At 35.6% G+C, this 115,343-nt stretch carries 112 protein-coding genes and 1 other annotated feature (1 of these 113 only partly in view); of the genes, 92 read left to right on the forward strand and 20 right to left on the reverse strand.

All coding sequences use genetic code 11. The annotated features are described in order from the left end of the window. The 3 genes from ptsP to NSQ89_RS05940 all read left to right on the forward strand — a co-directional run. Positions 1-458 carry the end of a phosphoenolpyruvate--protein phosphotransferase gene (ptsP, locus tag NSQ89_RS05930; protein ID WP_047942965.1) on the forward strand. 1,261 nt of this gene lie to the left of the window's left edge, so only the last 458 of its 1,719 coding nucleotides appear in the window; its start codon lies beyond the left edge, outside the window; the stop codon is at positions 456-458. A 346-nt stretch (positions 459-804) separates the two neighbouring features. Further along, entirely contained in the window at positions 805-3,453 is a 2,649-nt protein-coding gene (locus NSQ89_RS05935) for a cation-translocating P-type ATPase (RefSeq protein WP_341132371.1), read from the forward strand. A 161-nt stretch (positions 3,454-3,614) separates the two neighbouring features. Beyond that, complete coding sequence (locus NSQ89_RS05940; RefSeq protein WP_047943014.1) at positions 3,615-4,490, forward strand: NAD(P)-dependent oxidoreductase; 876 nt, start codon at positions 3,615-3,617, stop codon at positions 4,488-4,490. Between the two features lie 46 nt (positions 4,491-4,536). Here the strand turns inward: NSQ89_RS05940 and NSQ89_RS05945 are convergent, their stop codons facing one another. Beyond that, the gene (locus NSQ89_RS05945) at positions 4,537-5,694 is read right to left on the reverse strand and encodes an aminotransferase A (protein ID WP_047942968.1); all 1,158 of its coding nucleotides are present in this window, start codon (positions 5,692-5,694) and stop codon (positions 4,537-4,539) included. Positions 5,695-5,829: 135 nt separating this feature from the next. After that, the gene (locus tag NSQ89_RS05950; RefSeq protein WP_047942970.1) at positions 5,830-6,021 is read right to left on the reverse strand and encodes a hypothetical protein; all 192 of its coding nucleotides are present in this window, start codon (positions 6,019-6,021) and stop codon (positions 5,830-5,832) included. A 278-nt stretch (positions 6,022-6,299) separates the two neighbouring features. Between NSQ89_RS05950 and NSQ89_RS05955 the strand changes: the two genes are divergently transcribed. The 3 genes from NSQ89_RS05955 to NSQ89_RS05965 all read left to right on the forward strand — a co-directional run bounded on the left by NSQ89_RS05955 (position 6,300) and on the right by NSQ89_RS05965 (position 9,501). Further along, a complete protein-coding gene (locus NSQ89_RS05955) occupies positions 6,300-6,827 on the forward strand; it encodes an RDD family protein (RefSeq protein ID WP_047942971.1) in 528 nt (175 codons plus the stop codon). A gap of 138 nt (positions 6,828-6,965) precedes the next feature. Then, on the forward strand, positions 6,966-8,267 hold the full coding sequence (locus tag NSQ89_RS05960; protein ID WP_047942972.1) for an MFS transporter: 1,302 nt from the start codon (positions 6,966-6,968) through the stop codon (positions 8,265-8,267). Between the two features lie 328 nt (positions 8,268-8,595). Continuing rightward, positions 8,596-9,501, forward strand: coding sequence for a chemotaxis protein (locus NSQ89_RS05965; protein WP_061796799.1), 906 nt, complete (start codon positions 8,596-8,598; stop codon positions 9,499-9,501). 588 nt (positions 9,502-10,089) lie between these two features. Here NSQ89_RS05965 and NSQ89_RS05970 read toward each other — a convergent pair. Further along, on the reverse strand, positions 10,090-10,557 hold the full coding sequence (locus tag NSQ89_RS05970; RefSeq protein ID WP_047942975.1) for a YkyB family protein: 468 nt from the start codon (positions 10,555-10,557) through the stop codon (positions 10,090-10,092). Between the two features lie 269 nt (positions 10,558-10,826). Here NSQ89_RS05970 and NSQ89_RS05975 point away from each other — a divergent pair, with 269 nt between their 5' ends. Then, positions 10,827-12,926, forward strand: a complete 2,100-nt coding sequence (locus NSQ89_RS05975) for a sensor domain-containing protein (protein ID WP_341132372.1) — start codon at positions 10,827-10,829, stop codon at positions 12,924-12,926. Positions 12,927-13,242: 316 nt separating this feature from the next. Here the strand turns inward: NSQ89_RS05975 and NSQ89_RS05980 are convergent, their stop codons facing one another. Continuing rightward, positions 13,243-13,965: a C39 family peptidase gene (locus NSQ89_RS05980; RefSeq protein WP_341132373.1), complete on the reverse strand. Its 723-nt coding sequence runs from the start codon at positions 13,963-13,965 to the stop codon at positions 13,243-13,245. A 341-nt stretch (positions 13,966-14,306) separates the two neighbouring features. Between NSQ89_RS05980 and NSQ89_RS05985 the strand changes: the two genes are divergently transcribed. Both NSQ89_RS05985 and NSQ89_RS05990 read left to right on the forward strand, forming a co-directional pair. Beyond that, positions 14,307-15,524 carry an EAL domain-containing protein gene (locus NSQ89_RS05985; protein WP_341132374.1) on the forward strand — a complete coding sequence of 406 codons (1,218 nt, stop codon included), beginning with the start codon at positions 14,307-14,309 and terminating at the stop codon, positions 15,522-15,524. 105 nt (positions 15,525-15,629) lie between these two features. Further along, positions 15,630-16,235: a DUF3993 domain-containing protein gene (locus NSQ89_RS05990; protein ID WP_341133143.1), complete on the forward strand. Its 606-nt coding sequence runs from the start codon at positions 15,630-15,632 to the stop codon at positions 16,233-16,235. Between the two features lie 55 nt (positions 16,236-16,290). On the opposite strand, the gene NSQ89_RS05995 is transcribed toward NSQ89_RS05990, so the two are convergent. Continuing rightward, positions 16,291-16,527: a glutaredoxin family protein gene (locus NSQ89_RS05995; RefSeq protein ID WP_047942982.1), complete on the reverse strand. Its 237-nt coding sequence runs from the start codon at positions 16,525-16,527 to the stop codon at positions 16,291-16,293. Between the two features lie 354 nt (positions 16,528-16,881). Between NSQ89_RS05995 and NSQ89_RS06000 the strand changes: the two genes are divergently transcribed. The 5 genes from NSQ89_RS06000 (at position 16,882) to NSQ89_RS06020 (ending at position 21,008) form a co-directional block, all read left to right on the forward strand. Beyond that, positions 16,882-17,118 (forward strand): YkuJ family protein, encoded by a 237-nt coding sequence (locus NSQ89_RS06000; RefSeq protein ID WP_016200943.1) that lies wholly within the window; start codon positions 16,882-16,884, stop codon positions 17,116-17,118. Between the two features lie 408 nt (positions 17,119-17,526). Continuing rightward, positions 17,527-17,979: a cyclic-di-AMP-binding protein CbpB gene (gene cbpB / locus NSQ89_RS06005; RefSeq protein WP_047942983.1), complete on the forward strand. Its 453-nt coding sequence runs from the start codon at positions 17,527-17,529 to the stop codon at positions 17,977-17,979. Positions 17,980-18,079: 100 nt separating this feature from the next. After that, on the forward strand, positions 18,080-18,979 hold the full coding sequence (locus tag NSQ89_RS06010; protein ID WP_095321860.1) for a LysR family transcriptional regulator: 900 nt from the start codon (positions 18,080-18,082) through the stop codon (positions 18,977-18,979). Between the two features lie 88 nt (positions 18,980-19,067). Further along, positions 19,068-19,778, forward strand: coding sequence for a 2,3,4,5-tetrahydropyridine-2,6-dicarboxylate N-acetyltransferase (dapD, locus tag NSQ89_RS06015; RefSeq protein WP_047942985.1), 711 nt, complete (start codon positions 19,068-19,070; stop codon positions 19,776-19,778). Positions 19,779-19,880: 102 nt separating this feature from the next. Further along, positions 19,881-21,008, forward strand: a complete 1,128-nt coding sequence (locus tag NSQ89_RS06020; protein ID WP_095257619.1) for an N-acetyldiaminopimelate deacetylase — start codon at positions 19,881-19,883, stop codon at positions 21,006-21,008. Between the two features lie 69 nt (positions 21,009-21,077). Here NSQ89_RS06020 and NSQ89_RS06025 read toward each other — a convergent pair whose 3' ends face one another. Beyond that, complete coding sequence (locus NSQ89_RS06025) at positions 21,078-21,221, reverse strand: hypothetical protein (protein WP_341133144.1); 144 nt, start codon at positions 21,219-21,221, stop codon at positions 21,078-21,080. A 142-nt stretch (positions 21,222-21,363) separates the two neighbouring features. Between NSQ89_RS06025 and istA the strand changes: the two genes are divergently transcribed. Together istA and istB are read left to right on the forward strand one after the other, a co-directional pair. Beyond that, entirely contained in the window at positions 21,364-22,857 is a 1,494-nt protein-coding gene (istA, locus tag NSQ89_RS06030) for an IS21 family transposase (protein ID WP_341132106.1), read from the forward strand. Positions 22,858-22,859: 2 nt separating this feature from the next. Continuing rightward, a complete protein-coding gene (gene istB, locus NSQ89_RS06035) occupies positions 22,860-23,576 on the forward strand; it encodes an IS21-like element helper ATPase IstB (RefSeq protein ID WP_341132107.1) in 717 nt (238 codons plus the stop codon). Positions 23,577-23,601: 25 nt separating this feature from the next. On the opposite strand, the gene NSQ89_RS06040 is transcribed toward istB, so the two are convergent. After that, entirely contained in the window at positions 23,602-24,351 is a 750-nt protein-coding gene (locus NSQ89_RS06040; protein ID WP_341132375.1) for a mechanosensitive ion channel family protein, read from the reverse strand. 227 nt (positions 24,352-24,578) lie between these two features. On the opposite strand from NSQ89_RS06040, the gene NSQ89_RS06045 reads away from it, so the two are divergent. Both NSQ89_RS06045 and NSQ89_RS06050 read left to right on the forward strand, forming a co-directional pair. After that, positions 24,579-25,025 carry a TlpA family protein disulfide reductase gene (locus tag NSQ89_RS06045; protein ID WP_095319910.1) on the forward strand — a complete coding sequence of 149 codons (447 nt, stop codon included), beginning with the start codon at positions 24,579-24,581 and terminating at the stop codon, positions 25,023-25,025. Positions 25,026-25,132: 107 nt separating this feature from the next. Continuing rightward, on the forward strand, positions 25,133-25,792 hold the full coding sequence (locus NSQ89_RS06050) for a potassium channel family protein (protein ID WP_095257616.1): 660 nt from the start codon (positions 25,133-25,135) through the stop codon (positions 25,790-25,792). A 54-nt stretch (positions 25,793-25,846) separates the two neighbouring features. On the opposite strand, the gene rnjA is transcribed toward NSQ89_RS06050, so the two are convergent. From rnjA to def, 3 genes are all read right to left on the reverse strand, one after another. Beyond that, positions 25,847-27,514, reverse strand: a complete 1,668-nt coding sequence (gene rnjA / locus NSQ89_RS06055; protein WP_047942991.1) for a ribonuclease J1 — start codon at positions 27,512-27,514, stop codon at positions 25,847-25,849. Next, positions 27,514-27,726 (reverse strand): DNA-dependent RNA polymerase subunit epsilon, encoded by a 213-nt coding sequence (locus NSQ89_RS06060; protein WP_047942992.1) that lies wholly within the window; start codon positions 27,724-27,726, stop codon positions 27,514-27,516. The genes rnjA and NSQ89_RS06060 overlap by 1 nt, the downstream gene beginning before the upstream one ends. Positions 27,727-28,641: 915 nt before the next feature. Further along, positions 28,642-29,196, reverse strand: a complete 555-nt coding sequence (gene def / locus NSQ89_RS06065) for a peptide deformylase (protein ID WP_095319911.1) — start codon at positions 29,194-29,196, stop codon at positions 28,642-28,644. 330 nt (positions 29,197-29,526) lie between these two features. Here def and NSQ89_RS06070 point away from each other — a divergent pair, with 330 nt between their 5' ends. The 6 genes from NSQ89_RS06070 to NSQ89_RS06095 all read left to right on the forward strand — a co-directional run bounded on the left by NSQ89_RS06070 (position 29,527) and on the right by NSQ89_RS06095 (position 36,191). Further along, positions 29,527-30,210, forward strand: a complete 684-nt coding sequence (locus tag NSQ89_RS06070; protein WP_172867274.1) for a YkyA family protein — start codon at positions 29,527-29,529, stop codon at positions 30,208-30,210. A 637-nt stretch (positions 30,211-30,847) separates the two neighbouring features. Continuing rightward, complete coding sequence (pdhA, locus tag NSQ89_RS06075) at positions 30,848-31,963, forward strand: pyruvate dehydrogenase (acetyl-transferring) E1 component subunit alpha (protein ID WP_047942994.1); 1,116 nt, start codon at positions 30,848-30,850, stop codon at positions 31,961-31,963. A gap of 3 nt (positions 31,964-31,966) precedes the next feature. Continuing rightward, on the forward strand, positions 31,967-32,944 hold the full coding sequence (locus NSQ89_RS06080) for an alpha-ketoacid dehydrogenase subunit beta (RefSeq protein WP_047942995.1): 978 nt from the start codon (positions 31,967-31,969) through the stop codon (positions 32,942-32,944). Between the two features lie 89 nt (positions 32,945-33,033). Further along, on the forward strand, positions 33,034-34,314 hold the full coding sequence (locus NSQ89_RS06085) for a dihydrolipoamide acetyltransferase family protein (RefSeq protein WP_047942996.1): 1,281 nt from the start codon (positions 33,034-33,036) through the stop codon (positions 34,312-34,314). A gap of 4 nt (positions 34,315-34,318) precedes the next feature. Further along, the gene (gene lpdA, locus NSQ89_RS06090) at positions 34,319-35,728 is read left to right on the forward strand and encodes a dihydrolipoyl dehydrogenase (protein WP_047942998.1); all 1,410 of its coding nucleotides are present in this window, start codon (positions 34,319-34,321) and stop codon (positions 35,726-35,728) included. Between the two features lie 208 nt (positions 35,729-35,936). Further along, positions 35,937-36,191, forward strand: a complete 255-nt coding sequence (locus NSQ89_RS06095) for a hypothetical protein (RefSeq protein ID WP_369988435.1) — start codon at positions 35,937-35,939, stop codon at positions 36,189-36,191. 209 nt (positions 36,192-36,400) lie between these two features. On the opposite strand, the gene NSQ89_RS06100 is transcribed toward NSQ89_RS06095, so the two are convergent. After that, positions 36,401-36,739 carry a hypothetical protein gene (locus NSQ89_RS06100; protein WP_047942999.1) on the reverse strand — a complete coding sequence of 113 codons (339 nt, stop codon included), beginning with the start codon at positions 36,737-36,739 and terminating at the stop codon, positions 36,401-36,403. 114 nt (positions 36,740-36,853) lie between these two features. Continuing rightward, positions 36,854-38,323 (reverse strand): aminotransferase class I/II-fold pyridoxal phosphate-dependent enzyme, encoded by a 1,470-nt coding sequence (locus NSQ89_RS06105; protein WP_047943000.1) that lies wholly within the window; start codon positions 38,321-38,323, stop codon positions 36,854-36,856. Positions 38,324-38,702: 379 nt separating this feature from the next. On the opposite strand from NSQ89_RS06105, the gene NSQ89_RS06110 reads away from it, so the two are divergent. Further along, complete coding sequence (locus NSQ89_RS06110; protein WP_047943001.1) at positions 38,703-38,975, forward strand: UPF0223 family protein; 273 nt, start codon at positions 38,703-38,705, stop codon at positions 38,973-38,975. A gap of 140 nt (positions 38,976-39,115) precedes the next feature. Here the strand turns inward: NSQ89_RS06110 and NSQ89_RS06115 are convergent, their stop codons facing one another. After that, positions 39,116-39,736 carry a YktB family protein gene (locus NSQ89_RS06115; RefSeq protein ID WP_047943002.1) on the reverse strand — a complete coding sequence of 207 codons (621 nt, stop codon included), beginning with the start codon at positions 39,734-39,736 and terminating at the stop codon, positions 39,116-39,118. A 260-nt stretch (positions 39,737-39,996) separates the two neighbouring features. On the opposite strand from NSQ89_RS06115, the gene NSQ89_RS06120 reads away from it, so the two are divergent. Then, a complete protein-coding gene (locus NSQ89_RS06120) occupies positions 39,997-40,191 on the forward strand; it encodes a hypothetical protein (protein ID WP_047943020.1) in 195 nt (64 codons plus the stop codon). 411 nt (positions 40,192-40,602) lie between these two features. Then, positions 40,603-41,403 (forward strand): inositol monophosphatase family protein, encoded by an 801-nt coding sequence (locus tag NSQ89_RS06125; RefSeq protein WP_144579825.1) that lies wholly within the window; start codon positions 40,603-40,605, stop codon positions 41,401-41,403. A gap of 12 nt (positions 41,404-41,415) precedes the next feature. On the opposite strand, the gene NSQ89_RS25320 is transcribed toward NSQ89_RS06125, so the two are convergent. Beyond that, positions 41,416-41,601, reverse strand: a complete 186-nt coding sequence (locus NSQ89_RS25320) for a DUF5325 family protein (protein WP_222426202.1) — start codon at positions 41,599-41,601, stop codon at positions 41,416-41,418. A 335-nt stretch (positions 41,602-41,936) separates the two neighbouring features. Here NSQ89_RS25320 and typA point away from each other — a divergent pair, with 335 nt between their 5' ends. From typA to NSQ89_RS06140, 3 genes are all read left to right on the forward strand, one after another. Then, the gene (typA, locus tag NSQ89_RS06130; protein WP_047943005.1) at positions 41,937-43,769 is read left to right on the forward strand and encodes a translational GTPase TypA; all 1,833 of its coding nucleotides are present in this window, start codon (positions 41,937-41,939) and stop codon (positions 43,767-43,769) included. 235 nt (positions 43,770-44,004) lie between these two features. Continuing rightward, entirely contained in the window at positions 44,005-44,256 is a 252-nt protein-coding gene (locus NSQ89_RS06135) for a hypothetical protein (protein ID WP_095319915.1), read from the forward strand. A gap of 148 nt (positions 44,257-44,404) precedes the next feature. Beyond that, the gene (locus tag NSQ89_RS06140; protein WP_341132376.1) at positions 44,405-44,770 is read left to right on the forward strand and encodes a cupin; all 366 of its coding nucleotides are present in this window, start codon (positions 44,405-44,407) and stop codon (positions 44,768-44,770) included. Between the two features lie 52 nt (positions 44,771-44,822). Here NSQ89_RS06140 and NSQ89_RS06145 read toward each other — a convergent pair whose 3' ends face one another. Both NSQ89_RS06145 and NSQ89_RS06150 read right to left on the reverse strand, forming a co-directional pair. Beyond that, complete coding sequence (locus NSQ89_RS06145; protein WP_047939878.1) at positions 44,823-45,023, reverse strand: YlaI family protein; 201 nt, start codon at positions 45,021-45,023, stop codon at positions 44,823-44,825. Positions 45,024-45,093: 70 nt separating this feature from the next. Continuing rightward, positions 45,094-45,702 carry a YhcN/YlaJ family sporulation lipoprotein gene (locus NSQ89_RS06150; protein WP_144579823.1) on the reverse strand — a complete coding sequence of 203 codons (609 nt, stop codon included), beginning with the start codon at positions 45,700-45,702 and terminating at the stop codon, positions 45,094-45,096. Between the two features lie 221 nt (positions 45,703-45,923). Between NSQ89_RS06150 and NSQ89_RS06155 the strand changes: the two genes are divergently transcribed. Continuing rightward, complete coding sequence (locus NSQ89_RS06155; RefSeq protein WP_047939880.1) at positions 45,924-47,252, forward strand: PhoH family protein; 1,329 nt, start codon at positions 45,924-45,926, stop codon at positions 47,250-47,252. A 64-nt stretch (positions 47,253-47,316) separates the two neighbouring features. Here NSQ89_RS06155 and NSQ89_RS06160 read toward each other — a convergent pair whose 3' ends face one another. After that, a complete protein-coding gene (locus tag NSQ89_RS06160) occupies positions 47,317-47,805 on the reverse strand; it encodes a peptidyl-prolyl cis-trans isomerase (protein WP_172866629.1) in 489 nt (162 codons plus the stop codon). A gap of 274 nt (positions 47,806-48,079) precedes the next feature. Here NSQ89_RS06160 and NSQ89_RS06165 point away from each other — a divergent pair, with 274 nt between their 5' ends. From NSQ89_RS06165 to coaD, 12 genes are all read left to right on the forward strand, one after another. Next, complete coding sequence (locus NSQ89_RS06165) at positions 48,080-48,361, forward strand: YlaN family protein (protein WP_016200976.1); 282 nt, start codon at positions 48,080-48,082, stop codon at positions 48,359-48,361. Positions 48,362-48,661: 300 nt separating this feature from the next. Continuing rightward, positions 48,662-49,900 (forward strand): FtsW/RodA/SpoVE family cell cycle protein, encoded by a 1,239-nt coding sequence (locus NSQ89_RS06170; RefSeq protein ID WP_047939882.1) that lies wholly within the window; start codon positions 48,662-48,664, stop codon positions 49,898-49,900. A 426-nt stretch (positions 49,901-50,326) separates the two neighbouring features. Beyond that, positions 50,327-51,244: a heme o synthase gene (gene cyoE, locus NSQ89_RS06175; protein ID WP_047939883.1), complete on the forward strand. Its 918-nt coding sequence runs from the start codon at positions 50,327-50,329 to the stop codon at positions 51,242-51,244. 313 nt (positions 51,245-51,557) lie between these two features. Next, positions 51,558-52,025 carry a DUF420 domain-containing protein gene (locus NSQ89_RS06180; protein ID WP_047939884.1) on the forward strand — a complete coding sequence of 156 codons (468 nt, stop codon included), beginning with the start codon at positions 51,558-51,560 and terminating at the stop codon, positions 52,023-52,025. Between the two features lie 403 nt (positions 52,026-52,428). After that, a complete protein-coding gene (locus NSQ89_RS06185; RefSeq protein WP_268874792.1) occupies positions 52,429-53,286 on the forward strand; it encodes a CAP domain-containing protein in 858 nt (285 codons plus the stop codon). Between the two features lie 221 nt (positions 53,287-53,507). Then, a complete protein-coding gene (locus NSQ89_RS06190; protein WP_235844434.1) occupies positions 53,508-53,927 on the forward strand; it encodes a YlbD family protein in 420 nt (139 codons plus the stop codon). A gap of 13 nt (positions 53,928-53,940) precedes the next feature. Continuing rightward, a complete protein-coding gene (locus NSQ89_RS06195; protein WP_047939887.1) occupies positions 53,941-54,180 on the forward strand; it encodes a YlbE-like family protein in 240 nt (79 codons plus the stop codon). A 94-nt stretch (positions 54,181-54,274) separates the two neighbouring features. Beyond that, positions 54,275-54,703, forward strand: a complete 429-nt coding sequence (locus NSQ89_RS06200) for a hypothetical protein (RefSeq protein ID WP_142300784.1) — start codon at positions 54,275-54,277, stop codon at positions 54,701-54,703. 74 nt (positions 54,704-54,777) lie between these two features. Continuing rightward, complete coding sequence (locus NSQ89_RS06205; protein ID WP_047939888.1) at positions 54,778-55,224, forward strand: YlbF family regulator; 447 nt, start codon at positions 54,778-54,780, stop codon at positions 55,222-55,224. Between the two features lie 94 nt (positions 55,225-55,318). Next, positions 55,319-55,594, forward strand: a complete 276-nt coding sequence (locus tag NSQ89_RS06210) for a YlbG family protein (protein WP_047939889.1) — start codon at positions 55,319-55,321, stop codon at positions 55,592-55,594. A gap of 498 nt (positions 55,595-56,092) precedes the next feature. Beyond that, a complete protein-coding gene (rsmD, locus tag NSQ89_RS06215; RefSeq protein WP_047939890.1) occupies positions 56,093-56,659 on the forward strand; it encodes a 16S rRNA (guanine(966)-N(2))-methyltransferase RsmD in 567 nt (188 codons plus the stop codon). A 3-nt stretch (positions 56,660-56,662) separates the two neighbouring features. Continuing rightward, a complete protein-coding gene (gene coaD / locus NSQ89_RS06220; RefSeq protein WP_095257605.1) occupies positions 56,663-57,154 on the forward strand; it encodes a pantetheine-phosphate adenylyltransferase in 492 nt (163 codons plus the stop codon). A gap of 81 nt (positions 57,155-57,235) precedes the next feature. Here the strand turns inward: coaD and ylbJ are convergent, their stop codons facing one another. Continuing rightward, positions 57,236-58,456: a sporulation integral membrane protein YlbJ gene (gene ylbJ / locus NSQ89_RS06225; protein WP_341132377.1), complete on the reverse strand. Its 1,221-nt coding sequence runs from the start codon at positions 58,454-58,456 to the stop codon at positions 57,236-57,238. A gap of 210 nt (positions 58,457-58,666) precedes the next feature. On the opposite strand from ylbJ, the gene NSQ89_RS06230 reads away from it, so the two are divergent. Beyond that, the gene (locus NSQ89_RS06230) at positions 58,667-59,458 is read left to right on the forward strand and encodes a patatin-like phospholipase family protein (protein WP_047939893.1); all 792 of its coding nucleotides are present in this window, start codon (positions 58,667-58,669) and stop codon (positions 59,456-59,458) included. 115 nt (positions 59,459-59,573) lie between these two features. Here the strand turns inward: NSQ89_RS06230 and NSQ89_RS06235 are convergent, their stop codons facing one another. Beyond that, positions 59,574-60,788: a nucleotidyltransferase gene (locus tag NSQ89_RS06235; protein WP_047939894.1), complete on the reverse strand. Its 1,215-nt coding sequence runs from the start codon at positions 60,786-60,788 to the stop codon at positions 59,574-59,576. Between the two features lie 470 nt (positions 60,789-61,258). Here NSQ89_RS06235 and NSQ89_RS06240 point away from each other — a divergent pair, with 470 nt between their 5' ends. The 48 genes from NSQ89_RS06240 to pyrE all read left to right on the forward strand — a co-directional run bounded on the left by NSQ89_RS06240 (position 61,259) and on the right by pyrE (position 112,918). Continuing rightward, positions 61,259-61,771 carry a YceD family protein gene (locus NSQ89_RS06240; protein ID WP_061796783.1) on the forward strand — a complete coding sequence of 171 codons (513 nt, stop codon included), beginning with the start codon at positions 61,259-61,261 and terminating at the stop codon, positions 61,769-61,771. 93 nt (positions 61,772-61,864) lie between these two features. Beyond that, positions 61,865-62,038 (forward strand): 50S ribosomal protein L32, encoded by a 174-nt coding sequence (gene rpmF, locus NSQ89_RS06245; RefSeq protein ID WP_016200993.1) that lies wholly within the window; start codon positions 61,865-61,867, stop codon positions 62,036-62,038. Positions 62,039-62,182: 144 nt separating this feature from the next. Beyond that, on the forward strand, positions 62,183-62,632 hold the full coding sequence (locus tag NSQ89_RS06250) for a DUF523 domain-containing protein (protein WP_047939896.1): 450 nt from the start codon (positions 62,183-62,185) through the stop codon (positions 62,630-62,632). Between the two features lie 128 nt (positions 62,633-62,760). After that, on the forward strand, positions 62,761-63,330 hold the full coding sequence (locus tag NSQ89_RS06255) for an RsfA family transcriptional regulator (protein ID WP_047939897.1): 570 nt from the start codon (positions 62,761-62,763) through the stop codon (positions 63,328-63,330). 536 nt (positions 63,331-63,866) lie between these two features. Next, entirely contained in the window at positions 63,867-64,784 is a 918-nt protein-coding gene (locus NSQ89_RS06260) for a 2-dehydropantoate 2-reductase (RefSeq protein ID WP_047939898.1), read from the forward strand. Beyond that, complete coding sequence (locus tag NSQ89_RS06265) at positions 64,777-65,172, forward strand: DUF3397 domain-containing protein (protein WP_047939899.1); 396 nt, start codon at positions 64,777-64,779, stop codon at positions 65,170-65,172. The genes NSQ89_RS06260 and NSQ89_RS06265 overlap by 8 nt, the downstream gene beginning before the upstream one ends. A gap of 302 nt (positions 65,173-65,474) precedes the next feature. Continuing rightward, a complete protein-coding gene (gene bshC / locus NSQ89_RS06270) occupies positions 65,475-67,109 on the forward strand; it encodes a bacillithiol biosynthesis cysteine-adding enzyme BshC (RefSeq protein ID WP_095319922.1) in 1,635 nt (544 codons plus the stop codon). A 534-nt stretch (positions 67,110-67,643) separates the two neighbouring features. Beyond that, positions 67,644-68,075, forward strand: coding sequence for a division/cell wall cluster transcriptional repressor MraZ (gene mraZ, locus NSQ89_RS06275; protein ID WP_047939902.1), 432 nt, complete (start codon positions 67,644-67,646; stop codon positions 68,073-68,075). Between the two features lie 63 nt (positions 68,076-68,138). Continuing rightward, positions 68,139-69,071, forward strand: coding sequence for a 16S rRNA (cytosine(1402)-N(4))-methyltransferase RsmH (gene rsmH / locus NSQ89_RS06280; protein ID WP_047939903.1), 933 nt, complete (start codon positions 68,139-68,141; stop codon positions 69,069-69,071). Positions 69,072-69,095: 24 nt separating this feature from the next. Further along, complete coding sequence (gene ftsL / locus NSQ89_RS06285; protein WP_047939904.1) at positions 69,096-69,455, forward strand: cell division protein FtsL; 360 nt, start codon at positions 69,096-69,098, stop codon at positions 69,453-69,455. Between the two features lie 3 nt (positions 69,456-69,458). Next, positions 69,459-71,582, forward strand: coding sequence for a penicillin-binding transpeptidase domain-containing protein (locus NSQ89_RS06290; RefSeq protein WP_172865409.1), 2,124 nt, complete (start codon positions 69,459-69,461; stop codon positions 71,580-71,582). Between the two features lie 121 nt (positions 71,583-71,703). Further along, complete coding sequence (locus NSQ89_RS06295) at positions 71,704-72,609, forward strand: nuclease-related domain-containing protein (RefSeq protein WP_341132378.1); 906 nt, start codon at positions 71,704-71,706, stop codon at positions 72,607-72,609. 501 nt (positions 72,610-73,110) lie between these two features. Beyond that, positions 73,111-75,021 carry a stage V sporulation protein D gene (locus NSQ89_RS06300; RefSeq protein ID WP_061796777.1) on the forward strand — a complete coding sequence of 637 codons (1,911 nt, stop codon included), beginning with the start codon at positions 73,111-73,113 and terminating at the stop codon, positions 75,019-75,021. Between the two features lie 313 nt (positions 75,022-75,334). Continuing rightward, positions 75,335-76,816, forward strand: a complete 1,482-nt coding sequence (locus tag NSQ89_RS06305; RefSeq protein ID WP_341132379.1) for a UDP-N-acetylmuramoyl-L-alanyl-D-glutamate--2,6-diaminopimelate ligase — start codon at positions 75,335-75,337, stop codon at positions 76,814-76,816. Further along, a complete protein-coding gene (locus NSQ89_RS06310) occupies positions 76,800-77,240 on the forward strand; it encodes a hypothetical protein (protein ID WP_047939909.1) in 441 nt (146 codons plus the stop codon). Before NSQ89_RS06305 ends, NSQ89_RS06310 begins: the two co-directional genes overlap by 17 nt. A 1-nt stretch (position 77,241) precedes the next feature. Then, a complete protein-coding gene (gene mraY / locus NSQ89_RS06315; RefSeq protein WP_047939910.1) occupies positions 77,242-78,216 on the forward strand; it encodes a phospho-N-acetylmuramoyl-pentapeptide-transferase in 975 nt (324 codons plus the stop codon). Continuing rightward, complete coding sequence (gene murD, locus NSQ89_RS06320) at positions 78,216-79,568, forward strand: UDP-N-acetylmuramoyl-L-alanine--D-glutamate ligase (RefSeq protein WP_341132380.1); 1,353 nt, start codon at positions 78,216-78,218, stop codon at positions 79,566-79,568. Before mraY ends, murD begins: the two co-directional genes overlap by 1 nt. Positions 79,569-79,880: 312 nt before the next feature. Further along, the gene (gene spoVE, locus NSQ89_RS06325; protein ID WP_047939912.1) at positions 79,881-80,981 is read left to right on the forward strand and encodes a stage V sporulation protein E; all 1,101 of its coding nucleotides are present in this window, start codon (positions 79,881-79,883) and stop codon (positions 80,979-80,981) included. A gap of 477 nt (positions 80,982-81,458) precedes the next feature. Next, complete coding sequence (gene murG, locus NSQ89_RS06330) at positions 81,459-82,562, forward strand: undecaprenyldiphospho-muramoylpentapeptide beta-N-acetylglucosaminyltransferase (RefSeq protein WP_341132381.1); 1,104 nt, start codon at positions 81,459-81,461, stop codon at positions 82,560-82,562. A gap of 95 nt (positions 82,563-82,657) precedes the next feature. Continuing rightward, entirely contained in the window at positions 82,658-83,434 is a 777-nt protein-coding gene (locus NSQ89_RS06335; RefSeq protein ID WP_095257583.1) for a cell division protein FtsQ/DivIB, read from the forward strand. After that, positions 83,424-84,122, forward strand: coding sequence for a DUF881 domain-containing protein (locus NSQ89_RS06340; protein WP_095257582.1), 699 nt, complete (start codon positions 83,424-83,426; stop codon positions 84,120-84,122). Before NSQ89_RS06335 ends, NSQ89_RS06340 begins: the two co-directional genes overlap by 11 nt. 32 nt (positions 84,123-84,154) lie before the next feature. After that, on the forward strand, positions 84,155-84,883 hold the full coding sequence (locus NSQ89_RS06345) for a DUF881 domain-containing protein (RefSeq protein WP_369988450.1): 729 nt from the start codon (positions 84,155-84,157) through the stop codon (positions 84,881-84,883). After that, a complete protein-coding gene (locus NSQ89_RS06350; RefSeq protein ID WP_047939917.1) occupies positions 84,883-85,248 on the forward strand; it encodes a small basic family protein in 366 nt (121 codons plus the stop codon). Before NSQ89_RS06345 ends, NSQ89_RS06350 begins: the two co-directional genes overlap by 1 nt. A 332-nt stretch (positions 85,249-85,580) precedes the next feature. Next, a complete protein-coding gene (gene ftsA, locus NSQ89_RS06355; RefSeq protein ID WP_047939918.1) occupies positions 85,581-86,864 on the forward strand; it encodes a cell division protein FtsA in 1,284 nt (427 codons plus the stop codon). Positions 86,865-87,035: 171 nt separating this feature from the next. Next, positions 87,036-88,202, forward strand: a complete 1,167-nt coding sequence (gene ftsZ, locus NSQ89_RS06360) for a cell division protein FtsZ (protein WP_047939919.1) — start codon at positions 87,036-87,038, stop codon at positions 88,200-88,202. 352 nt (positions 88,203-88,554) lie between these two features. Further along, positions 88,555-89,487, forward strand: coding sequence for a sigma-E processing peptidase SpoIIGA (spoIIGA, locus tag NSQ89_RS06365; protein ID WP_047939920.1), 933 nt, complete (start codon positions 88,555-88,557; stop codon positions 89,485-89,487). Positions 89,488-89,532: 45 nt separating this feature from the next. Next, a complete protein-coding gene (gene sigE, locus NSQ89_RS06370) occupies positions 89,533-90,252 on the forward strand; it encodes an RNA polymerase sporulation sigma factor SigE (protein WP_047939921.1) in 720 nt (239 codons plus the stop codon). A gap of 152 nt (positions 90,253-90,404) precedes the next feature. Next, complete coding sequence (sigG, locus tag NSQ89_RS06375; RefSeq protein WP_047939922.1) at positions 90,405-91,184, forward strand: RNA polymerase sporulation sigma factor SigG; 780 nt, start codon at positions 90,405-90,407, stop codon at positions 91,182-91,184. 241 nt (positions 91,185-91,425) lie between these two features. Beyond that, positions 91,426-92,250 carry a peptidoglycan editing factor PgeF gene (pgeF, locus tag NSQ89_RS06380; RefSeq protein WP_095319930.1) on the forward strand — a complete coding sequence of 275 codons (825 nt, stop codon included), beginning with the start codon at positions 91,426-91,428 and terminating at the stop codon, positions 92,248-92,250. Then, on the forward strand, positions 92,251-92,928 hold the full coding sequence (locus NSQ89_RS06385) for a YggS family pyridoxal phosphate-dependent enzyme (RefSeq protein ID WP_095319931.1): 678 nt from the start codon (positions 92,251-92,253) through the stop codon (positions 92,926-92,928). Positions 92,929-92,940: 12 nt separating this feature from the next. After that, positions 92,941-93,438, forward strand: coding sequence for a cell division protein SepF (locus tag NSQ89_RS06390; RefSeq protein WP_047939925.1), 498 nt, complete (start codon positions 92,941-92,943; stop codon positions 93,436-93,438). Positions 93,439-93,444: 6 nt separating this feature from the next. Next, on the forward strand, positions 93,445-93,705 hold the full coding sequence (locus NSQ89_RS06395; RefSeq protein ID WP_047939926.1) for a YggT family protein: 261 nt from the start codon (positions 93,445-93,447) through the stop codon (positions 93,703-93,705). A 556-nt stretch (positions 93,706-94,261) separates the two neighbouring features. Then, positions 94,262-95,035 (forward strand): YlmH family RNA-binding protein, encoded by a 774-nt coding sequence (locus NSQ89_RS06400; RefSeq protein WP_095319932.1) that lies wholly within the window; start codon positions 94,262-94,264, stop codon positions 95,033-95,035. Between the two features lie 201 nt (positions 95,036-95,236). Continuing rightward, on the forward strand, positions 95,237-95,734 hold the full coding sequence (locus NSQ89_RS06405) for a DivIVA domain-containing protein (protein ID WP_016201026.1): 498 nt from the start codon (positions 95,237-95,239) through the stop codon (positions 95,732-95,734). A gap of 60 nt (positions 95,735-95,794) precedes the next feature. Then, positions 95,795-96,029: a binding site (T-box leader), on the forward strand. 99 nt (positions 96,030-96,128) lie between these two features. Next, positions 96,129-98,888 (forward strand): isoleucine--tRNA ligase, encoded by a 2,760-nt coding sequence (gene ileS, locus NSQ89_RS06410; RefSeq protein ID WP_047939928.1) that lies wholly within the window; start codon positions 96,129-96,131, stop codon positions 98,886-98,888. 343 nt (positions 98,889-99,231) lie between these two features. Beyond that, positions 99,232-99,513 carry a hypothetical protein gene (locus tag NSQ89_RS06415; protein WP_047939929.1) on the forward strand — a complete coding sequence of 94 codons (282 nt, stop codon included), beginning with the start codon at positions 99,232-99,234 and terminating at the stop codon, positions 99,511-99,513. A gap of 64 nt (positions 99,514-99,577) precedes the next feature. Continuing rightward, the gene (gene lspA, locus NSQ89_RS06420; protein ID WP_082138207.1) at positions 99,578-100,111 is read left to right on the forward strand and encodes a signal peptidase II; all 534 of its coding nucleotides are present in this window, start codon (positions 99,578-99,580) and stop codon (positions 100,109-100,111) included. Then, positions 100,080-100,991, forward strand: a complete 912-nt coding sequence (locus NSQ89_RS06425) for an RluA family pseudouridine synthase (RefSeq protein ID WP_061796762.1) — start codon at positions 100,080-100,082, stop codon at positions 100,989-100,991. The genes lspA and NSQ89_RS06425 overlap by 32 nt, the downstream gene beginning before the upstream one ends. A gap of 189 nt (positions 100,992-101,180) precedes the next feature. After that, positions 101,181-101,723 (forward strand): bifunctional pyr operon transcriptional regulator/uracil phosphoribosyltransferase PyrR, encoded by a 543-nt coding sequence (gene pyrR / locus NSQ89_RS06430; RefSeq protein WP_047939931.1) that lies wholly within the window; start codon positions 101,181-101,183, stop codon positions 101,721-101,723. Between the two features lie 177 nt (positions 101,724-101,900). Next, on the forward strand, positions 101,901-103,226 hold the full coding sequence (locus tag NSQ89_RS06435) for a solute carrier family 23 protein (protein ID WP_095321266.1): 1,326 nt from the start codon (positions 101,901-101,903) through the stop codon (positions 103,224-103,226). Between the two features lie 186 nt (positions 103,227-103,412). After that, positions 103,413-104,351, forward strand: a complete 939-nt coding sequence (locus NSQ89_RS06440) for an aspartate carbamoyltransferase catalytic subunit (protein WP_047939933.1) — start codon at positions 103,413-103,415, stop codon at positions 104,349-104,351. After that, positions 104,317-105,603 carry a dihydroorotase gene (locus NSQ89_RS06445; RefSeq protein ID WP_341133145.1) on the forward strand — a complete coding sequence of 429 codons (1,287 nt, stop codon included), beginning with the start codon at positions 104,317-104,319 and terminating at the stop codon, positions 105,601-105,603. Before NSQ89_RS06440 ends, NSQ89_RS06445 begins: the two co-directional genes overlap by 35 nt. Further along, positions 105,600-106,697, forward strand: coding sequence for a carbamoyl phosphate synthase small subunit (locus NSQ89_RS06450; RefSeq protein ID WP_061796756.1), 1,098 nt, complete (start codon positions 105,600-105,602; stop codon positions 106,695-106,697). The genes NSQ89_RS06445 and NSQ89_RS06450 overlap by 4 nt, the downstream gene beginning before the upstream one ends. Next, positions 106,684-109,899 (forward strand): carbamoyl-phosphate synthase large subunit, encoded by a 3,216-nt coding sequence (carB, locus tag NSQ89_RS06455; protein WP_341132382.1) that lies wholly within the window; start codon positions 106,684-106,686, stop codon positions 109,897-109,899. Before NSQ89_RS06450 ends, carB begins: the two co-directional genes overlap by 14 nt. Then, on the forward strand, positions 109,896-110,675 hold the full coding sequence (locus NSQ89_RS06460; protein WP_047939937.1) for a dihydroorotate dehydrogenase electron transfer subunit: 780 nt from the start codon (positions 109,896-109,898) through the stop codon (positions 110,673-110,675). The genes carB and NSQ89_RS06460 overlap by 4 nt, the downstream gene beginning before the upstream one ends. Continuing rightward, positions 110,672-111,613, forward strand: a complete 942-nt coding sequence (locus NSQ89_RS06465) for a dihydroorotate dehydrogenase (RefSeq protein WP_095257574.1) — start codon at positions 110,672-110,674, stop codon at positions 111,611-111,613. Before NSQ89_RS06460 ends, NSQ89_RS06465 begins: the two co-directional genes overlap by 4 nt. Next, complete coding sequence (pyrF, locus tag NSQ89_RS06470; protein ID WP_047939939.1) at positions 111,585-112,301, forward strand: orotidine-5'-phosphate decarboxylase; 717 nt, start codon at positions 111,585-111,587, stop codon at positions 112,299-112,301. The genes NSQ89_RS06465 and pyrF overlap by 29 nt, the downstream gene beginning before the upstream one ends. Further along, positions 112,298-112,918, forward strand: coding sequence for an orotate phosphoribosyltransferase (gene pyrE, locus NSQ89_RS06475; protein WP_061796748.1), 621 nt, complete (start codon positions 112,298-112,300; stop codon positions 112,916-112,918). The genes pyrF and pyrE overlap by 4 nt, the downstream gene beginning before the upstream one ends. 332 nt (positions 112,919-113,250) lie before the next feature. Here the strand turns inward: pyrE and NSQ89_RS06480 are convergent, their stop codons facing one another. Continuing rightward, on the reverse strand, positions 113,251-114,966 hold the full coding sequence (locus NSQ89_RS06480) for an Rqc2 family fibronectin-binding protein (RefSeq protein WP_047939941.1): 1,716 nt from the start codon (positions 114,964-114,966) through the stop codon (positions 113,251-113,253). Between the last annotated feature and the right edge of the window lie 377 nt (positions 114,967-115,343).

Raw genomic sequence — 115,343 nt, forward strand, 5'->3', positions numbered from 1 at the left:
CAGACAAAATCGAACTAGGAATCATGGTGGAAATTCCTTCTACAGCAGTGCTTGCAGATCAGTTTGCGAAAGAAGTTGACTTCTTCAGTATTGGAACAAATGATTTAATCCAATATACAATGGCTGCAGACCGTATGAACGAACGCGTTTCATACCTTTACCAACCATACAATCCTTCTATTCTGCGTCTTGTTAAAATGGTTATTGATGCAGCACATAAAGAAGGTAAATGGGCAGGTATGTGTGGAGAGATGGCAGGAGATGAAACAGCTATTCCTTTATTATTAGGATTAGGCTTAGATGAATTCTCTATGAGTGCTACATCTATCTTAAAAGCAAGATCACAAATTCTAAATCTTTCTAAAGCAGAAATGGAAGAATTAGCAGCAAAAGCATTACAAATGTCTACAACGGAAGAAGTTATGGAAGCAGTAAAAGCAGCTGCGAAACTTTCTTAAAAAAACAGGTTTATCCTTAAAAATAGTGGGTATAAATAAAAATAGCATAAGCTCTTTTTACAAGTTAGCTTAACGCTATTCTCATTTTCCCCTTATTTGAACTGACTAGATGATTCTAGTCAGTTTTTTTTGCTTATCTTTAAAGTTTCAACCATACATGAAAAGGAAAGATGGAGGCAAAATACAACTATTCCATTGTTTTTTGAGACAGGTTTATAAAAATTAAATAATGGGAAGGGGTTTTAAATAGAAGTATGCCGCTATACATATGAACAAAGAACAGTTTATTTGTTCCATTTCATTAAGGTGTAATAAGACGGAATCATAAGGAGTTGAATAAAGTCACGTGGAATTTTATCAAAAGGATAAAGAAGCAGTATTAAAAGATTTACAGTCATCTGAACAAGGACTATCAACAGACAAAGTAAAAGAAAGCTTGGAAAAAGAGGGTTACAATGAGCTACAAGATAAAGAAAAAATACCAACTTGGAAGCTCTTTTTAGAAACGTTTAAAGACCCAATGGTTATTGTCTTATTACTAGTAATTATTATCCAATTAATCATGGGGAAATTTGTTGAATCTCTTATTATTTTTTTAGTGTTATTGCTAAATTCTGTTATTAGTGTGATTCAAACAAAAAAGGCAGAAAGTTCTTTAGATGCTTTACGTAATATGAGTGCACCGGAGGCAAAAGTAAGGCGAGATAATACCAATATCACAATTCCTGCACGGGAGTTAGTTCCAGGAGATATCGTCTTTCTAGAAGCTGGTGATTTTATCCCAGCAGATGGACGTATTTTAGAAAGTGGTTCTCTGAAAGTAAATGAAGGAATGTTAACAGGGGAATCAGAAGCTATTGAAAAACAAGATAAAGTAATAGTTGAGGAAGCAGCACTTGGCGACCGGATTAATATGGTATACAGTAGTTCACTAGTCGTTTATGGCCGAGGGACCTTTGTTGTAACCGGTACAGGGGAAAAAACGGAAATTGGTAAAATTGCTGATATGCTTAATAAGGCAGAGGAAAAACAAACACCATTACAACAGAAGCTTGCCGAATTTAGTAAAAAATTAGGAGTAGGAATTCTTCTCTTATCTATTCTTATTTTTGCTATTCAAGCATTAAGAATATGGTTAGGAGATGAAAATGTTGATGTTACAACTTCTATTCTTAATGCGTTACTATTTGCAGTAGCCGTTGCCGTAGCGGCTATTCCAGAAGCTTTATCATCTATTGTAACCATTGTCTTGTCGGTTGGAACTAATAAAATGGCAAAACAGAGTGCTATTATACGAAAGTTGCCTGCAGTCGAGACGCTTGGTTCTACCAGTGTGATATGTACAGATAAAACTGGAACATTGACACAAAATAAAATGACCGTAACCGATTATTTTATACCGGAAGGAGTAAGAGAACATTTACCACTAGATCCTTCTCAATGGAATCATTCGGAAACTTTTTTGCTGAATATAGCTGTATTATGTAATGATTCGTACATTAATAAAGAAAATAGAGAAGTGGGAGATCCCACAGAAGTGGCGCTTATTAACTTCTATAATGATGGTAAAAGAAATTATGAACAAATTCGCTCAAGATATCCTAGAGAAGCAGAATTACCGTTTGATTCGGATCGCAAACTAATGTCTACGATTCATACCATTGATAATAAACGTTTCATGCTTGTAAAAGGTGGCCCAGATGTTATGTTTAACCGGGCGACAAAAATATTAGTAAATGAAAGGGAAGAGCCATTTACAAACGATTGGTTAAAGAAGTTGCAGGAGGCTAATGAGGATTTTTCCAATCAAGCATTAAGAGTTCTTGCATATGGATATAAGCATGTGCCCGAAGATAAGAGAACTATTACGGAAGAAGATGAATCGGATCTCATCCTTGTTGGTTTAACGGCGATGATGGATCCACCACGTGAAGCTGTTTACGGATCGATTGAGCAAACAAAAGATGCGGGGATTCGTACAGTAATGATTACAGGAGATCATAAAACCACAGCACAAGCCATTGGCCGTAAAATCGGATTAATGGAGAATAATGATATTGCTTTAACAGGCCAAGAATTAGATGCATTATCAGATGAAGAACTGAATCAAAAATTAGAACAAATATCTGTATATGCACGTGTTTCTCCAGAAAATAAAATCCGCATTGTGCGAGCTTGGCAAAAGAAAAATCGAATTGTTGCGATGACAGGTGATGGAGTCAATGATGCGCCAGCACTAAAACAGGCAGACATTGGTATTGCAATGGGAAGCGGGACAGATGTTGCTAAAGATTCAGCCGATATGATTCTTACGGATGATAACTTTGTTTCGATTGTAAATGCTGTAGGAGTAGGAAGAACTGTTTTTGACAATATCAAAAAATCAATTGGTTATTTGTTTGCAGGAAACTTCGGTGCTATTATAGCCATTTTGTTTGCGGTTATTGCAGGATGGGCAAATCCCTTTACAGCATTACAATTATTATTTATAAACTTGGTAAACGACTCCTTACCAGCCATTGCTCTTGGAATGGAAAAGTCAGAGCCTGGTGTTATGAAGCGAAAGCCGCGGGACGTGAAAGAAGGAATTTTTGCAGGTGGGACGCTTCGAGCGGTCGTTGTAAGAGGGGTATTAATTGGTATTGCGGTTATTATCTCTCATTATATTGGTTTACAGCATTCAGATGAATTAGGAGTAGCGATGGCCTTCACCACGTTAATCCTTTCTCGTTCCTTGCAAACCTTTGCTGCACGTTCTAGCACCCAAACAATCTTTGGTGTGGGCCTATTCTCTAATAAATATGTATTAGGAGCAGTTGGTATTTGTTTCTTGCTTTATTTAGTTACCATCCTGCCTTTTGCTAGAGAAGTATTCGCCATTCCTGATTCCTTTGGCTTAAACGAATGGTTAATTGCAGCTGGGTTGGCCATCGGAGCAGTAATAGCAATGGAAATAATGAAAATGCTTCTTGTGCGGGTATTACGTAATAAGTAAAAGAAAAAACTACCTAGTATTATGCGATCGGTTTAGAAAGATTGGGATATTGGGTAGTTTTTTTCTATTAGCAGTTTTCAATATTCTATAGAAGAATTATACCTGCTTTCATGATACTATTAGAAAAAGAAAGTTATTTGCCAAAAAAGGGAGAGGATCGGATGTTGGCGAAAGAAACAACTATAATTGGTTTTATTGGTACTGGTGTAATGGGGAAAAGTATGGCAAGCCATTTATTGCATGCAGGGTATCCTGTTATGGTGTATAACCGCACGAAAGCAAAGGCAGACGAACTAGTAGCTGCTGGAGCAGAATGGGCAGACAGTCCCCATGAAATTGCTTTAAAAGCAAATGTCATTATTACGATTATTGGTTATCCGAAAGATGTAGAGGAAATATATTTAGGAGAACTAGGATTAATTAACAATGCCAAAGAAAATACATATTTAATCGATATGACCACCTCAACTCCTAGTCTTGCCAAGAAAATATACGAAGAGGCGAAAAAGAAAAATATATATGCAGTTGATGCCCCTGTAAGTGGTGGAGATGTAGGGGCAAGAGAAGGAAAGCTATCCATTATGGTAGGTGGGGAAGAAGCAGTTTTCCAACAGCTTCTGCCTCTATTCGAGATACTTGGCACTAATATTGTCTATCAAGGACCTGCAGGTTCTGGTCAACATACGAAAATGTGTAATCAAATTGCCATTGCTTCTACAATGATTGGTGTAAGTGAAGCCATCGTTTATGCTCAAAAAGCTGGACTAGACCCTGAAAAGGTATTGCAAAGTATCTCAAGCGGAGCTGCTGGGAGCTTTTCCTTAAGTAATCTAGCACCTAGAATGATAAAAGGGGATTTTGAACCTGGATTTTATATCAAGCATTTTATAAAAGATATGAGAATTGCTCTTAAAGAAGCAGAGGAAATGCAAATGGAAACGCCAGGATTATCTCTTGCGGAAACATTATACAGCCGCCTGTCAGCGAAAGGAGAAGATGAGAGCGGAACACAAGCTTTATATAAATATTGGGATTGAAAAAACAGCTTCTAATCGGTGAAAGCCAAGATTAGAAGCTGTTTTTTTATTTTGCTAGATGTATTTTTACATATTCCTCTAAACGATTGCATGCATCTTCCAATGTTTCCATAGAATAGGCAAAGGAAATTCGAAAATATCCTTCTCCTAATTCAGAAAAGGCACTTCCAGGAACAACTGCTAGATTTACTTTATCGACTAGATCAAGGCAAAAATCAAAAGAATTCAATTTAGCTGTTGGCACTTTTATGAAAAAGTAAAACGCCCCATCTGGCATAACTACATCCAATCCAATAGAGGACAAGCGATCATACACATATTTTCTTCTTCTTTGATAATCTTCTCTCATAGGTGCTGCATCATTAATACCAATAGTTAAAGCTTCTAATGCCGCTCTTTGCGAGATTGAAGAGGCACAAGTTACATTATATTGATGGACTTTAATGATTTGTTGACAAAGATAAGAAGGAGCAAATAATAGACCAACTCTCCATCCAGTCATGCTATGTGATTTAGATAGACCATTAATCACAATAGTTTGTTCGCGTAGATATTGAGCAATGGATACATGCTCTTGATCATATAGTAATTCACTGTATATTTCATCTGCTAAAATAAAGATATCTTTTCCTTTAATCAGGGCTGCAATCTCCTTGATTTCTTCTTTTGTTAGGCTGACACCTGTTGGATTTGACGGATAGGGTAAGACGATACATCTTGTTTTTTCCGTGATATATTTTTTTATGACGTCAGCTGTAAAACGGAAAGAAGTATGACGAATATCAGCATGCACAGGAACCGCACCACATAAACGAATAATTGGTTCATATCCAGGATATACAGGTCCTGGCAGGATTACCTCCACTCCACCGTCGAGAATTGTTCGAAATGTCACATCAATAGCTTCGCTAGCTCCCACGGTAACAATCACTTCTGTGGAAGGATCATAAGAAAGATTATATTTTTTATTTACAAAATGGGATGCCGCTTCCCGTAACGCAAGGTCTCCAGCGTTATGTGTATAAGAAGTATAGTTTTCATCAATGGAAGTTTTTGCTGCCTCTTTAATATGTAGTGGGGTGGGAAAATCAGGCTGGCCGATGGTTAAAGAAACCATTCCTTTTTTTCCAGCAACCATATTAGCGAACTTTCTAATACCAGAAATCTCAATATTTTTAACTTTTTTATTGATTAAATGTTCCATATCAAGTCTCCTAACGTAACGTATTCTATAATGATATCAAAAGCTATGATTGTTTTAAATACATAAAACAAAATAAAAAGAGCAGGGGATAGAAGAATATATCCCTGCTCCAAGCTTGCTCTAATATCTATTTAATTAGTAACCATAATCCCAATCAACGCCTTCTTCCATTAATAAAAGTTGTTCATGGTTTGATTGATTCAGATGATTTTCTAAAAGCAGTTTCCCATTGTCCATTTTATCTGTTTTTTTCCATGTGTCTAAATCGACATTTTCTAGAAAAGTTACCGTTAAGTCATCGTGAAAAAGAATTGCAGTACCCTTCATTGTGTACTCGTCCTCTCTTTAATTAATTAAATAATATTCGGTTTTCTTCCTTCACAACTTACACTATTAGCGTATTCTAATAGCATAAAATCGTCTAGGTGTTTGTTTGACATTTCACAAATTAGAAAAAAACAAATAAACATTTTATGAACTTTTAAAGACAAGGAGCAGGAAGGTTTCTCTTTTGTTTAATAATTGTAAAGCTAGCAGTCATTTCATAAAAAAGGTTGTTTAGAAAATAAATACCATTTATCATATTAGTGGGGAGGGGAAAATAAATGGTAACAACTATACAAATAGAAGAAAAGGAAAATCATCCTCAATATGCAGGATTTTGGATTCGTTTTGGAGCATGGGCAATTGATAGTATCATTTTAGGCATTCCATTATTATTTTTTTCCAATATCATTTTTGCTTTATTTATTAGTTCAATGGAAATACCGGATGAATTATTGATGGATCCAGCCAGTATAAATGCATTATCTGATTCTGAAATTTTATCTCTATTAGGCTCATTAATGACCGCTTTTTTGGGAACGATGGCAGTATGTATGTTTATTAGTCTTTTTTATTATTCACTGCTTCATTCCTCTAAATGGCAAGCGACGATTGGCAAGAAATTATTAGGTTTAAAGGTAGAGGATTTGAAAGGAAATAAGCTTTCTTTCTGGAGAAGTCTAGGAAGATACATCGTATCAAGTCTCCTTTCAGGGATTTTATTAATTGGCTTTATTTTGGCTGCGTTCACGGAGAAAAAACAAGCGTTACATGATTTAATTGTAGGTTCCATTGTTGTAAAAAAATAATTCATAAACCTGTGGGCTTATCCATAATGTGAGTAAGACGACAGCATTATGGATAAGCCAAATGGTTCTTAAGGAGAACAAACAGGAGTATGTTGTTTTATCCCTACATACCCGCTATTTGAGAGGAGAGCTTAATAGATGGAACCGATAACTAATAAAACAGAAATAAAAAAAAGAGGGCTGGCATTATATTTTTCTTTGCCTATAATCTCATGGGCCCTTTATGATGCGGCCAATACTATTTTTTCGTCTAATATTAACACTATCTTTTTTCCTATGTATTTACAAGATATGATTGGCTCAAATGAAGTTAATAAACAGATTGCTTCGACTTTTATTTCATATGCGAATGCATTAGCCAGCTTTCTGTTAGTTATCTTTACACCATTATTTGGCGTTATGATGGACAGAACTGGAAGAAAGAAAAAATATATTGTTATATTAACATTATTAACCGTATTTGGAACCATAGCTATGGGTTTTTTCTCTTTTATCCCGTCTACACAAATGATATTTGGGATTCCGATATCTTTATCACTTGTTATCCTCTTTTTTGTTTTATCTAAATTTACTTATCATTCTAGCTTAGTGTTCTATGATACGATGATTTCTGATTTAGGAACAAAGGAACAGATTCCATTAATCTCAGGTTTTGGTGTAGCCATCGGTTATATTGGAACACTGATTGGATTAACTGTTTATCTCTTTATAGATAAAGGGGCATATAATCAATCCTTTATTCCAACTGGTATTCTTTTTTTACTTTTATCCTTGCCATTATTTTTTTTCATTAAAGATACACCAAAAGAAAATATCCAAAAACAATCTGTTCTTTCTGGATATCGAGAAATAATAGAAACTTTTAAACAAATGAAAAGTTATCGGAAAATTTTCACCTTTATGCTTGCTTACTTTTTTCTAAATGATGCATTAGCTACTACTATTGCGACGATGTCTGCATATGCCAATGCGGTTATTGGATTAGATACTGGTAAATTTATTGTTCTTTATCTTGTGTCAACCATTGCAAGTATTATTGGTTCCTTTGTTTTTGGATATATAACGAAAAGTGTTGGTGCATACAGAGCTGTTCGTTATGTGGGGATACTGTTAGTTATTGCGATAATTATTGCAACGCTTGCTAAGAATGAAGGGTTATTCTGGGTAGCTGGCAGTTTATTTGGAGTAGCGCTTGGAAGTATGTGGGTAACAACAAGATCATATATCGTTGAAATTACGCCGGAAGAGAAAAGAGGACAATTTTTTGGTTTATTTGCTTTTTCTGGAAAAGTATCATCTATTATAGGTCCTATAATATATGGGACGATTACATTTGTTTTTGCTGAGTATGGTAATATGGCAAGTAGATTTGCACTAGGTTCCTTAATCATTCTAACTATTATTGGATTAATTATTCATGCACGTATAAAGGAAGAATGATATTGAAAAAACTTTTCTTCTTTCCAATAGAAGAGGAAAACTAAGCTGTTCATGAAAGCTAACGATAGAAAATATTCTTTGAGAGGATTGGAATATTTTCATATTGTTCTTTCATGAACAGCATTTTTTTTAGCCATTTACTAGTAAAAATCATGGAGACTGAAATACTATCGGATGGTGAACAGCTTTTCGTCTTTCGAATTTAGGGAAATTAGCGAGTCCTACTTTAAGAGTGGATAAAAAGTCCGATATAAAAGATAGGTATAAATAATTTGATGTAGTCTGGCTAAATAAGTGAATTTTTAGGCGAGCGAAAGGACAAACAGAAATGAAAAATGATAAAGGGATACTTTTAGAAACGGGAACAAATGAATTAGAAATTGTAGAATTCAGCGTAGGAAAGAATCATTTTGGAATCAATGTGATTAAGGTTAAAGAAATCATTAATCCAGTACCTATCACACCAATCCCACACGCACACCCATATATAGAAGGGATTATGGAGTTAAGGGGAGAAGTATTAACTGTTGTTAATCTTGCAAATGTATTAGGTTATCCTCCTTCTGATACTCCTGAAAAGGACAAGTATATTGTTTCTGAATTTAATAAAACAAAAATAATTTTCCATGTTCATAATGTAACACAAATTCATCGTATATCATGGGAAAACATTGAAAAACCATCTGAGACATACTATGGAACGGAAAGTCAGATTATCGGGGTAGTCAAATTAAATGGAGAAATGATTTTATTATTAGATTTTGAAAAAATCGTTGTTGATATTAATCCGGAGTCGGGAATCAATGTTCAACAAGTAAAAAAATTAGGTGAAAGAAAAAGAAGTGACAAGAAACTAATTGTTGTGGAAGATTCTGCCCTTTTAAGAAAATTATTAGAAGACACTTTAAATGCTGCTGGATTCCAGGATATCACCTTTTTCGAAAATGGGCGTGAAGCATTAGACTATTTAACGAAAGCTATAGAGAACGGTCATCCAGTAGAAGAAGCTGCTCAGTTAATGATTACCGATATAGAAATGCCTCAAATGGATGGACATCATTTAACAAAAGTAGTGAAAGACAATCCTGACTTAGCAGCATTGCCAGTTGTTATATTTTCTTCGTTAATTACAGATGATTTAAGACATAAGGGCCAGGTAGTAGGAGCGAATGATCAAGTAAGTAAACCTGAGATTAATGAATTAATTCATATTATCGATAACATCATTTTATAAAATGTTGTTGATGTATGGTGTGGCCTTTTAGTTTAGAGACGGTTACCTGTATACTATAGATTCCCAATACTGGTCTTTGTTGATTCATATTACTTTGCTTTTCTATTCTTCATTTATGAAAAATAACATTTTGTAGAAGGAAGCTTTATGAGATGCACAATTAAAACGAGACTCAACATAACTAAATAGAGGATCTTTCTGCGGGAAAGAAGCGGATTCTGCTTAATTTGTCTTTAAGAACTACTTAAAAGACCTGGGGCATAAGTGTCCCAACCAAATATAAGCCCAACCAATTATACAAAGAAGTTGAAAAAAGTACCGTATAATTGGTTGGGTTCTTATTCTTTTTAGGAACGAAGGTTTGTGATGATCACCCGCAGCCTCAATATTGTTCGGTTATCTAATAGTAATTTTCTGAAACAGCCTTTTAGGACGAAAAACAGCCACCCCAGCATTCGAACGTTCATGTGATGGGGTGGCTGTTTCTTTAGTTGAAATGCTTATTCTAGCCACATTCTTGTATTATAATAAGGCTGCTTATTTTCTTTTAATTGATAGAATCGAGGGGATTACCGTTTTCATTCAAGATTAATAGCTTTCACCAAGTTTTTTAAAAACAGGTTTTTGGTATTTCTTTTTGCGGATTGAATGATTTGGTGGTGTCTCTTCTTTTAATCCAGTATAGGTGGATAAAAGCTTTTTAGATTGTGTTAAGGAAAGAGTTGATTTGGGATTTCGAATACTTTGATTGAGAGATCCTAAATGTGGCAATTCCTCAAAATCCTTTTTAGTCGGAGGCAAATGAAATGTATAGTTTTCACACGCAATCAATAAATCTGATTGTTGTTGACTATATTTTGGATTATTTGAGAAGTGTAGACCGATTTTCTTTGCTTTTCCTTCTGCTAATAGTTTATGTAAACTGTCATGTTTTAATTTATATAAAAACTTTGGGTTTGGAGCAGTCTTTGCATGACGGTTTACAACTGAGATTGCTTGTAGAAGATTTACAACAGTAGGTTGTATTGGCGGCGGATATTGTTGCTGCTTATTCAATTGTTTTAACTCTCCTTTCTATTGTTTAGTACAAGTTATTATACTATTTTTACGAAAGAAAGGAAATAAAAAAAATAGCTTGTCTGTCAAGTGTGCTCCTGAAGCAAGATTAAGATAAACTTTATTTTAAGAATAGACATAATTTTTTATCTATTTGAGTACAGAAATGGATTCACATGCCGATAATAGTAGTAAAAGAAGACGTTGGTGTATTGTGTATATCTTTTAAGAACACATTAATATATTGCAGCATGTAAGGAATGAGATGGATGGACAAATATAACAAGAATAGCACAAGTAAGAAAATGATCGCTCAATCCAAATCAAATATAGAGAATATTATTTTTGAAATTATTTTTATGTATATTAAAGATATGGTCTTTATTATGAAAGTCGAGAAAGGGGAAGTTTTTCGCTATATTTTTGTGAATGAAGCTGCATACTTGTTTGCTAAATTACCACTCAACTTTATAGGGAAAAAAATCCAAGATGTTAATTCTGCCTACATAGCGGCTAGATTACAAAAGGAATATTCTACAGTATGTAAGATGAAGGGAAATCATAGTTATACAGATGAAATCAAGCTTGAAGATGGAAATATTATCTATGCAGAATCTGTTTTAACGCCTATAAAGGATGATCAAGATGAAGTAAAATATATTGTTTCTATTACGAGAGATATTACAGAATCCATCAAGGAAAAACATTTATTACTTGAAAGTGAACAACGATTTCGTTCATTAGTAGAGAATAACTTAGATGCTGTTCTCACAGTCAATTTAGATGGAGTTATACAGGAGGTGAATCCTGCTGGATTGAAATTAATTGGTTTTAGTGACGAAGCTAAAACGATTTTTTCGCTTTATGATCTAATAGATAGGGAGAATACAGTTTTTTATGGAAGTTTTAGAAAATGTAAACTGACAAATACATCACAATCAATCGATTGTAAATTAATGAGCAAAAAGGGAACAGAATTATCTGTACATTCAAAATTCGTACCTATTATAGTGAATCGAACCATTAAGGGGATTTATGTCATCTTAAGAGATATTTCAGAAAGGAGGAAGACGGAAGAAAAGATTCAGTTTATGTCTTTTCATGATCAGCTGACAGGACTTTATAATAGACGAGCTCTAATGGAGGATATAAATCTTGAAATAAAAAGAGCGGAAACAGAGCAAGCTGCTTTCGCCTTAATGACCATTGATTTAGACAGATTTAAATATATCAATGATACATTTGGTCATATTGTAGGTGATCAAATTCTTGTAAAAGTAGCGGAACGCTTATTAGAGTTTAATAATTACAAATGTCATGTGTATCGTCAAGGAGGAGATGAATTTAATATTCTCCTTTCGCAGACGAATAGACAAGAAGCAGCAAGCAATGCTCAGCAAATCCTTTCAACCTTTGCTAATTCTTTCTATCTAGATTCTCAGGAATATTATATAAGTCCCAGTATTGGAATTAGCATGTATCCACAGGATGGAGAAGATATTGAAACATTGATAAAAAATGCTGATGAGGCACTTTTTCGAGTAAAAGAAAGAGGCAAAGCACACTATCAATTTTATCGTTCTGATATGACAACAGCTTTAACTAATATAGTATCGATTGAAACAAAATTACGAAAAGCTATTCAAAGGAATGAACTGAAATTGTATTATCAGCCGCAAATTGATTTGAATGATTATACTTTCAATAGCTTTGAAGCACTATTACGGTGGGAGAGTCCATCGTTAGGCTTGGTTGCTCCAAATGACTTTATACCGCTTGCTGAGGATACGGGTCTCATTATATCGATTGGGAATTGGGTTATTGAAACGGCGTGTGAGCAGATAAAGATTTGGAAAACACTTTACAACCTAGATACCAGAATCGCTGTCAATATTTCTCCTAAGCAATTTCAACAACCTAATTTTGTAGAAGTAATTCGAGATGCTATCCAAAAATATAACATCCAGCCATTCCTCTTAGAAGTGGAAATTACAGAAGGGGTTATGGAGAATATTAAAGAAGCAGTTCCTATTTTGCGGAATTTAAAGGAATTGGGTGTTATTATTTCTGTTGATGATTTTGGAACGGGCTATTCTTCTCTTAGCTATATAAAGCAATTTCCCATCGATGTGTTAAAAATTGACCAGTCTTTTATTAAAAATGCTGTGATAAATTCCAAGGATGCTGCCATTACAACTACAATTATTCACTTAGGTCAAAATTTAGGAATGGAAGTAATTGCAGAAGGTGTCGAGAATAAAGATCAAGAAGATTTTTTAAAAAAGGCAAATTGTCAGAAAGCACAAGGTTATTATTATTCAAAGCCATTGACTTGTGAAGACGCAGAACAATTTCTTAGGCAATTTTAAACATGATTGATAAGAGTAAATCATAAACATACAGGAGGGAAGGATAATTGAAAATTTGCCATTATAATTTAAGTGTTTAAAAAGTGTGAAGTCTTGATTTTATAGGGAATAAGAGGGTGGAGAGTAAGGCAGCCTGAATACAAATTCCTAGGGTTAGCGCGATCAAGAACTCATATGAAGAGCAGCGTTCGCCTACATAGAAAGTGAAGTGTATTCAAGCTGCTGATTAGCTGTTAGCAAATACTAAAGGGAATGCAGCCAGCCACTTAGAGATATTCAGCTTTGATCCATACAAAGTGTAAAAAACTTTTTGGCTTTAGCGATAACTAATTGCTCTTGACTTTAAAGCATGCCAGGAGTTAATAAAGTTTTTTTTATTTACTTTGATGTTTTTCTTACCAGATAAGGGATCATTTAAGTAAACATGCTCTTTACTGAACCCGACTAAAACAACTGCATGTAAATCCAATGGTGTTTTAATTGTTCTTCCATTATGTTCCCATGATTCCCATCTATCGGGTAAACGATAATCCCCTGTCGTCCACACGACAATTGGATAACCATTCTCAACATGTTTTTCCAAGTCATGAAAAGAAGAATTTGTTAAATTAACTGCTCTTTCAGGTAAATATTTGTTAACAAGATCTTCCATTGGTCTATCAAATACAGCGTAACCAGCCTTTTTTCCAGTCATATCTCCAACAAAGCCAATAGAAGGATCTCCCCATTTAATAATATTTCCGTTTTTTCGGACTAATGGATCTGAGTCCTTCTCTATGTCTTTAAAAAGGTCCATTTTCGTTACTTTAACACCAGCATAATTTAAGACCATTGCTAAACTTGTTACCTCACATCCATATCGTAATTCTGGATTTTGTTTTATCAATGGAACATCTAACAGTATTTTATTAGTAGAGCTTGATACTTGACTTACTATTTCGTTTTTTTGTCTTGGATGGTCATCAATATGGAAGTATTCCCAAACTTGCTCCGAACTAAAAAAGGGAGCGAGCAAAAGTAATAGTTTCAACAACTTCATATTACTACCTCTTTCTTGCCAACTCCTAATGTTATCATACGATATTATCATCGAAATATGAGGGCATATTATTACCAAGAAGGCTAAAGTAAGTTGATTCAAGTTTAGGGATTGTTTAGAAAATAGAAAGAATTTTCTATCATTATTTCGATAGCTAGGTGTTTATATGATATAATTAAGTTTATTTAATTTCGTAAAATAAAGTGAAGAACCTTTGCTAACTAATTAATAAATCCATTTAAGATAAAGACTTTTTACTTTTTGGAAGGCGTCGATTTGCCAAATTCTTAATTATGATATGCAAAGGAGCTTGCTTTTCTTATTAGGGAGGCGATCAAAATATGGATGCTTTGGATATTTTGACTGATTTAGAAAATGTCATCCCTTATTTTCAAGCTATTTTTAGCGCTGATGAACATCAGGTTATTGGATATGAAGTATTAGGTAGATACAATGGGCAAAATGGAGTGGAAAGTCTTGGCGATTTTTTTGTAGATGAAGGAATTCCAGATGAATATAAGCTTGAAGTAGATCAAGTTATTTTGACAAAAGCTTTGGATAAAGCTTTATCCCTTGATGAGGACGTATTGCTCTTTATCAATAGAGATGCTGAAATGCTGATGAAGGATGATGGAGAATCATTTTTAGTTACTTTATTGGAGTACGAAGAGAAAGGCATCAAGCTGAATCGGATCGTTCTAGAGCTGTCTGAAAGAAATTATCAAGGACAATTTGATCATTTAGATCATTTATTAATTTACTATCGAACATATGGTATAAAGATTGCGATTGATAAAATGGGAAGCGATAGCAGTTATCTTGATCGCCTAAGTGATTTAGGGCCTGACATTTTGAAGATTGATTTATTGGCTTTGCGGTCTACGTCCACCTCGCACACTTATCAAGATGTATTGTATTCATTATCTATGCTTGCTCGAAAAATTGGTGCTACTTTATTATTTGAAAATATTGAGATGGTTTATCAGCTTCAATTTGCTTGGAAAAATGGAGGAAGATTTTATCAAGGGTATTACTTACATTATCCAGAGGAGAATTTCGTTGAACGTAATATTAGAAAGGAAACATTGAGAAATATGTTTCATGAATTTATCCTTTCAGAAAAGAAGAAATTATCGACGATCTATGACTTAACAGAAGAGTTTCAAGGTCAATTACAAGCACTGCTTGTCAAATACAAGAAATATTCTACCTATGAGGAGTTATTAAAATTATTGTCTGCCGAGTTAACGGATGCTGCTTTTCGAATGTATGTTTGTGATGAAGATGGGTTTCAGAAATCTGCCAATATCATTAAATATGAGAATGATTGGCTTATACAACCCGAATATGCACATAAAAATTGGAGTTGGAGACCATATTTTTTAGAAAATATTATGAAGATGCGAACTGAAAAACGAGGGATATTATCCGATCTATATAGTGATATTGAAACCGGTGAAACGGTTAGAACGTATTCTTATCCGTTAAATTCAAAAGAATATTTATTTATTGATTTGTCCTATAATTATCTTGATCGAATGAAATTATTGCTTCCTTAACAACAAGCTGAAGAGATTTTCTCTTCAGCTTGTTTTATTAGGAATAGAAAGGGTATGGAATAGTAATGAAATGGAATCAGAGTAATTAGAGAAGGGAAGGATTTGATGAAAAAAAGCTTCTTTATCTTATTGATTATTTCTATGTGGAGTGTTTTTCCGTATTCCATTGACGCCGCCAGCCATTTGACAAGTCGAGAGGAAGTATTCGCTTTTGTAGAAAAGGCATTCCGGGCACAAGTATCATTAAGTAAAGAAGCGAGAAAAATGGAGGAAATAGAAGAAATCCTAACGCCTTATTTTTCAGACAAACTAATTTATTTATTTCTTAATGAAAACTTGACTGGAGAACAAGGGAACTTTTTTACATATGGTAATGAATTTGGTAAATATTATCTACCTTTTTATCAATTATCAGAACAAACCTTTGTAGAACAAGAAGAGAATAGTATACTCCTATATGAATATTATGAACCAATTGTTATTGGAGAAAAAGTATATGAAGGTTCTTATGAAGGGATTTTGATAAGAAAATGGAATAATAAATGGCTTATAACCAATATGCTTTCAGATAAAGAGGTAAGGTCCATTTTAAAGAGTAAAGAAAAAAACTATAGTACATTAGTGTATATGCCGTTATTTTCCATTGATAATCAAGTTACTTATATAAAGAATAATAAAAACTATAATGATGTAAACACAAATCATCTCTAATATTATCATTGTAAAGTTTATGGCGCACATTAGGTGCTGTACGCCATAATAAGTATTAAGAAAGATTCAAAGCTTCCTTTAGCTTTTCCAAATCAAATCCATAAATGACCGTTCCATCAATTACGAATGTTGGAGTGGAAAAAGATTGATATTTCTTTATTAAGTCTTTTTTGGCACGAGGGTCCTTTTGAATATCTCTCATTTCGAAATCAAAACCATGTTCTTTTAAGAATAGCTTTGAATATTCGCAAGGGGGACAATCTGGTTGAGTAAACAATGTGATTTGATGCATAATGTTCCTCCTACTTTTATCTTTAACTAATCATACAAAGAAAGTTATTATCATGCAATTCTTTTGAGTGATAAAAGAAGTTCTTGTCATCATTTTAGCTAGAAATTATACTCCTAAGGAAAGTGTGTATGTTAATTTGTGAAATGGTAAGAATATTCAGAGGAAATAAATAATAAAAAAACACCGAGTTTTTTTCAGTTTTACTTGGACAAACTCTCGACAATCTTTTATTCTGTTAGTATTGGCATTTTACACAAGAGGCGAATTGTACTAAATTAAACGAAGAAAGTGTATAGAAACATGCTAATAGTGAAACCTATGCTTAATAAAGGTTTGTTTGAAAGGAGAGAGAGCATGTCACAATTACAAGGCATATTAACAAGATTGAAAAATCTACAAGAGCAGGCAACTGGGGGAGAACCAACTCAACGTTTCTTTGAGGTAAATGGAGAGAGAAAGTGTCAAGTAACATTCCATCCAAAAACAGAGACGTTTGAACTAGAAGTATATAATGACAAGGAAAAACCAAAAAGATATCAATTTGATAATGTTGATATGATTACAATTGAGATTTTTGATTTAATTCAGTAATCTTATTTAAAAAAACCTTCAGCAAGATGGAATAGTCCATTTTGCTGAAGGTTTTTTTTACTTCTAGTATTAATAGTCCTGCTAACGGCTAGTAAATCAGGAGAATTCAATATAAGGATAAAAACCTGCTGAACATTGAAGATTTTTCCTACATGAAAAAAAACATGGGAAACCATACTAATAGTTGAGGTGATAAATATGATGCCGACAGTTATTTGTCCAGAATGTTCAAAAGAAGAAAAACTGGAGAATGTCTTAACTGCTCAATCTAATCAAAATGTAATCTTTCAATGCCCACATTGTCAACTGCTTGTAAGGAATATAAAAACGAGTAAGGGTTAAAAGAGCATAATGCCGAGAACTATGATAAAATGAGGTATAAATATATTTTGTGAGGAGTTTTCGGCTATGATAAGTATGCACAGCGAAGAGTTTTTAAACATTACTTTAAAGGACTTATTAATTCCATCTGAACGAGTAGCACATGTGCAGATAGGAAATAGTTTAGAACACGCTCTGCTTGTCTTAACAAAAAGTGGATACTCAGCAATACCAGTATTAGATGCTCATTATAAACTCCATGGCTTAGTCAGCACTCCGCTCATCATGGATAGCATATTAGGCTTAGAAAGAATTGAGTTTGAGAAGCTTGAAGAAATAAAAGTAGAAACAATTATGAATAAGGTAATACCAAGAGTGAAGAGCAATAGTTCTGTATTACATACGATAAAATATTTAGTAGACCATCCTTTTATTTGCGTGGAAACAGAAGATGGCTATTTTGATGGAATTTTAACAAGAAGAGCAATATTAATGCGACTTAATATTTATTTGCATCAAATCAATCAAAATGAACGCTAAACGTATTATACCTTCATCTACGGCTGCCGCTCTTGTCTGCCTCTTCATTAGAGATGTATCCCTCTTTTGATAACAATTTTTATTTTATGAGGATAATGTTATGTCAACAATTTCTGAATTACAACTATTAACTGTACTTTCACAGGAAATGAATATGCGCAAAGCAGCAGAGAGATTATTTGTCACCCAGCCAGCCCTTTCTCAAAGGCTGCAAAATATTGAGAAAGACTGGGGAACCCCGTTATTTATTAGGTCACAAAGAGGCCTCTCTCTTACTGCCGCAGGAGAATTAGTAACGAAATTTGCAAGGGAAACATTAAAAAAAGAAGAAGAAGTAAAAGAATCCATTCATGCATTTAAAGAAGAGGTATATGGAACATTAAAAATCGCTGTCGCTAGTATAGTAGGACAAAATTGGCTTCCAGAAGTTTTAAAACGATTTGTCGAGCGCTACCCACAAGCAAAAGTATCATTAGTAACTGGTTGGAGCAGCGATATGATGAAATCAGTTTCAGAGGATAATATGCATATCGGTATCATAAGAGGGGTGTCTGATTGGAAAGGGATAAAAATGCATTTATTCGATGATCCACTTTATTTAGTGGATCGAGAAATTGCTCAGTTAGAAGATATTGCCTTAACTGATCGACCGTTTATCCAATTTAAAAGTGATTCTAACTATTACGAAGAAATACAAGTTTGGTGGCATCAGAATTTGCAAATGCCTCCTAAGAATACTATTGTTGTAGATCAAATTGAAACATGTAAACAGCTTTCTTTTAATGGCATTGGATATAGTATCTTACCTTCCATTGCCTTAAGAAAAGCTGATGAGGCACTATCAAGAATACCATTATTTAATGATAATAATAAACCTATTACAAGAGGGACTTGGTTAATTGGCTATGAGGCAAATTTTCAATTAAAGCAAGTTCAAGCGTTCTTAGAGATTGTCAATGAATACCTTGAAGAAGAAAAAGTGAAAGCAATTAATCCTTAATATTATAATAATTATTGCTTGTTTTCATAACTTTTGTTTGGTAAAGTAATTTTTATATTGTAATTTATACATAACTGGAGGTAAAGAAATGAAAATGATGGATGCAAATGAAATTATTTCATTTATTCAAAATAGTACAAAATCTACACCTGTTAAGGTATATGTAAAAGGGGATTTATCAGCTGTTGAATTTGGTGAGAATATCCAAACCTTTATCAGCGGCAATTCTGGGGTGATTTTTGGAGAATGGACAGACATTCAAAGTGTAATTGAAGCTAATAAGGATAAAGTAACGGATTATGTAATTGAAAATGATCGCAGAAATTCCGCTATTCCTTTATTAGATTTAAAAAATATAAAAGCTCGTATTGAGCCAGGTGCAATTATTCGTGATCAAGTTGATATTGGTGATAACGCTGTTATTATGATGGGTGCTGTTATTAATATTGGTGCTGTTATCGGCGAAGGTACAATGATTGATATGGGAGTTATAATGGGTGGACGAGCTACTGTAGGTAAAAACTGTCATATTGGAGCAGGTGCAGTATTAGCTGGTGTAATTGAGCCTCCTTCTGCTAAACCAGTTATTATTGAAGATGATGTATTGGTTGGTGCAAATGCAGTTATTGTAGAGGGTGTAACTGTAGGAAAAGGGTCTGTAGTTGCTGCAGGAGCTATAGTATTAGAAGATGTTCCCGCGAATACATTAGTAGCAGGAGCACCTGCACGAGTGGTAAAAGAAATTGATGATAAAACAAAATCAAAAACAGAAATTATGCAAGAGTTACGTCAATTATAATTTTGATGAAAAGCGTGGAGAAACTTCCGCGCTTTTCTTGTAGGTAACCTAAAAGGCTATGTAAAACGATATAATGAACAAAAGGAAAAGTAGGGGAGCTATATGGGGAATACGATAGATTTAGTTACTATTCGCAGACAACTGCATAGAATTCCAGAACTTGGATTTAAAGAATTTAAAACACAGCAATATTTACTACAGATGATTCATAGCGTCGCAGATGAACGTGTAGAAGTGAAAACATGGAAGACTGGAATCATCGTAAAGGTCAATGGACTTAATCCAACAAAAACGATTGGCTATCGTGCTGATATGGATGGATTACCGATTGTGGAAGAAACAGCATTATCTTTCGTATCGGAGCATCCGACTGAAATGCATGCTTGCGGTCATGATTTTCATATGACGATTGCATTAGGTGTGCTGATAAATATTATTAATAATCCAATTAACGATGATGTGGTATTTATCTTTCAACCTGCAGAAGAGGGACCAGGCGGGGCAGAACCGATGTTGAAAAGTGAGGAGCTCCAAGCATGGAAGCCAGATATGATAATAGCACTTCATGTTGCTCCTGAATATCCTGTAGGGACGATTGCGATTAAGCCTGGCTTATTATTTGCGAATACATCAGAACTCTTTATTGATTTAAAAGGGAAAGGGGGACATGCAGCCTATCCTCACTTAACAAATGATATGGTCGTTGCTGCATGTACATTGGTATCCCAGCTCCAGTCAATCGTGTCTAGAAATATAAATCCACTAGAAAGTGCTGTTGTAACGATTGGGAAAATCACAGGCGGTACGGTTCAAAATGTTATCGCCGAAACAGCAAGGCTAGAAGGGACGATGCGTACGCTTTCTAGTGAAGCAATGGAAAAAGTGAAAAATCGCGTCCAATCTTTAGTAAAAGGAACTGAAATCGCCTATGACTGTGAATGCACCATTGATTTCGGAAGTGGTTATTATCAAGTGGATAATAATGAGCTATTAACGAAAGAGTTTATGGATTTTATTATAGAGGAAACAGAAGCAACATTATTTGAGTGTAAAGAAGCCATGACAGGGGAAGATTTTGGCTATATGTTAAAGGAAATCCCAGGATTTATGTTTTGGCTTGGGGTAGACTCTCCCTTTGGATTACATCATAGCAAGCTCAATCCAAAAGAGGATGCCTTACAGGTGGCTGTAAATATATTAACAGCGTATTTAACCAAAAAAGGCAATTAAGAATATTTAGAGGAACTCTGTTTATATAAAAGAGAAGGCTTACTGCGTAATGGAGCAGTAAGCCTTGTTTTAACTCTTTTTATCTACTATAAGCGGAGTTTCTGGAAGTTTAATACCATTTTCATCAAGCGCGATCTTTACTTCTTGTCTGATTAATCGCTCGACCCCCCATTGCTCCATATTGATGGTTTTGGCCAGTATTCTAATAGTTATAGTATTTGATTCTGGTTATGGCATTATAAAAATGTACCTTTCGGACATTAATTTGTGCATGAAAAAACCACTTGCCAACATCATCCAATAAAAGTAAACTCCTCGTTGGACCAACAACGTTTGACAGGAGGATACATAGGAGATGTTACAAGTGGTAGAAATCAATTATATCAGACATGAAGTAAACCAAAAAGGGAAAAGTTATGCCGAGGTGGCTCGTCAAGTACAGCACGATGAACGGACAGTAAAAAAATATGCGGATCAAGAAGAATTCCCCCAAAAACACAAACAAACACGTCCCTCGCCTATCTTGGATCCAGTAAAGCATATTATTGATGGGTGGATTCGTGAGGATTTAAAGCTAAAAAAGAAGTTTCAACGTACTGCACAACGTATGTATAACCAACTAATCGAAGAGCATGATTTTCAAGGTGGGGACCGTACAGTAAGACGTTATGTTTCAGCCCGGAGAAAGGAATTAGCGAAAGAAGCAGAGGGTGCCTCTTTACCGCTGCAAACGATTCCTGGAACAGCACAAGTAGATTTCGGAAAAGCACCATTTAAATATTTAAATGAAATGATCGAACTACCGTTTCTCGTTATGTCATTTCCAGATGCCAATACCTTTTATTTTCAAGTGTTTCCTTCGGAAAATACCGAGTGTCTTCTAGAAGGATTACAACGCATTTTTCAACATATGAAGAGCGTACCGAAAACGATTCGCTTTGATAATCTATCGCCCGCTGTAAAGAAAATTCATGCCCGTGGTGAAAGAGAATTAACAGATATGTTCGAGCGATTCGTGCTGCACTTCGGTTTTGAATATGAATTCTGTAATCCAGCAAAGGGAAACGAAAAAGGACATGTAGAAAATATGGTGAAATATGTCCGGAATAATTTCTTATTGCCGGCTAATACAATTGTAGACTTGGAAGAGTTTAATCAAACTCTATGGGAAAAGGCAGAAAGAAATCGTCAACGGAAGCATTACCTAAAGCAAGAGTCGTTAGAATCCTTACACGAATTAACATGTGCAGCTCATATTTTACTGCCCGAAAAAATATTTAACTGCGCTCGTATTGTCACTGCAAAGGCTGATAAAAGTGGAATTGTACATATAGATAATAAATTGTATTCGACATCGCCACGATTTGCACAGAAGAAAGTGGTCGTCGAAGTGACATTTAATGAAGTACGTATTCTAAGTGAAACTCATGAATGTATTGTCACTCATTCTCGACTTTATGGCAGCAAGGCCAAATCAATGGTTTGGCAACCTTATCTAAAACTACTTTCTCAAAGGCCACGCGCAATTAAATATTCAGGTATTTATGATCATTTACCTGATGAGTGGAACCTGTATTTAAAAGCGTGTACAGAGGAAGAACAGAAGTCTGCTTTCTCTCTCCTATCGGAGTTAATGAAAACTAATAACCTAGATAAAATTACAGAAGCTTTACAGATAGCTCAAAAGACAGGTCATCCAAAAGCAGAGCATATTCAACAAGCTTTTAACGCACTTATCTTTGATGACAACGATTATCAAAATATAACACCAGCCATCACATTACCTGAAATGCCCGAAATCACACGTGGTGCAGATCGTTATAATGACTTCTTTAAAACGGAGGTGTGATCATGAGCGAATCGATTCAAGAATACGCAAAACGGCTAAAATTAAGCTATTTGCGAATGCATTGTGATGATCTGTCCGAAGAACAGATTGCATTCCTAAAACAGCTTTTTGAAAAAGAAATTGAACAACGCGAACAAACTCGGATTAATTTACTCTTGAAACAAGCACATCTACCGCAAGGTGGAAATGAAACGTTTGACTGGCAGCATGTTCAAATACCTAAAAGTATTTCAAAAGAGAGTATCTACGAGGGGCTATTCATTAAGGAAAAGGAAAATTTAATTTTATATGGTGGTGTGGGTGCAGGAAAAACATATTTAAGTAAACTGATTTCTTTAAATGCCATAACTAGATTTGGCCATAAAGTCCGGTTTTACACGGTTGCAGGTCTAGTGAATCAGTTAGTGGATGCCAATCAAAAGGGCCAACTAGCCAGGTTGTTGGGGCAAATTGAGAAATTAGATTTATTAGTACTCGATGAAATGGGTTATATTCCGTTAGGAAAAGAAGGAGCCGAACTGTTATTCCAAGTAATTTCGATGTGTTATGAGCGAAAAAGCATCATTATTACAACGAATCTTCAATTTGGCCAATGGAACCATGTATTTGGCAATCAAATTTTAACAGAAGCGGTTATTGATCGTCTTATTCACCATTCTCATCTGGTGATATTCACTGGTGAAAGTTATCGATATCGCAATTCTAGTATGCGAGATTAAATGAAAATAATGATGTTGGCAGTGGTTACAAAAGTAATGACCGTTTCTTGCATTTTTTGATTGCCAAATCCATTGATTCCATGTTTTGTATCCCAATCACATCTGGTCCATCCGTAATTACTGGATTTTCTTTGGCGATACGTTCACATAAAGGCTTTAAAATTTCTAATGTTTTCGGTAGATCATTATGTACAGAAATATCTATATCTACTAAAGCTTGCATTTCTCCCCGAGAGTGGTTACTTAGCTGTGTGATTTCACGATTAGGGATAAAGTGCAGAGTTCCATCAGCAGCTCTAATTTGTGTTGTTCGCAGCCCTACTTGTTCAACAGTACCTGAAAAATCTCCTATTGATACAAGTTCACCCACTTCTAATTGTTTTTCTAATAATAAAAAGAATCCTGACACTAGGTCGCTTACTAAACCTTGTGCACCAAAACCAACTGCTAATCCAATAATACCAGCTCCAGCTAATATGGCCGTTGCGTCAATTCCTAGTAATTGAAGAATGGTAATAATGAGTATAAAAAATAATACATAAGTAATTACATTATTCGTTAAGCTTTCTAAAGTGAAGGCTCTGCCTCGGGAGATAGAATGCTTTTGAATATAAGTTTCGAATAATTTATTTATTACTTTCTTAGCCATCTTCTTGATGAAAATATAACTTAACAAGATCAAGAGAATTTTTATAGTTACAAAGGAAGTGTCTAGAAGGAAATCCCCCCATTCAATATTTCGAATATTCTTTTTAACTTCATCCACATACATCATTAGAAATTGTACTCCTTTTATTAAAAAATAAGTTTTTTCTTTTTATTCCCTTTAAAGTATTTGATAAACTAAGAGGTGAAGCTATTCTATTGAGCTTCGTATAAGTTAGTTACTTTAATAGGTTTGCAAATAGGATATTCTGTTTATCTGAAAGCGGGGAGACATGATTCACTAACTTTTTATGCAAATGTATATATAGGGATAGAAGGAAAGAAGGTAACGAATCATTGAAAATAGGTGAGCAACTTCCAAACTGGAACACTCCGACCATATGGGTTAACGGGGAAACAAAGCTTACAGATGTAATAAGAGATAAGCTGATTTTAATTCATTTTTGGTCTGTAAGTTGTTATTTTTGTAAAAAGGCTATGCCCGAATTAAACCAATATAGGGAGTTATATAAGGATAATCTTGTAATAATATCTGTGCATTTCCCGCGAACAGAGCGAGATTTAGATATTGATTTAATAAAACAGACTGCCGAGACGTATAGTATGACACAATCTATTTATGTAGATCATGACTTTCAGCTAGCCAAGGCGTTTTCGAATGAATATGTTCCCTCCTACTATTTATTTGATAGGGAAAGAAAGCTGCGGTACTACCAGGCGGGCGGTACTAATTTGAAAATGTTAAATACACGTATCAACCGTGTCATAAATAATCAACAATAACTGGTGGGAAAACATCATTAGCTTTTGTATGTTAATCAAGTGATTTAATGTTATAATAGGGACGATTTATTTAGGTGAAATTTTTATGATTGTTGGAGGATTTTATTGTGAAAAGAGCTTTTGCGGTTATTGGCCTCGGAAGATTTGGTGGTAGTATTTGCAGGGAATTAACCGAGCTAGGTATGGATGTAATGGTCATTGATAAAAGTGAAGAAAAAGTAAATGAATACGCAAATCTAGTTTCACATGCAGTGGTAGGTAATGCAGTAGATGAAACAGTATTGAAAGGTCTCGGAATCCGTAATTTTGACCATGTTATTGTTGCAATTGGGGAAGATATCCAAGCAAGTATTTTAACAACTTTAATGCTGAAGGAATTAGGAGTGCAAAATATAACGGTAAAAGCCCAAAATGATTATCATGAGAAAGTACTAAGTAAAATAGGGGCAGATGCAGTTGTTCATCCTGAAAGGGATATGGGCAAGAGAATAGCCCATAATATTGTCTCTAACAATGTCCTAGATTATTTAGAGCTATCGGATGAGCATAGTATTGTGGAAATTAAAGCAAGTCATAAATTAGATGGTCGCTCGATCATTGATTTAGATATTCGTGCCAGATATGGAATTACTATTGTTGCCATAAAAAGAGGGAAGGAAATTATCGTTTCTCCTCAAGCATCAGAATCAATCAGAGAAAAGGATATCTTGATCGTAATTGGAGCTGACTCGGATATTAACCGTTTTGAGAAAAAGGTTATGTCTTAACAAGAAAAAGGAGCTATTTGTTCGTTATCGAACGAATAGCTCCTTTTTACTTATTTATACTTCCATAATAATAGGAAGGATCATTGGGCGACGTTTTGTTTTTTCATATAGGAATGGAGAAATAGTATCAATTATTTCATTCTTTATTTCTGACCATTGTGTCGTTTTGCGCTCCATTACTTTATTTAAATGTTTACTTATTAATGTTTGTGCATCATTGATTAAATCACCAGACTCGCGCATATACACAAATCCTCTTGAAATAAGATCAGGTCCAGCGGCAATTCTAAAATCAGTCATATTAATACTTACCACGACAACCACTAAGCCTTCTTCTGAAAGAATTCGACGATCGCGTAAAACGATATTACCAATATCGCCAATTCCGCTTCCATCAATATATACATTTCCAGATGGAATTTTACCAGCGACCTGTGCTGTATCGCTTGAAAGTGCTAATACTTCACCATTATCCATAATAAAGCAGTTCTCTTCTTTTACACCACAATCAACAGCAGTTTGTGCGTGTGTTTTTTGCATTCTAAACTCTCCATGAATTGGCATAAAGAATTTAGGTTTAATTAATCGAAGCATTAACATTTGCTCTTGTTGACCGCCATGACCAGAAGTATGAATATTGTTAAGTGGTCCATGAATTACTTCCGCACCTGCTCGGTAAAGTTGATTAATTGTTTTATTAACACTTAATGTATTACCTGGTACTGGATTGGAAGAGAATACCACAGTGTCACCAGGGATAATTTGGATTTGTCTATGTGTACCATTAGCAATTCTTGATAGAGCTGCCATTGGTTCACCTTGGCTTCCTGTACAAAGTATGACCACTTGATTAGCCGGCAGTCGGTTAATTTGTTGCGGGTCAACAAAGGTTTCTTTTGGTGCTTTTATAAAGCCAAGTTCTAAACCGATGTTAATAGCTGCTTCCATACTGCGTCCAAAAACAGCTATTTTGCGGCCAAACTCTACGGCTGCATCTGTTACTTGCTGTAAACGATAAATATTGGAAGCGAAAGTAGCGAAAATCAATCTACCGTCGGCTTTGATAAAAGTATCATGGATGCTTTTTCCGACTTTTTTTTCAGACATAGTAAAATTAGGTACTTCACTATTTGTACTATCAGATAATAAGCACAAAACGCCTTCTTTCCCTATTTCAGCCATTTTTGTTAAATTGGCAGGTTCCCCAACTGGAGTAAAGTCAAATTTAAAATCTCCAGTGTGTACAATGTTCCCAGGTGGTGTTTTGACAACAATCCCATAGGAGTCAGGTATACTATGAGTAGTTCTAAAGAAAGAAACAGATGTTTTTCTAAATTTAATAATATCGTCTTCTTGAATTTCGTGCATCGTTGTTTGTCGCAATAAACCATGCTCTTCTAGCTTGTTACGAACAAGTGCTAATGCCAGTTTGCCTCCGTAAAGGGGGATATTAACTTGTCTTAAAAGGTAAGGAATACCACCAATATGATCTTCGTGACCATGCGTGATAAATAAGCCTTTAATTTTGTCTGCGTTCTTCTCTAAAAAAGTATAATCAGGAATAACATAGTCAATTCCTAAAAGCTCGTCCTCAGGAAATTTAATCCCAGCATCAATTAAAATAATTTCATCTTGAAACTGGACACCATACGTATTTTTACCGATTTCCCCTAATCCGCCTAGGGCAAATACAGCAGTTTGATCATTTTTTACAAATTTCATTATTCAATCTCCAATACTGTAAAGTCTTCGTTTTGTTGTTCATATTCTAAGAATGCACCTTCTACGCTAGTAATAAACTCGATATTATATGGTTTTTCTGCTAATTTTGTTCGAACATCTCTTTCTGATACACCTTTAACGAAAATAGTTCTAGTATTTTCTCTTACTGGTACCTCTGTTTTTAAATCTTGAAAATATACTTTAAATATCATTGTAAATCGCTCCTTAATCATTTGTTTCTGAAATTTATTATATAAAAAAACAACATGGTTTTCATGTTTTTTCTTTTAATAGCCATTATATTAGAAAGGTTCTTTTCTCAGTAAATTCATATAAAAATGAGGAATGAAAAAAGATATTTACCCTCTATATATTATTATGAAACATAATAATATTACATAACTTTTATGTATGATCATTCTAATGAAATCGTTATTAAAACAAAAGGTCAGACTCAGTACCACAATGCTTGGTTTGTATAGCGGTATAATAACCACTATATTTAACTAAGCGTGGTATAGGCCGGACCATAAAAATACCCTTCAATTTTTTAAGCTATTGTTTTTTTGCGAAGTAAATCTTTCCACTGTTTTAAAAGCTTTTTTCTTAGCTTCTTTAACATAGTGGATCATCTCCTTAACTCTATTTTAAACCATTCTTGGACAAAGTAAAGTCATCTTCTCATTTTATATTTCTTTTTGTAAAAAATAGTTTATTAGATGGTGTTTTTTCAATCCGATTATTCAAAATGGAAGGCGATTTTACATTATTTTAGCTACGGAAGAATGGTTTACTCCTTTTATTTGGCCCTATTCCATAGTGCGGTTCTGTATGAGAGTGTTTAGGAAGCTCCATCTTCCATCTTTAGTGTGAAGCCAATGGAAAGAAAGTTTTTTGACACGATGAGCATTCCTTGTATTTGCTATGAAAACAGCCTTTTATATAAATAGTATATGAATATTTTTGTAGGATTCTCATGGATAATGTTGGTAATTGTAAAATAGGCTGAATGGAAAGCGAGCAATTGCAGCGGGGTAAAGCCTTATTTAGTATGAAACAGGGGCGAAATAAGAGAAAGAAGAAGAGGCTCGAATAATGATGATCGAACCATTTCTTAGATACAAAATTTATCTTTCAACAGGTATTGCATTATCAATAGGAAGAAAAGGATCTTTTTCATTGATATGATCATAAAACATCACACCATTAAGATGATCAATTTCATGTTGGAATACAATTGCTGGTAACCCTTTAAGGCGTAATTTAATTTCTTTTCCGTCTAAATCGATCCCTTTCAAAGTAATTCTTGCATACCTTGGAACGAAACCTGGAATGGTTTCATCGACAGAAAGGCAGCCTTCGCCAGTTGTTAAATAAGCTTTTTCAATGGAATGGCTAATGATTTTAGGATTGAATAAAGCGTAGCTGTATTGCTTGTCATTTTCATCTTTAACATGCACAGCAATCATTCTTTTGGAAACATTTATTTGCGGAGCAGCTAAGCCTACTCCGCCTCTTAAACCATACTTTTCTGCTAATTCGGGGTTTTGGCTATTTATTAAATATTCCATCATGCTTTTTAGAATGCTTTTGTCTTCTTCGCTTGGTGGCATGGTAACTTTACTTGCCACTTGTCTCAGTGTTGGATGACCGTCGCGAATAATATCTGTCATTGTTATCAAAATAATCACTTCCTTGTATCTAACGGTTTATAAAAGTAGTCTAACAGAGATAGAATAAAAAGTTAATAAATGAGAATAGTACTTTATGCAAGAAGATAATTAGATATACCTATAATATATTATAGGACAAGCTAATATGTTTATAATATAAAAATATTTCTAAAGTAATCAGCGCTGCCTGTTAAAAAAATCAGCAACTGATAATTATGCAGGGAAGAATTGTGTTTTTATCAAATTTTTTAAAGAATCAAGATGGATACGAAGAAGGGAACCATTATTGTCAAAGTACAGAAGAATCGATATAGTAATAAGAAAGTGAGGAGGAAAGAAATGAAACGAAGTGTTTTAATTAGTACAATTATGCTTTTTACGATAATTGCTGCTGGGTGCAATTTTAATTCTCCAAGTGAGAAAATGTATGAAAAACTAGAAGAAGTAGTTAAGATTGAAAGTGGTTTTGAAGAACAGCAAGAGCCTCTTGTCAAATTAGAAAAGAAGGAACAAGATATTTATTCTAAAATAATTAGTCTTGGATTAGAGGACATGGATGAAATTACAAAATTATCGGACGAAGCTCTAGAATCTATTTCTAAAAGAAAAGAATATATGGATAAAGAAGCAGAAAGTATAAAACAGTCACAAAAAAAGTTTGAAACAATAGCGACAGACATAGAAGAATTAGATAAAAAGGAAGAGAAATCATTAAAGAATAAGGCAGATGATCTTTACCAAACAATGATGGCCCGTTATGAAGAACATGATAAATTATACGCAAATTACATAGAAGGGCTTAATAGTGATAAAAAGCTTTATGAAATGTTTAAAGATGAAGACGTGAATATGGACGATTTAGAAAAACAAGTAAAAAAGATCAATGATACGTATGAGACGGTTTATAAAAATAACCAAACATTTAATGAATTAACGAAGAAATATAATGATTTGAAAGTAGATTTCTATAAAGAAGCCGGCATAAAAATCAAAATGAATGAAGAGGAAGAAGAGAAAAAGTAATACTTATTATTTGATTATTACCTTTATCCTATTAAAATTTTTATAAGTTACAAAATAGAGAGGACAAACGGGGCATGAATTTTGTTTCTTTGGACACACTTTGTTTTGTGGCTTTTTTTTGTGGGATACTATTTTAAAATGTAGGAGGTGCTTTGTATCATGCAGTATTCAAAACATACAAAGAGTTCATATAGACAAGGAATGATTTTTCGACACTCAGGTAAGTTATTATAAAACAGTTGTAAATAGGGTTTTCTGTATGATACAGATGTTGTGTTGTAAATAATACAGATGTATTAATTTTGTGTAAAAAAATAATAAAAACTTCGAGCTTAAAGATTGACGGATAATATTTAAGTATATTAAACTTATAAATGTATTGAACAGTTGTATTAATATTTACATATAAATAATTGATACAGTCTATACGGAAACCGAATTAATTTTATAAGACGTTTTTTCTTGCGTATTTTGTGGAAAACTGTTTAAGTATGGTTTTTTTTGTTGCTTAGAGCGATATGCTTTAAGGAATAGAAAGCGTTACCCAACTAAGTGTTTACCACGTTGAAACACATTGTAAACATCTATTTGTTTTACAGAAAAAAGTCTTTTAATATGAAAGGAAAGGGTGGCTTTAATGGCTTCTAAAACAAAGAAGGCACAATTTGATGTGCAAGCACAGCTTGAACAAGTGGCAAACCAATTTCAAACACTTCAGATTTTAAATGAAGAGGGTGAAGTTGTAAACGAATCTGCAATGCCTGATTTAAGTGATGAGCAATTACAAGAATTAATGACTCGTATGGTTTATACTCGTATTCTTGATCAACGCTCTATTTCATTAAACAGACAAGGTCGCCTAGGTTTCTATGCACCTACTGCAGGACAAGAAGCTTCGCAATTGGCTTCACAATTCGCATTAGAAAAAGAAGATTTTATTCTTCCAGGATATCGTGATGTTCCGCAAATTATTTGGCATGGACTTCCTTTATCTCAAGCATTCTTATTCTCACGTGGTCACTTCCAAGGAAACCAAATTCCTGAAGGTGTAAACGTAATTTCTCCACAAATCATTATTGGTGCACAATACATCCAAACTGCTGGTGTAGCATTAGGAATGAAAAAACGTGGTGCTAAAGCTGTTGCGATCACTTATACAGGTGATGGTGGAGCTTCACAAGGTGATTTTTACGAAGGAATTAACTTTGCTGGTGCATTTAAAGCTCCTGCAATTTTCGTTGTACAAAACAACCGTTTTGCAATTTCTACTCCAGTTGAGAAACAATCTGCTGCGAAAACAATTGCTCAAAAAGCAGTTGCTGCAGGTATCCCTGGAATTCAAGTAGATGGTATGGATCCATTAGCAGTTTACGCTGCTGTACGTGAAGCTCGTGAAAGAGCAATCAACGGTGAAGGTCCAACATTAATTGAAACTTTAACTTACCGTTATGGTCCACATACAATGGCTGGGGATGACCCAACTCGTTACCGTACTGCTGATCTTGATAGCGAATGGGAAAAGAAAGACCCATTAGTACGTTTCCGTAAATTCCTTGAAAACAAAGGTATTTGGAATGAAGAGAAAGAAAACGCAGTAATCGAACGTGCTAAAGAAGAAATTAAAGAGGCAATCAAAATTGCTGATGAAGCTCCAAAACAAAAAGTTACTGACTTAATGAACATCATGTATGAAGAGTTACCAGTTAACTTAAAAGAACAATATGAAATTTATGCAGCAAAGGAGTCGAAGTAAGCCATGGCGCAAATGACTATGATTCAAGCAATCACTGATGCGTTACGCACAGAATTACGTAATGATCCAAATGTATTAGTATTTGGAGAAGACGTAGGTGTAAACGGCGGTGTATTCCGTGCGACAGAAGGTCTTCAAAAAGAATTCGGTGAAGATCGTGTATTTGATACTCCATTAGCTGAATCTGGAATTGGCGGATTAGCAATCGGTTTAGGACTTCAAGGTTACCGTCCAGTACCGGAAATTCAATTCTTTGGTTTCGTTTATGAAGTAATGGATAGTATTTCTGGACAAATGGCTCGTATGCGTTATCGTTCAGGTGGTCGCTACAATGCACCGGTAACTATTCGTTCCCCATTTGGTGGTGGAGTTCATACTCCTGAACTTCATGCCGACAGCTTAGAAGGATTAATGGCACAACAACCTGGTCTTAAAGTTGTTATCCCATCAACTCCTTATGATGCTAAAGGTTTATTAATTTCTGCTATTCGTGATAACGATCCTGTTATTTTCTTAGAGCATATGAAATTATACCGTTCATTCCGTCAAGAAGTTCCAGAAGAAGAGTATACTATTCCTCTTGGAAAAGCGGATGTAAAACGTGAAGGTAAAGACCTTTCTATCATTACTTATGGAGCAATGGTTCAAGAGTCTATTAAAGCAGCAGAAGAATTAGAAAAAGAAGGATACTCAGTGGAAGTAGTTGACTTACGTACTGTTAGCCCACTTGATATCGAAACAATCATTGGATCTGTTGAAAAAACAGGTAGAGCTGTGGTAGTTCAAGAAGCACAAAAACAAGCTGGTATTGCAGCTAATGTTGTTGCTGAAATCAATGATCGTGCAATTCTAAGCTTAGAAGCTCCAGTTCTACGTGTAACTGCACCAGATACTGTTTTTGCATTCACACAAGCTGAAACTGTATGGCTTCCAAACTTTAAAGATATTATTGAAACAGCTAAAAAAGTTCTAACTTTCTAATTAAAACCGAATAATATTCGCACAAGAATTAGAAGATAAGTTAGTTAAAAGAAGAAAATTTTTTCATAAGATATTAGGAGGTTGTCACATTGGCTTTTCAATTTAGATTACCTGACATCGGTGAAGGTATTCACGAGGGCGAAATCGTAAAATGGTTTGTTAAACCAGGCGATAAAGTTCAAGAAGATGATGTATTATGTGAAGTTCAAAATGATAAAGCAGTAGTAGAAATTCCTTCCCCAGTTGAAGGTACTGTCGAAGAAGTGAAAGTTGAAGAAGGAACAGTTGCAGTTGTAGGAGATATCTTAATTACATTTGATGCTCCTGGATATGAAAACCTTCAGTTCAAAGGTGATCATGGTGATGAAGCTCCAGCTGCTGCTGAAGAAGCAAAACCTGAAGCTGTTGAAGAAAGCAAAGGACAAGAGACAGAAGTTGATCCAAGCAGACGTATTATCGCAATGCCTTCTGTACGTAAATATGCTCGTGACAAAGGCGTAGAAATTCAACTTGTTTCTGGTACTGGTAAAAACGGACGTATTTCTAAAGAAGATATTGATGCTTACTTAAATGGTGGTGCAACACCTGCTAGCCAACCAGCTGCAGAAGCTGCTCCAGCAGAAACAGCAGCGGAAGCTCCTAAGCCGCTTGCTATTCCAGAAGGTGACTTCCCAGAAACTCGTGAGAAAATGAGCGGAATCAGAAAAGCTATTGCTAAAGCAATGGTAAATTCTAAGCACACTGCTCCTCACGTAACATTAATGGATGAAGTAGAAGTGTCTAAATTAGTTGCACACCGTAAGAAATATAAAGAAGTTGCTGCTGCAAAAGGTATCAAATTAACTTTCTTACCTTATGTAGTAAAAGCTTTAACAAGTGCATTAAAAGAATTCCCAGCTTTAAACACATCATTAGATGATGCTACAAGCGAAATCGTTCATAAGCATTACTACAATATCGGTATTGCTGCTGATACAGAAAAAGGTTTATTAGTTCCTGTTGTTAAAAATGCTGATCGTAAAGGTATCTTTAACATCTCTAACGAAATTAATGAACTTGCTGTTAAAGCAAGAGATGGTAAATTAGCTCCAGCTGAAATGAAAGGTGCTTCTTGCACAATTTCTAACATTGGATCTGCTGGTGGACAATGGTTTACTCCAGTAATCAACCATCCTGAAGTTGCTATTTTAGGTATTGGTCGTATTGCTGAGAAAGCTATCGTTAAAGATGGAGAAATTGTTGCTGCTCCTGTATTAGCACTTTCTTTAAGCTTTGACCACAGAATGATTGACGGAGCTACTGCTCAAAATGCAATGAATCATATTAAACGTTTATTGAACGATCCAGAACTATTGTTAATGGAGGCGTAAAAACATGGTAGTTGGAGATTTTCCTATTGAAACAGATACTATAGTCATTGGTGCGGGTCCTGGTGGATATGTTGCAGCAATTCGTGCAGCACAATTAGGACAAAAAGTTACAATTGTTGAGAAAAACGTATTAGGTGGAGTTTGCTTAAACGTTGGATGTATTCCTTCAAAAGCTTTAATCTCTGCTGGACACCGTTACGAGCATGCTGCACATTCTGCAGACATGGGTATTACAACTGAAAACGTAACAGTTGACTTCTCTAAAGTTCAAGCTTGGAAAGACAGTGTTGTTAAAAAGCTTACTGGTGGAGTTGAAGGTCTATTAAAAGGGAACAAAGTTGATATTGTATACGGTGAAGCATATTTCGTAGATGCTAACACTTTAAAAGTAATGGATGAAAAATCATCTCAAACTTATACTTTTAAAAATGCAATTATCGCAACTGGATCTCGTCCAATCGAAATTCCTACTTTCAAATTCTCTAAACGTGTTCTTGACTCAACTGGTGCACTTGCACTTCAAGAAGTTCCAGAGAAAATTGTAGTAATCGGTGGAGGATACGTTGGTACTGAGTTAGGTGGAGCTTATGCTAACTTTGGTACACAAGTAACAATCCTTGAAGGTGCAGATGAAATTCTTGGTGGTTTCGAAAAACAAATGTCTTCATTAGTTACTCGCAACCTTAAGAAAAAAGGTGCTGAAATCATTACAAAAGCAATGGCTAAAGGTGTGGAAGAAACAGACACTGGAGTTGTTGTTAAATATGAAGTTAAAGGCGAAGAAAAATCAGTGGAAGCTGATTATGTATTCGTAATGGTTGGTAGAAAACCTAATACAGACGAACTTGGTTTAGAACAAGTTGGTATTGAATTAGGCGAACGCGGAATCATTAAAACAGATAAGCAATGCCGTACAACTGTAAGCAATATCTTTGCTATCGGTGATGTTATTTCTGGTCCTCCATTAGCGCATAAAGCTTCTTATGAAGGTAAAATTGCTGCTGAGGTTATTGCTGGACATAACTCAGAAATCGACTATTTAGGAATTCCTGCAGTTGTATTCTCTGAGCCAGAATTAGCAACAGTTGGTCACACAGAAGCTTCAGCTAAAGAAGCTGGTATCGAAGTGAAAGCTGCTAAATTCCCATTTGCAGCAAACGGTCGTGCATTAGCACTTAACGATGCTGAAGGTTTCTTGAAGCTTGTTACACGTAAAGAAGATGGTCTTGTAATCGGTGCGCAAATCGCTGGTCCAAGTGCATCTGATATGATCGCTGAATTAGGCTTAGCAATCGAAGCTGGTATGACAGCTGAAGATTTAGCTATGACTATCCATGCTCATCCAACTTTAGGTGAGGTAACAATGGAAGCAGCGGAAGTTGCAATTGGCAGCCCAATTCATATCTTACGCTAATTATAAAAGGAAGTCCTCGATTGAGGGCTTCTTTTTTTTGTTTTAAAAGCGATTCGGGAAGATTTTTCCCTATGTCTAATCTAGTTTTAGTAGAGAAAATTAGCTAGTAGAATTTAGTCCTATTACTGTTTTTTGAAATGAAATAAATATAAAATAAAACAAAAGATTGGTACATATACTAGTATTAATTGTTAATGGAGGAAGGGTGGTGTTTTTCTTGAAGATTTATACAGCAATTTTATTTCAGCTAATGATTTGGAGTGGATTTTCCATTATTGAATGGTTATCAAGATATGATTTAATTTTATATAAGGTGTTTATGTTTGGAGTGTTCTTTTATTTAGCGATTATCATAGGAAATACAATCATAAAATCAACAAGAAAAACAATGCTGGCCACGATGATTAGTTTATCCATTTACGGTTCTTTTCATTTAATTATGACCATTATCTCCGTTGTCTAAATCATATAAACATAACATGATGATTTATTTTAAATATATTCTTTCTTGAGAAGAGAAGAAGAAAAACAGCTCTTTCTTTCCTGCTCTTACGAAAAGGAAAGACTTTCTATTTATTATGAAAAATCCTCCTATACATATATAAATTCAGCACCAAAAATGCCTTAATCTAAAAATATAGGCATTTTTTAATACAATAAATTCTTATGTAGCTATAATCTCCGCTGTTTTGTTGATTTTTTTCCAAAAAAGCTACTAAAAGCGGTGAAAATCGATAGAATTAATAAGAAAAATACAAGAAAACTAAAAATAAATGGAATTGGATGGAAAATAGTTTTCGATTGCACAGGTGATTCGAATGTAATTTCTAAAGGGTATGCCTCAACGGAAGTTGGCAGCAGCCTTTTTTGTTCAGCAAATGGAATAGGACCACCGAAACGGAATGACTGTTCTAATTGTTCAGGTTTTTGTGCCACATAATTTTTAAAAATAAATGGAGAAACTAGGCTAATTAGTAAACTGATAATCATTATAACAATATATTTTTTCAAAAAGGAAAACTCCAATCTTTTTATATACAAGAAACAAATGCTGTCTTTTCATTTATCTCCAAAATTAAAGACAGGAATACCCTAAATATGGCATCCCTGCTCTCCAAAATTTATTTATCTTATTGCACGATGCTCTTTAATAACACGAAGCTTTTTGAAATCGTAATCCTCAGGCCCCTGAACAGGCAATCCTGCTTCCATATTTCTTTTTATATAGGCAAGGTTATCTTCTGTAATAATTTCGCCAGGAATGAAAATTGGGATACCTGGAGGGTATACCATAATAAATTCTGCAATTACTCTTCCAACTGAATCATCAAAATCGATTAATTCTGTCTCTGAATAGAAAGCATCTCTCGGCGTTAGTGCGAGTAAAGGGATGTTTGGCAGCATCACTCGTGCTTCTACTTTTGAAGCCTTATCTTTTCGTTCTACTGCAAGAGCTTTTAAGGCATCAATTAAAATGTTGGCCTCTTTTTCAGAATCTCCTGGTGTAATAATGCACAAAATATTATACAAATCGGACATTTCTACTTCAATGCGATAATTTTTCCGAAGCCATTCTTCCGCATCATGGCCAGTTAAACCAAGGTCTTTAACAGATATAATCAGTTTTGTTGGGTCATAATCAAAAGCAGAATCAGATTCCAGAATTTCTTCACCCACACAATATAGATGTTCTATGTCATTAATCTGTCTTCGAATGTATTGTGCAAGATTAATCGTTTTATCAATCAGTTCTTTTCCTTCTGTTGCAAGACGCTTTCTGGCAACGTCTAAAGATGCTAGAAGCAAATAGGAAGTACTAGTCGTTGTCAGCATACTTAAAATAGATTGTACACGTTTATAGCTAATCAGGTCGCCTCTCATATTTAAAATGGAGCTTTGTGTCATCGACCCACCGAGTTTGTGTACACTTGTTGCGGCGATATCTGCTCCGGCTTGCATAGCCGACATTGGCAAATCCTCGTGGAAATGAATGTGAACTCCATGTGCTTCATCTACAAGAACAGGGATATCATAGGAATGCGCCAAATCTACAATCGTTTTTAAATCAGCAGAGATGCCAAAATAAGTAGGATTAATCACTAAAAGCCCTTTAGCATCTGGATGAAGATCTAAAGCATGTTGAACAGACTCGATGGTGATTCCATGAGAAATACCTAGATTTTTATCTACTTCAGGGTGGATAAAAATTGGGATTGCACCTGCAAATATAATGGCAGACATAACAGATTTATGGACATTTCTAGGAACAATAATTTTATCTCCTGGGCCACAAACACTCATGATCATCGTCATGATAGCACCACTTGTGCCTTGAACGGAAAAGAAAGTATGATCTGCTCCAAATGCTTCAGCAGCAAGCTGCTGTGCATGTTTAATCATCCCTTTTGGATAATGAAGATCATCAAGAGGACCAATATTAATAAGGTCTATCGAAAGAGCGTTTTCTCCGATAAAGTTTCTAAATTCTGGATCCATTCCATTCCCTTTTTTATGGCCGGGTATATGAAATTGAATAGGATCCTTTTTAGCATGTTCCAATAATCCGTGGTATAACGGTGTTTCGTGTTGTGACAATTTATTACCACACCTCTTTATTTAGTATTTTTATGCAATTTTAAGCGAACTTTATTTAAATTTCTTATGTACATTTAAAAATTTTATTGTACATCGCTGCCGCTGTTTTGTCTTTAATTTCATTACTCTTAACAAGTTTTACCCTAATCTCTAAATATAAAAATCAGAAAACAAAAGAATTATAGCATTTTTTATTTTCTTTGCATACAATTAGTTTTCACTATAGGAAAAAGAATTATTTTTTATTCCTATTTTTTCTTTTTACAGTTTATCTAACAAAGGAAAAGCACAGGAATAAGGATCCATATTTTACTTTCTTAGCTACTTAAATTACAATAGTTTTTATCTGAAAAACTTCAATATAATAGGATGTGGAAATATGGATTATCAATACCCAATCGATATTGATTGGTCAACGGATGAAATTATTACAGTCATTAAATTTTTTGAATGCATTGAGAAAGCATATGAAAAAGGGGTAGAGAAGGCAGAATTAATGGAGCAATACCGCGCCTTTAAAAAAATTGTCCCGGGAAAAGCGCAAGAAAAGAAAGTTTGTGATGAATTTGAAGAAGTAAGTGGCTATTCAACTTATCGAACAATCAAAAAGGCGAAAGAATCTGCAGATGATATTCGAATAAAGATGGCATAGGCAAGGAATAGTGAATTTTATTGCTTATAACTTTCTGCCATAAGATAATAATAAAAAAACTGTAAACAAACCACAGATTTTAGTTTGCTTACAGTCTAAGAGGCTGTAGATATCGGCCTCTTTTTTTAGCTAGTCCCAATCTAATACTCCAATGATAATTTATAAAGGGGAAGCAATGTATCATAAGTTTTTTCGATTAATGCAAGCAGCTCCTCTCCATTTGATAGAATAGAATCTCCAGCAGCAATTCTCTGACCAACTAAAAATTCGGCTTTTTTCACATCACGGAATCTTGTTAAAGCTGCCTCTAAATTTGTTTCTCCAATTTTAACTGCATCCTTTTGCATATGGTCCATGGAAAGAACATAATCTTGTGGTAAAGTGGACTGCAAAAGCTTATAATTTGCCAAAAAACCTTCAGCGATTTCTTTCTTTTTTGGAAGTTCATATATATATGCTAACCATATAAAAAGATGGTCATCAAATAAGCCGACTTGGAAATGTGGATGCTGTTTGTAGCCTCGTTTATTATTTGCGATGGCAAGCCAAGTATCCTTTGGCGGGTTAACTGTTCGTCTTGCATGCTTTGCGATATGTAGGAACATTTCCATGCCAAGCTTTCCAGAAAGCTGTTCAGTAAGCTGTGTGCCAATTTCACGAAACTTTGGCTGAATTCTTTCCTGGATCGCTTCCATTCGAGCATCTAGTCCATCAATTGTAAAGGTATCAAAATCTTTTTGTGTAAAACCAGTGAATGACATTATTTCTTATCTCCTTTTTAGTTTATCTCTACTGTTTACGGGTAAATACTGTATATAAAATCAAGTAAGCTATTTAGTCACTTAAATGTAGCTTCATCTTAGCTAGCCTTTTCGCAAATATTGTAGCATACATAAATAATATTATGAAGGAATTTGGATTGCGCTGGGTTATAGCACAAAAAAGGAGCAAGCTAATTAGTTTCCACATAATATATATGAAATCAACAGAAATGCAAGTCGATGAAAGGGGTGTTCTGTCAGTGAAACAATTGATGAATTTAGCGAAGAAAATGGAAGTGGAAAAGGAAAAAAAGGCTGTTCTTCGTCTAGAAATGGATTATGAATTGGCTACCTTATTCGATGCAATGAATGAAAAGGATGAAAAACAAAAAAAATTAAGTAAACAAAAATTAGAAAGAATTAGACAGGAACTTCTAAGACTTAAAGCATTATAACTAATGAATAAGCTGATAGGTAATCATGCAGCTGACTCTATAGGAAGCAACCTTTCATTCCTATAAAGTCAGCTGCATGATTTTGCATACCATATGATTTCACAATAGCTAATATATCAAGCTGTTTTCAATAGGCAAATGAGCTTTAGAAATACTGCGCAGTTTGAATGTGGATTGTAACTGCAGTGAAGAAAAGGATTGGAAAGGAAAATGTGTTTATGCTTGGGCTCCTAGTAATAGACTTTAAGAAACAAAATTCATAAATTATCCAAAAAAACTGTATTCATAGAATTTTCTTGTTTTATGATACTATATAGAAGAAGGATAGATTTTTTTAGAAGTATGTTTAGGGATAATCTAAGCTAAAATATAGGAAACGATGAAAAAAGAAAGTAAAGAAGGGTTGAGAAGATGACAAATTGGCTGGAAATCGATCAATATGCGAAAGAATGGATAAAAGAGGCAGGGGCAAGAATTATCAAGTCATTTTCGTCTGAGCTCATTATCCAAACGAAATCAAATAAAAATGACTTGGTTACCCAAATAGATAAGGGGACAGAAGAATTTTTGATTAATAAGATCAATAATGTTTTTCCTTCCCATCGTATTTTAGGCGAAGAAGGATTAAGTGAAGAATTAGAAGATTTGAAAGGGATAGTCTGGATTATTGATCCTATTGATGGAACGATGAATTTTGTCCATATGCAGCGGGATTTTGCCATCTCTATCGGCATTTATGAAGATGGAGTAGGAAAGATTGGATTAATATATGATGTAGTAGCAGACGAGCTATATCATGTTCGAAAGGGCAATGGTGTTTTTATGAATGACATAAGGCTATTACCTTTAAAAGATACGGCTGTGGATGAGGCTATTATCGGATTAAATGCTACGTGGGTAACGAAAAATAAGCGGATTGATCCGACTATCCTAGAACCACTTGTGAAAGAGTCAAGGGGAACGAGGTCATTTGGATCTGCCTGTTTAGAATTAGCGTACATAGCAGCCGGAAGAATGGATGCTTATTTAACTTTAAGATTATCGCCCTGGGATTATGCAGCAGGTAAGATAATGGTAGAAGAACTAGGCGGCAAGGTAACAACTTTAAGAAACGAACCACTTGATTTATTAACGCAGCAATCTTTCTTTGCATCCAAACCTGGATTGCATGATGAAATACTACAAAAATATTTAAAAGAAGGAAATTGGTAATAGTTGTTAAAGTTATTTTTCGGTTACATGTAGCATTTTCTTTTTCTTTTGGGATTTTAAGAACCAAATTCCACAAAAGAGGCAAAAACAAATTATACTGCCAGCTAACGTTTTTTCTAAAATACATATTCCAATGCTGATAAAACTAGATGTACCGTAAACATTATAGTAAAAATATGGATAATTATCAAAATTCATGTTTATCTTCCTTTATTATGGTCTATATTTATCATAAATAATAGCATATGATAGTAAAGAAATCCCACAGCGAATGTTGTGGGTATTTTTTAACTGTGTCTCCTCTATCATACTATGGTATGGAATGGAAAGAACAGCGATAATGTAAATAAATTGTTATATTTAAGCGTAAATTGATGCTAAAATAAATTATTTTGTAATAATAACGTTTACATTTGTTATTTTTATAAAAGGTTTTAGGTTTCTGTGAAATTATGTGATATAATGACTCAGTTATAATATTATTAAAAAAATAAATTAATCCAGATAGACATATTTAGGTAGGAGTGAAATTTTTGAAAATTAGAGAAGATATTCGTAATATTGCTATTATTGCTCACGTTGACCATGGTAAAACTACATTGGTTGACCAGCTGTTAAAACAATCCGGCACATTCCGTACAAATGAACATGTGGAAGAACGTGCAATGGATTCCAACGATTTAGAAAGAGAACGTGGAATAACAATATTAGCGAAAAATACTGCTATTCAATATAAAGATAAACGTATTAATATCCTAGACACACCAGGACATGCTGATTTTGGTGGAGAAGTAGAGCGTATTATGAAAATGGTTGATGGTGTTCTACTAGTTGTTGATGCATATGAAGGTTGTATGCCTCAAACACGTTTCGTTTTAAAAAAAGCTTTAGAGCAAAACTTAACTCCAATTGTTGTTGTTAACAAAATTGACCGTGACTTTGCTCGTCCTGCTGAGGTTATTGATGAAGTATTAGATTTATTTATTGAGTTAGATGCAACAGAAGAACAATTAGAATTCCCTGTTATCTACGCATCGGCTATTAATGGTACTGCTAGCACAAATCCTGAAAAACAAGATGAAAACATGCAATCATTATATGATGCGATTGTTGATCATATTCCTGCACCAGTTGATAATCGTGAAGAGCCTTTACAATTCCAAGTAGCTCTTTTAGACTACAACGATTATGTTGGAAGAATCGGTATCGGCCGTGTATTCCGCGGTACGATGAAGGTTGGACAGCAAGTAGCGTTAATGAAATTAGATGGAACAGTTAAGCAGTTCCGTGTAACCAAAATCTTTGGTTTCTTCGGATTGAAGCGTCAAGAAATCGAAGAAGCATATGCTGGAGATTTAATCGCAGTATCAGGAATGGAAGATATTAACGTTGGTGAGACAGTATGTCCGTTTGAACACCAAGAGGCACTTCCAGTTTTACGTATTGATGAACCAACTCTGCAAATGACATTCTTAGTTAACAACTCTCCTTTCGCAGGTAAAGAAGGTAAATATTTAACTTCAAGAAAAATTGAAGAAAGATTGCGTGCACAATTAGAAACAGATGTAAGTTTACGTGTTGAAAATACAGATTCACCAGATGCATGGACAGTATCAGGACGTGGGGAGCTTCATTTATCTATCTTGATAGAAAATATGCGTCGTGAAGGTTACGAGCTTCAAGTGTCAAAACCTGAAGTTATCGTTAAAACAATTGATGGTGTTCGTTGTGAGCCAATTGAACGTGTACAAATTGATGTACCTGAAGAGCATACAGGTGCAGTTATGGAATCTATTGGTGCTCGTAAAGGTGAAATGTTAGATATGATTAACAATGGTAATGGACAAGTTCGTTTAATCTTTAACGTACCTGCTCGTGGACTAATTGGTTATACCACTGAATTCTTAACATTAACACGCGGTTATGGTATCATCAACCATACATTTGATAGCTATCAACCAATGGCATCAGGTCAAGTTGGTGGACGTCGTCAAGGTGTATTAGTAAGCATGGAGTCTGGAAAATCATCTACTTATGGAATTATGCAAGTAGAAGATCGTGGAATTATCTTTGTAGAAGCTGGAACAGAAATTTACGAAGGAATGATTGTTGGGGAGCATACTCGTGAAAATGACATTACTGTTAATATCACAAAAGTAAAACAAGCAACAAACATCCGTTCAGCAAACAAAGACCAAACGGCAACAATGAAAAAACCAAGAATTATGACTTTAGAGGAATCTTTAGAATACTTGAACGAAGATGAGTATTGTGAAGTAACTCCTGAATCTATTCGCTTACGCAAAAAAATCTTAAATAAAGCAGAACGTGAAAGAGCTGGCAAGAAGAAAAAATCTGCTGAATAATAAAAGATAAGGAAGTCATCTATTGATGGCTTCTTTTTTTGTATTCAGTAGAGTGGAGGTGTGGAATATGACTGAGAATGCAAGCAAGGAAAACTAAAGTGAGTGTGAACAAAGAAGAGTCCTCAGTGACTGTAAGCAAGTTGGAAGAATAGGGTTCATTATTTTGAATTGTGAGAGAGGGAAACGGAGTTCATGGAGGAAATGAACTCCGTTTTTGCATTGGGAGAGAAGAAGAATGGTGTTCATCGAGGAAATGAAAGCCACATTCAGCATTGGGAGTGTAGAAAATGGTGTTCATCGAGGGAATGAAAGCCACATTCAGTATGGGGAGAGCAGAAGAATGGTGTTCATCGAGGAAATGAAAGCTACATTCAGCATGGAGAGTGTAGAAAATGGTGTTCATCGAGGGAATGAAAGCCACATTCAGTATGGGGAGAGCAGAAAATGGCGTTCATCAAGGAAATGGAGGACAAAGAAATCAGAGTAAAAGGTCATGGAGACCATCTCTCGTAGCTCTCATAAGTTAAACCCAATCTCCAATCATAATAGAAGCACATATTTCAAAAATAAATTAGGTGTTTTCTTCAACCCATCTCTAATTTATAATTAGTAAATAAAGGAAAGGGAGGAATAGAATGAAAATATTTCAATTTAATAAAGAGTATGGTAAGCAAATCACTCAATATAATTCCTATTTTATTATGAGTCGTATAGTGGAAACTAAGAAAGAAGCTCATATTGGATGTATGTATCTTGAAGAAAATGGGATTATTGGTTTACATCAAGCTGTAATACCACAACTTCTGTTAATCGTTAGCCGCGTAGGCTATGTTCGAGGAGAAAAGAATGAATGGTTTCAAGTTAGAAGTGGAGATGCGGTATACTGGGATAAAAAGGAATGGCATGAAACGAAAACAGATCTAGGGTTAACAGCCATCGTTATTGAAAGTGAAGAGATAATGCCAGCATTAATGATGCGTTTAAAAGAGAAGAACATATAAAAAAGAAGACCTTAGGTAAAAGATCTTCTTTTTATTTAAAATGCTTGTCTACTTACCAATCATCTTCTTGAGTTTTGTTTTGATAAAGAACAAAGTTACCCGAATCGATTCTTTTTTTTGTGTTTTTGGCGATTCTATCGTCACACTCATTACACATATACGTATGAATTGGGCGATTTCGTAGTCGTTTTGCCTGAAAGGAGTTTTCGTCTATATCTTCAATTTTATCACATATCACACATTTAACTTTCAATACTTGCACCTCTAATCATAAAATAGATTATAGGCACATTATAATATATAATCATATAGAAAATCGAATTTTAATCTCTTATATGATTATTTGATTGTTCATCTTGGTCATTTTTCAACTCTTTTTCTTCTTTATCATTCAATTGTTCATCTGGTTTTTTGAGATCTCTATCTGGCTCATTTCGAATCATATCCGCTGGTACCTCTGGGATAAGTCTGCCGCTAATATCAGCTAATTCATTGAATATGCCTTGAATAGGCTTTCCGTTTTGAATATCTTCCCCAATTTCTTTCAGTCTTGCATTAATGTCAGGGTCGGCAATGACAACAGCATTAGCGCCATCAGGATCGTTTTTTAAACTCTCGGCTACCGCATATTTTATTGAACCAACCTCAGAACGATCTAAGTCTGCGTTGATATCAATTCCTACGAGCGCATATTTACCGATTACTACCGCTGTTGCATCATTAACATTATCAATGCTTGTTGCAAGAGCTACGAGCCTTTTGGCGATATCCTGTCCAGTCTTCCGGTCAACCCTTTGGTTGGTAGAATTTTTAACATTTGTAACTTGAGGGCTGTTTTCTCTATTCTCAGATTGCTGGTTATTTTCTGCGTTATTATTTGTACATCCTGCAAGAAGAAAAAGGACTGCGATGAAGAAAAACCATTTTTTCATAAAATTCCCTCCTTTAATATTGAAGAACTACATTTAAAAGTGTACATTTCCCTGATTTGTAGATGGAAATGAGCATTTTTACGATTTTTTACACTTCCTCTTTCTTTATTGTGCAAAATATCTTCTATCTTTATGCGGTAAAACATATATTTTACCAAGGTTCTTTCCGTTACACGGATAAGTGCAGCAATATATGACGTTTTAGAGCAGGGGGCATCGGTTTGAGTAAAATTTACGTATTGGATACAAATGTCTTGTTACAAGATCCTTATTCTATTTTTTCTTTTAGTGACAATGATGTAGTAATTCCAGCAGTAGCTTTAGAAGAGGTAGACAGCAAAAAACGGTACATGGATGAAATCGGAAGGAACGCAAGGCAAATATCTAGATTGATCGATAACTTAAGAGAGTCAGGAAAGTTGCACGATAAAATTCCATTGGAGAATGGTGGAACTTTACGGATAGAATTAAATCACCGTTCTTTTCACGAACTCCAAGAAATATTTGTAGAAAAAACAAATGATAATCGCATATTAGCAGTCGCAAAAAATTTATCAATAGAAGAAAGTAAAAAAGAAAATGGACGAACCGTTATTCTTGTTAGTAAAGATACACTTGTCCGTGTAAAAGCAGATGCAATTGGTTTGAAGAGTGAGGATTTTTTAAGTGATCGAGTAGTAGAAAATGAACATTTATATACTGGTTTTATGGATGTACAAGTAACCATAGATGTGTTGAATAACTTTTATGAAAATGGTCAACTCCCGATTACGGAAATTGGGAATGGCAATTACTATCCAAATCAGTTTCTTATTTTAAAGGATGTATTGGGATCTTCCTCTTCTGCATTAGCAATTGTGGATTCATCGCGGAAGTTTGTTAAAAAGCTAGTGTTCGATCATGAGCATATTTGGGGAATCCGTCCAAGAAATGTGCAGCAAACGATGGCAATTGAAATGCTATTAAAAAAAGATATGCCATTAGTGACATTAATAGGAAAAGCAGGTACAGGGAAAACACTATTGGCATTAGCATCTGGATTAATGCAGACAGAAGATTTTGGAGACTACAAAAAACTATTAGTGGCAAGACCGATTGTACCGATGGGGAAGGATTTAGGTTTTCTACCTGGAGAAAAGGAAGAAAAATTACGTCCGTGGATGCAGCCTATTTTTGATAATCTTGAGTATTTGTTTAATACAAAGAAACCAGGAGAGTTAGAAGCAATTCTGGCTGGAATGGGATCTATTGAAGTGGAGGCATTAACGTACATTAGAGGAAGAAGTATTCCAGACCAGTTTATTATTATTGATGAGGCCCAAAACCTAACGAAGCATGAAGTGAAAACAATTTTAACAAGGGTTGGAGAAGGTAGTAAGATTGTTTTGATGGGAGATCCTGAACAAATTGATCATCCCTATTTAGATGCTTTTAATAATGGATTAAGCTATGTAGTAGAACGTTTTAAAGACCAGCCGCTAGCAGGTCATGTAAAACTAGTTAAAGGGGAAAGATCTTCTTTAGCGCAGCTTGCCGCAGATTTATTATAATTTACAGTAAAACATTGTTACGCCATCTGCCAATAGCTAGATGGCGTATGTATGGATGAAGACATTATGTAATTTTAAATGCTCTGATATTTTTGATAGGGGTTTGATCTGGGCCTTTTGTTTGATCAAAAATATGTACAGGACCATCTTCTGTAAGCGGTTTTCCTTTTACGCAAAATAATAAGAAGATCGAATCGATTTCTTCTAAAGGAATCGCATATTCTGCCTCTTCTGTTGTGATTAAAAGAGTTGTTGCCTCTTCCTGCGGTTCTGCATTTTTTATAAAGGGAGCTAAAGCCATATAGAAGGTACCGGTTAGCATTTCCACTTTTTTATAGGTTTTTGTGGATTGCTCTGGGGCTTTGGCTCCCTCTGTAATCTCTTGATCCCAGTGTTTGGAGGCTTCTTTTGTATACGCTTCTAATTCGTCCTTTACTTCAACTGGGGCAAATACCGTATCAGCTGATTGTTTTCGATCATCAAAGATCCAGACAGTAGGATCAATAGTAATCGGAAAATTTACCAACCCAGAAACTTGAATAATACTATTCATTTTATATCTCCTCCGTAAACGTGTTCTTTGTTATGTATAAAAAATTCTGCAAATTAGTAGCTGCTTCTAAAAGAAAATATTTTAAATCGGCTAAATTTTAATTGGCAGATTAAAACAGTTGTTACGTTAAGTATAGCTTTTTCTTGTCTTTCTGTCATTTGAGATGATAGAATGTAAACTTTTAAATTTTTTAAAAGGGATTGTTCTTGCAATTTTTCTAGGTTGAGTTTAAACTTTATAGATAGGATAATCGCTCGGAAACGGGGGGATAGGATTGACTTCTGAAATGATTATTAATCATAAAGAAAAAGCAAATGAGTTATTGAAAGCAGATGCTGAAAAAATATTAAAACTAATTAAAGTTCAGATGGATAATTTAACAATGCCACAATGCCCTCTATATGAAGAGGTTTTGGATACGCAAATGTATGGATTGTCTAAAGAGATAGATTTTGCTATTCGATTAGGTTTAGTAGAAGAACAGGTTGGTAAGAAAATTTTAGATGAATTGGAAAAAGAGCTATCGATTTTGCACGAAGCATCTATAAGAAAATAAAAAGTAAACTCAAACAAAAGCATGTATTGTTTGAGTTTTTTTAGTGGCTATGTGTATTATTTATAAATAAGGGAAGTACATACGAACAAAAGCACTTGATCTCATAAGCTTGTAGTGACTTATTAATGGACCGTAAGCAGCGATAAAAATAAGTAATTTGTTATGATAATTAGCAAAAATAACAGAAGACGGCCCAATATTTTAAGAGAATGAAAATTAGAAGTTTATCCTTTTCAGCAGGAAAAAGATAAGACATAACGAATACTCTAAATGAGGAGATTGAATAAGGGATGCGGTTGAATGATAAAGAAGATATTAAAATCGTATGATTATACATTAATTATAGCAATGGTACTTTTAATTCTATTTGGATTGATTATGATTTATAGTGCCAGCATGGTTTCGGCAGTCCAATATTATGGAGAAGACAGCAGTGATTTTTTTTATAAAAGACAACTAAAATATATTATCATTGCCTTGATTGCTTTTGTGATAGTAGCTATTTTTCCATATAAGGCATTGTTAAGCAATAAAATATTAGTACCAATGGTATTTGGCTCAATTATTTTTTTAGGTGGAATCTTTTTATTCGGTAGTGTTTTTGGAAATGCGCAAAGCTGGTATAAAGTTGGAACAGCTAGTCTTCAGCCAGCTGAGTTTGTTAAATTGGCTGTGATTATTTATTTATCAGCAATTTACTCTAAAAAGCAGGCGTATATAAATGAGTTTAATCGGGGAGTTGTTCCCCCGCTAGCATATTTGGTTATTGTTTGTGCATTGATTATTCTTCAGCCAGATTTTGGTACGGCAGCGATTATTTTTATGATTGGTGCTACGGTTATTTTATGTTCAGGAATGAACTGGAAAAACTTGTCCAAGTTAGTGCTGATTGGCTTGGCGTTTCTATTATTACTTGTTTTAATCCTCCAGCTAGCAGGAAAAAGCATTTTCACTGAAAAGCAAATGGCGAGAATCTTTGTTTTTCTGGATTCCCCTTTTGCTGAAGATGTTGTACAAGAATCTGGTTACCATATGAGTAACTCTCTTATTGCTATTGGATCTGGTGGTCTAAAAGGGCTAGGCTTGGGTCAAGGTGTTCAAAAACTGGGTTACTTAACAGATGGTCACACTGATTTTATTATGGCAGTAATTGCTGAAGAATTGGGGATTTTTGGTGTAGGCTTTGTAGTGGTAGGACTAAGCTATATTGTTTTAAGAGGGATTTATACAGGACTAAAGTGTAAAGATCCATTTGGAAGCTTATTAGCAATCGGTATTTCCAGTATGATAGGAATCCAAGCTTTTATCAATATTGGAGGAGTTTCTGGATTAATACCATTAACAGGTGTCCCGTTACCTTTTATTAGTTACGGGGGATCGTCTTTATTACAATTGTCCATAGGTATGGGGATTCTTGTTAATGTTTCTATGTTCGTTAAATATGAAAGAGTTTATAAGCATAAAGAAGAGAATGTTGCAGAAATAGCAGTGAAAAAGCAGCCTACTTCAGGTTTTGTACGGCCAAACCGTCATTTTTAATCAATTAGATAATAATGGCTGGGATATAAGTTTTCCAGCTGAAGAAAAATCAAAATCATTTACGAAGATATTAAAGTATTTCGTATCAGGATTTTGGTTTTTTATCTTTTTTATAGATGAATGCTATTGGAAAGAGGTTGATTCATTTGCTTCCTTGCTAAAAAAGGCTATAATATATAGAGTGTCTTTTTGTTTGTAAAACGCTTTCGAATATGATGTGAGGAATGTTAAAGTTTACCAATAATGTGACAACTGAAGTTTTTAGCGTAAAAAGAGAGAAATATTCATGAAAATATGGTTTAATAGCAAAAGAGTCTTTTTTAACATTGCTATGATGTTTAAATGTGAATAATGACACAATGAAACGAACGGTATTTTATATAGTATGATATCTTTTTCTATGTAATGAAAGGGGAGCATGATCAAATGGCTAATTCTCGCGTTTATCCTGAGGCCAAATTGACGAATCAACAATCAGAAACAAGTGCGTGGAAGGATTTTCTCGCATTAATTAAAATAGGAATCGTAAATTCAAATTTAATCACTGTATTTACTGGAATCTGGCTTGCAATAGTTTTCACAGATGCAAAGTTTTTAGAGCGAATTGATACAGTATTATATACACTAATCGGATCAGGCTTAATTATGGCAGGTTCCTGTGTATTAAATAATTTTATCGATCGTGATATTGATCCATTAATGGAAAGAACGAAGACAAGACCGACAGTAACAGGAAAAGTGAAGCCTGCAAAAGTTGCTGTTTTAGGTTTTGGTTTTCTCTTCATTGGTACTTTATTCTTATTATTAACAACAATAACTGCAACTGTCATTGCTTTAATCGGGGCATTTAGCTATGTCGTTGTCTATACTATGTGGACAAAGCGTCGACTAGTATCTAACACCGTAATAGGAAGCTTTTCAGGAGCATTTCCACCACTAATTGGATGGGCTGCCATTGATCCTGGCCTTCATGTTATTGCTTGGAGCTTGTTTTTAATTATGTTTGTTTGGCAGCCGCCACATTTTTATTCTTTAGCAATTCGAAGAGCAGAAGAGTACCGAGCAGCAGGAATCCCAATGCTCCCTGTTGTTAAAGGTTTTGAGGTAGCAAAAAGGCATACGTATATATGGATTATTGCTTTATTTCCACTGCCATTTTTGTTATACCAAATCGGTATTCCATTTTTAATATTAGCAACATTATTAAATATCGGTTGGGTTATTACTGGAATACGTGCAAGTAAAAAGCAAGATGAATACAAATGGGCAACAGCAATGTTCATTTATTCTATTCAATATTTAACAATATTATTTGTCTCAATGGTAGTATTTACATTATTCTAAAAAGGATTTGTTTTTAGGGGAGAACATTCCAGGAGAATAATGGTTGATTTCTTATTGGTTAAAGCTTGATGCTTTTTCCAATAAGAAACATTAATATCCTGAAATTCGGAGGAGTCTGAATACATATAAACGTCGATGGGATTAGTGAGACAGAGGAGATCAAGCAAAGCTCACTTTCATAGAAAGATCGAGGGTGTGCATTCAAGGTTGCTTTGGTCACCTACACTAAATTTGTGAACCAGTCTTATGGGAAAAAGGAACTTTGGGAGTTTGTTAAACAAAGAGGTAAATACTTTATGGAGTGGGTAGCTAAATGGAATTTACATTACCGATATTGCCGACAATAAGTACTACGTTTATTATTTTAAGTGCCATTTTTGTAGCGATTGGTTGGGGATTAATTAAGCAGAAAAAAAGACAACAACACCAGACTGTCATGTTATTTGCAGCGATTTTTGCTGTAATCTTTTTCATCATTTATGCATCAAGAACGATTTTTATTGGTAACACTTCTTTTGGAGGACCAGATGATATTAAGATTTACTATACTATATTTCTTATTTTTCATATCACCTTGGCAACAATAGGTGCTGTATTAGGAATCATTATGTTATATACAGGTTATAAGCAGCAATATGCAAAGCACCGAAAGTTAGGACCGATCACAAGTATTATTTGGTTTATTACAGCTATTACAGGAACAGCAGTTTATTTACTACTCTATGTTTTTTATCATGGAGGAGAAACGACATCTGTTATTAAAGCAATATTAGGTTTTTAAAATCAAAATGTAAAAATGCTTCTAAAAAATAGAAGCATTTTTTTATTTGCTATCTAAGAGAGAAATGGGTGGTTTTAAATGCAACTTTATTTACATAATTGAAAAACTACTTATTCTATTAAAATTATTTAAAGTAAGTTATACTATTTAGTAAGAAAGCCACATATATTAATAGAAACAATGCTAGAGAGGGGGGAATCCTCTGAAAATTTTATTAAGAACTGTCATAATTATTGCAGTATTATCAGCGATTGGAATCTATTTTAGTATAACTGATGATAATAATCAGCCAGATGTATTAGTTGAAAATGGTGATCATCCTAAAAAAGTAGAGGATAATCTCAAAGAGGCAAGTGAAAATACGCAAATTTTACCAACTCCTAAAGAAGGGTTAGGGAGTTTAATCGGTAAGAGTACAAGTGAACTTAAAAAGAAGTATGGGGAGCCAGCGAGAATTGATCCTTCCGCTTATGAATATGACTGGTGGATATTCAATAAGGATGACTCTAAGTATTTTCAAGCTGGAATTCTTGATGACAAAGTAGTTACCATTTATGCAATTGGAAGCTCAGTGAATATTACGCCTTATAAAATTGGACAAGAAGTTGGAGATATTTATACAATGACTCCCATTGAAACCAATATTAGCTTTAACTACGAAAATTCTTCCTACCGATTTGAATTATCGGAGGATGAAATAAATAACCGCCCGCTCATTCAAATCGGTGATTATTATGCACAGCTATACTTTGATAAATTTAATGGTACTTTATCAAGTATTCGGTATATGGATGCTCGAACGTTACTTCATTTAAGACCATATGAGTTAGTTTATCGGGGAGAATTATTAGAGACAGAGAGTAATGGGAAGAATAATGAAGCAATACAAGAAGGAAACGAACGACAAATTCTAGATATGACGAATGTATTAAGAAAAAGATTCAAGCTCAATACAGTAGAATGGGATCAGCCTACTGCGGAAGTAGCATTAGGGCATAGTAAGGATATGTTTGATACGGAAAACTTTTCTCATACATCTGAGAAGTATGGTGATCTTGAGGATCGTTTAAAAGCAGGGGATGTCTTTTATCAAGTTGCTGGAGAGAATATCGCAGCAGGGTATTCAGATGCTCCCGCGGTAATGGAAGGTTGGCTAAATAGCAAAGGTCATCGTGAATGTTTATTAAATGAGAAATTTACTCATCTTGGAGTAGGAGTATTTGATAAATACTATACCCAAAATTTTATCGAAAAATGGTAAGGGCAGAAAGACAATCAGTCGACAAACTCAGCGGAGGAGTGGTCGGCTGTTTTTTTACCTGAGTTATTACATGGCGGGGATAATTACATTGCAGGTTTGATTATCTTCAACCAATCTTGTTAGTCATAGGGCTTTGAGAGAGAATTTAAAGAGAAAGGCACATTTTTTTAAAAGCCATCATAAAGTAATATAGGCAGATGTATCAAATTAGAGGTGAAATAATGATGGCTGATAAAAAACTTCATCCTTCTGTAGAAGAATTTAAAGCATTTGTAAGAGCAAACCCAAAAATATTGAAAGAGGCAAGAAGTGGGAATGTGACATTACAGGAATTATATGAGGATTGGTATTTATTAGGTCCGAACGATACTAGATGGGATGGTTTATTAGAAGGAAGTGCTGTGTCCACCCAAAAGGAAGAAGAGGCATCAGGTAATCGGACTGTCTGGATGTCTAATATTGTTGATACATTAAAAAATATGGACCAAAATCAAATCCAAGGATATTTGGCAAACTTAAACCAAGCTTTAGGTACGTTGCAAGGTGTTATCTCTCAATTCGCTCCAAATAGTGGTTCTAGTGGATCATCTGCGCCAACTGAACAAAAACCTTCTGGACCATTTTCTTTTAGGAAAGATTAAATAGGAGGACTATATGAGACAGAATATTAAAGAATATATTGCGCAGAATGCAGAATTGCAACAGTTTATTCGAGAACAGCCACAATGGTATAGAGAATTAAGCAGAAATCCAAATCAGTTAGAAGTCTTTGAGATTGCTTCCCTTCATTATTATAAAAAAACCATCCCAGATCATGTGGAAAAGTTTTCAAATGGTGTACAAATGGCGTCTATGATGGTTAGCATGTTTCAGGCAATGAATGCACAATCCTAAGTCTTTAAAAATTCAATAAATACTCCGAGTAAAACAAACAGGAATGGTAATACTAACCGAAAATAAAACATTATTAAAATTACCAGGAGTGTTTATGTTGAAAAAAATCCGATTGATTTGTATTCCTGCTTTTCTCTTTTTAACAGGGTGCCACAATGATATCCCTGATCCAAAAGTAAAACCTCATAAGGAAGCAGTAAATGATGTAATCTCATCAAATATGGCTGTACAAGCATCTATTACTTCTAGCGATACGGAAAAGATGGTTGTGCATCATTTAGTGAAGGGAAATAAAGTATTTGTAGAATGCAGAGTAAAAGACTATTCATTCAGAGAAGATAGTCAGGGGAAATTAGGCAAAATACTTTTAGAAGTTGATGGCCAGAAGTATGAATATTCTTCTGCAGCCTTTGTAATCGAAGGGTTGAAAGCAGGAAACCATACAATTAATCTTTCTGTTATAGATGCAGTAAATAAGACAACAAAATATCAAAAGTCATTTCAAGTAATGATTAAAAGTTAGATAAAAAAGGAAATCACAAACCTTTTCTTTCTAGTGTCTTTCATGTAGAATAAGAAATGGAGGTGAGCGAATACGTGCTTGCGACAACTGAAATACTCCTTATTCAAGAGGAAGCAGAAGAGATTGCTGAAATGATATTAGAATCAGATGTTGCAGAACAATACCGTATTTGTTTGGCCAATATACAATCAAACAAGGAAACACAGCGGAAAATTCATTCTTTTAACAAAATGAAAGAGCTATATGAAGAAGTTCAGCGTTTTGGAAAATATCATCCTGAATATAAAAAAGTGATGATGGAAATAAGACAGCTTAAACGCGAGATGGATTTAGATGATAATGTAGCAGCATTTAAAATAGCTGAGAATGGTTTACAAAAGCTTTTAGATGATGTTAGCGTTATTATTGGGCGTTCTGTTTCTACTTTCATTAAAGTACCAACAGGTAATCCATTTTTTGATGAACTTTCTGGCTGCTCCGGAGGTTGTGGTAGTGGTGGAAGCTGTAGTTGTTCTGCATAATATACTTAAAAGCAATGATCCAGATGATCATTGCTTTTCTATTTTCTTTTCCTATGCTATTATGATAAATAATGGTATTTAAAGGGGTTAAATTATGCTAGGGCAACGACAAGGGATCATTGTTTGGTTATTTTCACTAAAACAAGCAAAAATGTTAAGAAGATATGGGAATGTTCATTTTATTTCCAAAAGGTTAAAATATGTTGTGCTCTACACAAACCAAAGTGACGTGGAAAGCATAATGGAAAAAATAAATGCTCATTCTTTTGTTAAAAAGGTAGAACCTTCCTATAAACCATTTTTAAAAATGGAATTTGAAAATTCGCGGCCAGATAAAGCGAAAGAATATGATTATAAAATGGGAATTTAATACTTGCTTAAAAGATATTAAAAACAGTATGTATGGAAGCTTAGTTAGAAGTATTATTTCTGCGACTAAGTCATCATACATACTGTTTTTTCTTTTATAGAATCCCATATAAATTGAGAAGGGAAGTAAAAAAAAGCCTGCAGGCAAATACCTGCAGGCTCCTTCCACATCCTTACTATTCATAAGGAAAGAAGGTAAAGGGAGAGGAGAAACCGGAGGAAAACTTAGGGGAAACGTAAGTCTTCTCCGCGGTTGGCAACAACATCCTCGAATAGATGCTGTTAATTACATTATCCCCAACCATGGAACACTTATACCTAATCAAAATATTTTTTTTGGATAAAGTAAGATAGTCTCCTTTTTTAGTTAATAGGTGGAATAAAACTATTCATGGTATGAATAGTAAAAAATCTTTAAAATGTTGGCTCGGTATAAGGTTTATGGTAGGATAGGGAAGGTAAAAGCAGTTAAAGTAAAATTAGGGTTGTGGTGATTGAAATGAGAGTTGTCTCCGGTAAGAATAAGGGGATTCCATTGAAGGCAGTGCCTGGTAACTCGACTAGACCTACTACAGATAAAGTCAAAGAAGCCATCTTTAACATGATAGGCCCATACTTTCAAGGAGGAGAAGGCCTTGATTTATTTGCTGGTAGTGGTGGACTAGGTATTGAAGCTTTAAGTAGAGGATTGGATCTTGTTATTTTTGTAGACAAAGAAGGAAAAGCGATACATACTATTAAAGAAAATCTTTCTATATGCAAATTAAATAGTCAAGCAGAGGTATATCGCAATAATGCGGATCGTGCTTTAAAAGCATTACAAAAAAGAGAAAAAAGATTCGATTATATTTTTTTAGATCCGCCATATAAAAAGCAGCAGTTAGAAAAAATCCTAACATTTATTGATGAAGCAGGTCTCTTAAAGGAAGACGGAGTTATTGTTTGTGAACACGGTTCGGAAATTTCTTTGCCTGAGGCAGTTAGCAGACTTCAACAAGTGAAACATGAAAAATACGGAATAATTGCGGTTTCTATTTATTCCTTACAAAATGGTATGGAGGACTAAGAAATGGCTAGTATAGCAGTTTGCCCAGGTAGTTTTGATCCGATAACGTATGGTCATATTGATATTATTAAACGATCAGCAAAGGTATTTGACCATGTATACATATGTGTATTAAATAATTCTGCCAAAAAACCTTTTTTTTCAGTAGAGGAAAGATTAGAGTTAATTAGAGAAGTAACAAAAGATATTAAAAATGTTTCTGTGTCGTCCTATGAAGGACTTTTGATTGATTATGCAAAAAGTGTAAAAGCGAATGCAATTATTAGAGGATTACGAGCTGTATCAGATTTTGAATACGAAATGCAGATTACCTCTATGAACCGAGTTCTATCAGATGATATTGAGACATTCTTTATTATGACAAATAATCAATATTCTTTCTTAAGTTCAAGTATAGTGAAAGAAGTCAGCAAGTATGATGGAGACATTTCGGAGCTTGTCCCAAAGATTGTTCATGATGCGTTAAGAGCAAAGTTTCATAAAAATCGTCCCTAACGCTTACTCTCCAGTAATATGAATAAAAAGGACTTATTGCCCAAAAAAGATTTTTAACATCTTTTTGGCAATAAGTCCTTTTTATACTTCTTCTCTTGGAGATAATCTTTTTACTAAGATAAAACAATAAATCATTAGGGAAATAATCGTGACAATTGGACCCCATGTGCTAATATTTTCAAATATTTGTTGGAAGAAAGCTCCCTCTTGGTTTAATCCTGGAATCGCAATCGTTGGAGCATCTTTTGCCAAAAAGTTTTTGTTAAAGAAATCCCACGCGATAAATGTATAAATTCCAGAGAAGATTGCTTGCATTATTCTTGCTATAAAAAAAGGTTTAAAACGAATATCTGTCTGTGCTAGAATACTTGCAACCTGTGCTTGTACACTCAAACCACTAAAGCCGAGGATACAGCTAGTCAGGATTGCTTGATGCATAAGGGTGGAAGTTTCTACATCACTTGTTAATTGACTTCCTAATGTAATTTCAAATATCCCAGCAATGAATGGAATCGCTAATTCGCCAGAAAAAGTGAATAGCTGGAAAACGGCTTCTAACAATTTAGCAGCAAAAGAAGTAATATGTAAGTGAAATAGTAATCGATTAATAACAGAAAAAAGAATAATGAAGCCGCCGACCATTAATAACGATTGAATCGAAGAAGTTACAGCATCTCCCATTAATTTGCCAAGTAGACGCTTGTCTTTTAACCGAGTATGATGTAATTCCCGTAACGCTCTTTTGATGGAGGCTTTTTCAGTTGCCTCCTGTTTCTTTATTTCTGTGTCCTTGCCATGAAATCTCATAAATAGTCCTACTGTAAAGTTGGCTAAATAATGAGAAAAGGCAAGAAGCAGTCCTAGTTTGGGACTATGAAAAAAAGAAGCTGAAACTGCACCAATAATAAACATCGGATTAGAAGCGTTAGAAAAAGAAACGAGTCTTTCTGCTTCTGTTCTTGTTAATTGTTTTTCTTCACGCATTCTTGCTGTTAATTTTGCACCAGTAGGAAAGCCTGATACCATGCCCATTGCCCAAACGAATCCACCTACACCTGGAACTTTAAAGAGAGGTCGCATAATGGGTTCCAATAAAACACCAATAAAACGAACTACACCAAAACCGATTAAAATTTCGGATAAAATAAGGAAAGGAAGAAGTGAAGGAAAAACAATCGTCCACCATGTGTTTAGTCCATTTTTGGAAGCGTCAACTGCAACTCCTGGAAAAGAAATTAGAGCAAGAGCTAATAGGGATGCAGATAAAGCGAGTACGATTGTCTTAAATTTTGAGCGTAACAAATTATATTGCTCCCCCTTCAAATAGAAAATAGTAGGTAAGTATTCTTATTTATAGAAGAAAGGCTGTTTAAGAAACTTTTTAGTAAAAAAGAATACTTGTACACAAACAGCCTGAAGAATATCCCTCTACCAATCAATATACTCATAACATAAAAAAAAAGACCATAAGAATATATAGATTATTATTTTGAAAAGAATAGGTGGGACAATATGGAACGCCCAAAAATTGGATTAGCGTTAGGGTCAGGTGGAGCGAGAGGATTTGCACATATTGGGGTCATAAAAATACTAAGAGAAGAGAATATCCCAATAGATTATATTGCTGGCAGCAGTATAGGGGCTATAATTGGCTGTTTATATGGAGCAGGATCCGATATTGAGCGATTATACACTTTATCCAAGTTCTTTAAAAGAAAATACTATTTGGATTTTACTGTCCCTAAAATGGGGTTTATCGCAGGGAACCGTGTAAAGGAGTTAATTCATTTGTTTACCTATGGAAAAAATTTAGAGGAGTTGGATATCCCTGTTGCCATTGTTGCGACTGATTTATTAACGGCAGAAAAAGTAGTTTTCACAAAAGGGCCAATTGCTGATGCTGTTCGGGCTAGTATTTCTATTCCAGGTATATTTGTTCCAGAAAAAATTGACGGGCGATTGCTTGTAGACGGAGGAGTAATCGATCGTGTTCCCGTCTCAGTTGTGAAGGAAATGGGAGCAGATATTGTAATTGCTGTCGATGTCGCAAAAGTGAACATTCATACAGATATTTCTAACATTTATGATGTAATTATGCGTTCATTAGATATCATGCAAATGGAACTAGTAGAATCACGCGAGGTTGCAAGTAATGTGATGATTAAGCCGCCTGTTGAAATGTTTAATAGTAAGGCATTTACTGATTTGGAGAAAATTATTGAAATAGGGGAAACAGAAACGAGAAAATATATAGAAGGGATTAAAAAGGAAATCAGAAAGAGAAGAAAGAATGAAAAAAAGTAATTATAGAGTGAACAAATAAAGATTAAAGGTTCTCGCTTAATACAGTGGAGTGCCTTTAATCTTTAAGCTGTTTATTAAGAACTTCAACTAATAAAAACTAGTCCTAACAAAGGAATTATTTCATGATAGGAGGTTTGGTGTAATCCATCTCTAATAGTTGATGCTGAACAAGATTAGGAACACCTAAAGCATAAATCTGCGAAGCGCGAATATCCAATGCGATTTTTTCTTTATCAAAAGCAGAAAGCTTGCTGATAATTGGCAGCTGAAACTGCTTCTTTTTTTCTTTTAAATAGAGACGGCCATTTACAGTTGTTCCAAGTAAACGAATATAATTTGGCTTCAATGAAGAACTCATTTCTGCCTTTTTGGTATTTGTTAAAATATGTACGCAAATTCTTTGCAGCCTTGTCCATGTATATCTTTTCGTCTTTACTAAACGAATAAAATCGTGAAAAGAGGATGCTGTTTTTACATATTTAAGGAAGCGATACTCTAAACCTTCCTCCATCTCATATATGGCAGCTAACTCTTCTGCTGTTGACTGAAGGAGACGGAATTTTAAATAGTGCCAGTAATTCTCCCAAGTATGGTAAGTGAGGTATGTTTCCTTATACTGCTGTAGTAATTGATAACTACTTGCGGGGAGGAAGGGTTTTATTTTTCTTATGTCTCCTTTATCATGCAATAGTTCTTCGCGAATGCTTGTTGCGCTAGCTATTGTATCCGAAGTAAATGTTTTGTCATGATAGTCTGCTTTCATGCGGGCAACTGTGCAAATCTCCATGGGATACTTATTGGTATGCACTGCCTTATAGTATTCATATCCCAAGATGTTATTTGGCATACTAAGATTTAGCGCGGTGTGATCATCACTAGTTGTTAATTCTTTTATCGCCAATGATTTAGCTTTCGGATAGCTCATTCCTTGTTTCATAAACCCCTTAACAAGTAAATCCTCTTCCATTCCTTTTCCTTGCAGCAGGGTAAAAGTCTGCTGAAAAGCATCGATGCTGCCTGATTCACTGCCAAAACATAAGAAATCACAACTTAAGCTTTGCAAAATATCAACAGCGCCAGATGCAAATACGGCAGCATGCTGTGTGGCAAAAGCATAGGGAAGCTCCACAATAAGATCTACTCCACTTTCCAAAGCCATTTCTGCTCGAGCCCACTTAGAAACAAGGGCAGGTTCTCCTCTTTGCAGAAAAGGACCGCTCATAACAGCAGCCACAATATCCGCCTGTGTTAGTTCTTTCGCTTTTTGGATATGATACAAATGACCATTATGAAATGGATTATATTCTACTACTACTCCAACTGCTTTCATCACATTCTCCCTAACTATATTCTTTATGGTTGTATTAATAAAAGTTTATCCTAAAAATAGTGGTTATAAAAGAGAAACCTATATGGATCTGCCTGTTTTAAAAAAGATTCCTTGTAAATTTATATGTGAGAAACAGTAAAAGAATAGGACTAAATGATGGTTTCAAAGAGGCTATATAATATAACCGAGGTTTTAATAGTGCTGTCTACTTTCTAATATAGTTTCTATTCTACGAATTTTTGAAGTAAAGCTTTGCTAAAATAGCTTAAATGGAAGCAAGGGGGAGAGAAATCAAGATCATTTTAGGAAGTTTTGGTTGCAATTCTGATGAATATGGGTAGAATAGAAAAGAAATCACGAAATATGATCGTGATTCAGGACATATCTCTTATTATTTACTGTAAAGAAAAAATATTGACAAATAATTATATGAAAGCTATAATTACCTTTGTTGCCTTGGGGTGATATATATGAAATGGACGTTAAGCCAGTTACAAAAATTTCGAAGTAAGGGATTGCCAATTGATGAAACAATAAATATGGATGAGATCAAAGAAACAGATCCGACCATAAGAAAAGTATCTCCTATTCATATAACAGGACGTACGGATATTGATTCAACGAAAGTGACTTTTCATTTAAATATAAAAGGATCGCTCGTGCTACCTTGCTCTCGTACTTTAGTAGACGTGGATTATCCAATTAATGTTGAAACAACAGAAACCTTCCTATTAAAAGTTTCGGAATATGAAACAGACGAAGAGGAAGTTCATCAGGTAAAAGGGGATGTAATTGACTTAAAGCCAATTATAGCAGAAATACTTTTACTTGAGGTACCGATGCAAGTCTTCTGTGAAGATGTAACAGAAGAGGGAGCTCCGCAATCAGGAAATGATTGGGAAGTAATCCAAGAGCAAGATTTACAGGAGAAGAAAGTTGATCCTCGTCTTGCAGGACTTGCTAAGTTTTTTGAAAATGAGTAAATTAACTCATATTTAATTATGCAAAAGAAAAATGTGAGATTGGAAATATCTTTTCTCATTACTTTCTTAATACTCTTTAAGGAGGTGGGACGAATGGCTGTACCTTTTAGAAGAACATCTAAAACTGCAAAGAGAAAACGTCGTACACATTTTAAATTACAAGTGCCTGGTATGGTAGAATGCCCTAACTGTGGTGAAATGAAACTTGCTCACCGTGTATGCAGCGCTTGCGGAACATACAAAGGGAAAGAAGTTGTAAGCAACTAATTATCTTTTTTGTTGATTAAAAGCACAAGAACTTAAGTTCTTGTGCTTTTTTTCATATTATAGCTATTATTACAAAAATAGCTGAAGTAAAATAAAAGGAAGTTTTGAAAGTTAGAAGAAATACATAATATGAGGTGATAAGCAATGATTGTCATAAGTTCTTGTTTAGCAGGTCTGAAAGTTCGGTATAATGGGACGGATTGTTTAGATACCAACATAGAAGAGTTTATAAAAAAAGAAAACATAAGAACGGTTTGTCCGGAATTATTGGGAGGCTTCTCTACTCCGAGGGAACCAGCTGAGATAGTCGGAGGGGATGGTTATGATGTTCTTGATGGAAAAGCATTTGTTAAAGATGCTAAAGGGAATGATGTGACGCAAATGTATATCGAAGGGGCTAATAAAACCTTAGTTTTTATTAAAGACTTGGAGGCGGAAATGGTAGTCTTAAAAGAAAATAGTCCTTCTTGTGGTAGTGGTAGTATATATACAGGGAACTTTGATGGCACAAAAATGGGCGGTGTGGGTGTAACCACTGCGCTTTTAAGAAGAAACGGTATCAAAGTGGTGTCAGAAGACGAATTATTTTCTTAACTAGGTCTATAAGTAGCAAATTTTTTTTTTGCATGCTGCTAATTTTTCTTTTTGTAATATGAATAAATCAGTCTATCTTTTCTAGTAGATGCATATGTATGAATAAAAAACACTAGGAGGGTATACTGATGACAACAACGAGACAAGATGCTTGGTCAAAAGATGAAGATATTTTACTTGCTGAAATTGTTCTTCGTCATATTAGAGAAGGCGGTACACAGCTTCAAGCATTTGAAGAAGTGGGGAAATTATTATCAAGAACAAGTGCAGCATGTGGATTTCGCTGGAATTCATATGTACGCAAACAATATAAATCTGGTATCGAACTTGCCAAAAAACAAAGAAAGCAATTGAAAAAGACAAATGTAGCAGAAGAGTTTTCTCAAGAAGAAGTAACTGCTGTTCAGCCTGCTATATCTCCAGCTCCTATACAGAATCAATTTGATGAAATGATGTTATATTTAAAAGATTTATATGATAAAGCAACTAAGTGGGAGCAAGAAAATATTGACTCTTCCACCGTTAAAGAGAAAACGAAGGTATTAGAGGAAAAGCTAGCTATATTAAAGAAGGAAAATGAAGCGTTGCAAAGTGAATTAGACTCCATGGAAGGCGCTTATAAAGCATTAGTGGAGCTGATGGAAAAAGCAAGGCAAATGGTGGTTTTTAAAGATGAGGATAAACTTCCCAAGGTGTAAGTAAAGTTTTTCTTTAGCTAAAATGCTAATGGGATCTATATCTATAATAACATGGTCAAATAAATATGCTATATTGCAGGAGGAATCCTGTCAGTTAGGAAGCATCCGCTCGACTCCTGTATATAAAAAGGTGAGGCAGAGGAGAATCATTGGATTCACTTGACTCACAAGGAGAATCTGGGCGGCTGCTTTATATAAGTCAATTAAAATCTCTAATCTTCCAGATGCAAAAGAAAACAAAATCAATTTGTTGGTGTTTTAATCTATCCAATGAGTATAATACCGCATCCTCCCCATTAAAGTTGTAACATTCTTCTCTAATTTTATTCCTTTCTATATTATTAAACCTTAAAAAACTCTTTTATAGATTATCTTTCAAAACTATGTGATTGCACTCGTCTTTTAGCTTTTCTTTCGTTTTTGAGGCAAGCATCATATTTTATTTTTTTTCTATTCCTGTGATTTTCGTACTACAAACATTTCAGAAAATGTTAATATATAACTAACGATAACTTGAAACGATAAAGGAGCTTCTAATGGAAATTGCAATTATTGGAGCTGGGGCAATTGGCTTATTATGTGCATACCAGTTAAAGGAAAAGCATGATGTCACCTTATATGTTCGGTCAAAGCAGCAATACGAGCGAATCCTAGAGAAAGGAATATATTATAAAGCAAATGACGAAAAGAAAAATCGAACAGTACGCGTACGGTTTTTTAAAGAGTGGAATGGACAAGAAGAGTTGACGATCGTCGCAGTAAAGCAATATCAACTAGCGTCCATTTACGAGAAGATGGAAAAAATGGGCGATAAAATAAAAGCAATGTGCTTTTTGCAAAATGGAATGGGACACATAGAGACAATTAGGAATTCGCGAGTTGCTAATATATTGATAGGTATTGTCGAACATGGAGCGATGAAAGAAGATGAGCAAACAGTAATTCATACTGGTGTAGGAGCAATAAAAATAGCTTGTATAAAAGGAAAAATGGACGATATAGTTACCACGCTCACAACAGCTACTAATAAAGACTTTTTATTTATAATGGAACATAAATATGAAATAATGCTGCAAAAAAAATTAGTCGTAAATTGTATTGTAAATAGTTTAACTAGTATTTTGCTGGTGCCAAATGGTCTTTTGCTGGAAAACGCTTATTATTCTCAATTGATGACTATGTTGATGAATGAGGTATTAGAGGTTTTAACGATAACCGAATCTGAAAAAAAAATCTATCGAGAGTATTGTATGGAAGTCATAGGAAAAACAACTTTAAATAAATCTTCGATGCTAAAGGATATGGAGGCGGGAAGACCTACGGAAATAGATGCAATCTTAGGATACATAATAGAAGAAGCAAAAAAGAAAAAACAGAGTGTGCCTATTGCAAATGCGGTTTATCTGATGATTAAGGGAAAAGAACGAGAAAGAGAGGTGTTTATCCATGATTAATCTAACTTCACATCTCATTAGTTTTCTCGTGGTTTTTCCAATCTTTACATTGTTTATTGTTTTTGTTATTAGTAAGTTGATTACAAAAAAGCATCGTCTATCTATACATCTAGCCCTAGATATTAGTACCATCTTTTTTATTGTTTCCGTCCATTTTCTTATACAATCTATCTGGCATACTTCGGTCTTATTGTATATTGTGATATTTATCTTGTTGATTGGCATGTTATTTGTTATTGTTCATTGGAAGTTTAAAGAGGAAATACAATACAAAAAAGTATTTAAAGGAATTTGGCGTGTAAGCTTTCTTCTTTTTTTCCTTTTATATATTGTATTGCTCGTTTATGGTCTTTTCCTATCTATATGGAGAACACTTGGAATGGTATAATAGTTGATTACAATAAAATAACTTAAATGTTTAGCAAGTCAGTGCTACTTAGAATGAATAGGTGGACTCAATCTGGAAGATGCTAATAAGAAGATAAATCGAAAAGATAAAGGCTTATAAGCAACTTTTTTTCTTTTATAGTAAAGGGATGCTATACTTTTCTATGTAGCGAAATAAAATGAATGCTTTTTATAAGCAGCTGGATGATAAGCTCGTGGTTGGACTCCCACTATAGAAAGAGTCTTTAATAAGGAGAAAATACATATATAGGAAAACTCGAATTGGAGAAAGGAAGTACATAGATGGAGATGATGAATCTCTCTTTGCCTGTGGCAAATAAATTCGTAACAGATTATTTAGAACAAAAGAATAGTGCGGAAGACTTTTTTCATTATTCTTATCTTGATAATGGTAGCTATGAGAAGAGAGTTAAAGAATTAGAAACGAGAACTTTTATGAGGAATGATCTTGCAGATTATATCGAAGATTACATGAAAAAGTTCCCTCAAGGGGAAAAGGTGAGGCAATCCCTTTCTAAATTAAGAAAGGAAAACAGTGTAGTTGTTATAGGTGGACAACAAGCGGGTGTTTTAACAGGTCCATTATACTCTATTCATAAAGTAATTAGTATTATCCTGTTAGCTGAACAAAAAGAAGAAGAATTAGGTATTCCGGTTGTACCAGTGTTCTGGGTAGCGGGAGAAGACCATGATTATTTAGAAATTAATCATATTTATATACCAGGTAAGGAAAAAATGAAGAAGGCAGTTTATCCACAAAGAGTGTTGGATAAAAGAATGGCTTCCGATATATTGCTGGAAAAAGAGGTCTGTATAGAATGGCTGGAAAAAATCGTCGAATCCTATGGTGAAACAGATCATTCTAAGCCTTTATTGCAACTTTTGCACAATGCTGTCCATGAATCCACTACGATTGTTGACTTCTTTAGCTATATTACAATGAGTTTATTCCAAGATTATGGATTACTATTGGTTGATTCTGGTGATAAAGAGATTCGCAAGTTGGAGAAAGAAATTTTCCTTAAACAAATTAATGAATTTCAAAAATTAGCAGATTCCGTTTCAGAACAACAAAAGTTAGTACAGGAGAAGGGATATTCGCTTGTGATTGAAATGGCAGAAAATCCTGTTAACTTGTTTTATTATGATGAAGTAGAGCAAGAAAGAGTATTGCTGCAATACGATGAAATAGAAAATTGTTTTATCGGGAAAGATAGAACAGTATCCTTTACTATGGAACAGTTAATAGAGATTGCGAGTGAATTCCCTCAAAAGCTAAGCAATAATGTCGTAACGAGACCAATAACGCAAGACTTATTATTTCCTACGTTAGCATTTATTGGCGGACCTGGAGAGATTGCGTACTGGGCGGAACTTAAAAAGGCTTTTGAACACTTAGGAATTAAAATGCCGCCAGTTATTCCTCGCTTAAATATTACGCTCTTAGAGAGAAGCGTGGAAGCAGACATAGAGGAACTAAAATTATCAATAAAGGATGTTCTTGTTAATGGAACTTCTGAAAGATGTGCGGAATTTTTAAAGTCTGTCTCAAATGAACGGATTGAACAGATACTTAATGAAATAAAAGAGGTAATTAAAACGAAATATGATCAAGTGGAAGAGGAAATGAAGGCAGAGTATAAAGGTTTGCTGCCGTTATTAGAAAAAAATGAGGATTTTTTAGTAAGCCAGCTTGAATTTTTGCAGAACAAAGTTGATGCTTCCGTAAAATTAAAGCATGAAGTACTGGTAAATAAATTTAACCGTATTGAACAAAATTTAAAGCCAGAAGGGTCTCCCCAAGAAAGAGTCTGGAATATCACCTATTTCTTAAATAAATATGGAATGGATTTTATTCAAGATGTAATGGAATTGCCGATGGCCTTTGATGGAACACATAAGGTTATTAAATTATAAGGAAGAAAAGAATGATTACCCCCTAATTATAGGACGGTTCAGACTGTCGACAAATTCCTAATTCAGTAATTAGGAGTTTGTTTTAGTTTATACATATACATTTTTTTAAATAAGAATTGATTTCCGTTGCAGGGGTACGCTTTCCGTGGGGCTCGCGCTGAGCCGCTTCGGCCTAAAGGCCTGCAGAATCTCAGACTGTCTCGCAGATCCCACAGAGTCTCACCCCTTCCATTCCAATCAATGCATAATAATTCCATTTGCATTTCCTAAATTCCTTTTGTCAACAAGCTGTACCGTCCTAATTATAGGACGGTTTTTTTATTGTTATAACGCATTTTCATTCCCTCCTTTAGTTTTGTCTTTTAGAAAATAAACAGACAATTCTCAAAAAGTAGTGATAAAGAACCCCGTTTATTCTTTTCAAAATTATTATTTTTGTTGCAGGAAATATACAAAATAGATAGAATTAAAATTAATAGTGGAGGAAAGTGGGGGAATGTGGTACATTGAGGTTAGAAAGTGGGGGACAAGGGTATGTTTATGGGTGAATATCATCATAATGTTGATGCAAAAGGACGTATCATTGTTCCTGCGAAGTTTAGAGAGAACTTAGGTGAAACCTTTATTCTAACCCGTGGCCTCGATCGATGTCTTTTCGGTTACCCACTTAATGAATGGGAGATAATTGAAGACAAGCTCAAGCAATTACCTTTAACCAAAAAAGATGCTAGAGCATTTACCCGATTTTTCTTCTCCGGAGCAACAGAATGTGAAATTGATAAACAAGGTCGCATTAATATTGCCTCCCCCTTATTCCAATATGCACAGTTAGAGAAGGAATGTGTTATTCTCGGTGTTTCTAATCGTATTGAAATATGGGATAAACAAGAGTGGGAAAATTATTTTTCCGAATCAGAGGATTCTTTTGCAGAAATTGCAGAAAATATGATTGGGTTTGATATTTAATTTTTTCACTATGTACATAATAAATACTACCTACAAGAAAAATTTATAGACAGGTGTGGATTCATGTTTAATCATACAACAGTATTACTGAATGAAGCTGTCGATGCTCTCGATATTAAGCCAGATGGAATTTATGTGGATTGTACTTTAGGTGGAGCAGGGCACAGCGAATTAATTCTTTCCAAATTATCAGGCAGTGGAAGGTTAATTGCATTTGATCAAGATGAAGTAGCAATAAAAAATGCACAAGTAAAATTAGCCCCATATAAGGACAGATTGACGATTGTCAAAAGTAACTTCCGCTATTTAAAAGAAGAAATTCACAACTTAGGGATTACACATGTAGATGGAATTCTTTATGACTTGGGTGTATCTTCCCCGCAATTGGATACTCCTGAGCGTGGATTTAGTTATCACCATGATGCACCACTTGATATGCGTATGGATAATGAAGCGGATGTTACTGCATATGATGTTGTTAATTCTTGGTCTTATGAATCACTAGTTAAAATTTTCTTTCGTTATGGAGAGGAGAAATTCTCTAAACAAATAGCAAGGAAAATTGAGGCAGCAAGAGAAAATCGCCCAATAGAAACGACTGGAGAGTTGGTTGAATTAATTAAGGAAGCTATTCCAGCGCCAGCTAGACGAAAAGGCGGTCATCCTGCAAAAAGAGTTTTTCAAGCAATACGAATTGCAGTTAATGATGAACTTGGCGTATTTGAAGCTTCGTTAGAGCAAGCCATTACGTTACTAAATCCAGGCGGAAGAATCAGCGTTATCACCTTCCATTCCCTTGAAGACAGAATTTGTAAGTCGACATTTAAAAAGATGAGTGATCTGCCGCCATTGCCGCCAGGACTACCGGTTATTCCAGATGAGTTTAAACCAGAATTGAAATTAATTACTAGAAAGCCGATTATCCCATCTGAAGAAGAATTAGAATTTAATAACAGAGCAAGATCAGCGAAACTACGTGTTGCAGAAAAACAATAACCAAAGGGTGCAGGAGGTAATTAAATGAGCAACTTAGCAAGAAAAATGCAGCAGGATCAATATCAACAACAAGAAGAAAAGCAGTCGGTTAAAAAGGTTATTAAACAGACTAAATCATTATTATCTCCTGGAGAGAAGATTTTAGGAATTGCCTTTGTAGTCATTATTTGTATTGGCGGCGTAAAAATTGTAAGCAATCAATCGGAGATTTATCAAGTAAATAAAGATATTCAAGTAGCGGAAAGCTCCATTAATTCGCTTGAAAAGTCAAACAAAGAATTAGATACACAAGTAAAGGATTTAAGCAGCTTTGAACGCTTACGCAAAGTAGCAGGGAAATTAGGTTTAGATTTTAGTAAAGACAATGTAAAGGTTGTGCATTAAGCAATGATCCGAAAACAACCTAATATTAATTTTGGAGCAGCCATCCTTTTTGTTTTCTTTTGTCTGCTCTTTTTTGTTTTAGTTATTCGGTTTGTCTATATTCAGGCGACAGGAGAAGTGTCAGGAGTAGAGATAGCTGCGCAAGCAGAAAAAAAACATAACACTTCCCGTGTGCTAGAGGCTTCAAGAGGAAGTATATTAGATCGCAATGGGGACGTAATTGCAGAGGATGCAGTTTCCTATAAGCTAGTTGCTGTAACAGATGAATCATTGAGTAAGAATCTAGATAAAAACGTTCATGTTGCGGATCCCGAATTGACAGCTAGAGAATTAGCAAAATATATCGATTTAAAAGAATCGGAGATTTATAGAATTTTAACCAAAAAGGGCGCAAAACAAGTGGAATTTGGGGAGGCCGGAAAAGATCTTTCCTATGAGACGAAAAAGAAAATTGAAGATTTAAAGCTTCCTGGTATTCAAATTGTCGAAGGGAAAAAGCGTTTTTATCCGAATGGAATCTTTGCTTCCCATGTTATCGGCTATTTAGAAGAGGATGAAGGTAAAGAAACGGGCAGATTAGGTATTGAAGAAAGTTTAAATAAAATGCTGACAGGTACAAATGGCAGTATGCAGTATAGTAAAGATTTTTGGGGTTATATTTTGCCAAACAGTAAGGATAAAATCGTGCCTGCTCAAAATGGCAAGAATGTTTATTTGACACTCGATAAGAAAATCCAATCCTTTTTAGAAGATACGCTGAATAAGGTAAATGCAGAATATAATCCTGTAAAAATGATTGCGATTGTAGCTAATCCGAAAACAGGAGAAATATTAGCGATGAGTCAAAGACCATCCTTTGATCCCGAAACAAGAGAAGGTATTACAGCTTCCTGGCATAATGAAGCAATTGAAACCAATTATGAACCAGGATCCACTATGAAAATATTTACCTTAGCTGCAGCGGTGGAAGAAGGAGTATTCAATCCAAATGAGGAGTATCCGTCAGGCAGATATGAAGGAATAGGAGATCATAATAATGGAGCTGGTTGGGGAAAGATTTCTTATTTAGAAGGAGTTCAGCGATCTTCCAATGTAGCGTTCGCGAAACTTGCCAAGGAAAAAATCGGCTTTGAGACATTCAGAGAGTATTTAACAAAATTCGGCCTTGATCAGCCAACTGGAATCGACCTGCCAAGAGAAGCAAATAGCTCGATTGTATTTAATTGGCCAATAGAAAAAATTACAACTGCTTTTGGTCAAGGTACAGCTTTAACACCAATTCAGCAAATTCAAGCGGCAACAGCTATTGCCAATGATGGAAAAATGGTGAAGCCGTACGTTATTGAACAGATTAAAGATCCAAATACAGGGAAAATCATCAAAAAAGGCGAGACGCAAGTGGCAGGAACACCAATCTCTGCAAAAACAGCCAAAGAAGTCCGCGATATTCTTGAAACAGTTATTACGAGTAAAAAAGGGACGGGTTACAAAAAATTCAATATTGATGGATATGATGTTGCCGGTAAAACAGGAACCGCACAAATTCCTAAAAGCGGCGGCGGTTATTTAGAAGGTAAAAATGATTACATTTTTTCTTTTTTAGGTATGGCTCCGAAGGATGATCCTGAATTAATAATGTATGTTGCTGTTCAGCAGCCAGAGCTAAAGGAAACGGAAACTGGGTCTGAACCAGTCGCTGAAATTTTCACTTCAGTCATGAAGAGCAGTCTGCAGTATATGGATATAGTACCAACAAAAGAAGTAATTTCGAAGCCGATTGAAATCCCCAATTTAAGTGGAATGACTGCAGAAGAGGCGAAGAAAATTCTAGAGGATAAAGGGCTGAATGCTGTTATTATCGGAGACGGTAAGACAGTGGAAGAACAGCTTCCAGTCAAAGGAGATACTTATCTAAAAGGCGAGAAAGTAATCTTAAAGACGGATGGTAAAGAAACAGTTCCTAATATGAAGGGCTGGTCATTACGCGATGTTTTAAAAGTAGCGGACCTCAATAAGCTGAAACTTGAAAGTTCCGGCAGTGGATATGTGTCCTCTCAAAGTATAAAAGCAGGGTCTAAGGTTAAAGAAAACGATAAGGTATCGGTTAAGTTAAAAGAACCAGAGTAAGAGAGAGCTTCACTACATTTTTGAGATGTAGTGAAGCTTTTTTGTTGGAGATGGACGCGGTATTGTATACTAGAAATAAGCGTTCGTTTGTAATGCTTCAGTAAAATAGGAGGGTGAAAAATTGTATAAGAAAAGAAGGGAACCACTGGAATTAGCTTTATTAAAATCATTAAATAGCCGAATGGAATTATCTGATGAATTGAAGACAAAGTACTTAAATCAAGGGAAAGGCTGGGAAGGAGAGAGGAAGTTTGATAAGTATTTAAAGGATTTAGCCCCAAATAGTATTATATTAAATGATTTATTATTACAATCACACCAGACGACATTTCAAATCGACTCCTTATTGATAGAAGGAGATGCACTTCATCTCTATGAAATTAAGAACTATGAAGGTGACTTTTATTATGAAAATGATCGATTCTATAAGAAAAAAAATAAAGTAGAAATCAGTAATCCTATTACTCAATTAAAACGAACCGATTCATTATTAAGACAATTAGTTCACCAGCTTGGTTACTCCATTACAATTATTCCACACGTTGTTTTTATAAACCCCGAATTTATCTTATATCAAGCTCCACTTCATTTGCCTTGCATTTATCCTAACCAATTAAATCGTTATGTTAAATTATTAGAAAAAAATAAATCACAAGTAAAAAAACAGCATGCGGTCTTTGCTGAAAAGTTGATCGCTCTTCATATGGATGAATCACCTTATCGAAGAATACCAAGTTATACCTATGAAGAACTTAAGAAAGGAATCCTTTGCGATAAATGTAACTCACTGTTCATTTCAACAGAAAGTGCAATGATCAAATGTGATGTATGTGGATATACAGAAAGCTTGGAGTTAGCTGTTTTACGAAGTGTTAAAGAATTTAAGCTGCTTTTTCCAGAAAGAAAGATAACGACAAAAGAAATACATGACTGGTGTCTGATATCGGGAGGAATGCGAAGGATTAAGAGAATATTAGATAAGCATTATAGGCTTATTGGTGTACATCAGTGGGCGTATTATGAGTGACAGACAGTATTCAACAAGGGGATGAACGCCGAAGTAACCAGAAGAAGCAGGAAAAGTGGTTTTCATCAAAGGAATGAACACCAAAATAACCAGAAGAAGCAGGAAAAGTGGTTTTCATCAAAGGGATGAACACCAAAATAACCAGAAGAAGCAGGAAAAGTGGTTTTCATCAAAGGAATGAACACCAAAATAACTAGAAGAAGCAGGAAAAGTGGTTTTCATCAAAGGAATGAACACCAAAATAACCAGAAGAAGCAGGAAAAGTTGTTTTCATCAAAGGGATGAACACCAAAATAACTAGAAGAAGCAGGAAAAGTGGTTTTCATCAAAGGGATGAACACCAAAATAACCAGAAGAAGCAGGAAAAGTGGTTTTCAGCAAAAAAATTCCTCACAAAATCCCCTCCCTCCTTACAAACCAACTAACCAATACTCCCCGTTCTATTCCGATTCGTACAAGCATATATTTCAATTGAGTTAGTATAAAGGAGGTTCCATCTGTATGCGGGTTTCAAACGTAACCGTTCGGAAGCGATTGTTGATAGCGCTTGTTGCTGGGATAGTTATTTTTCTAATAATTGATACAAGATTAGCGTATGTTCAATTTTTTCTAGGGGACGAGCTTACAACGAAAGCGAAAAATTTATGGAGTAGACAAATTGCTTTTGAGCCACAACGAGGAGAGATCTTGGATCGCAATGGAATAGCGCTTGCCACTAATGTCAGTGCGCCAACGGTTTATATAGTACCACGCCAAATTAAAGATCCAGCCGACACCGCTGAAAAGCTTGCAGAAGTATTAGAAGCAGATAAGGAATCTGTTTATAAGCAGATTATTCAAAGGGAGATGAGTGTTCGCTTAAAAGAAGGCAGGAAAATCACGCATGAAAAAGCCAAAAAAGTTCGTGCACTTGATATAGACGGTGTATATATTGGTGAAGATTCAAAGCGATCTTATCCTTTTGGAAATTATTTATCCCATGTATTAGGGTTTGCTGGTATTGATAATCAAGGGCTAATAGGTTTAGAGCTGGAATATGATGATGAGTTGAAGGGAAAGAAGGGATCTGTTCAATATTATTCGGATGCGAAAGGGCAGAGAATGAATGATATGGCTGATGCCTATGAAGCTCCGGTAAATGGGAATGATTTAGTCCTTACTATTGATACAAAAATTCAAACGATTGTAGAAAGAGAATTGGATATAGCTCAACAAACCTATGATCCTGAATCGATTATCGCACTTGCGATGAACCCAAAAACTGGCGAGGTTTTGGCAATGTCAAGTCGACCAGGCTTTAATCCATCTGATTTTCAAAATGTGGATTCCACTGTTTATAATCGTAATTTACCGATCTGGAGTTCGTATGAACCAGGATCTACCTTTAAAATTATTACATTGGCAGCAGCTTTAGAAGAAGGAAAAGTGGACTTAGATAAGGACACTTTTTATGATAAAGGGTATGCAGAAGTGGGTGGAGCAAAACTTAAATGCTGGAAGCGAGGAGGACATGGCTCGCAAACGTTTTTAGAGGTCGTTCAAAATTCTTGTAACCCTGGTTTTGTAGAATTAGGGGAACGTCTTGGCAAAGATAAGCTGTTTCAATATATTCGTGATTTTGGATTTGGGCAAAAAACAGGAATTGATTTACAAGGGGAATCAAAAGGGATTTTGTTTAACATGGACAGAGTAGGCCCGGTGGAGCAAGCGACTACAGCATTTGGTCAAGGTGTCGCCGTAACACCAATTCAGCAAGTTACGGCACTATCTGCCGCAATTAATGGAGGTACTTTATATACTCCTTATGTAGCAAAAGAATTGATTGATCCATCTACAGGTGAAGTAGTTATGGAGAAAAAACCTGTTGCAAAGAGAAAGGTAGTTTCTGAAGAAACATCTAAAGAAGTGAGACGGGCATTAGAAAATGTTGTGGCAAAGGGATCTGGAGGAAAGGCCTTTGTGGAAGGCTATCGAGTTGGTGGAAAAACTGGGACGGCTCAAAAAGCTTCTGGTGGAAGATATTTAGAAAATAACTATATTCTTTCCTTTATCGGCTTTGCACCTGCTGATGATCCTGAATTAGTTGTGTACGTGGCAGTAGATAACCCAAAAGGAACGGTGCAATTCGGTAGTGCGGTTGCTGCTCCAATTGTTGGTGCGATTATGGGAGATAGTTTGAGAGCCCTTGGTGTGGAACCGCGTAAAGATCAAATTGACAAAGTATATAAATATCCGGAAAATCCATTAATAGAAGTGCCAGACCTTGTTGGGCATACGAAAAAAGATATTAGTGAAATGTTTATTAATCTTAAAATTGATTCAAGTGGAAGCGGGGATACGGTGATTAAGCAGTCTCCAGAACCTGGAACAAAAGTGAAGGAAGGATCAACCATTTTGATTCAGTTTAATTAATTGGATAAGATGCGGCCGAATAATACGTGCCGCTTCTCTTTCCCCTATAAAAAAAGCCTCTAGAGCCTGTTAATACTGGAATCGAGCTCGTATGTACGTAATTAAAATTTTCCTCTATCTTAAATTATTCTTCTAATATAAATTCTCCAACAATAAGGTACAACATAGATAAATTTTTTTTAATCATGTAAAATAATATACGCTAAGAAAATTGTATAATCTATATGGCTGGTTCATTATTTAGTATATAATTAATATTTATGAGCAATCAAAGATTACATATAGAGCTAGAGAAAAGAGGAATCAAAAAGCGATGCAATTAAAAAAACTTATTGAGAGTTTACAGCCATACACTTCTTATACCGGAGAAGATGTGGAAATAAAATCAATAGAGAATGATAATCGCAAAGTATCAGATGGCAGTCTTTTTATTTGTATAAAAGGATATACAGTGGATGGTCATGATTTTGCCCAAAAAGCATACGAATCTGGGGCAGTCGCTGTCATAGCGGAAAGAAGTTTATCCTTGCCTATTCCAGTTATCGTTGTAAAAGATACAAAAAGAGCTAGTAGTGTGCTTGCAGATGTATTTTATCAAAAGCCGACCCAAAAGCTTCAGCTTATTGGGATAACAGGTACAAATGGAAAGACAACAACTAGCCATTTAATAGATGCTATATTAAAAGAGGCGCATAAAAAAACAGGAATCATCGGTACGATGTATACCAAAATCGGTGAGGAAATACAAGAAACAAAAAATACAACTCCAGAAGCTGTGACCCTGCAGAAGGTGTTTCATCAAATGGTGGAACAAAAAGTTGATACAGCTGTTATGGAAGTATCTTCCCATGCCCTTGTAGAAGGCAGAGTATTTGGCTGTGATTATGATATTGCTGTTTTTACCAATCTTAGTCAAGATCATTTAGATTATCATGGTACGATGGAAGAATATAAAAAAGCGAAAGGTTTGCTTTTTACAAGACTAGGAAATGCCTTTTCGTCTGAAAAGCCGAAATTTGCTATTCTAAATAAAGATGATGCAGCAGCAAATGAGTATGAAACCATTACAGCGGCTCATATTCTAACATATGGAATTGATACAGAAGCTGATATAATGGCAAAAAATATAAAAATCACGGCAGCAGGTACATCATTCGATTTACATTCTCCGCTTGGCATACATTCTGTCCAGTTGAAAATGGTTGGAAAATTTAACGTGTATAATACACTAGCAAGCATTGGTGCTGCAATTGCAAGTAATATTCCAATGGAAGTGACCATCAATGCACTTGAAAAGGTAGCAGGAGTCGCAGGGAGATTTGAAACGGTTAATGCCGGCCAAGATTTTTCAGTGATCGTTGATTATTCACATACACCTGATAGTTTGCAAAACGCTTTGCAAACGGTAAAAGAATTTGCTAAGAATAACATATATGTAATCGTTGGCTGTGGGGGAGATAGAGACAAGACGAAGCGTCCTTTAATGGCGAAAATTGCTTGCGAGGAAGCGAGCTATGCTATCCTAACCTCCGATAATCCTAGAAGTGAAGATCCGCTTGCCATATTAAAAGATATGGAGCAAGGAGTTAAGGGAGAACAGAATTATACAATAATCTCTGATCGCAAAGAGGCTATTGCCTTTGCTGTTGATCAAGCCCAGCCTGATGATGTTATTCTAATTGCAGGGAAAGGCCATGAAACGTATCAAATTATTGGTTCTAAAGTGTTAGATTTTGACGACCGTTTAGTTGCAAAAGAAGCGATAGAGGAGAGAAAAAATGACACTGTCCTATAAATTAATCCTCCAGGCTATACCTGAAGCAAAAGGGTTTGTGAAAGAAGATTTGCGTTTTCAAACCGTGTCATTCTTAGCAGAGTGCGAACAGCCAAAAGGACTGTTTATTCCATTATATAAAGATAACTCTGGTGATTTGAGTGCTGCTATAACAAATGGAGCAATTGGAGCGATTTGGGAAGAGGGGATGGAACTCCCAACCTATACACCTAATCATTTTCCAATTTTTTATACAAAAGATTTAAAGGAAGGCATATTAAAAATGAGCAAAATTTACGAGCAACAATTACAAGCACAAGAAAAAACAACTAAATTTATTTTTTTGCAAGAAAACAGTCTGAATTCCCATATAGAAACATATGATATAGCGGTAATTAGAGAGCATGTATTAAATACAAACAATCAAGTGAAAGGAGGGAATTAAAATGCAGGAGAAAGTTATCTTTTTTACGATTCTATTAGGCTTTTTAATAACGGTATTAATTTCTCCCTTTTTTATTCCCTTCTTGCGAAGATTAAAATTCGGACAAAGCATTAGAGAAGAAGGACCGAAATCTCATCAGAAAAAAACGGGAACGCCAACTATGGGGGGCTTAATGATTATTTTCTCCATTGTGGTAACGACTTTGGTAATGATTAATAAATTTTCAGAGCCGACGATTAAGACGTATTTATTACTTTTAGTATTAGTCGGGTTTGGATTGTTAGGCTTTTTAGATGACTTTATAAAAGTAGTGATGAAGCGTAATTTAGGATTAACTTCTAGACAAAAGCTATTAGGGCAGATTGTTATTTCGCTTATTTTTTACTTTGTTTTACGCGAAAACGAATTTTCTACTGCTATTTCGATTCCTTTTGTAGATAAACCACTAGAATTAGGTTGGTTCTATGCACTATTTATTATTTTTTGGTTAGTTGGATTTTCTAATGCGGTGAATTTAACAGATGGCTTGGACGGATTAGTTTCTGGGACTTCTGCTGTGGCGTTTGGAGCGTTTGCTGTCCTTGCATGGAGTCAATCACAGTTTGAAATTAGTATTTTCTCGGTAGCCATTGTGGGCGCAGTTTTAGGATTCTTAGTATTCAATGCCCATCCAGCAAAAGTATTTATGGGAGATACTGGGTCACTTGCACTTGGAGGTGCTATTGCAGCGATTGCTATCTTAACAAAGACAGAAATCTTGTTAATATTAATAGGTGGAGTATTTGTTATTGAGACACTTTCTGTCATTCTTCAAGTAATATCTTTTAAATCAACAGGAAGAAGAATTTTCCGTATGAGTCCATTACATCACCATTATGAACTAGTTGGCTGGTCTGAATGGCGAGTAGTTGTGACATTTTGGACGGTAGGATTATTATTCGCCGCTCTAGGAATTTATATTGAGGTGTGGTTATAATGAAGCAGATTAACGATTTTCATCATAAAAAAATACTAGTATTAGGCCTTGCTAAAAGTGGAGTAAGCGCAGCTCAATTACTACATAATTTAGGGGCCTTTGTAACAGTAAATGATAGTAAGCCATTGGATGAAAATCCGGAAGCGCAAGGTTTATTAGAACAAGGAATAACGGTTATCTGCGGAAGCCATCCTATTGAGTTACTGGAGGAAGGTTTCCAGCTGATCGTAAAAAACCCTGGCATTCCTTACTTTAATCCAATGATTAAAAGGGCGGTGGAGCGCGGCATTCCTGTCATCACAGAGGTAGAACTAGCATATAGAGTTTCCGAAGCCCCATTCCTTGCGATCACTGGGTCAAATGGGAAAACAACGACCACAACCTTATTGTTTGATATGTTAGAAGTTGATAAGAAAAAGCCACTGATAGCTGGGAATATTGGAACAGTTGCTTCTAATGTAGCCCAAGTTGCAGAGGAAGATAATAAAATAGTGATTGAATTATCCTCCTTTCAATTAATGGGAATTGAAAAATTCAAGCCGAAAATTGCGATCATTACAAATATTTATGAGGCACATTTAGATTATCATGGGACACGGGAAGAATATGCGAAGGCAAAAGGAAACATTACGAGAAACCAAGATGAAAGTGACTATTTAATTGTGAACGTCGAACAAGAGATTGTCATGGATATCGCGAACAGCAGCAATGCAACGATTATTCCTTTTTCTGCAAAACGTGAGCTTGAGTATGGGGCCTATGTAAAAGATAATATTATTTATTTTAATGATCAAAAAATTATGGCATTGTCAGATATAACGTATTTAAGTGCATTAAATTTAGAAAACATCCTTTCATCTGTTGCAGCAGCAAAATTATCAGGTGTAACAAATGAAAGTATTTTTGCAGTATTAAGTACCTTTAAAGGGGTTAAGCATCGTCTGCAATTTATTAAAGAAGTTAACGGACGGAAATTCTATAATGACTCGAAAGCAACGAATATCCTGGCAACACAAAATGCCCTTGCAGCCTTTAATGAACCGGTTATTCTGCTAGCTGGTGGATTGGACCGTGGAAATGAATTTGATGAACTCATTCCATCTCTTAAAAATGTAAAAGCTATGATTACTTTTGGACAAACTGCTGGAAAAGTGGAGAAGGCAGGCAAGCTTGCAGGAATAAAAACCATTAAACGCGTCGATAATGTGGACAAAGCAGTACCTGCTGCCTATGACTTATCAGAAAGCGGAGATGTTATTCTTCTTTCCCCAGCATGTGCAAGCTGGGATCAATATAAAACTTTTGAAGTCAGAGGAGACATTTTTATCAATGCGGTGCATATGCTTAAATAAGGGCTTGTCTGTAAGTAGGCGTTGAAAGAAAACTTGAGATCTATATGGATAGAAATAAAAAAGTATCCATATAAAATACTTACTTTAAAGTAAGCTCTGTAAATGATAACAAGGTTAGTAGAAAAAGGATGCAGGTTCCATTTCATCTAAATTGGGGTGGAAGGAACAATCTTCCCTTTTTCCTGTTTTAACTGATGATTTACAGAGCTTTCTTTTTTTTATCCGATTCCTCAGTAGTATACAAAGAAATCTGGATATAAATCGCTTTTCTTTGTTGCAAGCCCTTAATCTTGCAGGTTCGAGGTGTTAATGGTGCCATCAAAAAAAACGACTCCAGATATAATTTTAATGATTATTACATTTACATTGCTAGCTATAGGGTTAATCATGGTGTATAGTGCTAGTGCTGTTATGGCGGAACGAAATTTAGGTGATTCTTTTTTCTTTGCTAAAAGGCAAATGCTTTTTGCAGGGGTCGGAATTGCAGCAATGTTATTTATTATGAATCTAGATTATTGGATATGGAGATCCTGGGCTAAACCGATTATTATAGTTTGTTTTATTTTACTTGTCGTTGTTTTAATTCCTGGAGTGGGGTTAGTTCGAAATGGTTCACAAAGCTGGATTGGAGTAGGAGCTTTTTCCATTCAGCCCTCTGAATTTATGAAAATAGCAATGATTCTTTTCTTAGGAAAATTTCTATCGGAAAATCAAAAGCATATAACCTCCTTTAAAAAAGGGTTACTTCCCTCATTAGGTCTGGTATTCCTTGCCTTCGGAATGATTATGCTTCAGCCGGATTTAGGTACTGGGACAGTTATGGTTGGTACAAGTATTGTCATGATTTTCATTGCTGGTGCTCGCATTCGCCATTTTGTTATATTAGGTCTTATTGGAGTAGCTGGTTTTATCGGACTGGTTGCATCAGCCCCTTATAGGATTAAAAGGATAACATCCTTTCTGGATCCGTGGTCAGATCCATTAGGAAGCGGATTTCAAATAATCCAATCTTTATATGCAATTGGTCCAGGCGGTTTATTCGGTTTAGGCCTTGGGGAAAGCAGACAAAAATTCTTCTACTTGCCTGAGCCCCAGACAGATTTCATTTTTGCGATTCTGTCAGAAGAATTAGGCTTTATCGGCGGCTCTCTGATTTTATTATTATTTGCACTTTTACTTTGGAGAGGCATAAGAATTGCATTAGGAGCTCAAGATTTATTTGGAAGCTTTGTGGCAGTCGGGATCATTTCCATGGTTGCAATTCAAGTTATGATTAACATTGGGGTGGTAACAGGGCTAATGCCAGTTACAGGGATTACACTTCCGTTTTTAAGCTATGGCGGCTCATCGCTGACACTTATGTTAATAGCGATAGGCATCCTTCTAAATGTAAGCCGATTTTCGCGGTATTAAATGCAACCTCTTATTCTTAATAGGCGAGGAAGCCTCATAATTGGATATTTTTATAGAATTTATAGAAACCTAGTGAAGTGAGTGCATTCTCATTTACTAGGTTTTTTATGTGGAAAGCTAAAGATTGTTTATCGTAGTAGTTTCTTCCTTAAAAAGGGAAGGAGTGTTATAGAATACAAAAAATTTATTTTTTTCACACATATGATAAATTTTTTTCAAACATGACAATATGACTTGTAGGAAGACGAAATGTATTACATTTCATTATCATTTTCAAGATATTCATAAAGCAAGTTTAAAATATAGTACAATAAGGTATCTATTATTTGGGAGATGACGGCAAAGCTAAAAAATATCTTAAAAAATAGCAGAAGATTATTTCTGTTTTATGTTATTTGAAGCTATAATGTAAAAGAGAAGAAAACAACGTTTTTTTCAGGAAAAAGTAGAGATGAGAAGTATTTTGAGGTGGAAAGAATGAAAATAGTAGTAAGCGGCGGAGGAACAGGGGGACATATATACCCTGCATTAGCATTGATTCGCGAAATAAAAAGAGAAGTGAAGGATGCTGAATTTCTTTATATCGGAACAGAGCAAGGGCTAGAAAGTAAATTAGTTAGAAGAGAAGATATTCCATTTAAAACAATACATATCACAGGGTTTAAACGAAAACTTTCCCCAGAAAATGTGAAAACAGTTTGGAGATTTATTGCAGGTGTACAAAAAAGTAAAGCGATTTTAAAAGAATTTGAAGCAGACGTTGTCATCGGAACAGGCGGATATGTTTGTGGCCCGGTTGTATATGCGGCAGCTAAGCTTGGAATACCGACTATTATTCATGAACAAAATAGTGTTCCAGGGTTGACCAATAAGTTTTTAAGTAGATATGTCGATAAAGTAGCGATTTGTTTTGAAGAGGCTGCTTCTTTTTTCCAAGATGAAAAAGTAGTGATGACTGGGAATCCAAGGGCATCCGAAGTGTTAAATCAGGATGGAATAAAAGGTCGCTTATCAGTCGGATTAAAATTAAAAGAACCCGCTGTTCTTATTGTTGGCGGGAGCAGAGGCGCAAGACCGATAAATGATGCTGTAATTGCGGCTTTACCACAATTAGGGGAAAAAGCTTATCAAGTTCTTTATGTAACAGGAGAGGTACATTACGAAGCGGTAAAGAAAGAAGTAGAGCGTGTCGGCAATCCGGAAAATGTTATTATTAAGCCATTTGTCCATAATATGCCTGAAGTATTAACGAGTATTGATTTAACTGTTGCAAGAGCCGGCGCAACAACATTAAGTGAGTTAACCTCGCTTGGTATTCCGAGCATTCTTGTGCCAAGTCCTTATGTAACGAATAATCATCAAGAAAAAAATGCACATGCATTAACAAGTAACGGAGCAGCCAAAATGCTCCTTGAACGTGATATGAATGGCCAAAAATTGATAGAAGAAATGGATACTATCATGCTAAATCCTGTTTTGCTGAAGGAGATGAAAGAGGCTTCCAAAAAATTAGGTATTCCTGATGCGGCAATGAGGCTGTATAATGTCATGAAGGAAGTAATCAATAACAAGAAAAAATAAGATAGCAAATAGAAAATGTGTTTGTTAAAAAAAGGTGGACAACCTATTGTATTGTTATGTACTATTTCCTTATTTAATAATATCGGGGTGATTTTTTGGAAAAAGGGAAGGTAGTTTCTTTAGAAGATAGAATTCCAAAATTAAAAGAGCAGAGACGAAGAAAAGCGAATCGCCGCCTTATTTTCCTTCTCCTTCTATTCTTCCTAATCATCGTTTGCGTTATATACTTCCAATCACCTTTAAGTCATGTGAAAAACATCGAAATTACGGGGAATCGTTTATATTCTTTTGAAGACTTGGAGAAAATGAGCGGAATTAACAGCAAAACAAATATTTGGACAATCAAAAAAGATAAGCTCACAGAGAAATTAAAGGACTCAGGTGGAATTAAATCTGCTAAGATTTCTATTGTTTTTCCAAATACTGTTCATATAGACGTAAAAGAGTACAGGAAGATTGCTTACTTTGAAGTAAAGAATGAATTTATTCCACTTCTTGAAAATGGGGAGATGCTGCAGGATAGAGCAATGACCAATAGTCCCTATGATGCTCCTATTATTAAGGATATGAAGAGCGATGATAAAGTAATCAAAAAAATAGGGGAAGAACTAAATAAACTGTCAGCAGAAGTGTATAATGCGATTTCTGAAGTAAGGTATACTCCTAAGAATACAGATAAGTGGCGTGTTACTGTATATATGAATGATGGGAATCAGGTATTAGCTTCTTTATCCTCTTTTTCTGATAAGATGCAGCATTATCCATCCATCATTTCCCAGTTGAATACAGATAAAAAAGGCGTTATTGATTTAGAGGTAGGTTCCTATTTTAAAGCTTTTGATTCGGAAGGAGAAAAGAAGGGTGAAGAATAATAAAAGAAGAAGAAATGTTATCTTCTCCTTAGTTTTTCTTGTACTTGGATTTATGATTTCTTTTTCCTATCAAAATACAAAAAAAGATGAAGGTAAAGGACTGAACGAGAGCCAATTTGAAAGAGATTTGGATTTGCGCAATGAGCTAATCGAGCAGGAAGAAAAGAATAATGAGTTATACAAGGAGTTAAAGGGAAACCAAAGGGAACTGGTTCAATTAGAGAAAAAGCTTTCTAATGAAGCAGAGACTTATTATAACTTGGCAGAAGATGCGGAAAAATACCGGATATATTTAGGAAAGGTTGCAGTAAAAGGGGAAGGGGTACAAATTGCTTTGGAAGATGGTGAGTATAATCCAAAGGAAGATAATGTCAATAATTATTTGGTACATGAGCATCATGTATTTAAAGTGATTAACGAGCTGTATATTGCTGGTGCAGAAGCGATTAGTATCAATGGACAAAGACTAGCACATAATTCTTATATCCTTTGTAATGGTCCCGTAATTGAAATAGATGGTTACCAGCACCCGGCCCCTTTTGTTATTACGGCAATTGGCGACAGCGATGTGTTAGAAGGCGCAATAAATATCAATGGTGGCGTAAAGGATTTGTTAGTAAATGATAATGTAAGATTTACGCTTGAGAAAAAAAGAATGATACAAATGGATCCTTTAAATGTTAATTAACGATAAGTATGATTTAGAAAGTATGATGCGCTTTGAATAAGAAATTTATAACCATGACGGGAATTACGCTTATTGCTGGATTTATGATAGCAGTTCAATTTCAGACAATAAAAGAACCTGCTGTCCGAGACACGAGAGATACTTGGGAGTTAAGAGAAGATCTTATCCAAGAGAAAAAAATAGAGTTAAAGCTAATAGATGAGATACGTTCGACTAATGGAAAGATAGAAGAATATGAGAATGAAACCCCAAGAAGCAAAGAAGCGGTATTGAAAGAGACTTTGGCAGAATTAAAGCAGGAAGCGGGCTTAACAGAAGTAACGGGAAAGGGAATTATCTTAAAGATTGAGCCTGTCAGTACAGAAATTCTTTTAGGTGAAGATCCCGGAGTAGTTACCTCTGAATTATTACAACGGTTAGTAAATGAATTAAACTTATATGGTGCTGAGGAGATAGCGATAAATGATAATCGTTATGTAAATACAACGGTTATCCGTGAAATTAACAATGTGTTAAAAATGGATGGGAACCCCCTGAATCAGCTGCCAATTGAAATAAAAGTGATAGCGAAGGATGCTGACACTGCTGAAAAACTATTTAATTACATGAAGGTTTCCAAGTCAGCAGATGAATTTTTCTTATCTAATCTGTTATTGAATGTCGTGATGCCAAAAGAACCGATCAACATTCCAGCATATAGTAACCCCATAAATATCCATCATATGAAGCCTGTAAGTACAAGTAAAGGAGGAGATTCTTAATGTGGCTTCCTATATTTGGGTTGATTGTTGGGATAGTATTGGGATTATTAACCGATATAAAAGTGCCAGACGAATATGCTAACTATTTATCAATCGCTGTTCTCGCTGCACTGGATACTTTATTTGGAGGAATTCGTGCTCATCTGCAAAATATATTCGACGAGAAAGTATTTGTAACTGGGTTCTTCTTTAATATTGCTCTTGCAGCAAGTTTAGCTTTTCTAGGTGTACATCTTGGTGTAGACTTATATTTAGCGGCTATTTTTGCATTTGGTGTTCGACTATTTCAAAATATAGCTGTCATCCGCAGTATTATCTTAAAGAAATCAAATGCGCATTCTCTTGAAAAAAATGAAAAAAGTTGACAGAGAAAAAAGGGAATATATTAGTTTTGGCGAATAATTTAAATATTAATAGATATAGTGGAAGTGAATTACGATATTTCCTTGTGGAATAAGTAATTAGTCCTATTTGTAGTAAAAAAGACCAAAATTGTGTTGACACTTTGCAAAAACTTAGTGAAAATATGGTGTTGCCTGGTATACAATAGAATAGTTGTGAAGATTAGATTATTTTATGTATATCAAATAAACTATGTAAATAGCAGACATTACTTCTGATAAAAAAGTTGAATTTTTGACTGTATGACATAACTTGTTGTTCACATTATTTAAAATGCAAAAGGAGGTGCCCGAGAATGAACAGCAATGAACTTTATGTAAGTCTAGACATCGGTACATCCAGCATAAAAGTAATCATTGGAGAAATGATTAACGAATCTTTAAATATTATTGGTGTAGGCATCGTCCCATCAGAAGGTTTAAAAAAAGGTTCAATTGTGGATATAGATGAAACGGTTCATTCTATTCGACAAGCAATTGAGCAGGCCGAACGAATGGTTGGGATGGAGATAAAGCAAGTAGTTGTTGGCGTTTCGGGAAATCATGTAAATCTGCAAACCTCACGTGGAGTAGTTGCAGTTTCAAGTGAAAATCGCGAAATTACAATTGAAGATGTAATTAGGGTAAAGGATGCTGCACAGGTAGTTTCCATTCCCCCAGAAAAAGAGATTATTGATATAATTCCTAAACAATTTATTGTAGATGGATTAGATGAAATTACTGATCCGCGAGGAATGATTGGTGTAAGATTGGAAATGGAAGGTACTATTATTACTGGAAGTAAAACCATTTTACATAACACCTTAAGATGTGTGGAAAGAGCAGGTCTTGAAATTCAAGATATCTCCTTGCAGCCACTTGCCGCAGGATCTTTTGCGCTTTCAAAAGATGAGAAAGACTTAGGAGTGGCGTTAGTAGATATAGGCGGAGGATCTACTACTATTGCTGTATTTGAAAATGGATTCCTTAAAGCCACCAGCGTTATTCCTGTAGGTGGAGATCATATTACCAAAGATTTATCCATTGGTCTTCGAACTACAACAGAAGATGCAGAGAAAATAAAAATAAAGTATGGTTATGCTTTTTATGATCATGCTTCTGAAGAGGAAGTATTCAGCGTTCCTATTATCGGAAGCGATCAGCATCAGCAATTTAATCAATTGGAGATTTCTGATATTATAGAAGCAAGATTAGAAGAAATCTTTGAACTTGTTGGTCATGAACTAGCGAGACTAGGAGTATACGATCTTCCAGGAGGATTCGTATTAACTGGAGGAGTAGCTAGTACGAAGGGAATTTTAGAATTAGCGCAAGATATTTTCCAAAGCCGAGTTAGAATTGCTATTCCTGATTATATCGGAGTAAGAGAGCCACAATATACTACTGCAGTTGGTTTAATTAAATTCTCCTATAAAAATAGTAAACTTCAAGGGGGAAATATTCATAACCCTGTTACTGTTCCTGCTGAAACAAGGGAAAAAGTTCAAAAAACAGCATCCCAAAAACCAGCTTATGAGAAAAAACAAGTGGAAAAAGAACCCTCAAAGTTTAAGAAATTTATGGGATATTTCTTTGATTAATGAAATGTCTTTAATAGGACAAGCATAATTTTGATAAAAAGAACTTCGAGAAGGCTGAGAGTCGTTTAGGGTCAGTCTAGGTATTAAAATGGTATGTTACTCCATATCACCAAGACTTGAGATGCGGACAGTTCGATACTGCTGAATATCGACGAATTAGGAGGATTTGTCATGTTGGAATTTGATACAAATATAGATTCACTAGCTGTAATAAAGGTTATAGGAGTAGGTGGCGGTGGAAATAACGCTGTTAACCGAATGATTGAGCATGGGCTACAAGGGGTAGAGTTTATTGCTGTGAATACAGATGCACAGGCATTAAATTTATCTAAAGCAGAAATCAAGATGCAAATTGGCGGAAAACTTACAAGAGGATTAGGCGCGGGTGCAAATCCTGAAGTAGGGAAAAAGGCTGCTGAGGAAAGCAAAGAACAAATAGAAGAAGCATTAAAAGGAGCAGATATGGTCTTTGTTACGGCAGGAATGGGTGGCGGAACTGGGACAGGTGCTGCACCAGTTATTGCTCAAATCGCCCACGACCTAGGCGCATTAACAGTAGGGGTAGTTACAAGACCATTTACTTTTGAAGGAAGAAAAAGATCCACACATGCTGCAAGCGGAATTACAGCATTGAAGGATGCTGTGGATACATTGATCGTTATTCCAAACGACCGCTTACTTGAAATCGTAGATAAATCAACTCCGATGCTTGAAGCGTTTAGAGAAGCGGATAATGTATTACGCCAAGGTGTACAAGGTATCTCTGACTTAATCGCAACACCAGGTCTGATTAACTTAGATTTCGCTGATGTGAAAACAATTATGGTGAATAAAGGTTCTGCACTTATGGGCATAGGTGTTGCAGCAGGGGAAAACCGTGCAGCTGAAGCAGCGAAAAAAGCAATTTCTTCGCCACTGCTGGAGACTTCCATTGATGGAGCACAAGGAATATTAATGAATATCACTGGTGGTACGAATTTAAGCTTGTATGAAGTACAAGAGGCAGCCGATATTGTGGCATCCGCTTCCGATCAAGATGTAAATATGATTTTCGGATCCATTATCAATGATGATTTGAAAGATGAAATTGTTGTTACGGTGATTGCTACTGGCTTTAACCAAGATTTATCGCAGCTGCAGCCAGATAGACCTGGATTTGGCGGTTTAAAGCCAAATAACAATAATACAAACCCTATTAATAATCAGGTTAACAATAGAGAAGTAAAACGCGAAGAGCCGCATGTGCAAAAGGAACAACAACCAAGAAGCAATGCACAACAACCAGAGGATGCTTTAGATATCCCGACATTCTTAAGAAATAGAAACCGCAGAAGGTAATTATTTCTATAGCAAAAACCTTTCCATTTTTTCATAATGGAAAGGTTTTTTTGTTTTCTCTTTCAAAAATGAAGCAATCTCCCCTTTTATTTATAGTAAACCTCATCGCTTCTTTTATTTTTATTCCTTAGAATTAGTAAAAAAACTGATAATATTTCGCTAGAACTTAAAGTTTTTAACAGAGGAGATATAGTGACAAAAACCGTTAGAAATAGAGCAAATTTCTGATATTTTGATTACAGAAAGTGACAGAATTTCAAGAACAAGTACGTTATACTTTTTCGTAACAGATTAGTAGAGAGAAGATTTACTTCTTTTGTTGCTTTTATAAAAGAGAGGAGGAGTTACATGCTTGGCCATTTATTTAGATGTGATATGGCTATTAAATTTACTGTTTGACAGTTTATTACTATATTTAACAGGCATTCTATTAAAGAAAAAAATCATCCATTGGCGAATATTGCTTGGAGGGCTAATTGGTTCCCTTATTATCCTTTTTTCGATAACGCCGCTCAGTCCCTATTCTAATCATCCCATATCGAAGCTTCTGTTTTCTATTGTGATGGTGGCAACGGCTTTTGGATATAAGCGATTTCGTACCTATATCCAAGCTTTAATGATATTTTACTTAGCTACTTTCTTAATCGGAGGAACATTGATAGGTGCTCATTATTTTATCCAGTTTGATTTCGATCTTTCTTCTTCTGTCCTTCTTGCTAGTATTAAAGGGTTTGGTGATCCGATAAGTTGGCTTTTTGTTTTGTTAGGATTTCCGATTGTTTGGTACTTTTCGAGAAGAAATCTGGAAGGGATGGAAGTGACAAAAATCCAATATGAACAAATAATCGACGTTATTTTTCAAATAGGGGGAAAAGAATTTTCTATCAAGGGTCTGGTGGATAGTGGTAATCAAGTATATGATCCCATTTCCCGCCTTCCAGTAATGTTTGTATCTTTGAAAAATATAGAAAAGGATATGCCAGCAGAAATAATTCGTCTCACGGAGCAGCCAGAAGCCATTATCTATGGCAGTCAACCAATCGCACCAGAATGGGAAAGCAAGATGCGAATTATTCCATATAAGGTAGTTGGCAAGGACCACCAGTTACTTATTGCCGTGAAACCGGATACTTTGTTTTTAAAAAAAGAGCAGGAAGTAATTGTTGTGGAAAAGGGATTAATCTCGTTTACCAGTCAAGTTCTATCTGCTGAGGGCATATTTGATTGTATTGTTCATCCGAAAATGCTTTTAGGAAAAAAATCAATCGAAGAAAAGGTTAGTTAATATATTATACTCACGAAAATCATCGTTTAGAAGGAGGAAATGCACATGAGTAAATGGAAGCTTCGCTTATCTTATTATTGGTACAAATTACTGATGAAACTTGGATTGAAAACAGACGAAGTATTTTATATTGGTGGAAGTGAAGCACTGCCTCCTCCGTTAACGAAAGAAGAAGAGGAAATCCTTTTAGAAAAACTCCCAAAAGGAGACCAAGCAGCTCGTTCGATGCTGATAGAGAGAAATTTACGCCTTGTTGTTTATATCGCAAGAAAGTTTGAAAATACTGGGATTAACATCGAAGATTTAATCAGCATTGGCACAATTGGATTAATTAAGGCGGTTAATACGTTTAATCCGGAGAAAAAAATAAAACTGGCAACATATGCTTCAAGATGTATTGAAAATGAAATATTGATGTATTTGCGCAGAAATAATAAAATCCGTTCAGAGGTTTCATTTGATGAGCCATTAAATATTGATTGGGATGGAAATGAACTTCTTCTCTCCGATGTAATGGGGACAGAGGATGATATTATAACGAAAGATTTAGATGCAAGTGTAGATAAAAAGCTATTAGTAAAAGCGCTTCACCAATTGTCTAAAAGAGAGAAACAAATTATGGAATTACGGTTTGGTTTAGGAACGGGAGAAGAAAAAACGCAAAAAGATGTAGCGGATATGCTTGGGATATCCCAATCGTATATTTCTCGATTAGAGAAAAGGATTATTAAAAGACTACAAAAAGAATTTAATAAAATGGTCTAAAAAAATTTTTCGTTTGAAAAGCCTTGTCCCACATAATTTCAGTTAAAATTAGCGTAAATTGGAAATTTAACAAAAATTCATCCCATGCATATTTTTCCTTCTCGGGGAGATACTGTTTTTTGTACAGCAGCTCCTGTGAGGAGGGAAATAGATTGACTCGAAATAAAGTAGAAATTTGCGGTGTGGATACATCAAAGCTTCCAGTGTTAAAAAACGAAGAAATGAGATTGCTCTTCAAGCAAATGCATGAGGGAGATACATCCGCAAGGGAAAGTCTCGTAAATGGGAATCTCCGCCTCGTATTAAGTGTTATACAACGATTTAATAATCGAGGAGAATTCGTGGATGACTTATTTCAAGTGGGTTGTATTGGTCTAATGAAATCTATCGATAATTTTGATTTAAGTCAAAATGTTAAGTTTTCCACCTATGCTGTTCCGATGATTATTGGAGAGATTCGTCGTTATTTACGCGACAATAATCCAATTAGGGTTTCCAGATCTCTGAGAGACATTGCTTATAAGGCATTACAGGTCAGAGAAAGGTTGATGAACAAAACATCAAAAGAACCAACAGCTGAGGAAATTGCCAAAGAGTTAGACATTCCACATGAGGATATTGTCTTTGCATTAGATGCTATTCAAGATCCAGTATCGCTTTTTGAACCAATCTATAATGATGGTGGAGATCCGATCTATGTAATGGATCAATTAAGTGATGAAAAGAACAAGGATATACAGTGGGTGGAAGAATTAGCATTAAAAGAAGGAATGCGCCGATTAAATGATCGAGAAAAGTTGATTTTGCGAAAGCGGTTTTTTCAAGGTAAAACACAAATGGAAGTGGCAGATGAGATCGGCATCTCACAAGCGCAAGTCTCAAGATTGGAAAAAGCTGCTATTAAACAAATGAATAAAAACATTCAAAGCTAAATAGGAAATAAAACAGGTTAGACTTCTTAAAGTAGGTACTTTAATGATTGTCTAGCCTTTTCTATTGGTATAAAATTTTACTATATATAGCTCTAGTGAGGGAAAATAAAAGGGAGAGGAATGGCAGGGAAGAAAAGAGTGAATTTCATAAATGCAAGCTTATTTCTAAAGAAAAATATGTTTTTCTGTGACCAATGATAGCTCCATATGGTAAACTAAAACAAAAAGATGGAGTTAGATAATGGAACCTTTTATTTTAAGAAATAAGCAGTTTTTCAATCTTGATTTATGGGAGCGGAAGTTTCCGAATTTAATAGCTGGTTTCACAACAAAAAATGGTGGGAAAAGTATAGGCGATTATGCAAGTTTAAATATGGCGTTTCACGTAAATGATCAAAAGGATACAGTGGTTGCAAACCGTAATGAACTAGCGCAAAAATTATCTTTCCCATTAGAGCAATGGGTTGGTGCTGTGCAAACACATCAGGTTAATATTGTGGAAGTAACACAAGCGCATTTAGGTATGGGTGCAAGCGATTATGATAGTGCGTTAAAAGATACGGATGGTTTGTTTACTTTTGAAAAAAATATATTATTAACTTTATGTTTTGCGGATTGTGTTCCATTATATTTTATTCATCCAGCTACAAAAGCGGTAGGTATCGCTCATGCTGGATGGCAAGGAACCGTAAAAGGTATTGCCGGGGAAATGATGAAAGTCTTTGCTTCTCATAAGATTCCAAGAGAAGAAGTGCTCGCTGTTGTTGGTCCTTCTATCTCAGAGCGCCATTATGTCGTGGATGATCGTGTCATCAATGAAGTGGAAAAGGCGATACAATCGCAACAAAAGCCATTTACGACTATTTCTCCAGGACAATACAGACTGAATTTACAAGAAGCAAACAAGCAGATATTGTTAGAAAGTGGTATGCTTGAAAGTAATATTCATCTAACTGACTATTGTACTTACGAAGATGATGCTTATTTTTTCTCTCACAGAAGAGATAAAGGGAAAACTGGAAGAATGATGAGTTATATTGGATGGAGAGAGGAAGACGGAAATTAAATGTTAGTGAAAGATAATCTTAATGAAATAAAACAAGAAATAGCAGCGGCATGTAAAAAAGTGAATCGTCAGCCAGAAGAGGTTACGATAATTGCTGTCACAAAATATGTTACAATAGAGCGAGCAAAAGAAGCACTCGATGCTGGGATTGTTCATTTAGGGGAAAATCGTGAAGAAGGATTATTAGCAAAGTATGACGTTCTACAAGACAAGCCTATATGGCATTTTATCGGATCATTGCAGACGAGAAAAGTAAAAGGTATTATAGATTATGTAGACTACATTCACTCATTGGATCGGCTTTCTTTAGCAAAAGAAATACATAAAAGAGCGAAGCGAACCATAAAGTGTTTTGTACAGGTTAATGTTTCGAACGAAGAGTCAAAGCATGGAATGAAGCCAGAGGAAGTTATCGATTTTGTTAAACAGTTGTCCGAATATCCACATATTCAGGTAGTTGGATTAATGACGATGGCACCATTTACAGATGATAAAGAATTCTTGCGTGAATGCTTTCGAAAATTAAAAAGCATTCAGGAAGATGTAAAAGGACTACAATTACCATATGCTCCATGTACAGAGCTTTCTATGGGAATGTCGAATGATTATTCTATTGCGATCGAAGAGGGAGCAACGATGATAAGAATTGGAACTGCTTTAGTAGGAAGCGAGAAATAGGAGGCGAGTGAAATGAGCATAAAATCAAAAATTAAAACGTTCTTCTTTTTAGAAGATGAAGATTATGAAGAAGGTCAAGTAAACTATCAAGAAGAACCAAACGAGCCGGCAAGAAATTATAAGCAGCCTGTACAGCACACTCACAGTCAGCATAACCATAACCATCATATTCAGCAGCAACAGCCGAAAAACAGTCAAAATGTTGTGAGCTTACAAAGTGTACAGAAGTCATCGAAAGTATTTTTAGTGGAACCTCGTGTATACGCAGAAGCACAAGATATTGCTGATCAATTAAAAAATCGCCGTGCAGTTGTTGTGAATTTACAGCGTATTGAAAAAGATCAAGGGAAACGTATTGTTGATTTTTTAAGTGGAACTGTCTATGCAATTGGCGGCGATATCCAGAAAATCGGTACGGATATATTCCTGTGTACGCCGGATAACGTAGAAGTTTCAGGGAATATTTCACAAATCCTGCAAGATGCAGAATACGAAAATACGAGGTGGTAAAACCGAATGACGTTCATTATAAGTATTTTAGCTAATGCTTTAACCATATATTCTTACGCGCTTATTGTATATATATTAATGTCATGGATTCCGAATGCTCGCGAAACATCTATAGGTATTTTTCTGGCAAAAATCTGTGAACCATATTTAGAGATGTTTAGAAGATTTATTCCGCCTCTTGGCATGATCGATATTTCGCCAATTGTTGCAATCTTCGTATTGAATCTAGCAGGAAGAGGGATTGGACAATTATTTTATTGGTTCTAAGTAATTTTATAAAGGTCAATACTGAACAAAGGTAGAAAGAGGCAGGGACAAAACAAAATATATAATGCATAAAGACGAACAATCTCTAATTAAGTAGTAAAACCAATTCGTTCCATTGCGCTACAGACCCTCGCTTTCCGCGGGGAGCAACCTAAGCCTCCTCGGCTAAAGCCTGTGGGGTCTTAGGTTTTGCTCTGCTTTCCACAGGAGTCGAGGGTCCTCCGCTCCATTCCACTCCGTTTTTAAAGGTTATTTTTTAAAAAAAGAAAATATAATTATTAGGAAAAACGGAGCAGACTGAATACACGTAGACTCCTATGGGATCTGCGAGAAAGTCCGAGACCCTACAGGCGAAGCCGAAGCGGCTCGGCGCTCGCCCCATGGAAAGCGAAGTGTATTCAGTCTGCGGTGACTAACCATAAACCCCATTCAGAATGAAAAAAACAAACAATTATACGAGAATTTGATTAGCATCTCCATATAATTGTTCGGTTTTATATTTGGTTGGAATACTTTTGTCCCAGCCCTTTTTCTATGCCAAAAAGGAGTTACAAAGATGTCAATTTATCAACATTTTCGTCCGGAAGAAAGAGAATTTATCGATCAAGTGCAAAATTGGCAAAGTTATGTCGCGAATACTTATGCACCGAAATTGACTGATTTTTTGGATCCGCGTGAACAGAAAGTTCTTCGGATGATTATCGGAGAAAATCAGGAAGTGAAATATGCATTTTTTGGCGGCCATGAACAAGCGGAAAGAAAAAGAGCTATCCTATACCCTGAATATTATCAACCGATGGAAGCGGATTTTAATTTGTCCTTATTAGAAGTGAATTATCCCAAGAAATTCATCACAATAGAGCATCCGCATGTTTTAGGAAGTTTAATGTCTCTTGGATTAAATAGAAGTAAATTCGGAGATATATTCGTTCTTGACGGGGATATTCAATTTGTCGTTGCTAGTGAGGTTGAGGATTATGTGAGACTTCAACTTGATTCTATCGGAAAAGCAAAGGTAACACTTGCTGCTGTACCTTTAGAAAACATAATTCTAACAGAAGAACATTGGACAGAGATGACAACGACTATTACTTCTCTTCGGCTTGACGCCATTGTTGCTGCTATTTATAATTTTTCAAGAGAAAAAGCAAAGACCTATATTACTCAAGGCTTAGTCAAAGTAAATTTCACTTTAAATGAAAATGTCTCTTTTATGTGTGAAGAAGGAGATGTCTTCTCAGTGCGCGGAGCAGGTAGGGCCATGATTAAATCTATTGAAGGTAAAACAAAAAAAGATAAATGGAGAATTGTAGTAGGTAAATTGAAGTGAAAAATCAGAAATGAAGGAGTTCCCATAATTTCTATTTCAGACAAAAAACATAGTTTTTTTATCGAGTATATATGATACAATATTTTTTAGCAGCATTATTTTTCATGTTTCTTCTTATTTTTTAAAAATAATGCAGGAAATCCGGTAATACTGTCGAAATAAGGATGATACATAAGAAATTGAAGTTTGGGAGGTGGCTTTATGCCATTAACGCCGTTAGATATTCATAATAAGGAATTTGCCAAAGGCTTCCGTGGTTACGATGAAGACGAAGTAAATGAATTTCTTGATCAGGTAATTAAAGATTATGAAAATATTATCCGCGAGAAAAAAGAACTAGAAGAAAGATTAAACGAGTTAACTGACCGTATCGGCCACTATAATAATATTGAAGAAACATTAAATAAATCAATTGTTGTAGCACAAGAGGCTGCTGAGGAAGTTAAACGTAATGCACAAAAAGAAGCAAAACTAATTATTAAAGAAGCGGAAAAGAATGCGGATCGAATTGTGAACGAATCATTATCAAAGGCAAGAAAGATTGCGCTAGAGATTGAAGAATTGAAAAAGCAATCAAAAGTATTCCGTACACGTTTCAAAATGCTGATTGAAGCACAATTAGATATGTTAAACAACGATGATTGGGATCATTTATTAGAATACGAATTAGATGCATCAGAGTTAAATTCTACAAAATAAAGACCATTGCCTTGACGATAAGGTAGATTTGCAATATAATTTTTCACAAATATATATATTCATGTAGCGTTGATAGGGAAAGTAGATTGCCGAAAAACTTATGATTAGCGAATCAGGGATGGTGGGAGCCTGATATAAGTTGGAAATTGAAAATCACCCTGGAGTCTTTTTCTGAAAAAGTTAAGTAAGAAAAAGCGGTTCATTGCCGTTAAAAAATGTCTAAGTGGATAAAAGAAACTTTTATCTATAAGGGTGGTACCGCGGGAACCTAATGATCGACCTTCTCGTCCCTTTCATGGGGATGAGAAGGTTTTTTGCTGTCTATACTGAATTTATAGAATATTGGTTAGATGGAAGTATACATGAAAAAAGAGAATTAAGTTGGAGGAAGAAAATGGAATATAAAGATACGTTGCTTATGCCAAAAACAGCATTTCCGATGAGAGGAAACTTGCCTAATCGTGAGCCTGAAATTCAAGCGAAATGGAAAGAAATGAACATTTACGAAAAAGTGCAGGAACGTACTCAAGGTCGCCCAATGTTTGTTTTGCATGATGGACCTCCATATGCGAATGGGGATATCCATATTGGACATGCGCTTAATAAAATTTTAAAAGATTTTATTGTACGTTATAAATCAATGACTGGCTTTCAAGCACCATATGTGCCAGGATGGGATACACATGGTCTGCCAATCGAACAAGCTTTAACCAATAAAGGAGTTAAACGTAAAGAAATGACGATTGCCGAGTTCCGTAAGCTATGTGAAGAATATGCATTAGGGCAAATCGACAGTCAACGAGAACAATTTAAACGCTTAGGGGTTCGCGGAGATTGGGAAAATCCTTATATTACTTTAAAGCCTGAATATGAAGCACAGCAAATTAAAGTGTTTGGAGAAATGGCGAAAAAAGGCTATATTTATAAAGGTAAAAAGCCGGTATATTGGTCTCCAACAAGTGAATCAGCTCTTGCTGAAGCTGAAATTGAATATAAAGACAAAAAGTCTGCCTCCATTTATGTTGGGTTTAAAGTAAAGGATGGCAAAGGGATTCTAGCAGAGGATGTACAAATCGTTATTTGGACAACTACTCCATGGACAATTCCGGCTAACTTGGGTATATCTGTTCACCCTACTTTAACGTATGTTGTAGTAGAAGAAAAAGGCAGCAAATACTTAGTTGCACAAGACTTATTGGAAAGTGTCAAAACAGAAATTGGCTGGGAAGAAGCAAAAGTTGTTCAAGAAGTGAAAGGGGCAGACCTAGAGTACATTCTAGCTGCACATCCAATCTACGGCCGTGATTCTTTAGTAATGTTAGGAGAACATGTAACAACAGATGCGGGTACTGGATGTGTTCATACTGCTCCTGGACATGGGGAAGATGACTTCTTAGTTGGTCAAAAATACGGATTAGAAGTTCTTTGTCCTGTTGATGATAAAGGGGTAATGACAGAAGAAGCACCTGGATTTGAAGGCTTATTCTATGATAAAGCGAATAAGCCGATTACAGAAAAACTGGAAGAGGCTGGTGCATTATTAAAGCTGCAATTTATCACTCACTCCTATCCACATGACTGGAGAACGAAAAAACCAGTTATTTTCCGTGCTACCGCACAATGGTTTGCTTCTATTAAAGACTTTAGAAACGAACTATTAGATGCAGTAAAAGAAACAAAGTGGGTTCCAGCATGGGGCGAAACAAGATTATTTAATATGGTTCGGGATCGTGGAGACTGGTGTATTTCAAGACAACGTGCATGGGGTGTGCCAATTCCAGTGTTCTATGCAGAAAACGGTGACAGCATCATTACAGATGAAACAATTGAGCATATTTCTAATTTATTTAGAGAAAATGGTTCAAATATTTGGTTTGAAAAGTCTGCGAAGGAATTATTGCCAGAAGGATTTACACATCCTGGAAGCCCTAATGGAGAATTTACGAAAGAAACAGATATTATGGATGTATGGTTCGACTCTGGTTCTTCTCACCAAGCTGTATTGCTAGAAAGAGATGATTTACAACGTCCTGCTGACTTATATTTAGAAGGTTCTGACCAATATCGCGGCTGGTTTAACTCCTCTTTATCTACTAGTGTAGCGGTAACTGGGAAAGCACCTTATAAAGCTGTTTTAAGTCATGGCTTTGTTTTAGACGGAGAAGGCCGTAAAATGAGTAAATCACTAGGAAATGTAATGATTCCTGCAAAAGTTATGAATCAATTAGGTGCAGATATTTTACGACTATGGGTAGCTTCTGTAGACTTCCAAGCAGATGTACGTGTATCTGATGCAATTTTAAAACAAGTAACAGAAGGATATCGTAAAATTAGAAATACATTCCGTTTCTTATTAGGAAATCTTGCTGATTTCAATCCAGAAACAGATGGACTTTCCTATGATGAATTACGTGAAGTTGATCAGTTTATACTGATTAAATTAAATAAATTGATTAAAAACGTAACAGAATCCTATGATAAATACGAATTCTCTACGATTTATCATAATATTAATAATTTCTGTACACTGGACTTAAGTGCATTCTATCTTGATTTTTCAAAAGATGTACTGTACATTGAAGCAGCAAATAATAAAGAAAGAAGAGCGATTCAAACCGTTCTTTACGAAAGCTTAATCAGCTTAACAAAATTAGTTGCACCAATCTTACCGCATACTGCGGATGAGGTTTGGGATCATATCTCTTCTGTACAAGAAGAAAGTGTACAGCTAACTGATTTCCCAGAATACACAACATTTGAAAATAGTGATGTGTTAGAAGAAAAATGGAATAAATTCTTGGTTGTACGGGATGATGTGCTGAAAGCATTAGAAGAAGCTCGTAATCAAAAAGTGATCGGTAAATCACTTGCTGCGAAAGTAACATTGTATGTTAATGAAGAAGTAAATACCCTTCTAAATTCCATTCAAGAAAACTTACAGCAACTATTTATCGTATCAGGTTTCGAAATTGCTGGTGAATACAATAACGCACCTGAAGAAGCTTTAAAACTTGAAAATGCGGCCATTGTCGTTACAAAAGCAGCTGGTGAAACATGTGAAAGATGCTGGACTGTAACAACTGATGTCGGTAAAGTGGAAGCACATCCAACACTATGTGAAAGATGCGCACATGTAGTAGAAGAAAATTATTAAAAACTATATAGGAGACTGGAACATAAACTTTCCAGTAGCTGAAGTTAACTCCCAAACAAGGATTCGAAAAAATATTTCGAATCACTTGTTTGGTTTTTTTTATAAAAGGAAAAAAGTTTTGGAAAAGTCTTTTATTGGGAAAAAGAAAACAGAAAAGTGATTACATAGTGTAAAAGACATACCTGGCTATTATCATAAAGCGGAGGGAATTTTTTATACATGTGAAAAGAAGTGAAATACTTCCACCTCCGTTAATAGTTGTTATGCCTGTTAAATCTTTAATCGGTTTTTGTCTCCTTCAATGGAAATGCTAAAAATAATTAAAGAAACGGAGGTAATGGAATTGAATTCAACTATTGAAAAGCTTTATACAGAACTCCGTATGACACAAATTGAATTAGTAACAACGTTAAGCGTAAAAAGAGATTCAAAAATAAACAAATATATTGAAGACGAACTAAAAGATGTAGAAGAAACGATGCAAAAATTAGAAAATGGCAATTTTGGAATGTGTGAAATGTCTGGTGAATTGCTACCATTTGATTTGTTAGAGATGGTTCCGATAATTAGGACAAAGAACGATATAAACAGCATTCAATCCTATTATCGAAAGTCAATCCACTGATTAAAACACTACTTCAAATGGAAATATGCGGCCAAGCTATCGTTTTCATCTAGTTTATGCTAAAATGCTAAAGGAGACTCGAGAATTGGAGGAAACTTTAGTGTTTTATTACATAATTGCAGCTATTATTATTATTATTGATCAATGGACAAAATGGTTAGTTGTAAAAAATATGGAGCTGGGGGAAAGCATCGAAGTAATAAAAGATTTTTTCTACCTAACATCTCATCGTAATAGTGGAGCCGCATGGGGCATGCTGGAAAACCAAATGGTATTTTTCTATATTATCACCGTCGTTGTTGTGATTGGGTTAATTTATTTGATTCAAACTGGTACAAAAGGAAAAATGCTATACGGCGTCGCACTGGGTCTAATTTTAGGTGGTGCGCTTGGTAATTTTATTGACCGTGCCAGACATCAATATGTAGTCGACTTTATCAATACGTATATCTTCAATTATGATTTCCCTATATTTAATATTGCAGACTCATCTTTAGTAATTGGTGTTATTTTATTAATCCTAGTGATGCTGAGGGAGGATCGAGACGCAAAGAAGGAGAAGAAACATGGAAAAAAAGGAACATATCATTCAAAGTGAGCAAGTAAATGAACGAATCGACAAGATTGTTTCCACAATTAATGCAGATTGGTCAAGAACGCAGGTTCAACAATGGATAAAAGACGGTCATGTGACTGTTAACGGACAAACCGTTAAAACAAAGTATAAAGGTGTTTTAAACGATGTAGTAGCTATTGAAGTACCGGAAGCAGTTGAGCTAGATGTAGAGGCAGAGGAAATGGATTTGGATATTTATTATGAAGATCAAGATGTTATCGTAGTAAATAAACCAAAAGGAATGGTTGTACATCCAGCACCTGGCCATGTAACAGGAACATTAGTGAATGGTCTAATGGCTCATTGTAAAGATCTTTCTGGAATTAATGGGGTGATGAGACCTGGAATTGTTCACCGAATCGATAAAGATACGTCTGGACTGCTGATGGTTGCTAAAAATGATGCTGCTCATGAAAGTCTAGTGAATCAATTAGTAGCAAAAACTGTAACGAGAAAATATAAGGCATTAGTACATGGTTCTATTCCCCATGATTATGGGACAATTGAGGCACCGATTGGTCGTGACACGAAAGACAGACAAAGTATGGCTGTTGTAGATAAGGGTAAACACGCGGTTACTCATTTTCATGTACTAGAAAGAATAGCGGAATACACTTATATTGAATGCCAATTAGAGACGGGACGCACCCACCAAATTCGTGTGCATATGAAGTATATTGGCTATCCGCTTGTGGGAGATCCTAAATATGGACCAAGAAAAACACTAGATATTGGCGGTCAAGCACTTCATGCTGGCTTACTAGGATTTGAACATCCACGAACTGGAGAATATTTAGAGTTCGAAGCACCTTTACCTAAAGAATATGAACAGCTTTTAGATACTTTACGAAATAATCGTTGACAAGCGCTCTATCATATATTAAGATAACTTTAGTTGAATAAGTCCTTTAAATCAATCCTGTGAGGTTGAGAAGGTAACGGATTCTAGCTATTTTTAGTAATAGCTATCTTAGTATACGTATATCCTCTCATCCAAAAGGGTGAGAGGATATTTTTTTAAGATTGAATCACAGCATGGATGGTGATCAAAATGTCGAAAAAGGCACTTGTACTAGACGATCAAGCAATTAGACGAGCATTAACAAGAATCGCTCATGAAATTATTGAAAAGAATAAAGGGATAGAAGATTGTATTCTAGTTGGCATTCGGACAAGAGGTATTTATATTGCAAATCGTCTTGCCGAAAAAATTGCCCAAATAGAAGGAAAGCCAATCGAAGTTGGCGAATTGGATATTACGTTATATCGAGATGATTTAACGAAGAAAACAAAGAATGAAGAACCATTAGTAAAAGGATCAGATATTCCAACAGATATCCAAGGCTTAAAAGTCATTCTGGTAGATGATGTATTATATACAGGAAGAACTGTTCGTGCCGGAATGGATGCACTGATGGATATGGGTAGACCAGCATCCATACAGCTTGCGGTTCTAGTGGACAGAGGTCATCGAGAACTTCCAATAAGAGCTGATTATGTAGGGAAAAACATTCCTACTTCCAGTTCAGAAAAAATTGTAGTTGAGCTTGATGAAGTCGATGGTCATGATGAAGTAAATATATTTGAAAATTAAATAGATCCCTTTTAAAAGCAGTCCTGTGAGGCTGAAAAGGGGAGTTTTTTCCTAAGGTTTCTTTAAACCTGCTTAAAACCCCTTTTTTGCTGCGCAGAAAAGGGGTTTTATTTGTTCAATAGGGGATATTAATAACTAATTTATACTCAATTTTTTTAACAGAAAGAGGAGACAGAAATGAACGAAACAAAACCCTTATTAGGAATTAATGATAAACCAAGTGCCCTTCAATGGATTACCTTAAGCTTACAGCATTTATTCGCCATGTTTGGCGCAACTGTTTTAGTACCATTCTTAATTGAATTGAGTCCAGCGGTTGCTTTAGTCTCAAGTGGAATAGGTACGCTCGCATTCTTAATCATTACACAATTTAAAGTACCTGCGTACTTAGGTTCCTCTTTTGCTTTTATCGCACCAGTTATCGCGGCGAAGACAATGCCGGGCGGCGGACCAGGCGCAGCCATGATCGGCACCTTTATTGCCGGAATTGTTTATGGAATTGTTGCCTTAACGATTAAAAAAGCAGGATATCGTTGGATTATGAATATCTTACCGCCAATCGTTGTCGGACCTGTAATCATGGTCATTGGATTAGCGCTTGCTACAACAGCGGTTGGACAATCAATGTATATAAATAATGGAGCTGAGAATCAAGAATACAGCTTACTTTATATCTCTGTTGCACTAGTAACGTTACTTGCAACCATCCTTTTCACGATGTTTGGCAAAGGAGTATTCAGCTTTATCCCAATATTAGCAGGTATCGTAATCGGCTATGTCTATGCCTTGCTTGTAGGGGTGGTTAACTTTCAAGGAGTCTTGGATGCCAAATGGTTTGCAATGCCAGATTTTATCTTCCCATTCGTAGATTATCCTGTAACGATAAACCTTGCACTACTTACAATCTTTGTTCCAGTGGCAATCGTCACACTAACAGAGCATATCGGTCATCAGCTTGTATTAAGTAAAGTAGTTGGAAAAGATTATATAAAAGATCCTGGCCTTCACAGAAGTATTTTAGGAGATGGAACTGCGACGATTATCTCTGCTTTAATGGGGGGACCTGCAAAAACAACTTATGGAGAAAATATTGGGGTTTTAGCAATAACGAGAGTGTATAGTGTATATGTTTTAGGAGGAGCAGCAGTATTAGCAATAGGTTTTGGGTTTATCGGAAAAATTGCTGCCCTTATACAGTCTATCCCAACACCAGTAATGGGAGGCGTATCTATCCTTCTATTCGGAATCATCGCATCATCTGGATTAAGAATTATTGTAGAAGCAAAGCTTGATTTCAATAAAAACCGCAATTTAGTTATTGCATCTGTCATCCTTGTAACTGGAATTGGCGGATTCTCGATTCATATGGGTGAACACTTTAAATTAGAGGGAATGGCTTTTGCTGCAATCCTCGGAATTATTTTAAACCTAGTATTACCTGGTAGAGAAAAAGCAAAAGAAGATTTATTCGAAGATTCAATCGCAGTAGATGAAACTAAATAAGAACACCTTTTAAACAAGTACAGAGAGACTTATAAGGGTGCCAAAAACGATGCATAGATTATAGCCGCAGGTTTACTTTGCCTAAATCTATGCAAAAGTGAAATTTTTGACGCCCTAACGAGTATGTTAGGGCGTTTTTTTGCGAAGTGAAGTTATTAAAAGCAGCAAATAACGGGAGGTAGTATCATGGAAAACTTATTAACGACGACTGAGTTAACCGTTACAGAGATTCAGGAAATCTTAAGAGATGCACAAAAATTTGCAGATGGAGAAATATGGCGGCCGGCAAATCAATGTTTTATAGCAAATCTTTTTTTCGAAGCTAGCACGAGAACAAAAAGCAGCTTTGAAGTAGCGGAAAGAAAGTTAGGACTTGAAGTGATTCCATTTGAAACGACAACCTCAAGTGTTGTGAAAGGAGAAACACTATATGATACTGTTCGAACGCTGGAATCAATAGGAGTAAATGCTGTAGTCATAAGGCACGAAAATGACCGCTACTTTGATGAGTTAGTCGGAAGAGTAAATATACCAGTCCTTAATGCAGGAGATGGCTGTGGTCATCACCCTACTCAATCATTGCTTGACCTTCTAACGATACAGCAGGAATTCCAACGCTTCAACGGCTTAAAAGTAAGTATTATCGGTGATATTAGCCATAGCCGTGTTGCAAGATCTAATGCAGATGCTCTGACAAGGCTAGGGGCAGAGGTTGTTTTTTCCGGACCAAGAGAATGGTTTGATGAAACAGTCTTACAAGATGCAAATTATGAAGATATTGATACAGCGATTGAAACATCCGATGTTGTGATGCTGCTGCGTGTCCAACATGAAAGGCACGGTGACGAAAGAGCTGCTTTTGACAAAGAAAGCTACCATAAGCTTTATGGACTAACAATAGAAAGAGAAAGAAAAATGAAGCAAGGAAGCATTATCATGCATCCTGCCCCAGTAAACAGAGATGTTGAAATTGCCGATGAGCTTGTGGAATGCGAACGCTCCAGAATTTTTAAGCAAATGGAAAATGGTGTATTTATCCGCATGAGTGTACTAAAAAGATCATTAGAAAATATCGGAGGGAGAAATGAACATGTCAATACTTATCAAAAATGGCCAGTTGCTTAATACTATAGGGGAATTAGAACAGAACGACATCTTGATTGATAATGGAGCAATTAAGATGATTGCAAAGGAAATCAAAGCAATTGCAGATGAAGTGATTGATGCAGCTGGAAAAGTTGTTGCTCCAGGCTTTATCGACCTACATGTTCATTTGAGAGAGCCAGGCGGCGAACAGAAAGAAACAATTGCAACAGGGACAATGGCAGCAGCACGCGGCGGATTCACAACGATTGCGAATATGCCAAACACTAGACCTGTGCCTGACACTGTCGAAAATCTACATAAATTAAATGAAAGAATTAAAAATACAGCAAATGTAAATGTTTTACCGTATGCCTCCATTACCATTAGGCAATTAGGGACGGAGCTTACTGATTTTAAGGCGCTTAAAGAATTAGGGGCATTTGCCTTTACAGATGATGGCGTGGGAATTCAAGAAGCTGGCCAAATGCTTGAAGCAATGAAGCAAGCTGCTGCATTGGATATGGCGATTGTCGCTCACTGTGAAGACAACAGCCTCATTAATGAAGGTTGTGTCCATGAAGGGGAATTTTCGAAGGCGAACGGTGTAAATGGGATACCAAGTGTTTGTGAATCAGTCCAAATTGCAAGAGATATTCTTTTAGCAGAAGCAACAGGCTGTCATTATCATGTTTGCCATATCAGTACAAAAGAATCTGTACGTGTTGTAAGAGATGCGAAAAAAGCTGGCATAAGAGTGACTGCAGAGGTATCACCACACCACTTACTATTAGCAGATACAGATATTCCTTCCCTTGATACGAATTATAAAATGAATCCTCCTTTAAGAGGAACAGAGGATCGTGCTGCTCTAATCGAAGGGCTGCTAGATGGAACAATTGATTTTATTGCAACAGATCATGCACCACATACAGCAGAAGAAAAAGCACAATCGATGCAGCTTGCACCATTTGGAATTGTTGGTTTAGAAACAGCATTTCCGCTCCTTTATACGAACTTTGTAAAAACAGGGGTCATGACGCTGCAACAGTTAATGGATTATCTAACGGTAAAACCAGCTCAAAGCTTTAAATTGGATATGGGAACATTAGAAGCAGGAAAGAAAGCGGATATCGTAATACTTGATTTAGAAGAGACAAATAAAATTGATCCTGAAACATTTTTATCAAAAGGAAGAAATACCCCATTTGCTGGTTGGGAATGTCAGGGTTGGCCAGTTGCAACAATCGTTAGTGGAAAGATTGCTTGGAGAAAGGAAAGTGTACACGCATGAAAAAACAACTAATTCTTGAAGATGGCACAGTATTTATCGGAAAAGGCTTCGGTGCCGATACAGAAAAATTTGGTGAAATAGTATTTAACACAGGTATGACAGGCTATCAGGAAATTCTATCCGATCCATCCTACTGTGGACAAATTGTCACACTTACGTATCCTTTAGTGGGGAATTATGGCATCAATAGAGATGATTTTGAATCGATAACGCCTGCCATCCATGGATTTATTGTCAAAGAAGTGTGTGATTTCCCTTCAAACTGGCGAAATGAACTATCATTAGACGAATATTTTAAACAAAAGAAAATTCCCGGAATTGCAGGAATAGATACGAGAAAATTAACCCGTATTATCCGTCAATATGGAACGTTAAAAGGCGCCATTTGCAGCATCGAAGAAAATGCTGAGGATGTAATTGCAAAATTAAAAGATATTACATTAAGTGCAGAACAAGTAAAGCAAGTTTCAACAAAGAAACCTTATCCAAGTCCTGGCCGTGGAAGCCGCGTTGTTTTAGTAGATTATGGCATGAAGCATGGTATTTTACGAGAATTAAATAAACGAGATTGTGATGTAATCGTTGTTCCTTATAACACTACAGCAGAAGACATTCTAAATTTAAGTCCAGATGGTGTGATGTTATCTAACGGACCTGGGGATCCAAAGGATGTACCAGAGTCCATTGAAGCAATTAAAGGAATTATTGGGAAAGTACCGTTGTTTGGAATCTGTCTAGGTCATCAATTGTTCGCACTTGCAAGTGGGGCAAACACGGAGAAAATGAAGTTTGGTCATAGAGGATCAAACCACCCAGTGAAGGATTTATTAACAGGGAAGGTTTCGCTGACATCGCAAAACCATGGCTATACAGTAGAGGAAGAATCTATTAAACATACAAACTTAGAAATAACACATATTGCTTTAAATGATGGAACAATTGAAGGCCTACAGCATAAGGAATATCCAGCATTTACCGTGCAATATCATCCAGAAGCTTCACCTGGACCAGAGGATGCCAACTATTTATTCGATCGTTTTATGGAAATGATACAATCTCACAAACAGGAAGGTGCCGCATATGTCAAAGCGTAAAGATATTAAAAGTATATTAGTAATCGGATCAGGACCAATCATCATTGGGCAGGCAGCAGAATTTGACTATGCAGGAGCGCAAGCATGTATCGCCTTAAAGGAAGAAGGCTATCGTGTTATTCTAGTAAACTCCAACCCTGCAACCATTATGACAGATACAGAAATGGCAGATAAAGTGTATATCGAACCATTAACACTTGAATTTGTCAGCAGAATTATCCGCAAAGAGCGACCAGATGCTATTCTTCCAACATTAGGGGGGCAAACTGGCTTGAACCTTGCTGTTGAGCTTTCCGATGCTGGTGTGTTGGAGGAATGTGGAGTTGAAGTACTAGGAACGAAGCTAGCTGCCATTCAGCAGGCAGAGGACCGCGACCTTTTCCGTAATTTGATGAATGAATTAGGTGAACCTGTACCAGCTAGTGATATTATCCACAATATGGAGGAAGCAAAAGCTTTTGTGGAGAAAATTGGTTATCCGGTTATCGTCAGACCTGCTTTTACACTAGGAGGAACTGGTGGAGGGATTTGCCATAATGACGAAGAATTAGAAGAAATCGTAACAAGCGGCTTAAAAAATAGCCCAGTTACACAATGTTTATTAGAAAAAAGCATCGCGGGCTTTAAAGAAATTGAATACGAAGTAATGCGTGATAGCAATGATAATGCCATAGTAGTGTGTAATATGGAAAATATCGATCCAGTAGGGATCCATACGGGTGACAGTATTGTCGTGGCACCAAGCCAAACATTAAGCGACCGTGAATATCAATTACTAAGAAATACATCTTTAAAAATTATCCGTGCCTTAAAAATTGAAGGCGGCTGTAACGTGCAGCTTGCCTTAGATCCAGATAGCTTTCAATACTATATTATCGAAGTAAACCCAAGAGTAAGTCGTTCATCTGCCCTTGCTAGTAAAGCAACTGGTTATCCAATTGCAAAGCTGGCGGCAAAAATTGCAGTAGGCTTAACATTGGATGAGATGATGAATCCTGTAACGGGAAAAACTTATGCAAGCTTTGAGCCAGCCCTTGATTATGTAGTAAGTAAAATCCCACGCTTTCCTTTCGATAAGTTTGAATCAGCAAAACGTAATTTAGGGACCCAAATGAAAGCGACTGGGGAAGTAATGGCAATTGGCCGTACTTTTGAAGAATCTTTACTAAAAGCAATCCGCTCTCTAGAAGCAAAAGTATATCATTTCTCCCTAAATGCAGCAGATGAAACAAGTGATGAATTACTCGAGAAACGAATAAGAGTTGCCGGTGATGAAAGATTGTTTTATATAGCAGAGGCACTTAATCGGGGCATAAGCATAGAAACCATTCATGAGTGGAGTAAAATTGATCTCTTCTTCCTTTTCAAACTGGAAGGCATTATTAAGTTCGAGAAAGAGTTAATTAATCATCCGTTTGATGAGGAATATGTAAAAGAAGCAAAAGAAAAAGGATTCGCTGATATTCAGCTTGCAAAGCTTTGGAGCACAACAGAGCTCGAAGTATATAACTGGAGAAAAGAGAAAGGTATTGTACCTGTCTATAAAATGGTCGATACATGTGCTGCTGAATTTGAATCAGAAACTCCATACTACTACGGAACATATGAAGAGGAAAATGAATCAATTGTCACAGATAAGAAAAGCATTGTAGTCCTTGGTTCTGGACCAATTCGTATCGGACAAGGAATTGAGTTTGACTATGCAACGGTTCATTCTGTTTGGGCAATCAAGGAAGCAGGATATGAAGCGATAATCATCAATAACAATCCAGAGACTGTTTCAACAGACTTTAGTATTTCAGATAAACTTTACTTTGAGCCACTTACAATTGAAGATGTCATGCATATCATTGATTTAGAAAAGCCAGAGGGAGTAGTGGTTCAGTTTGGCGGACAGACAGCCATCAACTTAGCTGGTCCATTAGCAGAGCGTGGCATCAAAATTTTAGGAACATCTCTTGAAGACTTAGATCGCGCTGAGGACCGTGATAAGTTTGAACAAAGTCTTCAAGACTTGGGTATACCACAGCCAGACGGAAAAACAGCGTTAACAGTTGAAGAAGCAATTGTCGTTGCACAATCAATTGGCTACCCAGTACTTGTAAGACCATCTTATGTATTAGGTGGAAGAGCGATGCAGATCGTTTATAAAGAAGAAGAGCTGATTCCTTATATGGAAAATGCGGTTAAAGCAAGTCCAGGACAGCCAATCTTAATTGATCGTTATTTAACAGGGAAAGAAATTGAAGTGGATGCAATCTGTGATGGCACTGATGTAGTAATTCCAGGAATTATGGAGCATATTGAGCGAGCAGGAGTACACTCAGGCGATTCGATCGCAGTCTATCCGCCACAAAGCTTATCTGCAGAAATCAAGCAAACATTAGTAGATTATACAACAAGGCTGGCAAAAGGGTTAAAAATCGTTGGTTTGCTGAATATCCAGTATGTTGTATCCAAAGGAGAAGTTTTTGTACTAGAAGTAAATCCTCGCTCTAGTAGAACAGTACCTTTCTTAAGTAAAATTACGAATGTACCAATGGCGAAAATAGCTACAAAAGTTATTTTGGGTACTTCCTTAAAAGAACAAGGCTATCAATCTGGCTTAGTAGCAGAGAAGTCTGGTGTTTTTTATGTGAAAGTTCCAGTATTCTCCTTTGCAAAATTACGAAGAGTAGATATTACCTTAGGTCCTGAGATGAAGTCAACAGGAGAAGTAATGGGCAAAGACATCACTCTTGAAAAGGCTCTTTATAAAGGGTTAATTGCTTCAGGAATGAAGATTAAAACATTCGGAACTGTTCTGATGACAATTGGCGATAAAGATAAGGAAGAGGCTTTACAGCTTGCAAAAAGATTTACGAATATCGGCTATAGCTTAATGGCAACAAGTGGAACAGCAGCTTTCCTTGAAAGCAATGACATTCCAGTAAAAGTGGTTGGCAAAATCGGTGGAGAAGGCCATACATTAATTGATGTCATCCGCAATGGAGAAGCACAATTTGTGATTAATACCTTTTCCAAAGGCAGTCAGCCAGCAAGAGATGGATTCCGTATCAGACGTGAATCTGTCGAAAATGGGATTCCATGTTTAACTTCTTTAGACACAGCAGAGGCGATCCTTCGAGTAGTTGAATCCATGACATTTTCTACAGAGGCAATGGAGCCAAGTAAAAAGCAACTGGAGGCATTGTTAGTATGATCAAAAACGAAATTTGTACAGTAGTTGAACAGAAGGAAATAGCGGAGAATATTATGGAGCTCACCTTAACAGGTGAGCTTGTCTCTGAAATGAACGAGCCAGGTCAATTTGTTCATATCAAAGTAAGTGATCATTCTGCACCGTTATTAAGACGTCCAATTAGTATTTGCCACATTGATCCGGAAAGAAAAACATTTACGATGATCTACCGCGCTGAAGGAGCGGGCACAAAGCTTCTTGCCAAAAAACAAGCGGGAGAAGCTATTGATATCCTCGGTCCTTTAGGAAATGGTTTCCCAGTTGAAGAAAGCAAGTCAGGGCAGACAGCTTTATTAATTGGTGGAGGAATTGGAGTGCCGCCATTATATGAATTAGCCAATCGTCTAGTTGCCAAAGGAGTAAAGGTAGTGGCTGTATTAGGCTTTCAAACAGAATCCGTTGCTTTTTATGAAGAAAAGTTTGCGAAACTGGGGGATACGTATATCGCTACAGTAGACGGTAGTTATGGTACACAAGGATTTGTAACAGACGTTATTTTTCAAGAAAAACTAGAATTTGACGTATTATACTCCTGTGGACCAACACCAATGCTTAAAAATCTAGAAAAAACATTTCCAGATAAAAAGGTGTTCATTTCTCTAGAGGAAAGAATGGGATGTGGGATAGGTGCATGTTTTGCTTGTGTATGTCATACAGCAGACGATCCAACAGGTTTTAGTTATAAAAAGGTATGTACAGATGGACCAGTATTTAGAACAGGGGAGGTTGTCCTATGAACCGACTTCAGGTAAAGCTTCCTGGATTAGAGCTTAAAAACCCTATTATGCCTGCCTCTGGCTGTTTTGGATTTGGACGGGAATACAGTAACTTATATGATTTAAGCAAGCTTGGTGCCATCATGATTAAAGCGACAACAGTAGAGCCTCGTTTTGGTAATCCTACACCAAGGGTCGCAGAAACTACTTCTGGGATGCTTAATGCCATCGGTCTTCAAAATCCCGGTCTTAAAAAAGTAGTTGGGGAAGAATTGCCATGGCTAAGTCAGTTTGATGTACCAATTATTGCAAATGTTGCTGGATCCGTTGAAGAGGATTATGTTGCGGTTGCGAAAGAAATTTCCAGTGCTTCGAATGTCGCCGCATTAGAATTAAACATTTCTTGTCCAAATGTAAAAACAGGGGGAATTGCTTTTGGAACAATCCCTGAGGTTGCAAAGGAATTGACGAAAAAGGTAAAGGAAGTATCAGAGGTTCCGGTATATGTAAAGCTATCTCCCAATGTAACAAATATTGTGGAAATGGCAAAAGCAGTGGAAGCAGGAGGAGCAGATGGGATTACCATGATTAATACGCTTGTTGGCATGCGCCTGGACTTAAAGACAGGTCAGCCAGTTTTAGCAAACAAAACAGGGGGGTTATCAGGCCCAGCTGTTAAACCTGTAGCAATTCGAATGATCTACGAAGTAAGTCAAGCGGTAAATCTGCCGATTATCGGAATGGGCGGTGTTGCGTCGGCTGAGGATGTCCTAGAGTTTTTCTATGCTGGTGCAAGTGCAGTAGCAGTCGGCACAGCAAACTTTGTGGACCCATTCATCTGCCCAAAAATAATCGAAGACTTACCTGAGTTATTAGATAAATACGGATTTGAACATATTTCAGAAGTAACTGGAAGGAGCTGGGGAAAGCATGAACAATTCGCTTATCATCGCGCTTGATTTTGCAACAAAGGAAGAGGTACATTCCTTTTTGAAAAAATTTAATGGGGAATCTTTATTTTTAAAGGTAGGAATGGAACTTTTTTATAAAGAAGGTCCAAGTATTATCAAGGAATTAAAAGAGCAAAATCATCAAATTTTCCTCGACTTAAAATTACATGATATCCCTAATACTGTTGGTAGTGCGATGAAAAATATTGCTAGCTTAGGCGTTGATTTAGTAAATGTCCATGCAGCTGGTGGAGTGGACATGATGGCTCGTGCAGTGGAAGGACTTGAAGCGGGGACACCATCTGGAATGAAGCGAGCGAAATGTATTGGAGTAACTCAGCTAACAAGTACGTCTGAAGCAAGCATGCAAAAAGAGCAGTTAATTCAAGTTCCTTTATTGGAGTCTGTTTTACATTATGCATCGATTACGAAAGAGGCTGGACTGGATGGCGTTGTTTGCTCCACATTGGAAGCTGGGGCCATTCGTGAACAATTAGGAGAATCGTTTCTCACTGTAACACCTGGCATTCGTTTAAAAACAGATGAAGTACAGGATCAAGTGCGCGTTGCAACACCTCAAGTTGCCCGTGAGAATGGTGTATCAGCAATTGTTGTTGGTCGTTCGATTACAAGAGCAGAAAATCCATATAAAAGTTATACGTTATTTAAATCAGAGTGGGAGGGTATCACGCTATGAAACATGAAATTGCCGAACAATTACTAGAGATTAAAGCCGTATTTTTACAGCCAAATGATCCATTTACTTGGTCTTCAGGATTAAAATCTCCAATCTATTGCGATAATCGCTTAACTTTGTCCTATCCTAAAGTGCGAAAAAATATTGCATCAGGGTTAGCTGGTTTAATTAAGGAAAAATTCCCTGAAACAGAAGTTGTGGCGGGAACAGCGACAGCCGGCATTCCTCACGCTGCTTGGGTAAGTGACCTTCTAGATTTGCCAATGGTATATGTGCGCTCTAAAGCAAAAGCGCATGGAAAGGGAAATCAGATTGAAGGAAAAGTGGAAAAGGGCCAAAAAGTAGTAGTAGTCGAGGATTTAATTTCTACTGGTGGAAGTGTTATCACAGCTGTTAATAGTTTACGAGAAGCAGGCTGTGAGGTGCTTGGAGTGGTTGCTATTTTTACATACGAATTACCAAAGGGGAAAGAATTACTTGGGGAGGCTGAGATTACAGCCTACTCATTAACAGACTATACGAGCTTATTAGATGTAGCACAGAAAAAAGGCTATATTCAAGAAGGAGATTTGGCAAGCTTAAATGCTTGGAAGGAAAGTCCGGAGAATTGGGGATAGATTAAGGAGTGAACAGCACTTTTATGTAAAGTGCTGTTTTTTAGTTTGAGTAAAAAAGTTAGTTATTGTTTGGGATTTGGTGAGAAGAATTGTTCATAAGAGGGATGAACGCCGAAATAGGAGCAGGAGGCAAGAAAAGTTGCGTTCATAAGAAGGGTGAACGCCGAAATTAGTGCGGCGGGCAAGAGAAGTGGTGTTCATAAGAAGGATGAAAACGGAAGACCAAGGATCGGAGACAAATCAGCTCTTCAAGCTATTATCATCATAAAAAACCAAAGTCACATGCATAATTAAACAAAAACGAGAGGCAGCTAAAGACCTCTCGTTTCAAACTATTTAGCTTTTTTCAAGCGAATAACCGTTTCTTCATCTGGTGTAACATAAACAGTTTGCTGGTTATCATAAATTACAAAACCAGGCTTTGCGCCACTTGGCTTTTTCACATGACGTACTAATGTGAAGTCAACGGGAACAGAACTAGATTGGCGTGCTTTGCTAAAATAAGCTGCTAACTTTGCTGCTTGCATGATTGTTTCCTCGGAAGGCTCTTTGCTGCGAATAACAACATGGGATCCAGGAATATCCTTTGTATGCAGCCAAATTTCATCTCTAGCGGCTACTTTGTTTGTTAAATAATCATTTTGTTTATTATTCTTTCCGACGATAATTTCTGTACCCTCGGACGAAACATAGTAGTCTAAGACAGGCTTTACATTTTGCTGTTTCTTATTTTGCTTTTTCTGTCTTTCTCTAAGGTAACCTTCTTCCACTAACTCTTCCCGAATTTCCTGAATATCTTTTGGAGAGGCAGCAAGAATTTGCTGGTATAGTGTTTCAAAGTATTCATATTCTTGTTCTGCTAGTTTAATTTGTTCCTTAATAATATCAATCGAATTTTTCGCTTTTTGATATCTTGTGAAATATTTTTGCGCATTTTCAGAAGGAGACAGTCTTGGGCTAAGCGGAATCTTAACGGTTTTACTATCTTCATCGTAATAATTGATTACTTCAACTTCTGACATGCCCTTTTTAACCGCATAAAGGTTTGCAGTCAAAAGTTCACCAAGTAATTGATATTGTTCCGCATTTTCAGCTTCCGATAAAGAACGTTCTAGTTTTTTTATTTTCTTTTTGTTTTTATCTCGTTCATTTACAATAAATCGTTCTAAATCATTGCTTTGCTGTTTCACTCGATCTCGTTCTGCTTTTCCGAAATAATAGCGATCGAGCATTTTACTTAATGTAGGAAAGAACTTCACGTTTCCTTTGACATGCTCCATTGATAGGCAGTAAAAATATTCTTTCTCTGGAGTATCCATGATAGAAGGAGCATAATTGCCTTTTTTTATTGGCTCCATTACCATAAGAAATGCTTTTGGTAATGTTTCACGGTTTGCAAGACCAGCCAGATAGACCATTTCTTTAGCAATTAGTGGAGATAATCCAGCAAACTGCTGGACAAGCTGTTTGTCCAGTTTGCCGCTATTAAAATCAATAGCCCGCAGTACATCTTCCTCTGATGCTGTATAAGGATCTTGTTTTTCTTGTTTTGGCGGAGCTAAATACTCATAACCGGGAAGAATAGCTCTATGACTATTAACAGCATACGAAATATGTTTAATGCTATCTAGAATGGTATTTTTATCGCGGTCAACCAAAATGATATTGCTGTGTCTACCCATTATCTCGATCATCAGTTTTTTATAGGAAGTATCGCCAATTTCATTTCTTCCCCTAATTTCTAAAACAATGATCCGTTCATTGTCTATTTGATAAATATCTTCTATAAAATAACCTTCTAAATGCTTGCGGAGAAGCATGCAGAACATTGGTGGTTCTTTAGGATTTTCATAATTTTCTTCCGTAATTTGAATGCGGGCATAGCTCGGATGAGCCGATAATAGCAATTTTTGATTTTTTCCATTAGCTCGAATGGATAAAATAATTTCATTGGTAAAAGGCTGTTGAACTTTATTAATTCGGCCTCCTAGTAAAAGCTCTTTTAATTCAAGAGACATTGCGCGTGTAAATAAACCATCAAATGACATAACTAACGACCTCATTTATAATAATTTCCCTCTTTACTCTATCTTTATTGAGGAAGAAATACAAGGATTTGGGTTGAAAATGCTTGTGATTTTGCTATAGATGCAAGAATAACGAGAAGTGGAGGCAGCCTTCGCAAAATTTTAATTTGTAAAAAATAGATGAGATCTAGGCATATGGTATTTTTTCTCATAGTAAATAGGAATTAAATCTCTATCCTTAGCATTTTTTCGGCCAAGCTTGAATATGATTCTCTTAGAGTGGTGTTGGGACAACTATGTATGTTAGTAAGTTGCTAACTTTTGTTCAAAACAGCTACGAATTTCTTCGCTGCTACTATAGCGAACGGTGAATGAAAAAGGGGGAAGTGAGATGGCCG

This window comes from Niallia sp. FSL R7-0648, assembly GCF_038007005.1.
GTDB classification, from domain to species: domain Bacteria; phylum Bacillota; class Bacilli; order Bacillales; family Cytobacillaceae; genus Niallia; species Niallia circulans.

Excerpts from the sequence above, each read along its gene's own strand:
- NSQ89_RS05940 (WP_047943014.1), top strand. The coding sequence starts at position 3,615 with ATGTTGGCGAAAGAAACAACTATAATTGGTTTTATTGGTACTGGTGTA.
- NSQ89_RS05945 (WP_047942968.1), bottom strand. The coding sequence starts at position 5,694 with ATGGAACATTTAATCAATAAAAAAGTTAAAAATATTGAGATTTCTGGT.
- NSQ89_RS05950 (WP_047942970.1), bottom strand. The coding sequence starts at position 6,021 with ATGAAGGGTACTGCAATTCTTTTTCACGATGACTTAACGGTAACTTTT.
- NSQ89_RS05955 (WP_047942971.1), top strand. The coding sequence starts at position 6,300 with ATGGTAACAACTATACAAATAGAAGAAAAGGAAAATCATCCTCAATAT.
- NSQ89_RS05960 (WP_047942972.1), top strand. The coding sequence starts at position 6,966 with ATGGAACCGATAACTAATAAAACAGAAATAAAAAAAAGAGGGCTGGCA.
- NSQ89_RS05965 (WP_061796799.1), top strand. The coding sequence starts at position 8,596 with ATGAAAAATGATAAAGGGATACTTTTAGAAACGGGAACAAATGAATTA.
- NSQ89_RS05975 (WP_341132372.1), top strand. The coding sequence starts at position 10,827 with ATGGACAAATATAACAAGAATAGCACAAGTAAGAAAATGATCGCTCAA.
- NSQ89_RS05980 (WP_341132373.1), bottom strand. The coding sequence starts at position 13,965 with ATGAAGTTGTTGAAACTATTACTTTTGCTCGCTCCCTTTTTTAGTTCG.
- NSQ89_RS05985 (WP_341132374.1), top strand. The coding sequence starts at position 14,307 with ATGGATGCTTTGGATATTTTGACTGATTTAGAAAATGTCATCCCTTAT.
- NSQ89_RS05990 (WP_341133143.1), top strand. The coding sequence starts at position 15,630 with ATGAAAAAAAGCTTCTTTATCTTATTGATTATTTCTATGTGGAGTGTT.
- NSQ89_RS05995 (WP_047942982.1), bottom strand. The coding sequence starts at position 16,527 with ATGCATCAAATCACATTGTTTACTCAACCAGATTGTCCCCCTTGCGAA.
- NSQ89_RS06000 (WP_016200943.1), top strand. The coding sequence starts at position 16,882 with ATGTCACAATTACAAGGCATATTAACAAGATTGAAAAATCTACAAGAG.
- cbpB (WP_047942983.1), top strand. The coding sequence starts at position 17,527 with ATGATAAGTATGCACAGCGAAGAGTTTTTAAACATTACTTTAAAGGAC.
- NSQ89_RS06010 (WP_095321860.1), top strand. The coding sequence starts at position 18,080 with ATGTCAACAATTTCTGAATTACAACTATTAACTGTACTTTCACAGGAA.
- dapD (WP_047942985.1), top strand. The coding sequence starts at position 19,068 with ATGAAAATGATGGATGCAAATGAAATTATTTCATTTATTCAAAATAGT.
- NSQ89_RS06020 (WP_095257619.1), top strand. The coding sequence starts at position 19,881 with ATGGGGAATACGATAGATTTAGTTACTATTCGCAGACAACTGCATAGA.
- istA (WP_341132106.1), top strand. The coding sequence starts at position 21,364 with ATGTTACAAGTGGTAGAAATCAATTATATCAGACATGAAGTAAACCAA.
- istB (WP_341132107.1), top strand. The coding sequence starts at position 22,860 with ATGAGCGAATCGATTCAAGAATACGCAAAACGGCTAAAATTAAGCTAT.
- NSQ89_RS06040 (WP_341132375.1), bottom strand. The coding sequence starts at position 24,351 with ATGATGTATGTGGATGAAGTTAAAAAGAATATTCGAAATATTGAATGG.
- rnjA (WP_047942991.1), bottom strand. The coding sequence starts at position 27,514 with ATGAAATTTGTAAAAAATGATCAAACTGCTGTATTTGCCCTAGGCGGA.
- NSQ89_RS06060 (WP_047942992.1), bottom strand. The coding sequence starts at position 27,726 with ATGATATTTAAAGTATATTTTCAAGATTTAAAAACAGAGGTACCAGTA.
- NSQ89_RS06070 (WP_172867274.1), top strand. The coding sequence starts at position 29,527 with ATGAAACGAAGTGTTTTAATTAGTACAATTATGCTTTTTACGATAATT.
- pdhA (WP_047942994.1), top strand. The coding sequence starts at position 30,848 with ATGGCTTCTAAAACAAAGAAGGCACAATTTGATGTGCAAGCACAGCTT.
- NSQ89_RS06080 (WP_047942995.1), top strand. The coding sequence starts at position 31,967 with ATGGCGCAAATGACTATGATTCAAGCAATCACTGATGCGTTACGCACA.
- lpdA (WP_047942998.1), top strand. The coding sequence starts at position 34,319 with ATGGTAGTTGGAGATTTTCCTATTGAAACAGATACTATAGTCATTGGT.
- NSQ89_RS06110 (WP_047943001.1), top strand. The coding sequence starts at position 38,703 with ATGGATTATCAATACCCAATCGATATTGATTGGTCAACGGATGAAATT.
- NSQ89_RS06115 (WP_047943002.1), bottom strand. The coding sequence starts at position 39,736 with ATGTCATTCACTGGTTTTACACAAAAAGATTTTGATACCTTTACAATT.
- NSQ89_RS06125 (WP_144579825.1), top strand. The coding sequence starts at position 40,603 with ATGACAAATTGGCTGGAAATCGATCAATATGCGAAAGAATGGATAAAA.
- NSQ89_RS25320 (WP_222426202.1), bottom strand. The coding sequence starts at position 41,601 with ATGAATTTTGATAATTATCCATATTTTTACTATAATGTTTACGGTACA.
- NSQ89_RS06135 (WP_095319915.1), top strand. The coding sequence starts at position 44,005 with ATGGTGTTCATCGAGGAAATGAAAGCCACATTCAGCATTGGGAGTGTA.
- NSQ89_RS06140 (WP_341132376.1), top strand. The coding sequence starts at position 44,405 with ATGAAAATATTTCAATTTAATAAAGAGTATGGTAAGCAAATCACTCAA.
- NSQ89_RS06150 (WP_144579823.1), bottom strand. The coding sequence starts at position 45,702 with ATGAAAAAATGGTTTTTCTTCATCGCAGTCCTTTTTCTTCTTGCAGGA.
- NSQ89_RS06160 (WP_172866629.1), bottom strand. The coding sequence starts at position 47,805 with ATGAATAGTATTATTCAAGTTTCTGGGTTGGTAAATTTTCCGATTACT.
- NSQ89_RS06170 (WP_047939882.1), top strand. The coding sequence starts at position 48,662 with ATGATAAAGAAGATATTAAAATCGTATGATTATACATTAATTATAGCA.
- cyoE (WP_047939883.1), top strand. The coding sequence starts at position 50,327 with ATGGCTAATTCTCGCGTTTATCCTGAGGCCAAATTGACGAATCAACAA.
- NSQ89_RS06180 (WP_047939884.1), top strand. The coding sequence starts at position 51,558 with ATGGAATTTACATTACCGATATTGCCGACAATAAGTACTACGTTTATT.
- NSQ89_RS06190 (WP_235844434.1), top strand. The coding sequence starts at position 53,508 with ATGATGGCTGATAAAAAACTTCATCCTTCTGTAGAAGAATTTAAAGCA.
- NSQ89_RS06195 (WP_047939887.1), top strand. The coding sequence starts at position 53,941 with ATGAGACAGAATATTAAAGAATATATTGCGCAGAATGCAGAATTGCAA.
- NSQ89_RS06200 (WP_142300784.1), top strand. The coding sequence starts at position 54,275 with ATGTTGAAAAAAATCCGATTGATTTGTATTCCTGCTTTTCTCTTTTTA.
- NSQ89_RS06210 (WP_047939889.1), top strand. The coding sequence starts at position 55,319 with ATGCTAGGGCAACGACAAGGGATCATTGTTTGGTTATTTTCACTAAAA.
- rsmD (WP_047939890.1), top strand. The coding sequence starts at position 56,093 with ATGAGAGTTGTCTCCGGTAAGAATAAGGGGATTCCATTGAAGGCAGTG.
- coaD (WP_095257605.1), top strand. The coding sequence starts at position 56,663 with ATGGCTAGTATAGCAGTTTGCCCAGGTAGTTTTGATCCGATAACGTAT.
- NSQ89_RS06230 (WP_047939893.1), top strand. The coding sequence starts at position 58,667 with ATGGAACGCCCAAAAATTGGATTAGCGTTAGGGTCAGGTGGAGCGAGA.
- NSQ89_RS06235 (WP_047939894.1), bottom strand. The coding sequence starts at position 60,788 with ATGAAAGCAGTTGGAGTAGTAGTAGAATATAATCCATTTCATAATGGT.
- NSQ89_RS06240 (WP_061796783.1), top strand. The coding sequence starts at position 61,259 with ATGAAATGGACGTTAAGCCAGTTACAAAAATTTCGAAGTAAGGGATTG.
- rpmF (WP_016200993.1), top strand. The coding sequence starts at position 61,865 with ATGGCTGTACCTTTTAGAAGAACATCTAAAACTGCAAAGAGAAAACGT.
- NSQ89_RS06250 (WP_047939896.1), top strand. The coding sequence starts at position 62,183 with ATGATTGTCATAAGTTCTTGTTTAGCAGGTCTGAAAGTTCGGTATAAT.
- NSQ89_RS06255 (WP_047939897.1), top strand. The coding sequence starts at position 62,761 with ATGACAACAACGAGACAAGATGCTTGGTCAAAAGATGAAGATATTTTA.
- NSQ89_RS06260 (WP_047939898.1), top strand. The coding sequence starts at position 63,867 with ATGGAAATTGCAATTATTGGAGCTGGGGCAATTGGCTTATTATGTGCA.
- NSQ89_RS06265 (WP_047939899.1), top strand. The coding sequence starts at position 64,777 with ATGATTAATCTAACTTCACATCTCATTAGTTTTCTCGTGGTTTTTCCA.
- bshC (WP_095319922.1), top strand. The coding sequence starts at position 65,475 with ATGGAGATGATGAATCTCTCTTTGCCTGTGGCAAATAAATTCGTAACA.
- mraZ (WP_047939902.1), top strand. The coding sequence starts at position 67,644 with ATGTTTATGGGTGAATATCATCATAATGTTGATGCAAAAGGACGTATC.
- rsmH (WP_047939903.1), top strand. The coding sequence starts at position 68,139 with ATGTTTAATCATACAACAGTATTACTGAATGAAGCTGTCGATGCTCTC.
- ftsL (WP_047939904.1), top strand. The coding sequence starts at position 69,096 with ATGAGCAACTTAGCAAGAAAAATGCAGCAGGATCAATATCAACAACAA.
- NSQ89_RS06290 (WP_172865409.1), top strand. The coding sequence starts at position 69,459 with ATGATCCGAAAACAACCTAATATTAATTTTGGAGCAGCCATCCTTTTT.
- NSQ89_RS06300 (WP_061796777.1), top strand. The coding sequence starts at position 73,111 with ATGCGGGTTTCAAACGTAACCGTTCGGAAGCGATTGTTGATAGCGCTT.
- NSQ89_RS06305 (WP_341132379.1), top strand. The coding sequence starts at position 75,335 with ATGCAATTAAAAAAACTTATTGAGAGTTTACAGCCATACACTTCTTAT.
- NSQ89_RS06310 (WP_047939909.1), top strand. The coding sequence starts at position 76,800 with ATGACACTGTCCTATAAATTAATCCTCCAGGCTATACCTGAAGCAAAA.
- mraY (WP_047939910.1), top strand. The coding sequence starts at position 77,242 with ATGCAGGAGAAAGTTATCTTTTTTACGATTCTATTAGGCTTTTTAATA.
- murD (WP_341132380.1), top strand. The coding sequence starts at position 78,216 with ATGAAGCAGATTAACGATTTTCATCATAAAAAAATACTAGTATTAGGC.
- murG (WP_341132381.1), top strand. The coding sequence starts at position 81,459 with ATGAAAATAGTAGTAAGCGGCGGAGGAACAGGGGGACATATATACCCT.
- NSQ89_RS06350 (WP_047939917.1), top strand. The coding sequence starts at position 84,883 with ATGTGGCTTCCTATATTTGGGTTGATTGTTGGGATAGTATTGGGATTA.
- ftsA (WP_047939918.1), top strand. The coding sequence starts at position 85,581 with ATGAACAGCAATGAACTTTATGTAAGTCTAGACATCGGTACATCCAGC.
- ftsZ (WP_047939919.1), top strand. The coding sequence starts at position 87,036 with ATGTTGGAATTTGATACAAATATAGATTCACTAGCTGTAATAAAGGTT.
- sigE (WP_047939921.1), top strand. The coding sequence starts at position 89,533 with ATGAGTAAATGGAAGCTTCGCTTATCTTATTATTGGTACAAATTACTG.
- pgeF (WP_095319930.1), top strand. The coding sequence starts at position 91,426 with ATGGAACCTTTTATTTTAAGAAATAAGCAGTTTTTCAATCTTGATTTA.
- NSQ89_RS06385 (WP_095319931.1), top strand. The coding sequence starts at position 92,251 with ATGTTAGTGAAAGATAATCTTAATGAAATAAAACAAGAAATAGCAGCG.
- NSQ89_RS06390 (WP_047939925.1), top strand. The coding sequence starts at position 92,941 with ATGAGCATAAAATCAAAAATTAAAACGTTCTTCTTTTTAGAAGATGAA.
- NSQ89_RS06395 (WP_047939926.1), top strand. The coding sequence starts at position 93,445 with ATGACGTTCATTATAAGTATTTTAGCTAATGCTTTAACCATATATTCT.
- NSQ89_RS06400 (WP_095319932.1), top strand. The coding sequence starts at position 94,262 with ATGTCAATTTATCAACATTTTCGTCCGGAAGAAAGAGAATTTATCGAT.
- NSQ89_RS06405 (WP_016201026.1), top strand. The coding sequence starts at position 95,237 with ATGCCATTAACGCCGTTAGATATTCATAATAAGGAATTTGCCAAAGGC.
- ileS (WP_047939928.1), top strand. The coding sequence starts at position 96,129 with ATGGAATATAAAGATACGTTGCTTATGCCAAAAACAGCATTTCCGATG.
- lspA (WP_082138207.1), top strand. The coding sequence starts at position 99,578 with ATGCTAAAGGAGACTCGAGAATTGGAGGAAACTTTAGTGTTTTATTAC.
- NSQ89_RS06425 (WP_061796762.1), top strand. The coding sequence starts at position 100,080 with ATGGAAAAAAAGGAACATATCATTCAAAGTGAGCAAGTAAATGAACGA.
- pyrR (WP_047939931.1), top strand. The coding sequence starts at position 101,181 with ATGTCGAAAAAGGCACTTGTACTAGACGATCAAGCAATTAGACGAGCA.
- NSQ89_RS06435 (WP_095321266.1), top strand. The coding sequence starts at position 101,901 with ATGAACGAAACAAAACCCTTATTAGGAATTAATGATAAACCAAGTGCC.
- NSQ89_RS06440 (WP_047939933.1), top strand. The coding sequence starts at position 103,413 with ATGGAAAACTTATTAACGACGACTGAGTTAACCGTTACAGAGATTCAG.
- NSQ89_RS06445 (WP_341133145.1), top strand. The coding sequence starts at position 104,317 with ATGTCAATACTTATCAAAAATGGCCAGTTGCTTAATACTATAGGGGAA.
- NSQ89_RS06450 (WP_061796756.1), top strand. The coding sequence starts at position 105,600 with ATGAAAAAACAACTAATTCTTGAAGATGGCACAGTATTTATCGGAAAA.
- carB (WP_341132382.1), top strand. The coding sequence starts at position 106,684 with ATGTCAAAGCGTAAAGATATTAAAAGTATATTAGTAATCGGATCAGGA.
- NSQ89_RS06460 (WP_047939937.1), top strand. The coding sequence starts at position 109,896 with ATGATCAAAAACGAAATTTGTACAGTAGTTGAACAGAAGGAAATAGCG.
- NSQ89_RS06465 (WP_095257574.1), top strand. The coding sequence starts at position 110,672 with ATGAACCGACTTCAGGTAAAGCTTCCTGGATTAGAGCTTAAAAACCCT.
- pyrF (WP_047939939.1), top strand. The coding sequence starts at position 111,585 with ATGAACAATTCGCTTATCATCGCGCTTGATTTTGCAACAAAGGAAGAG.
- pyrE (WP_061796748.1), top strand. The coding sequence starts at position 112,298 with ATGAAACATGAAATTGCCGAACAATTACTAGAGATTAAAGCCGTATTT.
- NSQ89_RS06480 (WP_047939941.1), bottom strand. The coding sequence starts at position 114,966 with ATGTCATTTGATGGTTTATTTACACGCGCAATGTCTCTTGAATTAAAA.